The 115,343-nt window shown below is 71.0% G+C and carries 90 protein-coding genes and 3 pseudogenes (2 of these 93 only partly in view); 30 read left to right on the top strand and 63 right to left on the bottom strand.

What is annotated here, in order from left to right; all coding sequences use genetic code 11:
- From CP976_RS38040 to CP976_RS44020, 4 genes are all read right to left on the bottom strand, one after another.
- Positions 1-189, bottom strand: the 5' portion of a protein-coding gene (locus CP976_RS38040; protein ID WP_150484420.1) for a putative bifunctional diguanylate cyclase/phosphodiesterase. It extends 1,956 nt beyond the left edge of the window; 189 of the gene's 2,145 nt are visible here — the first part of the coding sequence; the start codon lies at positions 187-189; its stop codon lies beyond the left edge, outside the window.
- Positions 186-998, bottom strand: a complete 813-nt coding sequence (locus CP976_RS38035; RefSeq protein WP_150484419.1) for an SAM-dependent methyltransferase — start codon at positions 996-998, stop codon at positions 186-188. Before CP976_RS38035 ends, CP976_RS38040 begins: the two co-directional genes overlap by 4 nt.
- A gap of 267 nt (positions 999-1,265) precedes the next feature.
- Complete coding sequence (locus tag CP976_RS38030) at positions 1,266-2,258, bottom strand: SCO0930 family lipoprotein (RefSeq protein WP_150484418.1); 993 nt, start codon at positions 2,256-2,258, stop codon at positions 1,266-1,268.
- Between the two features lie 292 nt (positions 2,259-2,550).
- Complete coding sequence (locus tag CP976_RS44020; RefSeq protein ID WP_167537235.1) at positions 2,551-2,736, bottom strand: hypothetical protein; 186 nt, start codon at positions 2,734-2,736, stop codon at positions 2,551-2,553.
- On the opposite strand from CP976_RS44020, the gene CP976_RS43120 reads away from it, so the two are divergent.
- The 3 genes from CP976_RS43120 to CP976_RS38015 all read left to right on the top strand — a co-directional run bounded on the left by CP976_RS43120 (position 2,722) and on the right by CP976_RS38015 (position 4,687).
- Positions 2,722-3,135, top strand: coding sequence for a hypothetical protein (locus CP976_RS43120; RefSeq protein WP_167537234.1), 414 nt, complete (start codon positions 2,722-2,724; stop codon positions 3,133-3,135). The two genes, CP976_RS44020 and CP976_RS43120, sit on opposite strands and share 15 nt — an antisense overlap.
- Positions 3,136-3,159: 24 nt before the next feature.
- Positions 3,160-3,924, top strand: coding sequence for a bestrophin-like domain (locus CP976_RS38020; protein ID WP_150484417.1), 765 nt, complete (start codon positions 3,160-3,162; stop codon positions 3,922-3,924).
- A 223-nt stretch (positions 3,925-4,147) separates the two neighbouring features.
- Positions 4,148-4,687: a hypothetical protein gene (locus CP976_RS38015; RefSeq protein ID WP_150484416.1), complete on the top strand. Its 540-nt coding sequence runs from the start codon at positions 4,148-4,150 to the stop codon at positions 4,685-4,687.
- A gap of 110 nt (positions 4,688-4,797) precedes the next feature.
- On the opposite strand, the gene CP976_RS38010 is transcribed toward CP976_RS38015, so the two are convergent.
- Entirely contained in the window at positions 4,798-5,286 is a 489-nt protein-coding gene (locus CP976_RS38010; RefSeq protein ID WP_150484415.1) for a hypothetical protein, read from the bottom strand.
- Between the two features lie 360 nt (positions 5,287-5,646).
- On the opposite strand from CP976_RS38010, the gene CP976_RS38005 reads away from it, so the two are divergent.
- On the top strand, positions 5,647-6,315 hold the full coding sequence (locus CP976_RS38005) for a class F sortase (protein ID WP_150484414.1): 669 nt from the start codon (positions 5,647-5,649) through the stop codon (positions 6,313-6,315).
- A 39-nt stretch (positions 6,316-6,354) separates the two neighbouring features.
- Here CP976_RS38005 and CP976_RS38000 read toward each other — a convergent pair whose 3' ends face one another.
- A complete protein-coding gene (locus tag CP976_RS38000) occupies positions 6,355-7,188 on the bottom strand; it encodes a polysaccharide deacetylase family protein (protein ID WP_150484413.1) in 834 nt (277 codons plus the stop codon).
- Between the two features lie 389 nt (positions 7,189-7,577).
- On the opposite strand from CP976_RS38000, the gene CP976_RS37995 reads away from it, so the two are divergent.
- Both CP976_RS37995 and CP976_RS37985 read left to right on the top strand, forming a co-directional pair.
- A complete protein-coding gene (locus CP976_RS37995) occupies positions 7,578-8,039 on the top strand; it encodes a universal stress protein (protein ID WP_150484412.1) in 462 nt (153 codons plus the stop codon).
- A 209-nt stretch (positions 8,040-8,248) separates the two neighbouring features.
- Positions 8,249-9,661, top strand: coding sequence for an amino acid permease (locus CP976_RS37985; RefSeq protein WP_150484411.1), 1,413 nt, complete (start codon positions 8,249-8,251; stop codon positions 9,659-9,661).
- Between the two features lie 16 nt (positions 9,662-9,677).
- On the opposite strand, the gene CP976_RS37980 is transcribed toward CP976_RS37985, so the two are convergent.
- Positions 9,678-10,832 carry a CapA family protein gene (locus CP976_RS37980; RefSeq protein WP_150484410.1) on the bottom strand — a complete coding sequence of 385 codons (1,155 nt, stop codon included), beginning with the start codon at positions 10,830-10,832 and terminating at the stop codon, positions 9,678-9,680.
- Between the two features lie 223 nt (positions 10,833-11,055).
- On the opposite strand from CP976_RS37980, the gene CP976_RS37975 reads away from it, so the two are divergent.
- The 4 genes from CP976_RS37975 to CP976_RS37960 all read left to right on the top strand — a co-directional run bounded on the left by CP976_RS37975 (position 11,056) and on the right by CP976_RS37960 (position 14,381).
- On the top strand, positions 11,056-11,601 hold the full coding sequence (locus tag CP976_RS37975; protein WP_150484409.1) for a sigma-70 family RNA polymerase sigma factor: 546 nt from the start codon (positions 11,056-11,058) through the stop codon (positions 11,599-11,601).
- 150 nt (positions 11,602-11,751) lie between these two features.
- The gene (locus CP976_RS37970; RefSeq protein WP_150484408.1) at positions 11,752-12,264 is read left to right on the top strand and encodes a hypothetical protein; all 513 of its coding nucleotides are present in this window, start codon (positions 11,752-11,754) and stop codon (positions 12,262-12,264) included.
- A gap of 151 nt (positions 12,265-12,415) precedes the next feature.
- Positions 12,416-13,069, top strand: a complete 654-nt coding sequence (locus tag CP976_RS37965) for a zf-HC2 domain-containing protein (protein WP_150484407.1) — start codon at positions 12,416-12,418, stop codon at positions 13,067-13,069.
- Between the two features lie 130 nt (positions 13,070-13,199).
- A complete protein-coding gene (locus CP976_RS37960) occupies positions 13,200-14,381 on the top strand; it encodes a PP2C family protein-serine/threonine phosphatase (protein ID WP_150484406.1) in 1,182 nt (393 codons plus the stop codon).
- A gap of 44 nt (positions 14,382-14,425) precedes the next feature.
- Here the strand turns inward: CP976_RS37960 and CP976_RS37955 are convergent, their stop codons facing one another.
- Together CP976_RS37955 and CP976_RS37950 are read right to left on the bottom strand one after the other, a co-directional pair.
- Positions 14,426-15,622: a M20 family metallopeptidase gene (locus CP976_RS37955; RefSeq protein WP_150484405.1), complete on the bottom strand. Its 1,197-nt coding sequence runs from the start codon at positions 15,620-15,622 to the stop codon at positions 14,426-14,428.
- A 67-nt stretch (positions 15,623-15,689) separates the two neighbouring features.
- Entirely contained in the window at positions 15,690-17,243 is a 1,554-nt protein-coding gene (locus CP976_RS37950; RefSeq protein ID WP_150484404.1) for an AbgT family transporter, read from the bottom strand.
- 115 nt (positions 17,244-17,358) lie between these two features.
- Here CP976_RS37950 and CP976_RS37945 point away from each other — a divergent pair, with 115 nt between their 5' ends.
- On the top strand, positions 17,359-18,384 hold the full coding sequence (locus CP976_RS37945; protein ID WP_150484403.1) for an Lrp/AsnC family transcriptional regulator: 1,026 nt from the start codon (positions 17,359-17,361) through the stop codon (positions 18,382-18,384).
- 58 nt (positions 18,385-18,442) lie between these two features.
- Here CP976_RS37945 and CP976_RS37940 read toward each other — a convergent pair whose 3' ends face one another.
- From CP976_RS37940 to CP976_RS37930, 3 genes are all read right to left on the bottom strand, one after another.
- Entirely contained in the window at positions 18,443-19,306 is an 864-nt protein-coding gene (locus CP976_RS37940) for an Fpg/Nei family DNA glycosylase (RefSeq protein ID WP_150484402.1), read from the bottom strand.
- Positions 19,307-19,328: 22 nt separating this feature from the next.
- Positions 19,329-21,416, bottom strand: coding sequence for a SpoIIE family protein phosphatase (locus CP976_RS37935; protein WP_150484401.1), 2,088 nt, complete (start codon positions 21,414-21,416; stop codon positions 19,329-19,331).
- A 77-nt stretch (positions 21,417-21,493) separates the two neighbouring features.
- Complete coding sequence (locus tag CP976_RS37930; RefSeq protein WP_150484400.1) at positions 21,494-22,636, bottom strand: DUF6777 domain-containing protein; 1,143 nt, start codon at positions 22,634-22,636, stop codon at positions 21,494-21,496.
- 141 nt (positions 22,637-22,777) lie between these two features.
- Between CP976_RS37930 and CP976_RS37925 the strand changes: the two genes are divergently transcribed.
- Complete coding sequence (locus CP976_RS37925) at positions 22,778-24,199, top strand: lipase maturation factor family protein (RefSeq protein ID WP_150484399.1); 1,422 nt, start codon at positions 22,778-22,780, stop codon at positions 24,197-24,199.
- On the opposite strand, the gene CP976_RS37920 is transcribed toward CP976_RS37925, so the two are convergent.
- The 8 genes from CP976_RS37920 to CP976_RS37885 are packed head-to-tail and all read right to left on the bottom strand — an operon-like array spanning position 24,187 to position 32,051.
- Positions 24,187-25,014, bottom strand: coding sequence for an amidohydrolase family protein (locus CP976_RS37920; RefSeq protein WP_150484398.1), 828 nt, complete (start codon positions 25,012-25,014; stop codon positions 24,187-24,189). The two genes, CP976_RS37925 and CP976_RS37920, sit on opposite strands and share 13 nt — an antisense overlap.
- The gene (locus CP976_RS37915) at positions 25,011-25,328 is read right to left on the bottom strand and encodes an L-rhamnose mutarotase (protein WP_150484397.1); all 318 of its coding nucleotides are present in this window, start codon (positions 25,326-25,328) and stop codon (positions 25,011-25,013) included. The genes CP976_RS37920 and CP976_RS37915 overlap by 4 nt, the downstream gene beginning before the upstream one ends.
- Positions 25,325-26,341: an aldo/keto reductase gene (locus CP976_RS37910; RefSeq protein WP_150484396.1), complete on the bottom strand. Its 1,017-nt coding sequence runs from the start codon at positions 26,339-26,341 to the stop codon at positions 25,325-25,327. Before CP976_RS37910 ends, CP976_RS37915 begins: the two co-directional genes overlap by 4 nt.
- Positions 26,338-27,093 carry an SDR family NAD(P)-dependent oxidoreductase gene (locus CP976_RS37905; RefSeq protein WP_150484395.1) on the bottom strand — a complete coding sequence of 252 codons (756 nt, stop codon included), beginning with the start codon at positions 27,091-27,093 and terminating at the stop codon, positions 26,338-26,340. Before CP976_RS37905 ends, CP976_RS37910 begins: the two co-directional genes overlap by 4 nt.
- On the bottom strand, positions 27,090-28,433 hold the full coding sequence (locus CP976_RS37900; RefSeq protein ID WP_150484394.1) for an L-fuconate dehydratase: 1,344 nt from the start codon (positions 28,431-28,433) through the stop codon (positions 27,090-27,092). Before CP976_RS37900 ends, CP976_RS37905 begins: the two co-directional genes overlap by 4 nt.
- Positions 28,434-28,469: 36 nt before the next feature.
- Complete coding sequence (locus CP976_RS37895; protein WP_150484393.1) at positions 28,470-29,498, bottom strand: ABC transporter permease; 1,029 nt, start codon at positions 29,496-29,498, stop codon at positions 28,470-28,472.
- Entirely contained in the window at positions 29,491-30,981 is a 1,491-nt protein-coding gene (locus CP976_RS37890) for a sugar ABC transporter ATP-binding protein (protein ID WP_150484392.1), read from the bottom strand. Before CP976_RS37890 ends, CP976_RS37895 begins: the two co-directional genes overlap by 8 nt.
- Positions 30,978-32,051 carry a sugar ABC transporter substrate-binding protein gene (locus CP976_RS37885; protein WP_150484391.1) on the bottom strand — a complete coding sequence of 358 codons (1,074 nt, stop codon included), beginning with the start codon at positions 32,049-32,051 and terminating at the stop codon, positions 30,978-30,980. Before CP976_RS37885 ends, CP976_RS37890 begins: the two co-directional genes overlap by 4 nt.
- Positions 32,052-32,217: 166 nt before the next feature.
- Between CP976_RS37885 and CP976_RS37880 the strand changes: the two genes are divergently transcribed.
- Positions 32,218-32,961 (top strand): FadR/GntR family transcriptional regulator, encoded by a 744-nt coding sequence (locus tag CP976_RS37880; RefSeq protein WP_150484390.1) that lies wholly within the window; start codon positions 32,218-32,220, stop codon positions 32,959-32,961.
- Here the strand turns inward: CP976_RS37880 and CP976_RS37875 are convergent.
- Positions 32,954-33,427: a carboxymuconolactone decarboxylase family protein gene (locus tag CP976_RS37875; protein WP_086851414.1), complete on the bottom strand. Its 474-nt coding sequence runs from the start codon at positions 33,425-33,427 to the stop codon at positions 32,954-32,956. The genes CP976_RS37880 and CP976_RS37875 overlap by 8 nt on opposite strands.
- Before the next feature lie 99 nt (positions 33,428-33,526).
- Here CP976_RS37875 and CP976_RS37870 point away from each other — a divergent pair, with 99 nt between their 5' ends.
- From CP976_RS37870 to CP976_RS37860, 3 genes are all read left to right on the top strand, one after another.
- Positions 33,527-34,552, top strand: a complete 1,026-nt coding sequence (locus CP976_RS37870; RefSeq protein WP_150484389.1) for an alpha/beta hydrolase family protein — start codon at positions 33,527-33,529, stop codon at positions 34,550-34,552.
- A gap of 84 nt (positions 34,553-34,636) precedes the next feature.
- A complete protein-coding gene (locus CP976_RS37865) occupies positions 34,637-35,980 on the top strand; it encodes an amidase (protein ID WP_150484388.1) in 1,344 nt (447 codons plus the stop codon).
- A 209-nt stretch (positions 35,981-36,189) separates the two neighbouring features.
- Positions 36,190-36,609 carry a VOC family protein gene (locus tag CP976_RS37860; protein ID WP_150484387.1) on the top strand — a complete coding sequence of 140 codons (420 nt, stop codon included), beginning with the start codon at positions 36,190-36,192 and terminating at the stop codon, positions 36,607-36,609.
- Here CP976_RS37860 and CP976_RS37855 read toward each other — a convergent pair.
- Genes CP976_RS37855 through CP976_RS37845 form a run of 3 tightly spaced genes read right to left on the bottom strand, consistent with a single transcriptional unit; the run spans position 36,581 to position 37,924 of the window.
- Entirely contained in the window at positions 36,581-37,186 is a 606-nt protein-coding gene (locus CP976_RS37855) for a GNAT family N-acetyltransferase (protein WP_150484386.1), read from the bottom strand. The two genes, CP976_RS37860 and CP976_RS37855, sit on opposite strands and share 29 nt — an antisense overlap.
- A 24-nt stretch (positions 37,187-37,210) precedes the next feature.
- Entirely contained in the window at positions 37,211-37,693 is a 483-nt protein-coding gene (locus tag CP976_RS37850; protein WP_150484385.1) for a GNAT family N-acetyltransferase, read from the bottom strand.
- Between the two features lie 57 nt (positions 37,694-37,750).
- On the bottom strand, positions 37,751-37,924 hold the full coding sequence (locus tag CP976_RS37845; RefSeq protein ID WP_010037330.1) for a hypothetical protein: 174 nt from the start codon (positions 37,922-37,924) through the stop codon (positions 37,751-37,753).
- Positions 37,925-38,350: 426 nt separating this feature from the next.
- Between CP976_RS37845 and CP976_RS37840 the strand changes: the two genes are divergently transcribed.
- Positions 38,351-39,115, top strand: a complete 765-nt coding sequence (locus CP976_RS37840) for an SDR family oxidoreductase (protein ID WP_150484384.1) — start codon at positions 38,351-38,353, stop codon at positions 39,113-39,115.
- Between the two features lie 84 nt (positions 39,116-39,199).
- Here CP976_RS37840 and CP976_RS37835 read toward each other — a convergent pair whose 3' ends face one another.
- The 6 genes from CP976_RS37835 to CP976_RS37805 form a co-directional block, all read right to left on the bottom strand.
- Complete coding sequence (locus CP976_RS37835) at positions 39,200-40,702, bottom strand: SDR family NAD(P)-dependent oxidoreductase (protein ID WP_150484383.1); 1,503 nt, start codon at positions 40,700-40,702, stop codon at positions 39,200-39,202.
- A 105-nt stretch (positions 40,703-40,807) separates the two neighbouring features.
- Positions 40,808-42,151 (bottom strand): wax ester/triacylglycerol synthase family O-acyltransferase, encoded by a 1,344-nt coding sequence (locus CP976_RS37830; RefSeq protein ID WP_150484382.1) that lies wholly within the window; start codon positions 42,149-42,151, stop codon positions 40,808-40,810.
- 144 nt (positions 42,152-42,295) lie between these two features.
- Positions 42,296-44,914, bottom strand: coding sequence for a PA14 domain-containing protein (locus CP976_RS37820; RefSeq protein WP_150484381.1), 2,619 nt, complete (start codon positions 44,912-44,914; stop codon positions 42,296-42,298).
- A gap of 103 nt (positions 44,915-45,017) precedes the next feature.
- Positions 45,018-46,238, bottom strand: coding sequence for a glucose-1-phosphate adenylyltransferase (glgC, locus tag CP976_RS37815; RefSeq protein ID WP_150484380.1), 1,221 nt, complete (start codon positions 46,236-46,238; stop codon positions 45,018-45,020).
- A gap of 51 nt (positions 46,239-46,289) precedes the next feature.
- The gene (gene glgA, locus CP976_RS37810) at positions 46,290-47,441 is read right to left on the bottom strand and encodes a glycogen synthase (RefSeq protein WP_150484379.1); all 1,152 of its coding nucleotides are present in this window, start codon (positions 47,439-47,441) and stop codon (positions 46,290-46,292) included.
- A gap of 39 nt (positions 47,442-47,480) precedes the next feature.
- Positions 47,481-48,230, bottom strand: coding sequence for a (2Fe-2S)-binding protein (locus tag CP976_RS37805; RefSeq protein ID WP_150484378.1), 750 nt, complete (start codon positions 48,228-48,230; stop codon positions 47,481-47,483).
- A 227-nt stretch (positions 48,231-48,457) separates the two neighbouring features.
- On the opposite strand from CP976_RS37805, the pseudogene CP976_RS44735 reads away from it, so the two are divergent.
- Positions 48,458-49,294 (top strand): annotated as a pseudogene (locus CP976_RS44735) (DMT family transporter); the annotation flags it as partial.
- Positions 49,295-50,180: 886 nt separating this feature from the next.
- On the opposite strand, the gene CP976_RS37795 reads toward CP976_RS44735, so the two are convergent.
- Positions 50,181-51,449: a peptidoglycan DD-metalloendopeptidase family protein gene (locus CP976_RS37795; RefSeq protein WP_150484376.1), complete on the bottom strand. Its 1,269-nt coding sequence runs from the start codon at positions 51,447-51,449 to the stop codon at positions 50,181-50,183.
- A 347-nt stretch (positions 51,450-51,796) separates the two neighbouring features.
- Here CP976_RS37795 and gndA point away from each other — a divergent pair, with 347 nt between their 5' ends.
- A complete protein-coding gene (gene gndA / locus CP976_RS37790) occupies positions 51,797-53,236 on the top strand; it encodes an NADP-dependent phosphogluconate dehydrogenase (protein ID WP_150484375.1) in 1,440 nt (479 codons plus the stop codon).
- Positions 53,237-53,802: 566 nt separating this feature from the next.
- Here gndA and CP976_RS37780 read toward each other — a convergent pair.
- The 9 genes from CP976_RS37780 to CP976_RS37740 form a co-directional block, all read right to left on the bottom strand.
- A complete protein-coding gene (locus CP976_RS37780) occupies positions 53,803-54,147 on the bottom strand; it encodes a GNAT family N-acetyltransferase (RefSeq protein ID WP_150484373.1) in 345 nt (114 codons plus the stop codon).
- Between the two features lie 28 nt (positions 54,148-54,175).
- Positions 54,176-54,595, bottom strand: a complete 420-nt coding sequence (panD, locus tag CP976_RS37775; RefSeq protein WP_086598998.1) for an aspartate 1-decarboxylase — start codon at positions 54,593-54,595, stop codon at positions 54,176-54,178.
- Between the two features lie 401 nt (positions 54,596-54,996).
- A complete protein-coding gene (locus CP976_RS37770; RefSeq protein WP_150484372.1) occupies positions 54,997-57,933 on the bottom strand; it encodes a discoidin domain-containing protein in 2,937 nt (978 codons plus the stop codon).
- 92 nt (positions 57,934-58,025) lie between these two features.
- Entirely contained in the window at positions 58,026-59,498 is a 1,473-nt protein-coding gene (locus CP976_RS37765) for a glycoside hydrolase family 32 protein (protein WP_150484371.1), read from the bottom strand.
- Positions 59,499-59,598: 100 nt separating this feature from the next.
- Positions 59,599-61,896, bottom strand: coding sequence for a glycoside hydrolase family 3 N-terminal domain-containing protein (locus CP976_RS37760; protein ID WP_150485679.1), 2,298 nt, complete (start codon positions 61,894-61,896; stop codon positions 59,599-59,601).
- A gap of 167 nt (positions 61,897-62,063) precedes the next feature.
- Positions 62,064-62,951: a carbohydrate ABC transporter permease gene (locus tag CP976_RS37755; protein WP_150484370.1), complete on the bottom strand. Its 888-nt coding sequence runs from the start codon at positions 62,949-62,951 to the stop codon at positions 62,064-62,066.
- Positions 62,952-62,957: 6 nt separating this feature from the next.
- Positions 62,958-63,944 (bottom strand): carbohydrate ABC transporter permease, encoded by a 987-nt coding sequence (locus CP976_RS37750; RefSeq protein WP_150484369.1) that lies wholly within the window; start codon positions 63,942-63,944, stop codon positions 62,958-62,960.
- A 48-nt stretch (positions 63,945-63,992) separates the two neighbouring features.
- Positions 63,993-65,291 (bottom strand): extracellular solute-binding protein, encoded by a 1,299-nt coding sequence (locus CP976_RS37745; protein ID WP_150484368.1) that lies wholly within the window; start codon positions 65,289-65,291, stop codon positions 63,993-63,995.
- Between the two features lie 397 nt (positions 65,292-65,688).
- Complete coding sequence (locus tag CP976_RS37740) at positions 65,689-66,696, bottom strand: LacI family DNA-binding transcriptional regulator (RefSeq protein WP_150484367.1); 1,008 nt, start codon at positions 66,694-66,696, stop codon at positions 65,689-65,691.
- A 538-nt stretch (positions 66,697-67,234) separates the two neighbouring features.
- On the opposite strand from CP976_RS37740, the gene CP976_RS37735 reads away from it, so the two are divergent.
- A complete protein-coding gene (locus tag CP976_RS37735) occupies positions 67,235-69,793 on the top strand; it encodes a glycoside hydrolase family 32 protein (RefSeq protein WP_150484366.1) in 2,559 nt (852 codons plus the stop codon).
- A 52-nt stretch (positions 69,794-69,845) separates the two neighbouring features.
- Here the strand turns inward: CP976_RS37735 and CP976_RS37730 are convergent.
- The 3 genes and pseudogenes from CP976_RS37730 to CP976_RS44005 form a co-directional block, all read right to left on the bottom strand.
- Positions 69,846-69,980: pseudogene (locus CP976_RS37730) on the bottom strand (nucleotidyltransferase domain-containing protein); the annotation flags it as partial.
- Positions 69,981-70,091: 111 nt separating this feature from the next.
- Positions 70,092-70,214 (bottom strand): annotated as a pseudogene (locus CP976_RS44010) (tyrosine-type recombinase/integrase); the annotation flags it as partial.
- A 293-nt stretch (positions 70,215-70,507) separates the two neighbouring features.
- On the bottom strand, positions 70,508-70,696 hold the full coding sequence (locus CP976_RS44005) for a tyrosine-type recombinase/integrase (protein ID WP_229875669.1): 189 nt from the start codon (positions 70,694-70,696) through the stop codon (positions 70,508-70,510).
- Positions 70,697-71,386: 690 nt separating this feature from the next.
- On the opposite strand from CP976_RS44005, the gene CP976_RS37720 reads away from it, so the two are divergent.
- The gene (locus tag CP976_RS37720; RefSeq protein WP_208838954.1) at positions 71,387-72,040 is read left to right on the top strand and encodes a GntR family transcriptional regulator; all 654 of its coding nucleotides are present in this window, start codon (positions 71,387-71,389) and stop codon (positions 72,038-72,040) included.
- Between the two features lie 36 nt (positions 72,041-72,076).
- Here CP976_RS37720 and CP976_RS37715 read toward each other — a convergent pair whose 3' ends face one another.
- From CP976_RS37715 to CP976_RS37705, 3 genes are all read right to left on the bottom strand, one after another.
- Complete coding sequence (locus CP976_RS37715; RefSeq protein WP_150484364.1) at positions 72,077-72,811, bottom strand: SDR family NAD(P)-dependent oxidoreductase; 735 nt, start codon at positions 72,809-72,811, stop codon at positions 72,077-72,079.
- Positions 72,812-72,865: 54 nt separating this feature from the next.
- A complete protein-coding gene (locus CP976_RS37710) occupies positions 72,866-73,975 on the bottom strand; it encodes an alanine racemase (protein WP_150484363.1) in 1,110 nt (369 codons plus the stop codon).
- An 84-nt stretch (positions 73,976-74,059) separates the two neighbouring features.
- Complete coding sequence (locus tag CP976_RS37705; protein WP_150484362.1) at positions 74,060-74,533, bottom strand: RidA family protein; 474 nt, start codon at positions 74,531-74,533, stop codon at positions 74,060-74,062.
- 249 nt (positions 74,534-74,782) lie between these two features.
- Here CP976_RS37705 and CP976_RS37700 point away from each other — a divergent pair, with 249 nt between their 5' ends.
- Entirely contained in the window at positions 74,783-75,439 is a 657-nt protein-coding gene (locus CP976_RS37700) for an isochorismatase family protein (RefSeq protein WP_167537499.1), read from the top strand.
- A gap of 63 nt (positions 75,440-75,502) precedes the next feature.
- Positions 75,503-76,402, top strand: a complete 900-nt coding sequence (gene argB, locus CP976_RS37695; RefSeq protein ID WP_150485677.1) for an acetylglutamate kinase — start codon at positions 75,503-75,505, stop codon at positions 76,400-76,402.
- A 13-nt stretch (positions 76,403-76,415) separates the two neighbouring features.
- Here the strand turns inward: argB and CP976_RS37690 are convergent, their stop codons facing one another.
- Genes CP976_RS37690 through CP976_RS37680 form a run of 3 tightly spaced genes read right to left on the bottom strand, consistent with a single transcriptional unit; the run spans position 76,416 to position 78,754 of the window.
- Positions 76,416-76,907, bottom strand: coding sequence for a GNAT family N-acetyltransferase (locus CP976_RS37690; RefSeq protein ID WP_208838953.1), 492 nt, complete (start codon positions 76,905-76,907; stop codon positions 76,416-76,418).
- Positions 76,908-76,936: 29 nt separating this feature from the next.
- A complete protein-coding gene (locus CP976_RS37685; protein WP_150484360.1) occupies positions 76,937-78,535 on the bottom strand; it encodes an amidohydrolase in 1,599 nt (532 codons plus the stop codon).
- Between the two features lie 6 nt (positions 78,536-78,541).
- The gene (locus tag CP976_RS37680) at positions 78,542-78,754 is read right to left on the bottom strand and encodes an MbtH family protein (protein WP_150484359.1); all 213 of its coding nucleotides are present in this window, start codon (positions 78,752-78,754) and stop codon (positions 78,542-78,544) included.
- A gap of 91 nt (positions 78,755-78,845) precedes the next feature.
- On the opposite strand from CP976_RS37680, the gene CP976_RS37675 reads away from it, so the two are divergent.
- The gene (locus CP976_RS37675; RefSeq protein ID WP_150484358.1) at positions 78,846-79,946 is read left to right on the top strand and encodes an alpha/beta hydrolase-fold protein; all 1,101 of its coding nucleotides are present in this window, start codon (positions 78,846-78,848) and stop codon (positions 79,944-79,946) included.
- A gap of 86 nt (positions 79,947-80,032) precedes the next feature.
- Here the strand turns inward: CP976_RS37675 and CP976_RS37670 are convergent, their stop codons facing one another.
- From CP976_RS37670 to CP976_RS37625, 10 genes are all read right to left on the bottom strand, one after another.
- The gene (locus CP976_RS37670) at positions 80,033-82,039 is read right to left on the bottom strand and encodes a sensor histidine kinase (RefSeq protein WP_150484357.1); all 2,007 of its coding nucleotides are present in this window, start codon (positions 82,037-82,039) and stop codon (positions 80,033-80,035) included.
- A 49-nt stretch (positions 82,040-82,088) separates the two neighbouring features.
- On the bottom strand, positions 82,089-82,904 hold the full coding sequence (locus tag CP976_RS37665) for an MHYT domain-containing protein (protein WP_150484356.1): 816 nt from the start codon (positions 82,902-82,904) through the stop codon (positions 82,089-82,091).
- Positions 82,905-83,274: 370 nt separating this feature from the next.
- Positions 83,275-84,975, bottom strand: a complete 1,701-nt coding sequence (locus tag CP976_RS37660) for an ABC transporter ATP-binding protein (protein ID WP_150484355.1) — start codon at positions 84,973-84,975, stop codon at positions 83,275-83,277.
- Entirely contained in the window at positions 84,962-95,899 is a 10,938-nt protein-coding gene (locus CP976_RS37655) for a non-ribosomal peptide synthetase (protein ID WP_150484354.1), read from the bottom strand. The genes CP976_RS37660 and CP976_RS37655 overlap by 14 nt, the downstream gene beginning before the upstream one ends.
- A 58-nt stretch (positions 95,900-95,957) precedes the next feature.
- Positions 95,958-97,745, bottom strand: a complete 1,788-nt coding sequence (locus CP976_RS37650; protein WP_150484353.1) for an ABC transporter ATP-binding protein — start codon at positions 97,743-97,745, stop codon at positions 95,958-95,960.
- Between the two features lie 46 nt (positions 97,746-97,791).
- The gene (locus tag CP976_RS37645; RefSeq protein WP_150484352.1) at positions 97,792-98,850 is read right to left on the bottom strand and encodes an iron-siderophore ABC transporter substrate-binding protein; all 1,059 of its coding nucleotides are present in this window, start codon (positions 98,848-98,850) and stop codon (positions 97,792-97,794) included.
- Between the two features lie 114 nt (positions 98,851-98,964).
- Positions 98,965-99,804 (bottom strand): ABC transporter ATP-binding protein, encoded by an 840-nt coding sequence (locus CP976_RS37640; RefSeq protein WP_150484351.1) that lies wholly within the window; start codon positions 99,802-99,804, stop codon positions 98,965-98,967.
- A gap of 38 nt (positions 99,805-99,842) precedes the next feature.
- Complete coding sequence (locus CP976_RS37635; protein WP_167537498.1) at positions 99,843-100,904, bottom strand: FecCD family ABC transporter permease; 1,062 nt, start codon at positions 100,902-100,904, stop codon at positions 99,843-99,845.
- Between the two features lie 23 nt (positions 100,905-100,927).
- Positions 100,928-101,986: a FecCD family ABC transporter permease gene (locus CP976_RS37630; RefSeq protein ID WP_150484349.1), complete on the bottom strand. Its 1,059-nt coding sequence runs from the start codon at positions 101,984-101,986 to the stop codon at positions 100,928-100,930.
- A 97-nt stretch (positions 101,987-102,083) separates the two neighbouring features.
- On the bottom strand, positions 102,084-103,439 hold the full coding sequence (locus CP976_RS37625) for a lysine N(6)-hydroxylase/L-ornithine N(5)-oxygenase family protein (protein WP_150484348.1): 1,356 nt from the start codon (positions 103,437-103,439) through the stop codon (positions 102,084-102,086).
- 263 nt (positions 103,440-103,702) lie between these two features.
- On the opposite strand from CP976_RS37625, the gene CP976_RS37620 reads away from it, so the two are divergent.
- Both CP976_RS37620 and CP976_RS37615 read left to right on the top strand, forming a co-directional pair.
- The gene (locus tag CP976_RS37620) at positions 103,703-104,650 is read left to right on the top strand and encodes a methionyl-tRNA formyltransferase (protein WP_150484347.1); all 948 of its coding nucleotides are present in this window, start codon (positions 103,703-103,705) and stop codon (positions 104,648-104,650) included.
- 128 nt (positions 104,651-104,778) lie between these two features.
- A complete protein-coding gene (locus tag CP976_RS37615; RefSeq protein WP_150484346.1) occupies positions 104,779-105,060 on the top strand; it encodes a hypothetical protein in 282 nt (93 codons plus the stop codon).
- A 25-nt stretch (positions 105,061-105,085) separates the two neighbouring features.
- On the opposite strand, the gene CP976_RS37610 is transcribed toward CP976_RS37615, so the two are convergent.
- Together CP976_RS37610 and CP976_RS37605 are read right to left on the bottom strand one after the other, a co-directional pair.
- Positions 105,086-105,805: a response regulator gene (locus tag CP976_RS37610; protein ID WP_167537595.1), complete on the bottom strand. Its 720-nt coding sequence runs from the start codon at positions 105,803-105,805 to the stop codon at positions 105,086-105,088.
- 14 nt (positions 105,806-105,819) lie between these two features.
- Positions 105,820-107,448: a sensor histidine kinase gene (locus CP976_RS37605; RefSeq protein ID WP_150484344.1), complete on the bottom strand. Its 1,629-nt coding sequence runs from the start codon at positions 107,446-107,448 to the stop codon at positions 105,820-105,822.
- A gap of 97 nt (positions 107,449-107,545) precedes the next feature.
- Between CP976_RS37605 and CP976_RS37600 the strand changes: the two genes are divergently transcribed.
- Entirely contained in the window at positions 107,546-108,529 is a 984-nt protein-coding gene (locus tag CP976_RS37600; RefSeq protein WP_150484343.1) for a Bug family tripartite tricarboxylate transporter substrate binding protein, read from the top strand.
- A 2-nt stretch (positions 108,530-108,531) separates the two neighbouring features.
- On the opposite strand, the gene CP976_RS37595 is transcribed toward CP976_RS37600, so the two are convergent.
- Positions 108,532-109,038, bottom strand: a complete 507-nt coding sequence (locus CP976_RS37595; protein WP_150484342.1) for a hypothetical protein — start codon at positions 109,036-109,038, stop codon at positions 108,532-108,534.
- Positions 109,039-109,146: 108 nt separating this feature from the next.
- Positions 109,147-111,033 carry an ABC transporter ATP-binding protein gene (locus CP976_RS37590; RefSeq protein ID WP_150485676.1) on the bottom strand — a complete coding sequence of 629 codons (1,887 nt, stop codon included), beginning with the start codon at positions 111,031-111,033 and terminating at the stop codon, positions 109,147-109,149.
- Positions 111,034-111,281: 248 nt separating this feature from the next.
- On the opposite strand from CP976_RS37590, the gene CP976_RS37585 reads away from it, so the two are divergent.
- The 3 genes from CP976_RS37585 to CP976_RS37575 form a co-directional block, all read left to right on the top strand.
- Positions 111,282-112,265 carry a lysylphosphatidylglycerol synthase transmembrane domain-containing protein gene (locus CP976_RS37585; protein ID WP_167537497.1) on the top strand — a complete coding sequence of 328 codons (984 nt, stop codon included), beginning with the start codon at positions 111,282-111,284 and terminating at the stop codon, positions 112,263-112,265.
- 227 nt (positions 112,266-112,492) lie between these two features.
- The gene (locus CP976_RS37580; RefSeq protein WP_150484341.1) at positions 112,493-113,590 is read left to right on the top strand and encodes a mechanosensitive ion channel family protein; all 1,098 of its coding nucleotides are present in this window, start codon (positions 112,493-112,495) and stop codon (positions 113,588-113,590) included.
- A gap of 456 nt (positions 113,591-114,046) precedes the next feature.
- Positions 114,047-115,343 carry the 5' portion of an NADP-dependent isocitrate dehydrogenase gene (locus tag CP976_RS37575; RefSeq protein ID WP_150484340.1) on the top strand. It continues 923 nt past the right edge of the window, so the window shows 1,297 of its 2,220 coding nt (coding positions 1-1,297); its start codon is at positions 114,047-114,049; the stop codon falls past the right edge of the window.

Genomic DNA, 115,343 nt, shown 5'->3' with positions numbered 1-115,343 from the left:
CGCCCTGCCCGCGTCGGCATCGAAGGCCCGGGCCAGCAGTGCCTCGCTCAACCGCCGAGCCAGCGGCAGCAGTTGCTCCTCGAACTCCGGCCGGGTCGACGACGTCGAGGTCACCGGGAAGACGGCCCGGCTCCAGATCGTCGCGAACCGGCGGAGTCTGTCCTCCGGCCCGTCCGGTTCCGCGCTCACGCCGTACGCCCCACGCCCGCGAAGCCGGAGAACGCATACGGATCCTCGTCCTCCGGTGCGGTGTCGGGCCGCCAGCGCGGCATCGCCACCAGTCCGGGTTCCACCATGTCGTACCCCTTGAAGAACCGCGCGATCTCCTCGCGCGAGCGCATGATCAGCGGGCTGCGGATGTCCTGGTACACGTTCACCGCGCCTCCGGCCCGCTCCGGCGGCAGCGGGATCCCCTCGTACGAGGCATGGGTGAGCACGAGCAGGCTGCCGGGCGCGAGCGCCTCGCGCAGCTCGGCCACCGCCCCGTACGGGTCGTCCTCGTCTTCCACGAAGTGCAGTATGGCAACGAGGAGCAGCGCCACTGGCTGATTCAGGTCGATCAGCCGCTCCACCTCGGGGCTGCGCAGGATCTCCTGGGGCTTGCGGAGGTCCGCGGCCACGATGTCCGCGTCGTCGTTGCCCTGGAGGACCGCCTGGCTGTGCGCCACGGCCACCGGGTCGTGGTCGACGTACACCACGCGCGCTCCGGGGCGGGCGGCCTGGGCCACCTCGTGCACATTGCCGAAGGTGGGGATGCCGGAGCCGATGTCCAGGAACTGGCTGATGCCCTGGTCGGCCGCGTAGCGCACGGCGCGGCGCATGAACGCCCGGTTCGCCTGCATGATCTTGGGGAGCCCCGGCATGAACTCCATGGCCCTGCGGGCCGCTTCCCGGTCGACCTCGAAGTTGTGCGATCCGCCCAGGTAGTAGTCGTACATCCGGGAGACGCTGGGCACCGATATGTCGATGCTCCGTGGGGCCCAGGCGGGACGCTCCATCTATCTCTCCAAGGCGTAGGCGATCCGGTGTTCGAGCAGAGGCTACTGATCGCCCGCCAATGGAGCGACCCGAAACGGAAATTGACCATCCGTTCCCGGTCACTGCCTGCGGCACGTGCCGAATTGATACCCGCACGCACACCCTTCGAACATATGACGAACAGTGTTCGAGCACGTCAAAACGGTCCGCCCCTCCGTGAGTCACGGAGGGGCGGACCGGGTCGGCTCCGTCGGGTGGACGAGAGGATCAACCCTGGGGAGGTTTCTCTACTTCTCCGAAGCGCCGACCAGCTTCCCGTCGGGCCGCACGGCGTACCAGGTGCCGCCGACGCCCTGGCCGTTGGTGTCGCCGGGAGCCTTGTCACCGGCGAAGGTGTAGATCGGCGAGCAGTTGATCGTCTGCTGCTTGCCCTTGCCGTCGGTCCGGTCGAAGATCATGTACCCCTTCTCCTGGATGCCCTTGGTGTCGGCGAAGTCGACGGGCTCCACGAGCGGCCACTTCTCCAGGCACTCGCCGGTGCAGTTGGAGACGGGCTTGGGCCAGGCCTCGTCCTTCTTGAAGCGGTAGACGGTCATGCCGTTCTTGTCGACGACGATCTCGCCGAGCTTGGGGTCGTTGCGGGTGGACAGCCCGGGCTGCGCCCCGGCCTCCTCACCGCCTGCCTCCTCGCCGCCGGCGGCCCCGCCGCCCTGCGCCTTCTTGCCGTCGGGGGCCAGCGCGTACCACTTGCCGCCCACGCCCTGGCCCTTGACGTCACCGGCGTTGACGTCCTTGGCGTAGCGGTAGGCCGGCCAGCCGCCGACGGTCAGCTGCTTGGTGCCGTCGGCCCGGGTGACCGAGCCGAGCAGCGACTTGTCGATGCCCTCGCCGGCCTCGGCGTCGTCCGCGGGCACCGGCGGCCAGGTCTTGGCGCAGTCGCCGTCGCAGTTCGACTTGGGCGGCTGCTCGCTGTCCTGGTCGAACCTGTACAGAGTGAGGCCCAGGCTGTCGGTCACCACCTTGCCGACCTCCTCGGCGGTGGCGACGGACAGCTTGCCCGCGGGGTTTGACGGGCTGGAGGGGCTCGGCGAGGCCTGCTGGGCGCCCGCGGTGCCGCCCACTCCGTTCCCGGTGCCGATGCTTCCGTAGTCGCCGGGCGCCGCCGTGGCTCCCACGTTCTGGCTGGCCGCCGGTGGGCTGTCCTGACCGCACGCCGTCGTCAGCGCCAGGACCGCCGCGGCGCTCGCCACGAGTGAGGCGCTCCGCCAGGAGGTCTTCATCGTCAACTCCCCATAATCCCAAGGGTGTTGCAGCGCCCTGCTGCGCCGCCGCACGGTCATGAGTACGCACCGGAGCCGTGTTTGTGTTCAACGACCGGCCAAATTTCTTTCCGGAACCTGTGACGGCCACCGCTCGCCACCGCACAGAGGTACGCGTCGCACGCCTCGCGGACGTCCGCCCGTCAAACCGTCGGCACCCGGATATCCCTCTTTCGGGGCAATCCCCTTGCGCTCCGGCGCGTCCCGGCGGGGCAAGGCTCATGATCTTCGTCGTGCATGGACCCGTATCGACTCAATCCGCCCTCGCCGCAAAGGCCTTGGCGGTGGCGACGCTGACCTGGGCGCTCGTCGGCGCGCCGGCCGGAGTGGCGGTGGCCGACTCCTGTGCGTACGCCTCGACGGGGCCGGACGGCACGGAGGCGGTGGCGATCGCCGGAAGCAGGACCTGGCCGACCAAGCCGCCGTGCCCGACACCCACACCGACCCCCACACCCACCCCGACCCCGGCACCCCCGCCGCCGAAGCCGACTCCGAGACCGACGCCGCCACCGGACCCGACACCACCGCCACCCTCACCCTCACCCCCGAAACCGACCCCCACGGCCAGACCGGAGCCGCCGCCTCCGCCTCCGCCGCCCGCGCCACGCCCGGCGCCGCCCCGGCCGGCCCCCAGGCCGGTACCTCCCCGCCCCCCGCCCCGGCACCGAAGCCGTCGGCGAAGCCCACCCCGCGTCCGTCCGCGACGCCCGTGCGCTACCCGGTGTACCGCGCCGCGCCGCGGCCACGACCGGCGAGCAGGACCATGTCGCCGCTCACCTTCGTCCTGCTCGTCACGGTGCCCGCGGTGGTCGCCGTCGCCGCGCTGCGCGCGCGCTGATCCCTGAAGCTCTGGAGGCATCTCTTGCCGGAATGGCTTGTTCTCACCCTCGCGATGCTGGCCGCGTGTGTCGTGGTGGTCGTCATCACGGTCGTACGCCACCGCACCGCGTCCGACGACGAGGACCCCAGCGAGACCCCGGACGTCATCGAGTACATGACCATGTGGATCGGCGTGGTGTACGCCATCGTCCTGGGTCTGGCGATCGCCGGTGTGTGGGAGGGGCGCAGCGCCGCCCAGGACCACGTCCAGGCGGAGGCCACCGCGCTGCACGAGATCTCGGAGCGGGTCCGGGTCTACCCGGACGACGTACGCGACCGCATCCGGGACGACATCCACACGTATGTGAGCCACGTCGTCACCACCGAGTGGGACACCATGGCCGACGAGGGCCAGGTCACCGAGCGCGGCCGTGACCTCTTCGAGCGCCTCCGCCAGGACGTCACCGACTACGAGCCGGAGACGGACTTCCAGGCCCAGGCCTACCAGCCGCTCCTCGACCAGGTGACCGCGGCCAGCCAGGCCCGGATCGCCCGGGCGGAGTCGACCGGGGAGACCATGCCGGGCGTGGTGTGGTTCGGGCTGATCTCCGGAGCCGTCGTCACCATCGGGATGATCTTCGCCCTCCAGATCCGCAGAACGACGCGCGAACTGGTCCTCGCCGGGCTGTTCTCGGCGCTGATCGCCTTCCTGCTGTTCCTGATCTGGGACTTCGACGCGCCCTTCAGCAGGGGTGTGACCGCGTCGGCGGATCCGTTCCTGAACCTCTTCCCGGGCACCGGGGACTGACGCCACCCGCACCACGGAACCGGGCCGGGGGGCGCGCGACACACCGTCGCCGTCCCCCGTCCGCGTCACCGGGGTCCCCCGGGCAGCCCACACCTGTGCCCCATTCGCGCTACTGCGATCGCGCCGCCGCGCGCCCGTTCTTAGCGTTTCAGGCATCGAGGTGCACTCGTGACGTGAGCGGAACAGGTCCGCGGCGGCTCCTCGGGGACCCGGAGGATTCACCATGCGCGCGATATGCGTCGCTTCGGCCTCGGCCGTACTGCTGGCCGCCGGCACCCTCACCTCCTGCGTGCCGGCCGACGCGGCCGTCCGGACCGACTTCGGCTTCAGTGTCGAGCCCTCCACCGTCGCGGCGGGCGGCCGGGTCACGCTGCGTGTGCAGCGCAACGAAGCATGCCGGGGGGAGGCGGTGGTCAACTCACCGGTCTTCGACATGCTCGAAATCCCGTGGCACCAGTCGTCGGCGACGGCCAGGGTCGACCGGGACGCCAAGCCCGGGGCCGAGCACTCCGTGGTGTTCATCTGTGACGAGTCGAGCGGCAGAGCACATCTGACCATCGCCGGCGACCGTCCGCCGCACCACTCCCCGCATCGCCCGTCGGACCGCCACCGCCATCCGTCGAAGGGCGTGCACGCCGGAGAGGGCGGCACCCTCGCCGGTTTTGACCTGAGGGAGATCGGCCTCGGCGCCGCCCTCATCGCCGGCACGCTGGGCACGGCGTACCACTTCACACGCCGCCGCACCGACGAGGACGCCGGCTGACCCGCCCGACGCACCGCACGCCCAGGTCTGCGCCCCGGATCCGTCGAGGAATCCGGGGCGAAGACCGTTCACGTGCGAGGCGGCGCGTCGAAGGAGCGGGGAACGAGGCGTCAGACGCGCCGCTCGGCGCGGCGGCGCATCCAGAACACCCCGCCGCCGACGAGCGCCGCGGTCACGAGCCCACCACCGATGGCCATGTCGGTCGGCGTCGCACCGGTGGTGCTGCTGCCGCCGATACCGCCGCGGACACCGCCGATGACGGTGAAGGCATGGGGCTTGGTCAGGCTCTTGCCGTTGCACGTGACCGTGATGTCGTACGGCCCCGGGCGGGCGTTGTTCCTGATGGTGGCGGTGCCCCTCGCCGTCTCCTTGGCGCCGGAGATGGGCGAGAGCCTCGCCGGCCTCGTGAACGCGTTGGAGGTCGCCGTGCCGCCGTGGCGGCAGCCGTCGACCGTGATGGTCAGCTGGCCGCCGCGGGCGATCACGCTGGGCAGGGCGACGATGTTGCTGGGCGTGTCCCACGCGACGGCCGCGGGGGCGGAAAGGCCGAGGGCGGCGACCGCGGCGCCGGCGACCGCCAGGGCACGAGTGTTACGCATGTGAACCTCCGCGGAAGACGCCCCGGGACCCGTCCCCGGTCGATCGGCGAGAAAGCGCCTCCCAGAAAGACAGTCAGTTGCCTTGCCGTGACCCGCATTTCGGGAATGGTCCGTCCTGGTGAGAGAAGGCGCCGCGGGACAACGGCGCAATCGGATATCGCCGCAGGTCACACACCGTCAGAAAATTCCTCGCGGTGGCAACTCGGATGGCGCACCTCATGCCCACGGGCCACCCCGGACGGCCCGGACCGCCCTGCGCCACCCGTTCGCTCCTGCCCCGTCGCCGGTTCCGCGCGCGGCACTTAGCGTTCTGATATGCGCGAACGACACGGCGACGGCCGGGTCGAGAGGGGATGGCCCATGTCTGCGTCCGAGCTGGCCGAGGCGGAAGAGGAGGCGCGGCGGAAGAAGCGCGCCCCGTGGGGCGTGATAGCGCTGGTTCTGCTGACCGGCCTCGCGCTCATCCGGAATGGTTCGGGGGAATTCGACGAGGGCCCGCCGCAGCCCGCGACCGCGGCCGCGGCGGACAGCCGCGTGCCCGGGGACACCTTCGCCGGGAGCGTCAAGCCCCTTCCCTACGCCCTCCCGGACCGGATCAGGATCCCGGCGATCCAGGTCGACGCGCCGATGATTCCCGTGGGTCTGGACGCGGACGGCTGGGTCGGCGCGCCGCCTCCGGAGGACCCGAACCTGGCCGGCTGGTTCACCGGTGCCGTCACCCCCGGCGAGAAGGGCACCGCGGTCGTCGTCGGCCATGTCGACAACGAGCAGGGCCCCGCCGTGTTCTACGGGCTCGGGGCCCTGAAGAAGGGAAACCGCGTCGAGGTCGCCCGGCAGGACGGCAAGACCGCCGTGTTCGAGATCTACGGCGTCGAGGTGTTCGAGAAGAACAACTTCCCCGGCGACCGCGTCTACGCCTCCAAGGGCGCGGCGGAGCTGCGGGTCATCACCTGCGGCGGCGGTTTCTCCCAGCAGAACGGCTATGAGGGCAACGTCGTCGCCTTCGCCCGCCTGGTCGAGGTGCGCTGAGCGTCCCCGGCCCGGCGGGCGAAGGCCCGACGGCATGTCTCACGCGTAGTGCCGCCGGGGCACGGTCACGTGGTAGCCGGAGTCCAGCAGTTCGGGCAGATAGCGCCGCAGGGCCCGCACGCTCTGCGAGCGGTCACCCCCGGCGTCGTGGGCGAGCACCACGACACCGGGGGCGGCGCCGTTCTCCACCCGCCTGACGATGGACCGGGTGCCCGGGGAGGTCCAGTCGAGGGTGTCGAGCGTCCAGCCGAGGGGTTCCATGCCGAGTTCGGCGCCGAGTTGGAAGGCGGCGCGGTTCCAGGCGCCGTAGGGGGCGCGGAACCACTCGGGGCGCTCGCCGCAGGCCTCCTCGATGACGTCGCAGGTGCGCTCCATCTGGGAGCGGATCTGCCGGCGGGTGAGGCGGGTGAGCAGCGGGTGGGACCAGGTGTGGTTCCCGACGACATGGCCCTCGTCGGCCATCCGGGCCAGCAGCTTCTTGCTGTCGGCGGCCATCGCCCCGCACACGAAGAACATGGCGCGCACGTCGTACTCGGCCAGGGTGTCGAGGATGTCCGGGGTGTAGCGGGGGTCGGGGCCGTCGTCGAAGGTCAACACCATGGTGCGGCCACGGCCGGAGACGCGCAGCAGCGGCTCGCGGCGGACCAGGGTCCGGCGGGGCGCGGCCTGTGGCGGGCCGTATCCGGTCAAGGGCTGGAGGCGGTACGCGGAGGCGCCGAGCGGGTGGCGGGCCTGGGGCCCCGAGGCCGGGACGGACCCGGCGGGGCCGTCCCCGGTGACCGCCGCGAGCACACCGGCCGTGGCGGCCGCTCCCACGGCGCCGGTGCCCGCGATCAACAGCCGGCGCCGGGTGAGCAACTGATCCTTCTTCATGACTCATCAGTCGCCCGGCGGAAGGCCGACGCACCTGAGCAACACCGGTGCGGCGGCACGGATTCACCCGAACGGCCCAGACAAATGGGTCAGTGGCCCGCGCACCGGGGGGAACGGCAGGGCCTTCCGGATCGTCAGTCCGGTGAGGCGGCCGCGTCGAGCTCGCGGTGCCGGATGCGGACCTGGTCGGACAGGCCGGCGAGAGGGCCGGCGGGCTCGGTCCCGTCCCCTCCGGCGAGGCCGAGCGCCGCCGCTGACGGCAGCCCCTCCGTCGTGGCGGGCCGCTGTCCGCCCTTCGAGTGCCCTCATCCTCTTCCCCACAACGTGCGCATCGACGGCGAGCGCTCCCGCCTCAGTACCTGGCCTGGGGCCTTCGATAGCCTCGCAGCGTGACGGAACAGCACTCCCATCAGTTCGAACGGGGCACGGACGGGCCGAAGGTGATCGTGGCCGGGGTGGACGGCTCCGACTCGTCCCTGCGCGCCGTGGCCTACGCCGCCGGCCTGGCCCGGCGCCAGCACGCGCTGCTCGCCGTGGTGTACGTGCAGCCGGTGCTGGCGGCGGGCGCGGCGCTCGGGGCGCCGGTGGCCGGGACGACCGACGAGATCGCCGAGGACCTGGTGGCGCAGATCCGGGACGCGGCCGAGCGGCTCAAGGGGATATTCGAGGTCCGCTGGGAGTTCCACACGTTCCGCGGCGACCCGTACAGCGGCCTGGTGAAGGCGGCGGACGAACTCAAGGCGGACGCGGTGGTCGTGGGCGCGTCCGAGCAGGCGGGCCACCGCATCGTCGGCTCGGTGGCGGTGCGGCTGGTGAAGGCGGGGCGCTGGCCGGTGACGGTGGTGCCGTAGGCCTGTGCCGGCATGCCGGCAGGACGATCCCACGCAGCGGGGAGCGGTGCGGCTGCGTCTGGAGCCGGTGCCCCTCGTCGCGCACGACCTGAGCTGCGCCGTGTCCCCGGGAGGCGGCAGGGACCTTGCGCGGCGTCTTCCGTCGCGGGGGCACCTGGGCCATCATGATCCGCCATCAGCCGTTTGCCGATCGCGAAGAGGTGAGGCGCATGGCCGGGCTCCGCATGGGTGAGGGGATTCTCCGACGCAAACCCATCGAGCAGATCGAGGAGACGGAAGTCGGCAAGGGCACCCAGCTGGAACGGTCCCTGGGGCTGTGGCAGCTGACCGCCATCGGCGTGGGCGGCATCATCGGCGCGGGCATCTTCACCCTCGCGGGAACCGTGGCCAACGGCACGGCGGGTCCGGCCGTGCTCGTCTCCTTCCTCATCGCGGGCGTCGCGAGTGCCGCGGCGGCCCTGTCCTACGCCGAGTTCGCCGGGCTCATCCCGAAGGCCGGTTCCGCCTACACCTACGGCTACGCGGTGCTCGGCGAGCTCGCGGGCTGGTTCATCGGCTGGGATCTGTTGCTGGAGTACACGGCGATCGTGGCGGTGGTCGCGATCGGCATCTCCGGCTACTTCAGCTTCCTGGTCGGCGAGATGGGCGCCGACCTGCCGAACTGGATGCTGGGCGCCCCCGGCACCGGTGAGGGACACAAGGTCGACCTGTTCGCGGCGCTGCTGTGCCTGCTGATCGCGTATCTGCTCACCCTCGGCATCAAGAACGCGGCCCGGTTCGAGACGGTCGTGGTGGTGCTGAAGGTCCTGGTCGTGCTGCTGGTGATCGGGGTCGGTGTGTTCCACATCGACACGGCGAACTACAACCCGTTCTTCCCGTACGGGGTCGGCGGGGCGTTCACGGGCGCGGCGACGGTGTTCTTCGCGGTGTTCGGCTACGACGCCATGTCGACGGCGGCCGAGGAGTCCAAGGACGCGCAGCGGCACATGCCGAAGGCGATCATCTACTCGCTCGTCATCTCGATGGTCCTGTACGTGGCGGCCTGCCTGGTGCTGACGGGCATGCAGGACTACAAGGACATCGACAAGGAGAGCGGCTTCTCGACGGCGTTCAAGTCGGTGGGGCTGAGCGGGCTGGCGGACGTCATCGCGGTGGGCGCGATCATCGGCATCCTCACGGTGATGTTCACGTTCATGCTGGGCGTGACCCGGGTGTGGTTCTCCATGTCCCGTGACGGGCTGCTGCCCAGGTGGTTCGCGAAGACGCACCCGACGCGGCACGTGCCCACGCGTGTCACCTGGATCGTGGGGTTCGCGTCGGCCGCCATCGCGGGGTTCCTGCCGATCGGCGAGGCGGCCGAGCTGACCAACATCGGCATCCTGCTGGCGTTCGTGGTGGTGTGCGCGGCGGTGATCGTGCTGCGCTACCGGCAGCCGGACCTGCCGCGCACGTTCCGTACGCCGTGGATGCCGGTCGTGCCGGCGGTGGGCATCGTCTTCTCGATCTGGCTGATCACCTTCCTCCAGTGGCAGACCTGGGCGCGGTTCGCCGTCTGGTTCGCGCTGGGGCTCGTGGTCTATTTCGCGTACTCCTACCGGCGCTCGGAGCTGGCGCGGCGCTGACCGGCTGGCTGCGGGTCTACTCCCCCATCATTAGGCCGTCCTCGGCCGCGCCCCGGCTGAGCACGACGTCGCGGATGCGGTCGCGGACGGCCTGTACGCCGGCGCCCTGGGCGATCGCCCGGTTGAGGTTGACGACCCGGCCGGCGTCGACGTCGAAGAGCTGCGGTACGAACTCGGCCTTCGTCACCTCCCAGCGGCCGCCCGGCCGTGCGGGCGGGGCGAAGGTGAAGCGGCCGAGGGTGGACTGGTTGCCGCGCGGGTCCCGGGCGCCCTGGTGGTTGGTCATCTCGCCGGCGATCTGGTCGCCCATGCCGTAGATCACCCAGGTGCCGTTGACCTTCTCGTAGGCCTGCGGGACGTGCGCGTGGGTGCCGAGGACGAGGTCGATGTCGGGGCGTGACCCGCTTCGTGCGGCGGTGAGGCTCCGGGCCAGGGCCAGTTGCTGCTCGTCGGGGGCGTCCTGCCACTCGGTGCCCCAGTGTGTGGAGACCACGACGACGTCGGCGCCGGCCCGGCGCGCGGCCCGGGCGTCCGCGAGGATCCCGGCCTCGTCGATGAGGTTCACGGCCCAGGGCTGTCCGTCCGGCAGTGGGATGCCGTTGGTGCCGTAGGTGTAGGCGAGGTGCGCGACCTTGGCCGGGCCCGCTTGGAGGATCGTCACCGCGCGGGCCTCCTCCTCGGCGCGAGCCGAGCCGGCGTGCCGTACGCCCGCGCGGTCGAGGGCGTCGAGGGTGCGGCGGATGCCGTCGGCGCCGTCGTCGAGGGTGTGGTTGGAGGCGGTGGAGCAGCCGTCGTAGCCGGTGGCGGCGAGGGCCCGGGCGACCTCGGGCGGGGACTTGAAGGCGGGATAGCCGGTGTAGTCGCCGTCCACGCCGTACACGGTCTCCATGTGGCACAGGGCCACGTCGGCGCCGGAGACGACGGGGCGGATCCCCGCGAGCATCGGCCGGAAGTCGTAGCCGGTGCCGCCGGCGTCGAAGCGGGCCCGGTCGATGATCGTGCTGTGCGGGAGGACGTCGCCGGAGGCGACGAGTGTGAAGCCGCGGGGTCCCACCGCCGAGGGTGCCGGGCGTCCGGGGCCGGTCGGTCCGTGGCTGCGGGCCTGGCAGGCGGCACCCGCGGCGAGGGCGACGGTCAGGGCCAGGGCCACCTGTCTGCTGCGTGCGATCATGCATTCACCCCACTGTGGGCGTTGTGGTCGTATTTACGCACAAACAGGAAAGAAGGCTCACCGCGCCCCACGCGGCTCCGACACGCTCATTAGCCCGTCCGGCGCGCGCCCGGCGGGCGGCCGTGACCGTTCGTCGAACCGTTCGTCGACGCGATCGACCGTCCGCCGCACAGGCGGATACGTGGCCTGTCCCCCCGGCTGGGCCCTGCGGTGGCATACGGCCATGACGGCCGGATCCACTCTCACGAACGGAACGACCGCCGAGCACGAGCTCGCCGCACTGCAGCGGGAGCACGGCCGGCCCCTCTTCGCGCTCCTGCTCCGGCTCTGCGACGGAGACCGGCAGCGCGCGGAGGACCTGGTCCAGGAGACGCTGGTGCGTGCCTGGCAGCACCCCGAGGCGCTGCGCGCCGACGACTTCGAGTCCGTACGGCCCTGGCTGATGACCGTCGCGCGGCGGCTCGCGATCGACGCCCGGCGGGCCCGGCAGGCCCGTCCGGCTGAGGTCGGTGACGCGGTGCTGGAGAACGCGCGGGTCATCTCCGACCACGCCGAGCGGGCCGCGGCGATGCTCGACGTCCGCCAGGCTGTGAAGACACTCACTCCGGAGCACCGTGAAGTCCTGGTGCTCGTGTACTTCCAGGGGGCGAGTGTGGCGGAGGCAGCGGCGACCCTCGGCATTCCGCCCGGTACCGTGAAGTCCCGCGCGTACTACGCGCTGCGCGCCCTGCGCCGGGTGCTTCCGGGATACGCCGCCGACCTGCGCTGAAACCCATGGCTGAGTCAAACCTCCGTAAAGCGCCTTGCTGAGGACCCCGGTTGAGTAATCGGCTGTTCCCATCCGTGTTCCGGATGGGGCCGTCAGCGCCCCGGGGCCCGGTGTCGGGCACGCGCACGTACCGGAGGAAGGCAGGAAGGGATGCTGCACAGAAGCGAAGAGGGCACGGACGGCGCCGACGGTGAACTGACCGTCCCCATGGCGTGGTTGTACGCCGAGTACATCGCCGACGAGCTGCTGCGGACCGGCGATCTGATGCCGCCGACGTCCTTCGAGTTCCGCGCGGGGCGGGACGCCCTGGCGCTGACCATCTTCCTCTCCGACACCGAGGGAGAGCTGTCCGGCATCAGGGTCGTCACGCAGTTGGAGACGTGGCTGTCACTGACGGCGTACGACCAGCCGTGGCAGGAGTGGGTGCGCGAGCGGCTGGCCGAGCTCGCCACCGAGGCCGCGGAGTCGGGCCGGCCCGCGCCGGACCTGGACCTGGCCGAGGATGCCTGGCGCTGGCTCCAGGAGACGGAGCTGCTCGCGCCCGACCTGAACGCGGTGCCGGGCGGCGCTCCGGTGGTCGGGGAGGACGAGGGACCGAAGGTCTGGACGCCCGCCTGGCAGCTCGGACTGCCGCTGGGACACCTCGCCATCCATCTTTTTTAGATTTCCGCGGCACCGGACCAATCCGCGGGCCGGAGCGCTCCGAATCCTTTGGTTGCGATTGTGTCACCGGCTTGAGTGATTCCGCTGCCTGGTCCGTACCGGTGGGAGCAAGGAGTAACCCCACCCGCACCCAACGGCACGAGGATTCGGCATGAGGTCCCTGGAAAGGCATCGCGACGTCGGCGCCTACGCGCTCGGCGTGCTGGACGAGGCGGAGGCCTTCCGCTTCGAGGACCACCTCATGGAGTGCCCTCGGTGCGCCGCAGAGGTGACGGAATTCGGCCCGACGACACGGCAGTTGATGCTGTACCGGCGGGCGACGCCACGGTTCGTGCACCCGATGGCGCAGCCCGGTCCGCGCATGCTGGACCGGCTGCTGGCCGAGGTGGCGACGCGGCGCCGGGCCGGGCGCCGGCGCATGCTGTTCGGCCTGGCCGCGTCGGTGGTGATCGCCGTGTCGGTACCCGGCGTCGCGATGATGGCGCGGGGCGGCGCCGAGGAGCCGGTGCGGATCGCGGCGACCGACGCGCGGTCGGGTGTCTGGGCCCAGGTCACGGTCGAGGACAAGGCCTCGGGCAGCCAGGTCGAACTGAAGGTGAAGGACGCGGCCGGTCCCCGGCCCTGCCACCTGGTCATCGTCGGCCGTGACGGCACGGAGGAGACCGCGACCAGCTGGCACGGGCCCGGGCACGACGCCCACCCCAGCACGATGATGGCCAGCTCGTCCATGCATCCCGACGAGACCGCCCGCTACGAGGTCCGCTCGGCGGCCGGAGAGGTTCTGGTGAGACTCCAGCCGCAATAGCCGGGCCCGCCGGCGGGGCTGTCCTCCGTCCGCCCCTGTCGCCGGGCACCCCGTGCGCCCCGGTGTGAGACTGCTGGACGACGCGCCCGGGAGGCCCCGGGCGCCCGCGGTCCCGGCGAGGGGAGACGAGGTGACGACGGCAGAGACCGGCGACGGTCGCCTGGAGGAGTTCCTCGCCGATCCGGAGAACGCGGCGCTGGACCTGACCACCGCGGCGGCCCGCTGCACCAAGGCCCTGGGGCTCCAGCACTCCGTCGTCTACCTCGCCGACATCCAGCAGCGCCGGCTCGTCCCGCTCACCGACGTCGCCCCGCCCCTGCCCGTCGACGACTCGCTCGCGGGCTGGACCTACCGCACCCAGTCCCTGCGTGTGGAGGAGTCCGAGTCGGGCGGCATGACGGCCTGGATCCCCCTCGTGGACGGAGCGGAACGCCTCGGCGTCCTCGCCGTGCACGCGCCGTCGCTGACCCCGGCCGTCCTGCGCCGCGGCAGGGCCCTCGCCACGCTCCTCGCCATGATGATCACGTCCACCCGGGCGTACCAGGACTCCTTCGTCCGGCGTACGCGTGCGAACCCGATGCGCCTGCCCGCCGAGATGCTGCGGGCCTTCCTGCCGCCCCGCACGATCGGCACCCGGCACGTCGTGTCCACGGCCGTGCTGGAGCCGGCCTACGAGATCGGCGGCGACGCCTTCGACCACTCCCTCACGGACACGACCCTGCACGCCACGGTCCTGGACGCCATGGGACACGACCTGGCCTCCGGGCTCACCACGGCCGTGTCACTGGCCGCGTGCCGCAACGCCCGGCGGACCGGAGCGGACCTGCCCGAGCTCGTGGAGTGCGTCGACGACGCGCTGGCGCACTGGCTGCCCGACCAGTTCTGCACGGGCGTGCTGGCCCAGCTGGACCTGGCCTCCGGGATACTGCGGTGGAGCAACTGCGGGCATCCCACCCCGCTGCTCATCCGCGACCAGCGGCTGCTCGTCGACGCCATGCGGCGCGACCCGGATCCGCCGATGGGACTGCCCTCGCTGCTGGCCGGGCGGCAGCGGCAGACGCATGAGATCGCGCTGAAGCCCGGTGACCGGGTGCTGATGTACACCGACGGGGTCACCGAGGCCAGGGGTTCCGACGGCGCGGAGTTCGGGCTGGAGCAGTTCGCCGACTACATCATCCGGGCGACGGCCGCCGGCGAGCTGGCGCCCGAGACGCTGCGGCGCCTCATCCACTCCATCCTCGACTCGTCCACCAGCCGGCTGCGGGACGACGCGACCATCCTCATGTTCGAGTGGTCGGGCCCGGCCCGCTGAGGGCGAGGCCGGGGGCCACGACCGGCGCTCCCGCGTGCCGTGCGTCAGGGCGCCGTCGCTCGGTCCCGCAGCGGTAGGGCCAGTCGTCCCAGCAGCCCCGCGACCAGGGCGGTCTGGGCGGGCACGGTGTCGGGGTAGATGAACTCGCCCCGTGCGTGGGCGCCGTCACCGACCGCGCCCATGCCGCAGAGGACCGGCAGGCCCAGCGCTGCGATGAAGTTGGCGTCACTGGCGCCGCCGACGGCGGCGTCGGGCAGGCCGTCGCGGCCCTGCTCTCGGGCGACCTCGCGGGCCAGGCCCAGGAGGGGGGCGGAGGCTGCGTTGAGGGTCATCGGCGGCCGGTTCCAGGCGTGTTCGATCTCGATGCGGACGCGGGGGTCGCTGACCTCGATGGCGTCCAGTTCGCGGTCGACGCGGGCCTGTTCGGCCACGCTGCTGACCCGGATGTCGACGCTTGCGGTGGCCTGCCCGGCGACGACGTTGGTGGCGGAGCCGCCCTCGATGAGCCCGGTGTTGACCGTCGTGCCCCTGCCGGGGGCGGCCACGGCCGCGGCGGCCACCACGAACTCGGACAGGGCGGTGATCGCGCTCGCCCCGTCCTGAGGCGCGAGCCCGGCGTGCGCCTCGACGCCGGAGGCGGTCACCCGGAAGATCCCGGAGCCCTTGCGGGCGGTCTTGACCGCGCCGTGGGCGGTCGGCTCCAGCACCAGCGAGGCGTCGGCCTTCCGGGCGACCTCCTCGATGACCGGCCGTGAGGACGGGGAGCCGATCTCCTCGTCACCGTTGAAGAGGAAGGTGACGGCGGGCACGGGTGCGCCGCTCTCCCGGGCCAGTTTCAGGGCCCAGATGCCTTGGGCCAGGCCGGTCTTCATGTCGAAGATGCCCGGCCCGCTGAGCTTGTCCCGGCCGTCGTCGGACGCCTCCGGCTGCTGCCATCCGGCGAGGGTGCCGGCCGGCCATACGGTGTCGTAGTGGCCGACGAGCGCGACGTGACCGGCGCCGGTGCCGGTGTAGGTCAGGGTGAGGGTGTCTCCGCACGCACCGCCGGGGTGGCGCTGTTCGTGGTCGGGCCGGCCGAGCCGGTGGACCGTCAGTTCGCGCAGGAGGTCCAGCCCCGCCGCGAGTCCGGGGAGGTCGTGGCTGCTGGTCTCGTGGCGGACGAGGGTCAGGATGTCGGTGACGATCTCCGGCGAGACGTCCTGGGCGCGTGCGGAGAGGGCGGCGGCAGGCGATGCGGTCATGATCTGCTTTCTCGGACGAAGGCGGGGCGGAAGCGGGGGCTGCGTTCTCTCGGCGGAAGGTGCCGGGTCAGCTGACACCGAAGGGGATGCCCAGCAGGTACCAGGCCACGAAGAACGCGATCCAGACGACCCAGACGACGGCGGCGATCGGAATCGTGAAGGAGGCCAGGGTGCCGATGCCGGCGGACTTGCGGTACTGCTGGATGAAGCCCAGGGCCATCACGAAGTACGGACTCATCGGGGTGACGCAGTTGGTGACCGAGTCGGCGACGCGGTAGACGGCCTGGGTGGTCTCGGGCTCGATCCCGATCAGCATCAGCATGGGCACGAGCACCGGCGCGGCCAGCGCCCACAGCGCGGAGCCGCTGGTGATGAGGAGGTTCATGAAGGTGATCAGCACGGCGATGCCGACCAGCACGGTCCAGCCGTGCATGTCCAGTTCGCGCAGGGTCTCCGCGCCCTGGACCGCGAGGATGTTGCCGATGTTCGTCCACTTGAAGTAGGCCAGGAACTGGGAGATGGCGAAGAACAGGACGAGGATCGGCGCCATCGACCGGGTGCCGTCGGCCATCGCGGCGATGATGTCGCGGGCGGCGGAGAAGGTGCCGGTCATCCGGCCGTAGACGGTGCCGAGCAGGGCGAAGAACACGCCGAGGACGAGGGCCATCCCGCCGATGAGCGGGGAGTCGACGATGCCGCCGTCCTCGCCGCGCAGCGGTGAGGACGCGGGAATCATCGACACCGCCAGGAGCCCCAGGAAGCCCACGGCCACCAGCCCGGTCACCCGCAGGGCACGGCGCTGCTGCTCGGTGATCTGGATCGCCGTCAGGTCCGAGGCGTCGGGTCCGGTGACGGGCTCGTCGGGTTCCAGGTCCGAGCGGCGGGAGAGGACCTTGTCCACGACGAGCGTGATCACCAGGGCTATGAGGACCGACGAGCCGAGCCCGAAGAAGTAGTTGGCCACCGGGGTGACGACGTAGTCGCCGTCGATGGTGTGGGCGGCGGCGGTGGAGATCGAGGACAGCAGGACGTCGGTGGGGGTGAGCGAAGGGGAGGCGTCGTAGCCGGCGGAGATCGAGACGTAGGCGACGATGCAGCCGAGCACCGGGCTGCGGCCCGCCGCGCGGAAGATGAGCGCGCCGAGCGGGATGAGGGTGACGTAGGCGGCGTCGCCGGCGACATGGCTGACCATGGCCGTCATCGACAGGGCGAAGGTGAGGTACCTGCCCGGCACCCGCGCGACCATGCGGCGCAGCAGGGCGGCGAACAGCCCGCTCCTCTCGGCGACGGCGATGCCGAACATCACGGTGAGGATGGTGGCGAGCGGCGGGAAGGCCGCGTAGTTGTCGACGGCTCCCTCGACGGCCATGGTGAGGCCGTCCTTGCTGAGCAGGTTCCGCACGTCGATGGTCTCGTGCGTGCCGGGGTGCACGGCGCTGACGCCGACTGCCGCCAGTACGGCGCTGAGGACGGCGACGACCCCCGCGAGGATCCAGAACAGCCAGAACGGGTTGGGGAGTTTGTTACCGACCTTCTCGATCGCCGCGAAACTCCGGAACGCGGCGCGCAGGAGTCTCGACCGCGGTTCGGTCGGCTGGGGCTGGGCGGAGGTGGTACTCATCGGTTCCTCTTCGCACATTCGAGGGATGTTCCTGCGAACAATGGCACTCCGATGAGAGATTCTCTAGCCTCTGGATGTAACAGTGGGATTAATCGGCAGTCTAAGGTGGAGTGCTATGACCCGCCCTCTCCTGGACGAGCTCGACCGGCGCCTCATCGGCGCACTTCACCTGGCACCCCGGGCCACCTGGGACGACATCGGCGGGATCCTGGCCGCCGACGCCGGCACGCTCAAACGCCGCTACGACCGGCTGCACGAGGCCCGGATGGTCCGCGTGATCGGGCAGGCCGACTGGGGCATGCACTCCACGACGATGCCGGTCCACGTTTTCCTGGACATTACCGGCGAAACCCCGCTGGCCGTCCTCCACCGGCTCCGTGACCTGCCCCACGTCCAGCTCCTGGCACAGATCTCCGGCGACTACCCCCTCTACGTCGTGGTCCACGCCCCCTCCGAGGGCGCCACGAGCGAGGCGATCGACCGGATGTTCTCCATCCCCGGCGTCCGCCGCGTCAACGCCCTGCCGGCCCTCAGCACCCTGCGCCGTGGCATCACCTGGGACCCCCGGTTCCTCACCGAGGCCGAACGCGCCGGCCTGCTCGAGCTCACCGGGGCCCGCCCCGAGGGCACCGCGACGGCGACACCCCCCGCCAAACCGCTCAGCGAGGCCGAACGCACGGTCGTCGCCCAGCTCATCCAGGACGGCCGCGCATCCGCCGCGAGCATCGCCCGGGCCGCCGGTCTGGCCACCTCCACCGCGCACCGCGTCGTCCGCCGGGTCCTCGACGAGGGGTGGGTCAAACCGCGCCTGGAGATCGTGTCGGAATGGCTCGGCTTCCAGACCCCCTTCATGCTCCGTCTGCGCGTGGCCCCCGGCGAAACCCCCGACGTCATGCACCGCATCGACCGGCTCCCCCAGACCCGGCTCGCCGTCCACGTGGCCAGCGACATGTCCGTCCTCGCCACCGGCCTGGTCACCGACCGCTCCGCCCTGGCGCGCTTCGTCGACGACGAACTGTCCGGGATCCCCGGCATCCTCGCCGTCAGCGTCGGCGTCATGCTGGCCGAACCGCGCCGCTACTGGCTGGACCGGGACGGGACCTCCGGTCTCGGCGAGTTCCACGCGCCGGCGCTTCTGTAGTCCGGTCCGACGGCGCCGGCCGGCGCGATGGATCCAGAACGCCGTCGTCCGCGGCGGCTCACTTCAGCAGCCGGGACATCCTGCGGTCCGCCAGCGGTTTCCCGCCGGTCTGGCAGGTCGCGCAGTACTGGAGCGAGGAGTCGCTGAAGGACACCTCGCGGACGGTGTCGCCGCACACCGGGCAGGGCTCACCCGTGCGGCCGTGCACGCGCAGGCCGCTCTTCTTCTCGGCCTTCAGCCGGCCGGCCGCCACACCCCGGGAGCGTTCGACCGCCTCGGTGAGCGTGTCGCGCAGGGCCGCGTACAGCCGCCCGGTCTCCTCCTCGCTCAGGGACGCGGCCAGCTTGAAGGGCGACATCCTCGCCGCGTGCAGGATCTCGTCGCTGTAGGCGTTGCCCACGCCCGCGATCAGGCTCTGGTCGCGCAACGCGCCCTTGAGCTGCCGCCGTTCACCGGCCAGGAGTTCCGTGAAGCGCCGCTCGTCGAAGTCGCCGGCCAGCGGATCCGGGCCGAGCCGGGCGATGCCCTGGACCTCCTGCGGGTCCGCCACGACGTACACCGCGAGCCGCTTCTGGGTGCCGGCCTCGGTCAGGTCGAAACCGGCGCCGGTCTCCAGGGCCACGCGCAGGGCGAGGGGGCCCTTGCCGGGGCGGGGCGGGCCGTCGGGGAGGCGGTCCTTCCAGTGCAGCCAGCCGGCGCGGGCCAGGTGCGTCACGAAGTGCGGGCCGTCCGCGGCCTTGATGTCGAGGAACTTGCCGTACCGGCGCACGGCGGCCACCTCGTGGCCCTCCAGCGCGGACAGGGGCGGGTCGTACGTCTTCAGGACGCTGATCGCGACGGGCAGCACCCGTACGATCTCGTGGCCGACGAGGTGCTCGGTGAGGAAGTCCTTGAGCGCCTCGACCTCGGGGAGTTCCGGCATAGGTCCAGAGTGCCACGCGGTCTCATTCCGGGTCGGGCACCACGAACTCGCACCACACGGCCTTGCCGCCGCCGCGCGCCTCCACGCCCCACAGGTCGGTGAGCAGCTCGACCAGCAGCAGGCCCCTCCCGGAGACGCCGGACTCGCCCGCCTCGCGGCGGCGCGGCAGGGCGCTGGAGGAGTCCTCGACCTCGACGCGCAGCCGGCGTTCCGAACCGGTGAGGGCCCGCAGGGTGACGATCGCGGAGCCCTCGGTGTGCATCAGGGCGTTGGTGATCAGCTCGTCGGCGACCAGTTCGATCTCGTCGGCGCGGTCCGCGGCTCCCCAGACGCCGACCGCGGTGCGGATCGTGTGCCGGGCCTCGGCCAGGGCCGCCGGATCGCCGGGGGCGACGAGCCACTGGAGCCGGCGGCCGGAACGCGGGCCGTCCGGCCCCCGCCGGCGCAACAGGAGCAGCGCCACGTCGTCGTCGCCGCCGCGTTCGGCGGCCACGTCGATGAGCCGGTCGGCGAGGTCCCGTACGTCGTCGGGACCGGTGGCGACGAGCGCGGTCAGGGTGCGCATGCCGTCGTCGAGGTCGGCGCCGGGCTGCTCCACCAGTCCGTCGGTGCACAGCAGCAGGGTCTCGCCCGGGTCCAGTTCCACGGTGCCCACCGGGTAGTCGAGGCGGCCGAACTCGGCGGACAGGCCGAGCGGCAGACCGCCCGGGACGGTGACGCGGCGGCAGGAGCCGTCGGTCTGCCGCACGAGCGGATCGATGTGGCCGGCCCGGACCACCTGGAGCACGCCGGTGGACAGGTCGGCCTCCGCGTAGAGGCAGGTCGCGGAGCGGTCGGTGTCGAGTTCGTGCAGGAAGACGGAGGCGCGGGCCATCACGGTGGCCGGGGTGTGCCCCTCGGCGGCGTAGGCGCGCAGCACGATGCGCAACTGTCCCATGACGGCGGCCGCGTGCGTGTCGTGGCCCTGGACGTCGCCGATGACGGCGCCGACCCGGCCGCCGGGCAGCGGGATCAGGTCGTACCAGTCGCCGCCGATGTCACGGCCGAGGGAGCCGCCGATGGTGGCCGCGCGGTAGCGGACGGCGATGTCGGCCCCGGGCACGCTCGGGATGGTCCGGGGCAGCATGGCCTGCTGGAGGCCCTGCGCGAGGTCCATCTCCTGCTCGTAGAACATGGCCCGCTGGAGGCTCTGCGCGATGCTGCTGCCGAGGGCGACGAGGATGTTGCGCTCCTCGGGGGTGAAACCGTGCCGGTCGCTGTAGAGCAGGCCCATCGCGCCGATCGGCTGTGCCTGGACGATGAGGGGCAGATAGGCGGCCGACGTGATGTTCAGTTCGGTGATGTGCGGCCAGAGGATCGGGTAGCGCTCGGCGAACTCCTCCGGCGACTCGATGAAGCAGGGAGCGAGGGTCCGTACGGCCTCGCTCATCGGGTAGGGCTCGTCGATCCGGGTGACGCGGGTGCCGGGCACGAAGCTGTCCGAGGGGCCCTCGGCGACCAGGCGGATGCGGCCGGCCTCGACCAGGCCCATGACGAGGCTGGTGGCGCCCAGGTGGGTGAGGCCGTGGGTGTCCTTGAGGACGTCGATGACGTCCTGGACGGTGCGGGCGTGGGCGAGGGCGGCCGTGGTGAGTTCGACGACGCTGGTCTGCTGCCGGCGGGCCTCGTCCTGGGCGGCCTGGTCGCTGCGGGCCTCGCTCTCGGCGAGTTCCTGGGTGGCGTCCCGGACGATGCCGATGATGCGGCGGGGCCGTCCGGTGTCGTCGCGCCGGATGTAGCCCTGGGTGTGGGTCCAGCGCAGGGAGCCGTCGCGGCGGCGGACGCGGAAGTAGGCGCCGTAGTTCTCGCTGCCGTCCTTGAGGGCCTGGCTCACCGCGGTGTCCAGGCGCCGGGCCTCGCCGGGCGGGACGCGCTTGGAGAGGGTCTCGGGGTGGTCGTCGTACTCGTCGGGGCGCACGTCGAAGACCTCGTGGGCCCGGGCGTCCATCTGCATCAGGCCGGTGTCCAGATCCCAGTCGAAACTGCCCATCCGGTTGAGCGCGAGAATCGGGTCCGGGTGGGCGGGCCAGTCGTCCGGGAGGGACAGGGCGCTCGCTCCCCGATCAGCCATGGGCCCACCTTGCCAGGATTCGTCCGATTCTTCGACCGGATGTGCTGAGTTTACGGGCCGCTCCGCCGAACCGGCCCTCAGTTACCGAAGACGTCCGTGGGGCTGCCGAGGATGCTGTCGTCGGCCGGATCGTCGGGAATCAGCCCGGCTCCGTCGGGCAGATCGGGGTTGTCCGGCACGGCGACGGGGCCGACCTCGTCGAGGCCGCCGGCATCGTCGGGGGGCGGTTCGTCGGGCAGCGGGCCGGGCTCGTCGGGCGGTGGTGCGTCCGTGACGGTGTCCGGGGGGCCGATGTCATCCGGGGAGCTCACGTCCCAGGAGGACGCGCTGTCCGGGTCCGCAAAGACGCCGGACTCGCGCGGGGCGAGGGGCGGTGGCCCGGACGGCTGGGGCGTCGGCGCCGGGGAGTTCGTCGCCCAGACCGGTGGCGGAAGGGCCCGGTCGCGGCGTACGTCGTGGCCGATCCGCCGTTCGATCCAGGTGCGGGTGGTGACGTCGACGATCGTGAAGTCGGCGATCGTCTGCGGCGCGGGCGTCACGACGACGACCTGGCCGGGCCGGTAGCCGGGCCACGGGGTGCCTTTGACGGCCGGCGTGCCGCGCAGCGCCACCGGCGGGCGGAGCGGGTTGCCGCAGGCGCACCGGACGCGCGGCACGCCCCGGTCGTCGACCAGGACGGCGGTGCCCGCCTGGAGGACGGCCTGGTGGCCGGCGGCCCGGCCGGCCCGGAAGCCGTGGTTGGTGACGCGGGTGTCGGCGCGCAGCACGACCGGGGTCAGATTGCGCAGGTGGTCCGGGACGGACGCCGGGGAGACGCCCGCGACCCGGGCGAAGGCGCGTGTCCTGGCCCGGTCGCGGGCGAGGTGGCCGATCTGCCGGGCGACGTCGCAGCTACCGGTCCGCTCGATGCCGCCGTACAGGCCGGGTGTTCCGCCGGAGAGCGAGCGCAGGCCGCTCAGGTCGGCGGAGACCGGGGCCGCGTCGCCCGGGCCGGCCGTCTCGGGCGTTCGGGGGATGGGGGACGGGGTAGCCGTCGTGGTGGCCGTGGAGTCCGTGAAGGGGTTCGGCCCCTGGGCCGCGGCCGCCTGGAGGAAGAGTGCCCCGCCGGCGCCCGCGGCGTCACCCTCGCCGTCGCCGCCGCCTTCGCCGCCGCAGCCCGAGAGGAGGAACGTCACGAAGAGCGCGCAGGCCGTGGCGAAGGTCCCGGTAGGTGTCCGCACTTCGCTCTCCAGACAACTTCGTCATGAATGAGGTAATTGATCACTATTGTTTGCTTCACTCACTCGGGTCACGCAACCGGAGCGGTTGCACGCGGAGCGTGACGACGGGGTCCGGCGCAGCACTGGGAGGAGCGCACGGCCGTGGACTGGTTCACCGCATCCGACTACTGGCTGAGCCGGCTGGTCTTCCAGCGGGCGCTGGCCGCCGTCTACCTGGTCGCGTTCCTGACGGCGGCGTTGCAGTTCCGCGCGCTGATCGGGCAGCGCGGCATGCTGCCGGTGCCGAAGTTCGTCGAGCGGGTGCCCTTCAAGCGGGCGCCGAGCCTGTTCCAGCTCCACTACTCCGACCGTTTCTTCGCCGTCTGCGCGTGGGCGGGCTGCGCGGTGGCGGCGGCGCTGCTGGCCGGGCTGGACTCGCTGCTGCCGCTGTGGGGCGGCATGCTGCTGTGGCTGGTGCCGTGGGTGCTGTACCTGTCGATCGTCAACGTCGGGCAGACCTGGTACTCCTTCGGCTGGGAGTCGCTGCTGCTGGAGGTCGGCTTCCTCGCCGTGTTCCTCGGCAACGACGAGGTGGCGCCGCCCGTCGTCGTGCTGTTCCTCCTGCGCTGGATCCTGTTCCGCGTGGAGTTCGGCGCGGGGCTGATCAAGATGCGCGGCGACGAGTGCTGGCGCAAGCTGACGTGCCTGGACCACCATCACGAGACGCAGCCGATGCCGGGCCCGCTGAGCTGGTTCTTCCACCATCTGCCCCGGCCCCTGCACCGGGTCGAGGTGGCCGCGAACCACCTCACCCAACTCGTGGTGCCCTTCCTGCTGTTCACGCCGCAGCCGGTCGCGACGGCCGCTGCCGCGCTGATGATCGTCACCCAGCTCTGGCTGGTGCTGTCGGGCAACTTCGCCTGGCTGAACTGGATCACGATCGTGCTGGCCCTGTCGGCGGTGCGGTTCCCGGCCGATCCGCCGTCGGTGCCCGGCGCGCCGCTCTGGTACGAGGTCGTGGTCCTCGCGGTCGCCGCGCTGCTGCTGGGGCTCAGCTACCAGCCGGTCCGCAACATGATCTCCCGCCGCCAGGTGATGAACCGGTCCTTCGACCCGCTCCATCTGGTCAACACCTACGGCGCGTTCGGCAGCGTCAGCCGGGTCCGCCACGAGGTGGTCGTCGAGGGCACGGCCGACGACGTGCCGCGTGAGGACTCGGACTGGCGGGAGTACGAGTTCAAGGGCAAGCCCGGTGATCCCCGGCGCTGGCCGCGCCAGTTCGCGCCGTACCATCTGCGGCTCGACTGGCTGATGTGGTTCGCGGCCCTCTCCCCCGCGTACGCCGGGTCCTGGTTCGGCGCCCTGGTGGAACGGCTGCTGGAGAACGACCGCGACACCCTGAAGCTGCTGCGCCGCTCGCCGTTCCCGCCGGACGAGCCCCCGCGGTACGTGCGCGCCCGCCTGTTCCGCTACCGCTACACGACCTGGAGCGAGCTGCGGGAGACGGGCGCGTGCTGGGAGCGGACGTACGTACGGGAGTTCCTGCCGCCGACGCGGCTGGCGGAGACCGTTCAGAGGTCGTAGACGCGGGTGGCGGTGGACCCGAAGATCCGGGCGTGGTCGGACGGGCCGGTCAGCCGGCGCGCGGTGTCGAGCACGTCGCCGTAGGCCGTCGCGAGGGTGCACACCGGCCAGTCCGAGCCGAACATCAGGCGGTCCGGGCCGAAGGCCTCCAGCACGACGTCGGCGTACGGGCGCAGGTCGTCGATCGTCCAGGACACGAGGTCGGCTTCGGTGACCATGCCGGAGAGCTTGCAGACGGTGTTGGGCAGCGCGGCGAGGGCGTGGAGGTCGGACGCCCAGGGTTCCAGTGCGCCGGAGGCGATGGGCGGCTTGCCCAAGTGGTCGAGGACGAAGGTGAGTTGCGGCAGACCGGCGGCCGCCTTCGTGCAGGCCGGGAGCTGGTGGGGCAGCACGACCAGGTCGTACACCAGTCCCGCGTCGGCCACGGCGGTCAGGCCCCGGCGTACGTCCGGACGCAGCAGCCACTGCGGATCCGGCTCGCCCTGGACCTGGTGCCGGATGCCCTTGAGGTACCGCCCGCCGGGCAGTTCCCGCAGCCGGGCCAGCTCGTCGGCCACGTCGGGGCGGGTCAGGTCGGTCCAGCCGACGACCCCGGCGATCAGCTCGTGCTCGTCGGCGAGGGCCAGGAACTCCGGGGTCTCCTCGGGGACGGTGACGGTCTGGACGAGGACGGTGCGGTCGACGCCCGCCGCGCGAGCCTCGGGCAGGAGGTCCTTCACGGTGAAGTCGCGTCGGATCGGGCTGCCGTCGGCGATCCAGTCCTGGTCCCGCACGGACAGGTCCCATACGTGGTGGTGCGCGTCGACCACGGTCATGACGGCAGCTCCCAGACGACGGGCAGGCCGGCGTCCGCGCCCTCGCCGGAGTAGTCGTGCACCACGTCCAGCAGCTCGGCCATGCGGGCCTGCCAGGCGACGTTGACCGGCAGTTTCTCCAGTTCGGCGAGGAGGCGGGCGTAGTCCTCGCACTCCAGGACGTGGAACAGGTCGGTGCCGCTGCGCCAGATGGTCCAGGAGGTGGCGCCCGCGGCGCGGATGGCGTCGGTGAGCTCCCCGGGCACCTCACGGTGGGCGGCCTCGTAGTCGGCGACGCGGTCGGCGCGGACCTTGGTGTGCAGGGCGACTCTCATGACGGCTCCTTGGCCGAGGCCGTCGTGGAGGACGGTTCCTCGCCAGGGACGGGGGCGTCGGCGGGCAGCAGGCCCTTGGCGCGCAGCTCCTGCCAGAACCCGGCGGGCACCCGGGCGGCGAACTGGTGGGCGCAGTCGCGGACTTCGTGTGCCGATCTGGCTCCGACGAGGACGCTGGCGACGGCCGGGTGGGCGGCGCAGAAGGCCAGGGCGGCGGCGCGCAGCGTGGTGCCGTGGCGGTGGGCGACGGACTTCAGGCGCAGCGCCCGCTGGACCAGGTCGGAGGGTGCGACGGTGTAGTTGTACTTGGCGCCCGGCTGCGGGTTCGCCAGCAGGCCGGAGTTGAAGGCACCGCCGATGACGACGGACCTGCCCCGCTCCTGGGCGGCGGGCAGCAGGCTGGTGAGGGCGCTCTGGTCGAGCAGCGTGTAGCGGCCGGCGCACAGCACCAAGTCGACGTCGGTGTCGCGGACGAAGCGGGTGAGCATCTCCGCCTGGTTCATCCCGGCACCGATCGCCCCGACCACGCCCTCCGAGCGGAGTTTCTCCAGCGCCGGGTAGCCCTCGCGGAAGGCCCACTCGGCGTGCTCGTCCGGGTCGTGGAGGTAGACGATGTCGACCCGGTCGAGGCCGAGGCGTTCCAGGCTGGCCTCCAGGGTGCGGCGGATGCCGTCGGCGCTGAAGTCCCAGACGCGCCGGTGGGTGGCGGGCACGGCGAAGCCGCCGGCGAGGTCGTCGCCGGTGCCGTCCGTGGGCTCCAGGCGGCGGCCGACCTTGGTGGAGATCGTGTACCGGTCGCGGGGGCGGTCGCGCAGGGCGGCGCCGAGGCGGCGTTCGGACAGGCCGAGGCCGTAGTGCGGGGCGGTGTCGAAGTAGCGGATGCCCCGCTGCCAGGCGGCCTCCACGGCCTCGCGGGCCTGTTCCTCGCCGACCTCGGTGTACAGGTTGCCGATGGTGGCCGCGCCGAAGGACAGGGCGCTGACCCGGACGCCGCTGCCGCCGAGCCGGTTCACCGGGCCACCGGCCGCAGCCGCAGGCCCTGCATGCCGCCGTCGACGGCGAGCGAGGTGCCCGTGGTGGCGCCGGACAGAGGGCTCGCCAGGTAGGCGATGGCGCCCGCGACCTCGTCGGCGCCGACCAGGCGGCCGGTGGGCTGGCGGGCCTCCAGGGCGGCGCGTTCGGCGGCCGGGTCGGGGGCGGCGTCGAGGAGGCGGCCGACCCACGGCGTGTCGACCGTGCCCGGGTTGACGCAGTTGACGCGGATGCCTTCGCGGACGTGGTCGGCGGCCATGGCGAGGGTCAGCGAGTACACGGCGCCCTTGGTGGCGCTGTACAGGGCGCGCTGCGGCAGGCCCGCGGTGGCCGCGATGGAGCAGGTGTTGACGATCGCCGCGTGCGCGGAGGCGCGCAGGTGGGGCAGGCAGGTGCGGGCGGTGCGCACCATGCCGACGACGTTGACGTCGTAGACGCGGTGCCAGTCGTCGTCGGAGTTGTCCTCGACGGTGCCCTGGGCGCCGATGCCCGCGTTGTTGACCAGGACGTCCAGCCCGCCGAGGTCGGCGACGGCCGCCGCCACGGCCTCGCGCACGGACGTGTCGTCGGTGACGTCCGCCCGGTAGGCCAGCAGGGGCTTGTCGACCGACGACGGGTCCAGGTCGAGGACGGCGACTTGTGCGCCGCGCTCGGCCAGCAGTTCCGCGGTGGCCCGGCCGATGCCGGAGGCGCCGCCCGTCACCAGGGCCTTGATGCCCTCGAAGTCGCTCATGCAGCCCGACCCTTCTTCTGCTTGTCGAGGTCGGCGGCCCAGAACTCGCCGCCCGGGTAGGTGAACCGCGCCAGCGACTCGGGCCGCATGGCGGCCGAGAAGCCCGGCGCGGAGGGTGCCGTGTAATGACCTTCGCGGATGACCACCGGGTCGAGGAAGTGGTCGTGCAGATGGTCGACGTATTCGATGACACGGTCCTCGGTGGTTCCGGTCAGGGCCACGTAGTCGAACATCGACAGGTGCTGGACCAGTTCGCACAGGCCGACGCCGCCCGCGTGCGGGCAGACCGGGACGCCGAACTTGGCCGAGAGCAGCAGGATCGCGAGGTTCTCGGGGACGCCGCCGACGCGGGCCGCGTCGATCTGGACGACGTCCAGCGCGCCGGCCTGGAGGAGTTGTTTGAAGACGATCCGGTTGTGCACGTGCTCGCCGGTGGCGACCTTCACGGGGGCGACGGCGCGGCGGATCGCCGCGTGGCCGAGGATGTCGTCGGGGCTCGTGGGCTCCTCGATCCAGTAGGGATCGAACTCGGCGAGCGCCTTGGTCCAGCGGATGGCCTCGTCGACGTCCCAGCGCTGGTTGGCGTCGACGGCCATGCGGATGTCCGGGCCGATGACGGAACGGGCGACGCGGCAGCGGCGGATGTCGTCGTCGAGGTCGGCGCCGACCTTGAGCTTGATCTGCCGGAAACCGTCGGCGACGGCCCCGGCGGCGAGCCGCGTGAGTTTCTCGTCGTCGTAGCCGAGCCAGCCGGGCGAGGTGGTGTAGGCGGGGTAGCCGCGCTCCAGCAGCCGGGCCGTGCGCTCCTCGGCGCCCTCTCTGCCCTGGTGCAGCAGGGTCAGGGCCTCCTCGGGGGTGAGGGCGTCGGTGAGGTAGCGGAAGTCGACCTGGCGGACCAGCCATTCGGGTTCGGCCTCGGCGAGCAGCCGCCACAGCGGCAGGCCGGCGCGCTTGGCGGCCAGGTCCCACACGGCGTTGACGACCGCGCCGATCGCCATGTGCATCACGCCCTTCTCGGGGCCGAGCCAGCGCAGTTGGCTGTCGCCGATCAGGTCGCGGTTCAGGGTGGACGGGTCGGCGCACAGGTCGTCGACGGAGCGGCCGATCAGGTGTCCGCGCAGCGCGTCGATCGCGGCGACCTGGACCTCGTTGCCCCGCCCGATGGTGAAGGCGAATCCGTGTCCCTCGTGCCCGTCGGCCGCGTCCGTGCGCAGGACGACGTAGGCCGCCGAGTAGTCGGGGTCCGGGTTCATCGCGTCGGAGCCGTCGAGCTCGCGCGAGGTGGGGAAGCGGATGTCGTGGGTGTCGACCGCGGTGATGCGGGCGGGCGTCGGGGACACAGGGGGCCTTTCGGGTCGGTTGCGGAGGCGGGCGGGTCAGTCCTGGGCGCGGCCCGTGGTGACGCGGGCGATCATGAGGGCGACCAGGATGATCCCGCCGTAGATGGCCTGGATCCAGAACGACGGCACCTGGGCGAGGGTGAGCAGGTTCTGGACGACGCCCAGCAGGAGGACGCCGGTCAGGGCGCCGAACATGGTGCCCTTGCCGCCGTCGAGGGCGATGCCGCCGATCACCGCGGCCGCGAACACGGTGAAGATCATGTTCTGGCCCTGGTTGGCGCTGATCGCGCCGACGTACCCGGTCTGCATGATGCCGCCGACGGCGGCGAGGACGCCCGCGACGACGAACACGCCGAGCATGACGCGCTCCACGCGGATGCCCGCCGCCCGGGCCGCGTCCGCGTTGCCGCCGATGGCGTACAGGGCGCGGCCGACCCGGTGGTACTTCAGGACCAGCCCGGCCACCGCGAAGGCGATCGCGGCGAGCCAAACGGACAGCGGGACGGTGAGGAAGGTGGTGGTCGCCAGCGAGTAGAAGCTGTCGGGCATGCCGAACAGCGTCTTGCCCTTGGTCGCGCCGACCAGCAGGCCGCGCAGCACGATCAGCATGGCGAGCGTCACGATGAACGCGTTGAGTTTGAACTTCACGACCAGGACGCCGTTGAAGGCGCCGACGGCCGCGCCCGCGACCAGGACCGCCAGCAGGGCGAGTGCCGCCGGGAGTTCGGTGCCCCAGCCGGACGCGGCGGCGGGCAGCACGAGCAGGGCGCCGACGGCCGGTGCGATGCCGACGACCGATTCCAGGGACAGGTCGAACTTGCCGGTGATCAGCACGAGGGACTCGGCGAGCACGACCATCGCGAGGGCGGCGGAGGCGCCGAGGATCGAGACGATGTTCCGCTCGGTGAGGAACGAGTCGTTGACCACCGCGCCGAGCACCAGGAGCAGCAACAGGGCGGGCACCAGGGCGAGTTCGCGGGCGCGGCGGAGCAGGACGGCCTTGGCGGCGCGCGGGTCGGTGGCTCGCGCGGGCGCGAGCGGCGGGGCCGCCTTGGTGTCAGCCATGGTCCACTCCTTCGATGGAGGCGATGAGCTCGTGGTCGCGCCAGCCCGCCGGGTGCTCGGCGACGACCCGGCCGTGGAAGAGGACGAGGACCCGGTCGCAGCGCCTGAGGTCGTCGAGTTCGTCGGAGACGACCAGCACGGCGGTGCCGTCCTCGCGGGCGCTGTCCACCCGGGCGAGCAGCGACTCCTTGGACTTCACGTCGACGCCCGCGGTCGGATTGACCAGGACGAGGAGCCGTGGGTCGGAGGCGAGGGCCCGGGCCATGACGACCTTCTGCGCGTTGCCGCCGGACAGGTCCGACACGGGCTGGTCGGGGCCCTCCGCGTGGATGTCGAGGCGTTCGATCAGCGCCGTGGCGACACCGCGCTTGCGGTCGGTGCCGACGAAGCCGAAGCGGCCGAGCCGGTCCAGGACGCTGAGGGTGGCGTTGTCGCCGATGGACATGCCGAAGACCAGCCCCTCGTCGTGCCGGTCGCGGGGGACGAAGCCGACGCCGGCCTTCAGCGCGGCCTGGACGTCGCCGAACGGCAGCGGAGCGCCGTCGACACGGGCCGTCCCGCCGGTGGGGGTGTGCAGTCCGGTGAACGACTCGGCGAGCTCGATCTTGCCGCTGGCGCTGGATCCGGCGAGTCCGACGACCTCGCCACGGCGGACGGTGAGGTCGACGTCCTGATACGCGGGCGAGGTGAGGCCGCGGACGTCGAGGAGGACGGGCCCGGCGGCCGCGACGGTCCTCAGCCGCTCGGCCTGTTCGGCGATCGTCTCCCCCGCCATGGCCTCCACCAGGGCCCGGCGGGGCAGGTCGGCGACCGGGGCTGTGGTGATCCAGCGGGCGTCGCGCAGGACCGTGACGGTCTGGCAGACCTCGTACACCTCCTGGAGGTGGTGGGAGATGAACAGGAAGGTGACGCCCGAGTCCTGGAGGGTGCGCATGCGCGTGAACAGCCGCTCGATCTCACGGTTGTCGAGCTGGGCGGTGGGTTCGTCGAGGATGATGAAGCGGGCGCCGAAGCTGAGGGCCCGGGCGATCTCCACCATCTGCCGGTCCTCGACCTTGAGGTCGGCGGTGCGGGCGCCGGGGTCGACGCGCACGTCCCAGGTGTCGAGGAGCCGGGCCGCCTCGGTCTTCAGGCGGCGCCAGCTGATGAACCCCCGCTGGAGCGGCTGCCGGTTGATGAACAGGTTCTCGGCGACGGTCAGTTCGGGGACGACCGTCGGGTGCTGGTAGACGCAGGCGACCTTGCGGCGCCAGGCGTCGCGGTCGGTGAGCGGGGGCGCGGGGTCGCCGTCGAAGCGGACGGTGCCCTCGTCGGGGGCCTGAAGGCCGGTGAGGATCCTGACGAGGGTCGACTTGCCGGCGCCGTTGCGCCCGACGAGGGCGTGGGACTCGCCCGGCAGAACGGTGAGTCGCCCGTCGGCGAGGGCGGTGGTGGGGCCGTACCGCTTGACGATGCCCCGCGCTTCAACGAGTGACGTCGTCATTTGACCGTGTTGCCCCAGAGCTTGGGGTCGTCGACGTTGTCCTTCGTGACCAGCGGCGCGGGCAGCTGGTCCTCCAGGATGCCGCTGGGCAGTTTGACGATGGTCGAGTCGTGGTCCGTCGGGCCGGGCTTGAACGTCTTCCCCTGCATCGCCGCCTTGATGTAGTACATGCCGTACTTGGCGTAGGCGTCGGCGGGCTGGGAGACGGTCGCGTCGATCTCGCCCTTGCGGATCGCGTCGAACTCCTGCGGGATGCCGTCGTTGGAGACGATGGCGATGTGCCCCGGCTGCCCGGCCTTCTTCAGCATCCCCTTGGACTTGAGGGTCTGAAGGGTGGGCGCGAGGTAGACACCGCCCGCCTGCATGTAGATGCCCTTGATGTCGGGGTTGGCGTTGAGGAGGGTGTCGAGTTTCGAGGCCGCCGCGTCGGACTCCCACTTGGCGGGGATCTCCAGGACCTTCAGCTTCGGGAAGTTCTTCTTCACGCAGGCGCGGAACGCCTCGGAGCGGTCGCGGCCGTTGACCGAGGCGAGGTCGCCCATGATCTGCACGACCTTGCCGGAGGTGATGTGCTCGCCCAGGTACTGGCAGGCCTTCTCGCCGTACGCCACGTTGTTCGCGCGGACGACCATGGCGACCTTGCCCTTGTCGGGCGCCACGTCCACGGCGACGACCGGCACGCCCTTGCGCTCGGCCTGGTCGAGGCCCGCCTCGATGGCGGCGCTGTCCAGCGGCGCGACGACCAGGCCCTTGACGCCCTGGTTGAGCTGGTTGTTGATGTCGGTGATCTGCTGCGAGGGATCGCTGTTGGAGTTGACGGTCTTCATCGCGTCCACGCCCTCGGACTTCGCCATCTTGGGCACGTAGTCGTTGTACGACTGCCAGAACGGCGAGGTCAGCAGGGGCAGGACGACCCCGACCTTGCCGCTGCCGTCACCGCCGCCGGCACTGGAGGCGCCGGTGTCCTTGGTGCTGCCGCACGCGGCGAGCACGAGACAGGCACCGGCGGCGAGAGCCACCGTGCCGACGATCCGGGATGTGTTCCGCTTGCGCACTGTGCTTCCGGGCATCCGAGGGTGCTCCCATCGACCGGTGTTCCAGCAGATGTCCGCATACTTATCAGACCACTCGCCCGCCAGAACACCCTGTGACACCAGATTTTCGCGCTTCTGGCGCATAGTGGTCCGACCACCTCGCGGATTAGACTGCGCCACAGCCGGTGATCGGAGGAATGGCGTGGACGACGAGACAGCCCCGCAGAAGGGCACCGTGACGCAGCGCGCCATCGAGCGGATCAAGGCGATGATCGGCGAGGGCCGGCTGGAGCCGGGCCAGCGGCTGCCGACCGAGCGTGACCTCGCCGTCCAGCTCGGCATCTCCCGCAGCTCGATGCGGGAGGCGATCCGCGCGCTCACGGTGCTGGGCGTGCTGGAGGCCCGGCACGGGTCGGGCATCTACGTCACGCAGCTGGAGGCCGGCGACCTGCTGGAGACCTTCGGCGTCGTGGCGGACCTGTCGCGCGGCCCGCGTCTGGTGGAACTGCTGGAGATCCGGCGGATCCTGGAGTCGACGGCGACGGCGCTGGCCGCCGCCCGGATCACCGCGGACCAGCTGGCCGAGGTCGAGAAGCACCTGGCGGCGATGAACGCCACGGACGATCCGGAGGAGATCCTCGCCCACGACCTGGCCTTCCACCGTGAGATCGCGGTGGCCGCGGGAAACGAGACCATGGCCGCGATCCTGGAGGGCCTGTCGTCGCGGACGTTCCGCGCCCGTGTCTGGCGCGGCTACCAGGAGGAGGGCGCCTTCGCCCGCACCCGCCGCGAACACGCCGCGATCCACCGCGCCCTGGCCGCCCGCGACCCGGAGGCGGCCCGCGCGGCGGCGGCCGCCCACGTGGGCGAGGTGGAGGAGTGGCTGCGGGCACAGCTCGGGCCCCAGGGACGGTCCCCAGGGCCCGATGTGCCGCCGCTTACTTGAACTGACCGGGCTGGTAGTCACCCGCCGGCTGCTGGAGGATGACGTTCAGCCGGTTCGCCGTGTTCATGAAGGCGATCAGGGTCACCAGGGCGACGAGCTGCTCCTCGTCGTAGTGCTTGGCGGCCCGCTCCCACACGTCGTCCGGCACCCCGCCGGCGCCGTCCGCGATGCGGGTGCCCTGCTCGGCCAGCTCCAGTGCGGCGCGCTCGGCCTCGGTGTAGACGGTGGCCTCCCGCCACGCGGCGACCAGGTTGATGCGCACGGAGGTCTCACCCGCCGCCGCGGCCTCCTTGGTGTGCATGTCGATGCAGACCGCGCAGCCGTTGATCTGGCTCACGCGGAGCGAGACCAGCTCCCGGGTGGTGGCCGGCAGCGGTGAGTCCACGACCAGCCGCCCCAGGGACATGAACTGCTTGATGACCTTGGCGGCGCTCGGGAGGGCGAAGACGTCCAGTCGCGCGTTCATGGTGAACTCCTGTGTCGTTGTCGATGCTTACGCCCTTATGAGCCGGCGGCTCGGCCCGATGTGACATCGAGGAAGGTGACGTGGGCCACAATGGGCCGTATGCGACTGCGGGGCACGGCCTGGGTCACCGCCGGACTGCTGGCGGCCGTCGCGATCGGCTGTACCGGCGGCGGGGACGAAAGCGCGCCCGAGGCCTCTCCTACGTCCACCCGGGCCACGAGCGAGCACCCCCGCACCACGCCCTCCCCCACCCCGGCCGACCCCGTCTCCCTCCCGGCCCTGATGCAGCGGAAGCACACCGGCTCCGGCCTGCGTCTCGGCGCGGTGCTCGACCGGACCTCCGCCTACACCCGCTACGCCGTCACCTACGAGGCGAACGGTCTGACCATCTCGGGGATCATGAACATCCCCGAGGGCAAGGGCCCGTTCCCGGCGCTCGTGCTGGCGCACGGGTACATCGACCCGGACGTCTACTTCAGCGGCCAGGGCATGCCCCGGGAGCAGGACCGCCTGGCCCGCAGCGGCTACGTCGTCCTGCACACCGACTACCGCAACCACGCCCGCTCCGACGACGATCCCGGCAACGACGTCGGACTGCGCCTCGGCTACACCGAGGACGTCATCGGCGCCGCCCTGGCCCTGCGCGACTCCGGGCGGCGAGAGATCGACGGCGACCGGATCGGGCTGTTCGGCCGGTCGATGGGCGGCGGGGTCGTGTACAACACCCTGGTCGTTGCGCCCGGCCTGTTCGACGCCGCGGTGGTGTACGCGCCGGTGAGCGCACGCCCGGAGGAGAACATCGACCACTTCCAGCGGCCCGAAGGCGATCCCCTCGTGGCCGAGATCGAGGAGGAGCACGGCACGCCGGAGGAGAACCCGGCGTTCTGGCGCGCGGTCTCGCCCCTGACGTACGTCGACCGTGTCACCGAGCCCCTGCTGATCCAGCACGGCACGGCGGACGACACCTGCCCTCCCCGCTGGTCACGGCAGGTCGCCGCCGCGTTCGAGAAGGCGGGCAAGGACGTGGACCTGCGCACCCACGCCGGTGAGGGACACACCTTCGGGCCGAAGTGGCCGACCTCGATGGACCTCACCGAGGCCTTCTTCGCACGCCACCTGCGCTGAGGGCCTCGACGTGCGCCCCCGGCCGGTGCACAGTTCTCCCTACGTACTCGCCAGTAAGCCCGTCCTTCACGTCGAGGAGCCTCTGTGACCACCTGGGCCGGCCGCACCGCCGCCGAGATATCCGCCGCCGTACGCGAGAAGCGGGTCACCCCCCGCGAGGTGGTCGCCGAGCACCTCGCGCGGATCGAGCGGCTCGACGGCCGTGTCGGTGCCTTCCGCAGCGTGCGCGCCGAGGCGGCGCTGACGGAGGCCGACGAGGTGGCCGCACGCGGCGATTTCGACCGTCTGCCCTTGGCCGGGGTGCCCGTGGCCGTCAAGGACAACCTCGCCGTGCGCGGCGAGTCCACCCGCGTCGGCTCGGCCGCGACACCGGACACTCCGGCCGCCCAGGACCATGTCACGGTGGCCCGGCTGCGGGCGGCGGGCGCGGTGGTCGTGGGCCTGACCAACGTGCCCGAGCTGTGTGTCTTCGGCACGACGGACGGCGTGCTGGGCACCGCCCGCAACCCCTGGGACCCGACGCGCTCGGCGGGCGGTTCATCGGGCGGCAGCGCCGCCGCGGTCGCCGCCGGGATGGTGCCGATCGCCCTCGGCAACGACGGCATGGGTTCCCTGCGCATACCGGCCGCGAACTGCGGCCTCGTCACCATCAAGCCGGGACACGGAGTGGTCCCGGCGGGTGACGGTGACGGCGGCTGGTTCGGCTTGTCGGAGAACGGACCGCTCGCCACGACCGTCGAGGACGCCCGTCTGATGCTCTCGGTGCTCGCGGACGACGAGCCCGCCCTCCGCGCCGAGCCCGGCCCCCTCAGGGTCGCCGTGTCGCTGCGCAGTCCGGTGGCCGGCGTCACCATCAGCCGGCCGTACGCGGCGGCCGCACGGGAGGCGGCCGGGGTGCTGATGAAGGCGGGCCACCTGGTCCGGCGCGCCGACCCGCCCTACCCGATGTCGCTCGCCACGACCTCACTGGCCCACTGGACGGCCGGCACCGCGGCGGACGCCCAGCACCTCGACCCGCGTCTGCTGACCCGGCGCACCCGGATCCACGCGAGACTCGGCCGGCCCTTCATGGGCAGCGTGCGCTCCGGGGCGGCCCGGGAGCAACTGCGCCGGCGAATGGAGCCGTTCTTCACCGAGTACGACGTGCTGCTCACGCCCGCGCTCGCCCGCCGCTCCCCCAAGGCCGCGCCCTGGCACGAGCGGGGCTGGCTGAGCAACGTCCTGGCCAACACGAACTACTCGCCGTTGACGCCCCCGTGGAACCTCACCGGCTGGCCCGCCATGTCGGTCCCCTGCGGAACCCTCCCCTCCGGCGCCCCGTGTGCCGTGCAGTTGGTGGGACGCCCCGGCACGGAGTACCAACTCCTGGAAGTGGCCCAGCAGTTGCAGGAGCGTAATCCGTGGCGGCGTACGGCGCCGATGAACTAGAGTCGCCCGGGTGACTGCCGGGTCGGCCGTAGGCCATGCACGAGTGAGGCGCCCGGCCTCGGAGTGAGCGCGGCGGGGGTGACCCCGCCCGGGCCCGCCCGAGAGCCGGAGAGGGCACGAGCCCCGCCTCCCGTCTCCGTGTCCTCATCCCCTCGCGCCCGCTGCGGCGCTTCACCACGGATCCCGAGACCCGGAGACCCTTCAGACTCATGTCCCACGCACAGCACACACCCGAACTTCCGGCCACCGTCGCCCACCTCAACCACACAGTCGTCTTCGCCTCGGACCGCCAACTGTCGGCGGAGTTCCTGGCGGCGGTCCTGGGCCTCGAGGTCGGCGCCCCCTTCGGGCCGTTCCTGCCCGTCGACCTGGGCAACGGCGTGACCCTCGACTACTACGAGAAGCGCGACGAGCCGATACAGGGGCAGCACTACGCGTTCCTCGTGCCCGAGGAGCAGTTCGACACCATGATCGCCCGGCTGGAGGCGCTGGGCGTGACCTACTTCGCCGACCCGAGCCACACCGAGCCCGGCCGGGTCAACGACCTCTTCGGCGGCCGCGGCGCCTACTTCGCCGACCCGGACGGCCACAACATGGAGATCATGACGCGACCGTACGCCCGTCCCTGACGGCCGCCCGGGAGACCGTCCTGGCCACCACCCAGTGGTGCTTGCCGAGGCGCCGGACCCGCTCGAAGCCGTGGCTCTCGAACAGCGTCACCGTGCCGGTGTACAGGAACGACGCGGAGACGGACCGGCCCTCGGCGTCCTCGGGGTAGCCCTCCACGGTGCCGCCGCCGAGGCGTGCGATCTCGTGGAGGGCGCCGTCGAGGGCGGCGGCGGCCACGCCCTGGCGGCGGTGGGCCCGGTCGACGAAGAAGCAGGTGATCCGCCAGTCCGGAAGGACGTCGAAGTCCTTCTCGTAGGCACGCCGGTGTTTGATGCGGGGCAGTTCGGGCGTCGGCCCGAACTGGCACCACCCCACGCAGTCCTGGCCGTCGTAGACGAGGGCGGCGTGCGCGCGGCCCTCGCGGACCCGGCTCTCCTTCTCGGCGCGGTTCTGTTCGGGTGTCTTGGTGCGGCTCAGGCCCTCGGGGTGGAAGGCCATGCACCAGCAGCCGCCCCACACGCCGTTGTGCCGCTCGACCAGACCGGCGAAGTCGGGCCAGCGGGCCGCGTCCAGAGGCCTCACCCGAAAGCCGGCCATGGATCCCTCCGATGTGCTGATGCTCTAGAGCGCCCGGTACATGACGTGCAGTCCCACGAGGCCGTGCCGGGGATGGTCGAACGCGTCGGGCACCGTGCCGAGGATCGTGAAGCCGAGGGAGGTCCACAGCTTCACGGCCGGGTTGGTCTCGACGACGGCGTTGAACACCATGCCCCGGTAACCGGCGGCCCGGGCCTCGGTCAGGAGGTGTTCGGCGAGGGCCCGGCCGTAGCCCCGGCCGCCCTGGTCCGGGTCGACCATGAAACCGGCGTTGGCGATGCGGGCGGCGGGACCGCCGTAGTTGGGGGTGAGGTAGGCGGAGGCGACGACGCCGCCGCCGTCGTCCTCGACGACGTAGACGCGTTTCGCCGGATTCATCCACAGGACCCGGGCCTCGTCCTCGGAGGTGCCCGGGTCCCATGCGTAGGTCTCACCCGCGGCGACGATGCGGTGCCAGAACGGCCAGATGCGCGGCCAGTCGTCAGCCGTTGCTTCCCTGATCAGCATGGACGCGAGTCTGGCACGCCCATGCTGATCGGCGAACGCGGAGGGTACGGCGCCCGTTCAGTCGACGCTGGGCAGGATGTGGGGCTCGGCGAGGTCCTCCTCGTAGCCCGCGAGGCGGATCGGGGCCGACCGGGCCCACACATCGAGGCTGCCGAGCTCGTCGGACCGGCGGCCCTTGCGCTCGGTGCGTTCCTTGGGGCGTTGCTCGCGATTCGTCTTTTCCGGTGTCACCGCGCACTCCTTATGTGTCGGTCACCCTCGGGACGTGCGCGCCGGTCCTGCTCTACGCCTGACGCCCGCTCGGGTCTGATGCCAAGATGCAGTTCGGACGCGGTGGCGCCGGTAATTCGCGGGAGCGCGGGCCGTGGTGTACCGGCTTGTCCCATGACGGACCGTGGGTGTGGGTCCCGTCCTGCTGTCCGTCGGCCCCAGATTAACCAAATGAGCGGCCCCCCGCTCGATGGGGCTGAAAACTGCCGGTAACGATCGCGCGTCATCCCGTGTTCAACTCGGGTTTACGCACCGATTTACCATGGAAAGGACGTTTTACGGATCACTCGAACGGCTTAAGCCCGCACCGGCGGTTTCCAGACGGTGGCGCAGGACCCCGCCGCCTCGGGGCTGTCGGCTGACGGACCGTCATGAGACGGTACGCCGATGACGTCACCGTCGTACGGCCTGGAGGGCAGGGCCGCCGTGGTCACGGGGGCCACGCGCGGCATCGGACGCGCTGTCGCGGAAGCGCTCGCCTCGGCGGGCGCACTGGTGTGCGTCACCGCGCGCGACGCCGGCGAAGTACGGCGGACCGCCCTGGAACTGGGCGGCATCGGGCTCGCGGGCAGCCTCGCCGACCCGGGCCATCCCCGGCGGCTGACGGAGCTGGCCCTTCGCGAGTTCGGCCGCCTCGACGTCCTGGTCAACAACGCGGCGACCAACCAGCCGTACGGACCGCTCATGGACGCGGCCCCGGAGGCCTGGCGCGAGGCCTTCACCGTCAATGTCGAGGCACCGCTGCGACTGGTGCAGTGCGCGTGGCGGTCGTGGATGTCGGAGCACGGCGGCACGGTGATCAACGTGTGCACGGAGGGCGCCGGCCATGTCGGCCCGAACGTGGGCGCGTACGGCACGAGCAAGGCCGCGCTGCTGCACCTGACCCAGCAGCTCGCGGGCGAGCTGGGCCCCCGGGTGCGGGTGAACTCCGTCTCCCCCGGCCTGGTCCGCACCGAGATGGCACGATTCATGTGGGAGCCGGGCGAGGAACAGATCGCCGCGGGGCTGCCGCTCGGCCGGATCGGGGAGCCCGGGGACGTCGCACGGGCGGTGGTGTGGCTGGCGTCGGACGAGGCGGAGTGGGTGACAGGGGCAGACCTCGTGGTGGACGGCGGCACCCGGGCACGGGCAGCGCGCACCCCGGCCCCTTAGGGGCGCGGGGCTGTATCGACGTGCGGCTCCGCCGCGTGGGCGCGCCAAGCCGCACTCAACCCGCTGACGCCAGACCCGAAACCCCTACCACTTCCCCGGCTCGTAGTCCTTCAGGAAGACCCCGTACAGATCCTCCCCCGCCTCACCCCGCACGATCGGGTCGTACACCCGGGCCGCCCCGTCGACCAGGTCCAGCGGCGCGTGGAAGCCCGCCTCGGCCAGCCGCAGCTTGTCGTAGTGAGGCCGCTCGTCCGTGATCCACCCCGTGTCGACCGAGGTCATCAGGATCCCGTCGGTCTGGAACATCTCCTGCGCACTGGTCCGCGTCACCATGTTCATGGCGGCCTTGGCGGCGTTCGTGTTCGGGTGCCCCGCACCCTTGTAGCCGCGACCGAACACGCCCTCCATGGCCGAGACGTTCACGACGTACGCGCGTCCGCTCGCCGCCTTCTTCGCGGCCTCGGCCATGACCGGGCGGAGCCGGCTGATCAGGATGAACGGCGCCGTGTAGTTGCACAGCTGGGTCTCCAGCAGCTCCACCGGGGAGATCTGCTCGATCGTCTGCACCCAGGTGTTGCTGTCGACGACGTCGGGGACCAGCCCGCCCGCGTCGATCGCCGTGCCGTCGAGGTGCCGCTCGACGCTGGCGTTGCCCGCGACCAGGGCGAGGTCGGCGACCTGCTGGGCGTCGAGGCCGCTGGTGCCCAGGGGCAGCGCGGCCAGGCCGTCGACCGCGCCGGAGTTGAAGGCGCCGATGACGTGGTGGGCGGGGAGCTCACCGGCGGGCAGCGGGGCGCTCTCACCCTCGACCAGCGCGGCGTAGGCGGAGGGCAGGCGGCGTACGGTCTGGGTCGCGTTGTTGACGAGGATGTCGAGCGGGCCCGCCTCGGCGACCTGCTCCGCGAGGGCCACGGCCTGGGCCGGGTCGCGCAGGTCGATGCCGACGACCTCCAGGCGGTGGATCCAGTCCGCGGAGTCGTCCATCGCCTTGAAGCGGCGGATGGCGTCCTTCGGGAAACGCGTGGTGATCGTGGTGTGCGCGCCGTCGCGCAGCAGCCTCAGCGCGATGTACATGCCGATCTTGGCGCGGCCGCCGGTGAGCAGGGCGCGCTTGCCGCTGAGGTCAGCCCGGACGTCGCGCTTCTCGCGGTTCACGCGGGCGCAGTCGGGACAGAGCTGGTGGTAGAAGTAGTCGACTTCCACGTACCGGGTCTTGCAGGTGTAGCAGGAGCGCGGGCGCTGGAGTATCCCGGCGATCCGGCCCTCCTCGGTGCGCGAGGAGGGCAGCAGGCCCTCGGTCTCGTCGTCGATGCGCTGGGCGGAGCCGGTCGCCGTGGCCTCCGTGACCGCCTTGTCGTGGGCGGTCTTGGCGGCCCGGCGCTCCTGGCGGCGGCGCTGCTTGACCGTGCGGTAGACGCCCGCGGTGGCCCGGCGCACGGCGACGGCGTCCGGGTGGTCGATCTCCAGCTTGTCGAGTTCCTCGAGCACGCTGAGGCAGACGGCCAGCCGCTCCGGGTCGATGCCGGGTCCGTACGAGAGCCCGCTCGCCTCGTCCATGGCCTGCGGGCCGTCCTCTGTCACCGTCATCGCCGCTGTCGTTCCCTGCTCTGCTGTGGCGGCGCGCCGGTCGCGCCCGCTTTCGAAGGGCGAATTTTACGTCAGTGGCGGGCCACACCGCCAAACCCGCCCGGTTCAGGACCGGCAGGCGGTGATCAGAGTGCGCACCTCCTCCGTGACGGCCGCGGCGAGCCGGTCGAGGTCCGGCACGGCTTCGCCGTCGGCGACGAGCCCGTAGTGGACGCTCCCCCGGTACGTCGAGACCGCCACCGCCACCGAGTGGCCGGGGGCCAGCGGGGCGAGGGGGAAGACGGCGGTGAGCGGGTTGCCGCCGAGCTTCAGGCCGAGGCTGGGCAGGGGCACGCTGGTGACCAGGATGTCGAACCAGAGCCGGGCCGCCTGGCCGACCAGGGGTCCGCCCAGCCGGTGGGCCAGGGCCGGGACGTGGTCGGCGAGCAGGGCGACGGCGCCCGCGCCCCGGTTGGGGCCGGCGTCCTTGTTGCGGTCCATGGCGGTGCGGACCGAGGCGAGGCGGGCCAGCGGATCCGGGTCGTCCACCGGAAGCCGTATCAGGTAACCCGAGAGCCGGTTGCCCTGCGGGTACGCGGTGCGCGGGCGGCGCTTGGAGACGGGGATCAGGGCGCGGGGCGCGACGTCCTCGCTGCCGTCGCCGCGTTCGTCCAGCCAGCGGCGCAGCGCGCCCGCGACGACCGCGATCAGGACGTCGTTGACGGTGCCGCCGACGGTCTTGCGGACGCGGTGCACGTCGTCGAGGTCGAGCAGCACTCCGGCGGTGCGGCGGGTGCCGCTCGGCTCGCAGGTGAGCGCGGGGGCGGAGCGCACGTCGAGTGAGGAGAGGGCGACGGAGGCGCCGATGTCCAGGGCCCGGCCCACGTCGGACAGGGCGCCGCGCACCACTCCCGGCAGCTCGCGCACGTCCGGCAGCAGGCCGCGCGGGGGCTCGGCGGGGCGGGGCCGGGGCGCGGGCATGTCCATCGGGTCCATGACGCCCGCGGCGAGGGTCAGCGCCCGCAGGCCGTCGGCCAGGGCGTGGTGGAACTTGAACAGCACCGCGAAGGAGGTCCCGTCCTCGCCGGGCAGCACATGGGCCTCCCACGGCGGCCGGCCACGCTCCAGCGGACGTCCCATGAGCCGGCCCGCGACCGTGTGGAAGTCGGCGGTCGGGGCGTGCAGCCGCACATGGTTCAGGGCATCGAAGTCCGGGTCGGGTTCGCGGGCGGCGCCGCCGAAGGCGAGGGGCCGGCGCAGCGCGGCGGGCAGCGGCTGCCACACGTTGCGGATCCGCATCCGCAGTCCGGGCACGCCGGCGGCGCGGGCCGCGAGCAGGTCGGCCGCGTGGGCACCGGCGGCGGGCGAGTGGGCCGAGAAGATCCCGAGCGCACCGAGGTGCATCGGGTTGTCCGCGGACTCGATGTTCCAGAACGCCAGGTCGAGAGGAGCGAGCAGGTCAGCAGTCAAGGGCTTGCCTCGCGTCGACGACGGGTGGGCCAGCAGTCAATCGCCCCCAGCCGATTACGGTCAAGTACGATCAGGCTACGTACAGTTAACACCAGATTAAGTCCCGCCCCGATGAAAGGGGCGGGACTCATGGTGCATGTGAGGTCAGTCCAGCACGGGACGCGGCGCCGAGCACCCCGTGGGAGTCACCCGGGAGGCGTCACGGATCAGCGCCTGATGGGCTGTCCTCAGCCGGGCCGTGTCCGGTTTCAGCACGGCCCGGTCGTACGTCAGGAAGCCGTTCAGCTCGCCCTCGACGTCCGCGATCTGGGTGTAGACGGCCCCGTTGCCGCCCCGGCAGACCAGCGCCCGGACCTCGTCCAGCTTCGCGAGGTAGTCGTCCGTGTAGGTGGCCGGGTCGACGTCGACGTACGACTGCTGCACCGACCAGGCGTGGCCGGGCACCGCGAGACCCAGCCCGCCGTACTCGCCGCTGACCAGGGCGCGCTCGCCGTCGGGGCGGGGCGGCAGGGCCGCGCTCGGATAGCCGTGCTCATCCATGATGTCGCCGGTGCCGCCGTCGGCGCCGAGGTTCAGCCCGGACTGGCCGTTGACGAGGCGGGTGGGGTCCCAGGCCTTGGCCTGCTCGGCGACCCGGCCGACGTCGTACTGGCCCCAGCCCTCGTTGAAGGTCACCCACATGACGACCGACGGGCTGCTGACGTGTTCGTCGATCATCTCCTTCAGCTCACGCTCGTAGCGGGCGCGGGAGGCGGGGCTCGGGTTCACCCCGGCCGTCATGGCGGGCATGTCCTGCCACACCAGCAGCCCGAGCCGGTCGGCCCAGTGGAACCAGCGGTCCGGCTCGACCTTGATGTGCTTGCGGACCGAGTTGAAGCCGAGCCGCTTGTGCGCCTTCAGGTCGTAGGCGAGTGCCTCGTCGGTGGGCGCGGTGTGCAGACCGTCCGGCCAGAAACCCTGGTCGAGGGTGGCCATCATGAAGACCGGCTCACCGTTGAGGATCGTCCGCGGGACGCCGTTGACCTTCTCGACGGCGATGGAGCGCATCCCGAAGTAGCTGCCGACCCGGTCGGCGCCGACCTTCACCTTCAGGCCGTAGAGGAACGGGTCGTCGGGCGACCACAGGTGCGGGTCGCGGACGGTCAGTGTCAGCGGGCTGCCGGTGCGGCCGCTCACCGTGGCGACCTTGCGCCGGCCGTCGTACGCCGTCGCCGTGATCGGTACACCGTCCCGGACGCCCCGGGCCTCAACGGTCAGCTTCTCGCCGGCCACGTCGGGGATGAGCTTCAGGGAGTCCACGTGGTCGCGGGCCACCGGCTCCATCCAGACCGTCTGCCAGATGCCGGAGGACGGGGTGTACCAGATGCCGCTGGGGTCCAGGCGCTGCTTGCCGAGCGGCGGGTTCTCACCGGAGGCGGAGTCGGTCGGGTCGTAGACGCCGACGATCAGCTCCTGGGTGCGGCCGGGTTTCAGCGCGTCGGTGATGTCGGCGCTGAACTTGTCGTAGCCGCCCTCGTGCTCGGCGACCTTGGTGCCGTTGACGTACACCTCGGAGCGCCAGTCGACGGCTCCGAAGTTGAGCTTGAGCCGCTTGCCGGAGCCGATCCGCCAGTCGGGCGGGACCGTGAAGGTGCGGCGGTACCACATGCGGTCCTCGTGCCGTTCGATGCCGGAGAGCTGGGACTCCACCGGGTACGGGACGAGGATGCGCTCCTTCAGCGTCCTACCCACGGGTGGCTGCTCGCCCGGCTCGGCGGCGGCGAACTGCCAGCGGCCGTTGAGGCCCTGCCAGGCTTCCCGGGTCAGCTGCGGGCGCGGGTACTCCGGGAGGGCGTTGCCGGGTCCTACCTCGTCGGCCCAGCGGGTGCGTAGCTGGTGGGTGGAGCGATTGGGGCCGCTGGTCCAGAACTCCTTGACAACGTTGCCGTCGGCGTCGCTGAGGCCGCCCCGGCCGTCGTAGCGGACGTCGGCGGTGCCGCGGGCCGTGCCGGTCTTGTTGCCGACGACCGGTTCCTCGAGGGTCACCAGGAGGGACGTGGGGTCGGACGGGTCCGGCCGGGCCGCGCCCAGGGGCCATGCGGCGCCGCCGATCACCGCCTCTAGGTGGTCGGTGAAGCTCGCCGGGGGCGCGGCGAGGGGCTGGGCGAAGTCCAGCTTCAGGGTGCGGCCGGTGGACTGGACCGTGGCCGCGAGGGCCCCGTCGTAGTCGAAGCCGTCGGGGAGGCGGAACGCCGACTGCGGGACGGGCCCCTTGCCGCCGCCGGGCTGCGTCCAGCGGAGGTGGAGGTTGGAGCCGCCGTAGTGCTCGAAGTACTCGACCTTGATGTCGTAGGGCGTGCCGGCGGTCAGGTCGACGGGCTGCGCGGTCTGTTCGCGGTCCCAGTCGTCGACCCAGTGGTCGATGGCGAGCTGCCCGTCGATCCAGAGGCGGAAGCCGTTGTCGCCGATGACCGAGAAGGTGTGGGTGCCTGTCCTCTCCGGGACGAGCTTGCCGGTCCAGCGGACGCTGACGTCGTCGGACTGTCCGGTGGTGAAGCTCAGGCGCGGCTCCAGGTTGTCGAAGTCGAGGTCCTGGTCGAAGGTCGTCGCCTTCAGGGTGTGGAAGTCGAAGGCGCCGGGGGCGGAGTGCGTGTAGTACTCGCCCTTGAGGCCGTGGATCTCGGCCGGGTCGTCCGCGAGGGCGGGTGCCGCGGTCAGGCCGGTGAGGGCGAGGAGCGCGGCGAGCAGTAACGCGAGTCGGGCTCTGAGGCGTCTGGTACGCACGGAACCTCCATAACAACGTTGTCATGGACAGGAGTTCGCATGACAACATCACGGATTCCGCTCTTCGTCCAGAGGCAGGACAAAGTCCCCCGGCCGCTCCTCCTCAGGTGACCAACTGCCCCTTCCCGAGGGCGATGACGCCGCCCTTGGACACCGTGTACAGCTCCGCGTCGCGCTCCGGGTTGACGCCGATCGTGGCGCCCGGCGGCACCTCGACGTTCTTGTCCAGCACGGCGCCGCGCACCACCGCGCCCCGGCCGATGTGCACGTTGTCGTGCAGCACGGACCCCTGCACGACGGCCCCCGGGTCGACCACCACACCCGGCGACAGCACGGACCGCGTGACCTGCCCGCGGATCAGGCAGCCGGCGCTGATGATGGACTCGCTGGCGATGCCCCCGGCGTTGAAGCGGGCCGGCGAGAGCTGGTACGAGTGCGTGTAGATGGGCCAGCTGCGGTTGAACAGGTTGAAGGCCGGGCGCTCGGCGATCAGGTCCATGTGCGCCTCGTAGTAGGCGTCCAGCGTGCCGACGTCCCGCCAGTAGCCCTGGTCGCGGGTGGTCTCGCCGGGCACGTGGTTGGCGCTGAAGTCGTACAGCGCGGCCTCGCCCCGGTCGGTGAGCTGGGGCAGGATCGATCCGCCCATGTCGTGCACGGAGTGCTCGTCCTCCGAGTCCCGCTGGAGCGCCTCGATGAGGGCCTTGGTGGTGAAGATGTAGTTGCCCATGGATGCGAAGACCATCTCGGGGTCGTCGGCCAGGCCGGGCGGGTCCGTCGGCTTCTCCAGGAAGCGTTCCACCGTCTGGCCGTCCGAGCCCGGCGTGATCACGCCGAACGCCGAGGACTCGGTGCGCGGCACCCGGATCCCGGCCACCGTGACGCCCGCTCCGCTGTCGATGTGCTGGGTGAGCATCTGGCGGGGGTCCATGCGGTAGACGTGGTCGGCGCCGAAGACGGCGACGTACTCGGGGCGCTCGTCGTAGATCAGGTTCAGCGACTGGAGGATCGCGTCGGCGCTGCCCAGGTACCAGCGGGGGCCGAGGCGCTGCTGGGCGGGCACGGGGGTGACGTAGTTGCCGAGCAGGCTGGACATCCGCCAGGTTGTGGTGATGTGCCGGTCCAGCGAGTGCGACTTGTACTGCGTCAGGACGCAGATGCGCAGCACGTCGGCGTTCACCAGGTTGGACAGGACGAAGTCGACCAGGCGGTACGTACCGCCGAAGGTCACCGCGGGTTTCGCCCGGTCCGCGGTCAGGGGCATCAGACGCTTGCCCTCTCCGCCCGCCAGCACGATTCCCAGGACCGAAGGACCACCACGACGCATGGCCGCTCCCCTCACGCAGATTTCCCGATGCCTGCCCCTGAGCAGCTCGTACTAAGCCTGTTTCAGGATCTCCTCGTAGAGCCGTACCGTGCGGCGGGCCACCGCGTCCCAGCCGAACTCGCCGACCGCGCGTTCCCGCCCGGCCTCGCCCATCCGCCGGGCGGCCTCCGGGTCGCCCAGGACGGAGTCCATGGCCCGGGCGAGTCCCGCCTCGAAGCCGTCGCCGGCCGGGACGAGCAGGCCCGTCCTGCCGTCGTCCACGACCTCGGGTATCCCGCCGACCGCCGAGGCCACCACGGGCGTGCCGCAGGCCATCGCCTCCAGGTTCACGATGCCGAGCGGCTCGTACACCGAGGGGCAGACGAACAGTGCGGCGTGCGTGAGGAGCTGGATCACCTCCGGGCGCGGCAGCATCTTCGGAATCCAGAAGACGCCGTCGCGGACCCGGCTCAGCTCCCCGAACAGCTCGCGGAACTCCTGGTCGATCTCCGGCGTGTCCGGCGCGCCCGCGCACAGCACGACCTGCGCGGCCGGGTCGATGTCCCGCACCGCGCGCAGCAGGTGGGGCACGCCCTTCTGGCGGGTGATGCGGCCGACGAACAGCACGTACGGACGGGAGCGGTCGAGGCCTATGCGGTCCAGGGCGTCCGTGCCGTGGTCGGGCCGGTACAGGCTCGTGTCGATGCCGTTGTGGATGACGTGGACCCTGTCCGGGTCCAGGGCCGGGTAGCAGCCCAGGATGTCCTCGCGCATGGCGCCCGACACGGCGACCACCGCGTCGGCGGCCTCGATCGCGCTGCGCTCGGCCCAGCTCGACAGCTCGTAGCCGCCGCCGAGCTGCTCGGCCTTCCAGGGGCGCAGCGGCTCCAGGGAGTGCGCGGTCATCACGTGCGGGATGCCGTAGAGCATCTTGGCGAGGTGGCCGCCGAGGTTGGCGTACCAGGTGTGGGAGTGGACCAGCTCGCGGCCTTCGAGGGCGGCGGCCATGGCCAGGTCGACGGAGAAGGTGCGCAGCGCGTCGTTGGCGCCGTCGAGCGTGGACCAGGGCCGGTGGCGCCGCACGCCGTCGGCGCGGCCCTCGCCCCAGCAGTGCACGTCGAGGTCGACCAGTGGTCTGAGCTCCCGGGCGAGGAACTCCACATGGACACCTGCGCCGCCGTACACATCCGGCGGGTACTCCCGGGTCAGCAGTCCGACGCGCACCCGCAACTCCCTGCTCTCAGCGGCCGTTCCCTTTCATGGTCACCCAGATGGGGCGTGTGGGGAAGAGCGAGGCGGCCGTGTGAAGCAACAGTCACCACACAGGCCCCCGCCGGGCACGCGGTAGTACAGACAGCAGCTGCGGCGCCGGAAGGCCGTGCCGGTGAGGGTTCCGGCGCCGGTCAGCAGGGGGTGGGCGAGGAGTTCCGCGGTCAGGGAACGGGCCCGGGCGGCGGTGTCCGTACGGCCGTGCCGCCGGGCCCAGCGGTCGAGTTCCCGGGCGGCGCCCGCCAGCGCGGAGGCGGCGTTGCCCCGCAGCAGGCCCGGGGCGAGGCGGTGGTGGGCGCGCAGGGCCGCCGAGAGGGGGTCGAGGTGGCCGCGCAGGACGACGTCTGCGAGGACAGCCCCTAGGGTCTGCGCGTCTCCGGGGAGCGGCCGTACGTCCGAGAGCCACAGGTCGTCGGGGGCGCCGGCGTCGGCGTCCCATTGCAGCAGCCGGGGGTCGAGGTCGGGGACACGGCCGTAGAGCGCGGCACAGCCGAGCGCCACGGACCAGAGGCGGGCCGCGAGTCCCAGGTGGGCCACGGAGGCCGCGACGCGCGACTCCGGGGGGCGCAGGGCGGTCGCTACTCTTCCGACACGGAAAATCAGGGGATTTCCGTATACATCCGGTGCCGTGGCGGCGTAGGCCTGTGCGAGAGTGGGAAGAGTCCCGGCCGCCGCTCCTCCCGTACGCAGCACGAAGTAGCCGCCGAGCGGGCGGAGCGCGGCGAGGTCGGGGTCGAGGTTCACGAAGAGCAGTAGTACCAAGGCCCCTAAGGGACGCGACCCGGTGACCCCCGACCGGGTCGCCCACCCTGGGGATGACGGGTGTCCCCTCGTACTCCATCGGCAGTAGGACCCAATGAGTGCTCAGGGACGACGACGGGAAGACCTGGACACGGCAGGGTGTTGGTCATGAAAGCCGACCTTTCACCGCGCCGGGCTGATCGCCCCCGCCTGACGCAGAGGAGCAGCCGATGAGCGCCCTCGCGTTGTCCGTCCTGCTGTCGCTCGTCTCCGCGTTCGCCTACGCGGGCGGGGCGATCGTGCAGGAGCGGGTCGCGGTGTCGTCGCCGGACGAGCAGTACGCGCCGCTGCGCCGGCCGGGCTGGTGGGCGGCGGTCGCGCTGAACGGCCTCGGCGGTCTGCTGCACGTGGTGGCGCTGGCGTACGGTCCGCTCAGCCTGGTGCAGCCGCTCGGCGCGCTGACCATCGTGGTGGCCCTGCCGATGGCGGCGCTGTTCGTCGGCCGCAAGGCGGGCGCCACGGCGTGGCGGGGCGCGATCATGGCGACGGTGGGGCTCGCGGGTCTGCTGTCCCTGGTCGCAGCGTCCGAAGCGCAGTCGCTGGACGCGGCGGAGCGGGTGGCCGTGGCCCTGGTCACCGCGGGTGCGGTCGTGGCGCTGATGATCGCCGGCCGGGCCGCGCACCGGCACCCGGCGGTGCGCAGCATGCTGCTGGCGACCGCCTCCGGTATCGCGTTCGGCATGTCCTCGGTGTTCACCAAGACCGTGGCGGTCGACTGGACCGGCGGTGTGTCGGCGGCCGACGCGCCGTCCCTCGCCGTGATCGGCGTCCTCGCCACGGCCGGCATGCTGCTGTCGCAGGCCTCCTACCGGGGTGCCGGCCTCGCGGCCCCGCTGGCCACGCTGACGGTCGTGAACCCGGTGGTGGCGGCCGCGGTCGGCATCACGATGTTCGGCGAAACCTTCCGCTACGGCACGACGGGCACGGCGCTCGCCCTGAGCTGCGGCGTGGTGGCGGCGGGCGGCCTGATCCTGCTGACGACGGAGCGGCTCACCCACGCCCACCCGGAGAGCGAGGGCACGGGGCTGGAGGTCGCCGGCACGGGGCCGGCTCCCGTGGCTACGGGCCTCGGGACGACGGGGACGCTGCCCGGGCCCGCCGGGGAACCGGCCGGGAGCGGGCGGGGTCCGCTGGAGCCGGTGGGTGCGGAGGCCGGGCGCGGGGGCGGCTTGAGCGGGGCCTTGAGTGCGGAGTCCCGGCGCGCGGGTGACCTGGCCGGGACCATCGGTGGCCTGCCCGGACCGGTCGGGAGCCAGCGGGATCTGCTGGAGACCGTGGGTGCGGAGGCCGGGCGCGGGGCGGGCTTGAGCGGGTCGGTCGGTGCGGAGGCCGGGCGCGCGGGTGACCTGGCCGGAACCATCGGTGGCCTGCCCGGACCGGTCGGGAGCCAGCGGGATCTGCTGGAGACCGCGGGTGCGGAGGCCGGGCGCGGGGCCGGCTTGAGCGGGTCGGTCGGTGCGGAGGCCGGGCGCGCGGGTGACCTGGCCGGGACCGGGGGCAGCCTGCCCGCACGCGTCGGCGGCTCGGCCGCGACCGTGGGCGACTTGGCCGGCCCTGCCGGGGAGTCGGCCGGGAACGTGCAGGGTCTGCCGGAGACGGTGGGTGCGGAGCCCGGGCCCCTGGGCTCCCCGACCGGCATCGGCGCGCTGCCCGAGGCTGTGGCGCTGGGCGTCGGGGCCGGTGACCTCGGCGGAGCCGGCCGGGGGCCGTCAGGGGACGTGCCGGTGCCCGTACCCGCTGTTGCCGTCGCCGAGGAAACCGGCGTCGGCCCGGACGTCACGTACGAGAGCGGGGAACCGTCGGTGCCCTCCGGGGAACGCCCGCTCTCCTACGCCGCCTTCTACGGCATCCCGTACGTGGCGATGCCCATGGTGCACCGGCACCGCAGGCGCATCAGATCCTGACGCCGCCGGCCCTGAGGTACGCGATGGGGTCGACGTCCGAGCCGAACCCGGGCCCCGTCCGCACCTCGAAGTGCAGATGCGGGCCCGAGCTGTTTCCGGTGGAGCCGGAGCGGCCGATGCGCTGGCCCGCGCTCACCGTCTGCCCGTCCCGCACGGAGATCGCCGACAGGTGGGCGTACTGGCTGTAGCGGCCGTCGCCGTGCCGGATCACGACCTGGTAGCCGTACGAACCGCCCCACCCCGCGCTGACGACACTGCCCGAGGCGACCGACTTCACGGACGTGCCGGTGGGCACGGGGAAGTCGACGCCGGTGTGGTAGCCCTTCGACCAGGACGAGCCCGCCTTGCGGTAGGGCGTCCCCAGGGAGGCGCTGACGGGAGCGACCAGCCCCTGCCGGGTGGCCGTGGACCGTGCGGCGCGCTCCTTGCTCTCGTCCTTGGACCGGTCCTTGGACCGATCCTTGGCACGCTCCTCGGCGCGGTCCGGAGACGGTTTCTTCGACGACGGCTTCTGCGACGGCGGTTTCTTCGTCGTCGGCTTGGCCGACGGGGCCCGCTCGGGCGCGGGACGCGTCTTCGTGGCGCCCTCGCCGCTCAGCGCGAGCCGCTGGCCCGGCACTATCAGATCGGGATCGCTCCCTATGGCCGAGCGGTTGGCGGCGTACAGACCTCGCCAGCCGCCCCGCACCTCCCGCTCCTCCGCGATGCCGGAGAGCGTGTCGCCCCGCACCACCGTGTACATCTCGGCGCTGCCCGCCCGGGACTGCGGCGTGGACTGCGGCCGCACGTCCTCGATGGAGGTCTTGGGCCTCTGCTTCCGGTCTGCCTTCTCACCCTTCCTCGTGCTCTCGGAGGCCGGCCGGATGTCGGGCTCGGCTCCGCCCCGGGTCAGTCCGGCCCGTACGGAGCACACCGGCCAGGCGCCCGGGCCCTGCCCGTCGAGCACCTTCTCGGCGACGGCGATCTGCTGGTCCTTGCCGGCCAGGTCCGCGCGCGCCGCGTAGGCCCGGCCGCCGTACGCCTCCCAGGTGGACTGAGTGAACTGGAGTCCGCCGTAGAAGCCGTTGCCGGTGTTGATGTTCCAGTCGTTGCTCGACTCGCAGGCGGCGACCTTGTTCCAGGTGTCCACGTCCGCCGCCTGGGCGGTGCCGGCGCCCATGAACGGGAGCGCCATGCCCGCGCCGCCCGCCGTGACGGTGAGTGAGGCGCGGTTGATCCTGTTCGGCTGATACCGGCGATGCCGGCCGCGTACGGCCATCGAGAGCCCCCCTAGACATGCGTCAGGAGGGGCAAAAGTAAGCGCTGCTAACCGGCCAGGACAAGGCGGCTATCGGCCACCCGGTTGCCCAAATGGCCGGGATGAGGCCCCTGTTGCGCGTCGTGCGCCTCGGCGGTGCACCGCGTACGGCACCCGGTGCGCGGGTGCGGCGCACGCGGGGACGCGTACGTCGGGTGAGTGCGACGGGGCTCTTGTGCGTATCTGCCTGCGCGACGTCGTACGACCCGCGCGTGCGGACGAAGTAGCGGCACGTCAGGATGGGCGACGGGGGCATGCTGGTGGACAGCACCGCAGCACCGATACCGAGGTCTTTAGGAGCCAACCGAATGAGCAGTACAGCGCAGATCGGCGTCACGGGTCTCGCGGTCATGGGCCGCAACCTCGCCCGCAACTTCGCCCGCAACGGCTACGCGGTGGCGGTGCACAACCGGACCCCCGCGCGCACGCGCGCCCTGGTCGACGAGTTCGGCGGTGAGGGGGAGTTCGTCGCGTGCGAGTCCGCCAAGGATTTCGTGGCCGCGCTGGAGCGGCCGCGGCGGCTGGTCGTGATGGTGAAGGCCGGTGAACCGACGGACGCTGTGATCCAGGAGTTCGCGCCGCTGCTGGAGCCCGGCGACATGATCATCGACGGCGGCAACGCGCACTTCGCGGACACCCGGCGCCGGGAGCGCGAGCTGCGCGAGCAGGGCATCCACTTCGTCGGCATGGGCGTGTCCGGTGGCGAGGAGGGCGCGCTCAACGGGCCGAGCATCATGCCGGGCGGCCCGAAGGAGTCGTACGACTCGCTGGGCCCGATGCTGGAGAAGATCTCGGCCAAGGCGGCCGACGGTTCGCCGTGCGTCTCGCACGTCGGTCCGGACGGTGCCGGGCACTTCGTGAAGATGGTGCACAACGGCATCGAGTACGCGGACATGCAGCTCATCGGCGAGGCGTACCAGCTGCTGCGCGACGTCGCCGGGTACTCCCCCGCCCAGATCGCGGAGATCTTCCGCACCTGGAACCAGGGCCGCCTCGACTCGTACCTGATCGAGATCACGGCCGAGGTGCTCTCGCACGTGGACGCGGAGACGGGCAAGCCGTTCGTGGACGTGGTGGTGGACCAGGCCGAGCAGAAGGGCACCGGCCGCTGGACCGTGCAGATCGCGCTCGACCTGGGTGTGCCGGTCTCCGGCATCGCCGAGGCGGTCTTCGCCCGTTCGCTGTCGGGCCACGCCGAGCTGCGGGAGGCCTCGCGCGGGCTCGCCGGACCGAAGGCGCAGCCGATGGGCGAGGCGGAGGCCGCGGCCTTCGCCGACCGGGTGGAGCAGGCGCTGTACGCGTCGAAGATCGTGTCGTACACGCAGGGCTTCCACGAGATCGACGCGGCCCGCGACGAGTACGGCTGGGACATCGACCTCGGCGCGGTCTCCGCGCTGTGGCGGGGCGGCTGCATCATCCGCGCGGCCTTCCTGGACCGGATCCGCTCCGCCTACGACACCCGGCCGGACCTGCCGAGCCTGCTGGCGGACGCGACGTTCGCGCAGGAGATCGCGGACGCCCAGGACGACTGGCGCGAGGTGCTGGTCGCCGCGACCCGCCAGGGCGTGCCGACGCCCGGTTTCGCCGCGGCGCTCGCCTACTACGACGCCCTGCGCGCGGAGCGGCTGCCGGCCGCGCTGACGCAGGGGCAGCGGGACTACTTCGGCGCGCACACGTACCGGAGGGTGGACCGGGACGGGTCGTTCCACACGCTGTGGGGTGGGGACCGGTCGGAGGTCTCCGCGTAGGCGCTCGGCGCTGACGGAAACGGTACGGGGCCGGTGGACGGCCGCATCGGCTGTCCACCGGCCCCGTTCTCATGCGCTGTGCCCGTTCTCATGCCGCCGTTCAGGACAGCGGCGGGCCCGGCTCGGGGTTCGGTACGGGTTCCGGTCCCGGCGGGATCGGGGACGGGTCGGGGCCCGGCACCGGGTCGGGGCCCGGGGGTGCCGGTGGGGTCGGACCCGGTGGAGTCGGACCCGGTGGAGTCGGACCCGGGGGCGTCGGACCCGGCGGCGGGATCGGGGCCGGGGGCGGAGGGGTCGGCTCCGGACCCGGCGGAGGCTGCGGGTTCGGCACCGGATCGGGATGCGGCTCCGGGGGCTGGGGCTCGGGGCCCGGCGTCGGCCCCGGCGGCACGGGGTCGGGATACGGATTCGTCATGAGGTCCTCCAGCCAGTCGCTCGACTCCGGCTCTGGACTACTCCCCCGCCTACCCGTCGACCGCTTCCCCAGTCACCCCCGCGCGGGACGGGGAGGGGCCAGGTGGGGGTAACGGGCCCGGGCTCGGACACCGTACGTCCCGGCTCGGGAGTCAGAAGCGGCCGGGGTGTTCGGCCAACCAGCCCTTCGCGGCTGTCAGTAGGGCCTGGTCAGCCGGTGGGGCCTCGTCGGGGTGGCGTTCGGACCACTTGGCGACGTAGGGGCAGAGCGGGGCGACGGCGCTGTGCTCACGGCCGGCGATGCCGTAGAGCTCTCGCGCCAGCGCACCCGCGATGCCCTGGCCCTCGTGGGCCGGTTCGACGATCGTGTGCACGGGCACGAGCGCGCGTTCGGGGCTGTCGAGGACGAAATACTCGATGCGGCCGACTACTTCACCGCCGGACACCGCCTCCAGGCGGCCCGCCTCGCGGTCGTCGCGGATCTCCAGGTCCCTCATGGACACGCTCCTGTCCCCGGTACGTCGGTCAGGCCCGAACGGCCTGCGGGCTGCGCTGCTGGTCCGAGCCCGGTACCGGCTCGGACGGGTCGGCGCCGAGGTCCACGATCCGGTTGTCGCGGTCCACGTGTACGACCCGGGGGGTGAGTGCCCGCGCCTCGGCATCCGTCACCTGGGCGTAGCTGATGATGATCACCAGATCGCCGGGGTGGACGAGATGGGCGGCGGCCCCGTTGATCCCGACGACACCGGATCCCCGCTCGCCCTCGATGACGTACGTCTCCAGCCGGGCGCCGTTGGTGATGTCCACGATGTGCACCAGCTCGCCGGGCAGCAGGTCGGCGGCGTCCAGCAGGTCGGCGTCGATGGTCACCGATCCGACGTAGTGCAGGTCGGCCTGGGTGACGGTGGCTCGGTGGATCTTGGACTTGAACATGGTACGAAGCATTTTCAACTCCCAGAAGACGGCTCCCTGCCAGCTTTCTGCAGGTCAAGGGCGTTCTTCACTGTACACGGGCACGCTTCGGACTCGAAGATTGTGAGGAACATCGCTTAACTCTGGCGAGAAGGGTCCCTGCCTGCTTCTTCGCGCCAACCAGGCTGCTGCGATGCCGTCGCCAAGGCACCTGTTCAGACACCCGTCTCGGAATGTGCAGGGACTGATGCTGATCAGATGCTGACTTAGCTGACGACATATCAGGCACAGACAAGTGAAGCGCGGGGACTGACGGCGAAGGGGCCAGCGGATCCCGCACGAGCCCCGGTGCTGGCCTCCCACGTCACGAACGTCCGCTTATGGCCGGAGCGGCACCCTTGGCGACGTGCCACTCCGGCCCTCAGTGCCCGAGGTCAGTTGTAGACGTTGAATTCTGCGACTGACCACCAGCTACGCGCAACGTCGCCTGTATTGACGACCTTGATGTAGCGAGCTGTCTGCGTGGGGAAGAAAATCAGGTGGACTCGCTGGCCGTCCGCTGCGGAAGAAACCTTGGTCCAGTCGGTTCCATCCGTGGATACGTATACGTCTGTGCTCCGCGCATAGTCGCTGACACTGCCGCCGACATCCAGCACGATCTTGTCGAAGGTCTGTGTCTGCCCCATGTCCACTTGGATCCAGAGGCCGTCGTACTGCCCTGTTCCGGAGCTGTACCGGGTGTCGGAATTGCCATCGAGCATGTTTCCGGGCGCATCCCACTGGCTTGCGTCCGAAGCCTTTGCGGTCCAGCCTGTCCGCGGCAGCGCAGGACCGAGATCTATGACGTCGAACGATGATCCACCTGCGTCTGCTCCGCTGGCCCCCTTCACGGAAACCGTGACCTTTCCCGCTGGAAGCCCCTTCGGAACGTAGGCGCTGATGCTCATGTCCGACCAGGTGTCTATTTCGGCATAGCTCGATCCGAAATACACCGTACCCAGCCCCTGTGCATCGCCGAAACCAGAACCGCGAATCGTGAACTTGGAGCGCGGCGTTCCTCGTTCCGGCTTCAATTCGCTGAACGTCGGCGATGGGAAGCTCGACAGCTTCTTGGTGGTGAACATCGCCGAGGTGCCGCTCGGCAGCGTATAGGTGTACGAGCCGTCGGTTGACATCTTGAAACTCTTGCTGTCGGCGGTCCCGTTGAATACGACGGTGACCTGCGACCCTTCCTTGCTGGTCCAGGTCTTCAGCTGGAGGCCGTTCGATACCGCTGCCGGAGCTGTGATCGAGCCGGTTCCACGCGCAGACCCGTACACCTCGATGTCGCCGATGGCCCACCAGAAACCGGATGCCGCGGTACTGACGATGCGAATGTACTGTGCCGTTCGGGTCGGCAACGTGACGGCTATCTTTCCAATGCCACCGCTGCCGCTCGCAATGGCGCTGCCCCAATCGACTCCGTCGTTCGAAACGTAGATTTGATACTTGGTGACATAATCGAACGAATTATTCACGCCGGTGTCGAAGACGATTTTGTTGAAGCTCGTGGGGATCCCCAGGTCGATCTGGAACCAGTCGCCGCTCGTCGTCCCGTGCCCGAGACTCCACCTGGTGTTGATGTCGCCGTCGATCGCGTTTGCGGCCACACCCCAATCCGGCTGCGCGGAAGCCGTGGCGGTCCATTTGCTACGGCTCAGCGCCCTTCCGGTCGTCTGGACGGAAGCTCCGATCGGAAGGGAGTACGTGACCAGCTTGTTTCCGGTACGGATGGAGTTCTGATAGGGCAGCAGTTCCGGGTCGTACGTGACGGTGACCGGGCCGGATGCCGACTTGAAGGTGAAGTCGTGTGTCGGGTCAGAGACCTTGGTCGCTGCGGGGGTACGGCCGCTCTGCGCAGGTCCGCAGTACGTGAAGGTGACGGCGTCGCCGGCGTTCAGGGTGTAGTCGAACGAGTGCGTGCCGTCCGCGACGCTGAAGGTTCTCGCGGCGCTGCCCGAGTTGTGGGCGATCAGGACCTTCGATCCGTCCGGGTTCTGGAACGCGACGTTCTCTATGCTGCCTTCCCCGAAGGTGTTCGAGTAGATCCGGCGTGCTCCAGGCTTGACGAACCTGCTGGCATGAGCGAGGGCGTGGTAGTCCACGTTGTAGGTCACCCGTCCGTCGGCCGGGTCGATCGTGAGCAAGCCCCGAAGCATGGGTATGCCGGCCGTGTCGCTGTTGAGCGGGCCCCTATCGGGGTCGAGTGCGATGTTCCACAGCATCACCCCGTTCGCCCAGTTGCGCGTTCCGTTGATGATCCACGTTCCCAGTGCTTCGCTGAACGCTGTCTGGTTGCTGTCCTGCCAAACGCCTCCGGTGGCTTCCGTGATGAAGGTTTCCTTGCTCGGGTAGTCGTTGTGGACCACCGTCTGGTAGTTCGGGTTGCCGCTGTAGATGTGCCACCCGGTTCCCGCGGTGTACTTGGAGGCTGCGGGGTCGCTGAAGATCGTCTCGGGATACGAGGGCACGTCCCAGTTGTGGTCCCAGGCCAGGATCTTCGTGGAGATTCCGTTGGCTTCGAACGCCTTGCCGATCTCCTGGATCAACTCGGCTTCCTGGTACGCGGACAGGAACATGCCGGGCCAGGTGGGAGTACCCATGGGTTCGTTCTGCGGTGAAATGTAGGAGATGGGCACGCCGGCTTCGCCATAGGCTTGGATGAACTTGACGAAGTAGTTGGCCAGCGCGGAGGTGTACTCGCTCTTGAGGGTGCCTCCGATCATGGAGTCGGAGGTCTTCATCCAGCCTGGCGGGCTCCACGGGTTGGCCATGATCTTGATGGACGGGTTGAGTGAGAGGGCCTGCCGCAAGGCCGGAATGATGTACGGCACGTCATGCTGGACGGAGAAGTTGGATAGTGTGGGGTCTGTTTGTCCCGCGGGCATGTCGTTGTAGGAGTAGTTCCCGGACGCGTTGAAATCCGTGGCGCCCATCGGAGAGCGGAGCAGGCTGAGGCCGATTCCCTTCGAGGGATCGAACAGCTTGTTCATCAGTTTGGTCCGCTCGGCAGTGGACAGCTTGTCGATGAGCCAGGCGGAGGAGTCGGTCATGGCCCCGCCGAAGCCTTGGACCTTCTGGTACTTGACGCTGTCATCGATCTTGATCGTCAGCGGGTTGGTCGTTCTCTTCGCCTTGAACAGCACATCGTCCTGGCCGGCGACCCACTTGTCGGCCGCTACGTCCGTCAGCCACACACGGACGGAATTGTCACGTGACGCTTGCTTCAGCTGCGGGGCGGCGATGGCGTTGCCGGAAACCTGGGTCCAGGCGGCGGCGACACCGACTGCGGTGGCCAGGAACTGGCGTCGTCCGAGACCGTATGACCTCATGGAGGATCCTCCTTCGGACCTGCTTGTTCAGTACTTGGAAGAGCGGGTGGGAAACATTGCCGAGGTGGGGGATCGACCGGTTGGGGTCGGTTCTACGGCGACGCCGGCGCCAACTCTGCGGCGCCGATGCTCGGCTCCTTGATCACGAGCGGGTGCAGTTCCCAGGCGTCGACCGCGAAGCCGAGGCGCGTGCCCGGGGCGGTGCGGGCCTGCAGTCGCCACGGGCTCTGCCCTGTGGGGTAGAAGCGCAGGGTGAGGACCTGGCCGGTGGTGATCAGGAAGATTTCGGCGATGGAGTGGTCGACGACGACGCGCAGGTCGAGGGGCCGGTCTGGCGGGCAGGGCATCCGGTGGGAACCGCCGCGGGCCCGGCTGTCCAGTGAGGCGTGGTCACGGTCGACGACGAGTTCGCCCGCGTCTACGTCGAGACGGATGTCGAGGTACTCGGAGCCGTCCGGGGTGGTGAGCAGCCGCAGGCCGGCGTTTCCGGTCGGCTCCAGACGGGCCGTCAGGTCGAAGGCGCGGCCCACGGTGCCGAGGTCCACCGGCTGCGGGCCGCGCGTCGCGCCTGTGGCGGTGACGGTGTGTCGGCCGCGCAGGGCGAGTAGTTCGGTGGCGGGCTGCTGGCGCAGTGTGCCGTCGTCGTGGACGTGGATCTCGCGGGGCAGGGTGAGGGCCCCGGCCCATCCGTCCGCGACGGCCCATGCTTCGTCGCGGGCTTCCCACGACCAGCCCCACAGCAGCCACCGGTCGCCCGGTGCCCGCAGCAGGGCGGGGGCGTAGCAGTCGGGGCCGTGGTCGACGGGCACCGCTGAGCCCGCCTTGAAGTGGCCGTCATGCTCTTCGCCGATCAGGGCCGCGACGCTCTGCGGACCGGTGGGTTCGGTCCACGTGCTGAAGAGGAGGGCGCCGCGTCCGTCGGCTGCCGGGAGGTATTGCGGGCATTCCCAGCCCTCCCCGGTGAGCAGGTCGGTGCCACCGATGGGCTCCGGATGGCGGGTGGCGAAGGGCCCCCGGTAGGCCCAGTTCTCCAGGTTGGGTGAGTCGTAGAGGAGGGCGGCGGCGCGGCCGTCCGCGAGGGCGGCGCCGACCAGCATCCGCCAGCCGTCGCCGTCCTGCCAGACGTACGGGTCGCGGTACATGGTGCAGCCCTCGGGCAGCTCGGGGATGACCAGTTCACCACTCGGGCTGAACGTCCGGCCGCCGTCTCGGGAGACGGCCCGGGTGATCGGCTGGTGCTGGAACGAGCGGTCCTCGCGGTGCGCGGAGTAGAAGGCGACCAGCCGTTCGCCGTCGGAGACGGCGTTACCGGAGAAGCAGCCGTCGGCGTCCAGGCCACCGGGGTTCGGGGAGAGGGCGATCGGCAGCGGCTCCCAGCTCAGCAGGTCGGGGCTGCGGAAGTGGCCCCAGTGCATGTTGGCGTGGTTCGCTCCGTGCGGGTTGTACTGGTAGCACACGTGGTAGTGGCCGTCGTGGAAGACCAGCCCGTTGGGGTCGTTGATCCAGTTGCGGGGCGGGCGCAGGTGCGCGACGGGGAAGTGTGGATCGCGGGGTGGGGTGGACACACGCGTGCCTTTCCGTATGACAGGGGACCGCCCCGCCGGCCCTCTGGTTGGCGGGGCGGCGGGCCGACGGGGCGGTGGTCTCCAAGCCTGTGTGCGGCCTTCAGGTCCGGATGCGGAATTCCACGCTCAGCTGCTGCTCCCGCCGTGAGCTGGGGCCGACGCGGAGTGCGAACTCGCCTGGTTCGACCACTCGGCGGTTGTCGGCTGTGACGAGTGAGCAGTGCGCGGCAGGGATGCTGAGGCGGACGTCCAGGCTTTCGCCGGGAGGGACCTCGACCTGGGTGAAACCCTTCAGCTCCTGCTCGGCCCAGGTGACGCTGGTGGTCAGGTCGCTGACGTATGCCTGGACCGTTTCCAGGGCCGGGCGGCTTCCGCTGTTGGTGAGTCGCACCGTGGCTTGGACGGTGCCGTCGGCGGAGACGTCGTCCTCGTGCACGGCAAGGTCGGAGTAGGTGACCGTGGTGTAGGTGAGGCCCTCGCCGAACTGGAACAGGGGGTCCTGGGTGAGATCCGCGTAGCGGTTCCCGTGCTGGCCTCGCACCTGGTTGTAGAAGACCGGTTGCTGTCCGACGTGCCGTGCGAAGGAGACCGGAAGCCGGCCGCTGGGTTCGGTGAGTCCGAGGAGGAGCTCGGCGATGGCGCGGCCGCCGCGCATGCCCGGGTTGAACGCCTCGATGAGGGCTGCCGCGTTCAGTGCCGACTCGGGGAGGGTGCTCGGCTTGGACTGGGCCAGTACGACGATCATCGGTGTGCCGGTGGCGGCGACCGCGTCCAGCAGCGCGATCTGGCCCCCTTGGAGGTCGAGCGTGGCCGTGGAGCGCACCTCGCCGGTGAGGGCGATGGTGTCGCCCACGACCACGACGGCGTAGTCGGCGGCCTCCGCGGCGGCGATGGCCTCCTGAAGCTGTGCCTGGTCGACCGGGGCAGGGGTGAAAACGGCCGGCTGCGGTTGGCCGTCGGGCCCGAGGGACCACTCGGAGTTGGAGGCGGGGCTTTCGATGTCGGCTCCGCGGGCGTACGTGACGGTCCAGTCGGCCGGCGCGACGGCGCGCAGGCCGTCGAGCACCGTCTCCACCGACTCACGTGGATGTCCGTCGGGCATCCACGGGACCTGGCCGGTGGCGCCCGCCCAGTCGCCGAGCATGGCTTGCGTGCTGTCGGCGTTGGGGCCGATGACCGCGATCGTCCGCTGCTTGCCTCGGCTCGCGGCGCGGCCGGTTCCGTCCGAGGTCAGCCCGCCCTCGAGGGGCAGGACCCCGTCGTTGCGCAGCAACACCAGGGAGCGTCGGGCGGTTTCGAGGTTGAGGTCGGCGTGTGCGCTGCAGCCGATCACCTGCGCCTGCCGGTCGGGGTCGGGGGCGCGGGGGTCCTCGAAGAGCCCGAGCTCGAACTTCAGCCGCAGAACCCGCCGTACCGCGTCATCGATCTGCTTCTCTTCAATCAGGCCGCGGGCGACCGCCTCCTGGGCGCCCTCGAAGAACTGCGGCGTGGCCATGATGAGGTCGTTGCCGGCGTTGACGGCGACCGCCGCCGCCTCGGCGTAGTCGGCGCAGGTCCGCTGGTCGTAGACCATCCGGCCGACGTTGTCCCAGTCGGTCACCAGCGTCCCGGTGAAGCCCCACTCGCCCTTGAGCACATCGTTGATCAGCCACTGGTGCGCGGTGATGGGCACCCCGTCGATGGACTGGTAGCCGAGCATGAAGCCGCGGCAGCCGGCCCGTACCGCCTGCTCGAAGGGGGGCAGGAACCACGAGCGCAGCTTGCGGGGGCTGAGATCGGCTTCGCTCGCGTCGCGCCCGCCCAGGGTTTCGGAGTAGCCCGCGAAGTGCTTGGCGTACGCCAGCGCCGCTGTCGGATCGCTGAGGCCGTCGCCCTGGTATCCGCGCACCATTGCCGCGCCGAGTTCGCCGATCAGGAACGGGTCCTCGCCGAACGTCTCGTTGATACGGCCCCAGCGCAGGTCCCGGGTGATGCACAGGACCGGGGAGAACGTCCCGTGGATTCCGGTCGCCGCGATTTCGGTCGCGGCCGCTCGGGCGACTCGGTGGAGCAGGGAGGGGTCCCAGGTGCAGGCCATGGCCAGCTGGGTCGGGAAGATGGTCGCCCCCGGCCAGAACGAGTGGCCGTGGATGCCGTCGTCGGCTGTCAGCAGCGGTATGCCGAGCCGTGTCTGCCGGGCCAGTTCCATGGCCTGCGGCATGAGGTCGGGAGACACGTGCAGGACTGCCCCGGCCAGCTTGGCCGACACGATGTCCGCCAGGTCCCCGTGTTGTGCGTCGAGCATCAGCAGCTGCCCGACCTTCTCCGGCAGGGTCATCCGGGACAGCAAGTCGTCGGTTCTCGCTTCCACGGACGCTTCCGGATCCAGGTACGCGGCAGAGTGGACCGGCTGTCCCACGGTGTTCTCCAAGAGATGAGTCGTCACAGATCAGAGAGTTGATGGGCGACGGTGAGAGCTTCGTCGCGCGAGCGTTGCCGCCCGGCGCGGCGGGGCTCGCCTGCCGTCCGTCCGCCGCTCTGGGCGGGACCGGTACGGCATGGGACGGCGGGGCGGGAGCCGGGGTGTCACTTCAGTCCGGTGGTGGCGATGCCCGCCACGAAGTGGCGCTGGAAGAGCAGGAAGACGATCATCACCGGCAGCAGGACGACCATGGCGCCGGCGAGCAGGATGCCGAAGCGGGTGAAGGACTGTCCGCTGCTGGCCAGGGCGAGGCCGACGGGGAGGGTGTACTGGCTCTCGTTCTGGGCGACGACCAGGGGCCACAGGAAGTTGTTCCAGGAGCCGAGGAAGGTGATGATCCCGAGGGTGGCGAGGGCGGGCTTGGTCAACGGCAGGATGATCTTCGCGAAGATGGCCAGTTCGCGGCAGCCGTCGACGCGGGCGGCGTCGATGAGTTCGTCGGGCAGGGTGGAGATGAACTGCCGCATCAGGAACACCCCGAAGGGCGTGGCCAGGAACGGCAGGATCAGCCCGAGCAGGGAGCCGGTCAGCTGCATGTTGGCCACCAGCACGTACAGCGGGACGAAGGTGACCAGGCCGGGGATCATGAGGGTCCCCATGACCAGCAGGAAGACGGCGCGCTGTCCGCGGAACTCCAGCTTGGCCAGGGCGTATCCGAGCATCGAGCAGAAGATCAGGTTGCCCGCGGTGACGGCGAGGGCCACGATCACGGAGTTGGCGAACATGCTCGTGAAGTCGAGCGTGCTGAACAGTTCGCCGTAGTTGGCGGTCGTGGGCGCCGTGGGTATCAGGACGGGCGGGACCCTGCGGATGTCGGCCTCGGGCTTGAACGACCCGGACAGCATCCACAGGAACGGCGCGATCATCAGCAGCAGGGCGCCGGCGAGCGGTATGTACAGCCAGGGCTGGCCCCAGTTCTGGCGGATGCGGCGGCGCCTCAGGGCGCGGTTCGTGCCCGGTTGTGGCGTTCGGAGAGTGGAGAGGGTGCTCATGAGGCATCAGTCCTTGTCTCGCAGCACGCGGAACTGCAGCACGGTCAGCGCGACGATGAGGACGAAGATGACGTAGCCGGCGGCCGACGCCATCTCGTAGTTGCCGTTGCCGAACTGTTTGTAGGCGTACAACGTGGCCGACAGGGTGGAGTCCAGCGGTCCGCCGTCGGTCATGACGAACGGCTCGTCGAAGAACTGCAGATAGCCGATGCCGGTGGTCACGGCGGTCAGCAACAGGGCCGGCCGCAGGAGCGGGAAGGTGACCCGCCAGAACCGCTGCCAGGGCCCGGCGCCGTCGAGTTCGGCCGCTTCCATCAGGGACTGGGGTACGGACTGCAGGCCCGCCAGCATGATGATCATGACCGTGCCGAGGTTGCGCCATACCGCCATCACGATCATGACGGGCAGAGCGAATCGGGTGTCCGCCAGCCAGGCCGGACCGTCGATCCCGAACCAGCCCAGGACGAGGTTCACCAGTCCCGCCCGAGGTTCGAGCAGCGTCTTCCACACCACGGCGACGGCCACGATGCTGGTGATCACCGGCAGGTAGAAGCCGACCCGGAAGACGGCCCGAAAGCGGCGGATGCCCCGGTCGAGGGCAACCGCCGCCGCGAGCCCGGCGGCCAGGGTCAGGGGCAGGGCCACCAGGACGAACACGCCGGTGTTGCGCAGAGCGGTGAAGAACTGCGGGTCCTCAAAGAGGCGTACGTAGTTGGCGAAGCCGACGAACGACACGTTCAGCGGTGTGCGCAGGTCCGCGCTCTTGGTGTCGGTCAGGCCCATCAGCAGCGACCACACCACCGGCAGCAGCATGAAGGCCAAGAACAGCGCGAGGAACGGGGCGGCGAGGACCCAGGCCGCCCGGGCCTGCCTGCCGCGCGCCGTGCTCCGGAGCCCGGAGTGCCGGCGATCGGCACTCCGTTCCGACCCTGCGGTGCCCTGCTCGTGGGTGTCGCCCCGCTCGGGGAGCGTTTTCGTGGACATGGATGTCATCCGTCCGTACGCGGGTTGTCCGTACGAGGGGTACTCACGCGGCGGCGCTCAGCGGCCGGTGCCGATGCTGGTGGCCTTGGACTGCAGCGTCTTCTGCACCTCGGCGACGGTGGCCTTGCCGAGGGTCAGCTTCTCCAGTTCGGAGTCGATGGTGTCGGCGATCTGCTGCCAGGTCGTGATGGCGGGCGGCGCCTTGCTGACCTCGAGCTGCTCGGCGAACGCCTTCATGTTCTCGTCCTCGGTCAGCTTCCCCTCTGTCCATGCCTGCGGCGAAGGGGGCAGGGTGCCGGTGGCCTTGGAATAGGTCGCGAGGTTGGCGGGCTCGGTCAGGAACTGGGCGAACTTCCATGCCGCGTCGGGGTTCTTGGCGTCCTTGAACACCGCCAGGTCGCTGCCGCCGGCGAACCCGGTGGGCTGCTTGGTGTAGGGCATCGGCATGGTCTTCCACTTGCCGTCCAGCTCCGGGGCGTCCTTGTGGAGGCTGCCGCCGGCCCACGCGCCCTCCTGGTAAACGGCGATCAGCCCGTCGCGGAAGCCCTGCACGTTGTCCGACCTGTCGGTCGGCGCCAAGCCCTGCTTCGGGACGCTCGCGTAGTCCTCCAGCGCCTTGGCGACCTCGGGCGAGTCGAAGGTGAACTTCCCGGTCTTGGCGTCGTAGATGTCACCGCCCTGCTGCCAGACCATCGGCACCCAGAAAATCCAGGAGTTGAAGCCCATCACCAGCCCGCTGGCATGGCGCAGCTTGGGGTTCTCCTTGCCGGCGGTGGCCTGGATGGCCTTGAGGTCCTTCAGGTATCCGGCCCGGTCGCCGGCCAGGGCGCCCTTGATACCGGCCTTCTTGGTGATGTCGGTCCGGTAGAAGACCGCTTGGGTGTCGGCGATGAACGGGACGCCGTAGGAGATGTCCTTGTACTTGGTGGTGTCCCACTGGCCGGGGTAGAAGTCCGAGGACTTGATCGACGCCGGGGTGGCCTGGAAGCCGTTCAAGGCGGCCATCTCGGCCATCCAGGTGCTGCCCACCATGGACATGTCCGGTGTGTTGCCGCCGGCTATCGCGGTGGTCAGCTTGTCGTGGGCGCCGTCCCACGGGACCGCGGTGATCTTGACGTCTGCGTCCGGGTTTTCCTGCTCGAACTTCTTGGCCAGCTCCTTCAGGTCGTCGTCGGGATCTCCCATGGACCACATGACCACCGTCCCCTTGGCCTTGCCCGCGCCGATCTCGGCGGGGGCATCGTTGCCGGGGCCGGAATCCTCGCTCCGGCCGCAGCCGGTGGCCACGAGGGCTGCCGTGAGGGTGACGCACAGGGTCTGGACGGTTCTGACAGCGTGACGGGTGGTGATACGCATGATGCGGCTCCTTGCCGTTGAGCGAGACAGGCGCGGGGGGCGGCGAAGGGTAGGAAGGGCGGGCGCCCGGATGGGCCGGCCCACGAGTGGGCAGCGTCTGCGGTGACAGCGGCGGCGGCCCCTCGCGGGTCGCGGTGGGAGCGTCCGACGCGGAGTGGGTAGCGGCCGGGCGGGATGTGCCAGGCGCCCCTTCGGTGTCCCGGATCGGGAAACGCGCGGGCGAAAAGTGCAGGTGGGCGGTGCCGCGTGAACGCAGGCGCAGCCGCCCTGAGTTGTGAGGAAGGCGAGGCCCCGAAGAGGTTCGCCGATGTTTCAAGGAGACGGGGGGCGGTGCGTCAGCGGCAACGCACCGCCCGGCCGCGAGGCGCCGTCATTCGCTCATCGCGATGACGTCGCGTCAGTTCGAGCTCGGCTCTAACGTCGAGCCGCGGACCACGAGGCTGGTGGGAATGATGCGCGAGGGAGCGGCCTCCGGCGATCTGCGCACGTGGTCGAGCAGCAGACGAGCCGCCGCCTCACCCATCTCCCGCATCGGCTGGCGGATGGTGGTCAGCGCCGGATAGGTGTACGACGCCACCTCGACGTCGTCGAACCCCACCACGGCGACATCCCGCGGAATCTTGAGGCCGGCCTCGTGCAGGGCCGCGATCACACCGGCTGCCAAGGGGTCGTTGTGCCCGAAGACCGCGTCGAACTCCACGCCGTCCGCGAGAGCTTGCGCCACCGAGCTCCGGCCGTCGTCGAACAGGAAGTCGCCGCAGATGATTCTTCGCGGGTCGAGTTCGATCCCGGCCTGCGCATACGCGTCGACGAAGCCGCCCAGCCGTTCCTGCGTGCAGCCGTACTCATCAGGACCGGTCACCACCAGAGGGCGACGGCGGCCGATGTCCAGCAGGTGGCGCGCCGCCTGCTCACCGCCCTCCCGGTTGGTGGTGGCCACGTAGGGGAACCCCGGCCGCTGGAAGCGGTCGTCGATCAGCACCACCGGCAGTCCGGCCTCGTGCAGTTCCGTGATGGATCCCAGGGCCCCCTCGGGCTCTATCACCAGCAGCCCGTCGAACGACTTGGCAGCGACCTGCAGACCCAGCCTGCGCAGTGACTCCTCACCGCGGTTCCAGGTCAGGATCCGCAGCCCGAAGCCCTCGGCCTCCAGCGTTTCGACGACCGCCTGCACTATGCCGGCCCAGGCCCAGGCCAGGTCAGGGACCAGCATGCCGATCATCTGTGTCGTGCCGCGTGCGAGCCCCACTGCCCCGGCGCTCGGCACATAACCGAGTTCCGATATCGCCTTGCGGACCTTCAAGACGGTGTTCTCGTTGATCTCGCCCTTGCCGTTCAGCACCCGCGAGACCGTCGTCTTGCTGACCCCGGCCCGCGCGGCCACATCGGCGATAGTGACTCCCATGTCACCTCCCCTCCCTTCCTGCAGAGGCGGAAGACGTCCTCCCGCTCCGAAGGGCCGATCGTACAGAGGCCCGTGGAACCGGTACCGGAATCGGTTCCGGAACCGGTTTCGGTAGCGGTTCCGGCAGTGAAGCACCGAAAGGCCCGACCGGTCAACAGGCCGGAAACAACTCGTTCACCGGCCCGTCTCGGCGTCGACGATGAGGCCGAAGCTTGCCGGGCGGCCCCCACCCCACCCCTCTGACCTGGGCGGTTATCGAAACCGAGACCGCCACTGCCAACGGGTCGGCGCGGTTCGCGACCACCGACGACAGCCGATGAACTGCCGGTCGTGCCGGAGCAATTGCGCCCGGACCGTTGACGCGGAGGCCGGATTGGGCTTCATAATCGGGCACTCGCTGTCATCGATGACACAAGTCAACGATGACACCCTCGGTCGACGGCACGGAAGCCGGCATCGGCCTGGGGTGCACTTTTCGGTCCGTCGCGCAGAAGCCGCAGTCACCGCTGCGTGGACGGCCGCGGGACTAGGAGACACCATGAGCTCTGCACGCGTATCCCGGCATGCCCGCATGCGGATGATGGCGGCGGTCGCGACCGTCTGCGCCCTGTCAGCAGCCCCGCTGGCCCCCCAGGCCGTCGCCGCCGACACCCCGACCTACACCGAGACCTACAGACCCCAGTTCCACTTCACTCCGCAGAAGAACTGGATGAACGACCCCAACGGGCTCGTCTACTACAAGGGCGAGTACCACCTCTTCTACCAGTACAACCCGAACGGCAACACTTGGGGCGACATGTCCTGGGGGCACGCGGTGAGCAAGGACCTCGTGCACTGGGAGGAGTTGCCGCTGGCCCTGTCGCACGACGACGAGGAGATGGTGTTCTCCGGCAGCGCGGTCGTCGACTGGAACAACACCACCGGCTTCGGCACGAAGAAGAACCCGCCCATGGTGGCGATCTACACCAGCGCCTACAAGAACGGCGGCAAGCAGGCCCAGTCGCTCGCCTACAGCACCGACCGCGGTCGCACCTGGACCAAGTACCAGGGCAATCCCGTGATCGACATCGGCTCCGACAACTTCCGCGATCCCAAGGTCCAGTGGTACGCGCCGACCAAGAGCTGGCTGATGACGGTGTCGCTGTCCGCCGAGCACAAGGTGCGGTTCTACTCGTCGAAGAACCTCAGGGACTGGGAGTTGCAGAGCGAGTTCGGACCGGCCGGTGCGACGGGCGGAGTGTGGGAGTGCCCCGATCTGTTCCCCCTCGCCGTGGACGGGGACAAGAAGAACATCAAGTGGGTCCTGGTCGTCAACATCAACCCCGGTGGTATCGCGGGAGGTTCGGCTGCCCAGTACTTCATCGGCGACTTCGACGGCAAGAAGTTCACCGCGGACGACAAGGGCACGTACACCCCGCCCACCGGGAAGGTCGTCCAGGACTTCGAGGGCACCGGCTTCGGTACGTGGACGAGCACGGGCACCGCGTTCGGCCGGGGACCGGCAGCCGGGGCGGTGGACGGGCAGGGGACCGTCGACGGCTTCGACGGCAAGGGCCTCGCCAACAGCTTCCACGGCGGTGACGGCGCCACCGGCATCCTCACCTCCCCCTCCTTCACCGTGGACAGCCCCTACCTGAACTTCAAGATCGGTGGCGGGCGGCATCCGCACGAGGCCGGGACCGTCATGGGCAGCACTCCACCCGAGGGCACGGTCCTCGCCGACTTCGAAGGCGGAACGTACGGCGACTGGACGGCGACCGGGGACGCCTTCGGCACCGCACCGGCCACCGGCACCCTCCCCGGCCAGCAACAGGTATCCGGCTTCCTGGGAGACGGGCTGGTCAACACCTTCCGGAACGGCGACTCCACCACCGGCACCCTCACGTCACCCGAGTTCACCATCGACAAGAAGCACATCAACTTCCTGATCGGCGGCGGCAATCATCCGGCCGGCTCCGACAACCCGACGGCCGTCGAGCTCCTCGTGGACGGCCGGGTCGTCCGCAGCGCCACCGGAAAGGACGCCGAGGCACTCAACTGGGCCTCCTGGGACGTCAGCGAGCTCGCCGGCAAGCAGGCGCGGATCAGGATCGTCGACGACAACACCGGCGGCTGGGGCCACGTCAACGTCGACCACATCGTGCTGTCGGACAGCCAGGCCCAGCGCGTCTCCCAGGAGACGTCCGTCAACCTGCTCGTCGACGGCCAGGTCGTCCGCAGCGCGACCGGCGCCGACAGCGAGACCCTGGACTGGGCCTCCTTCGACATGCGCCCGTACGCCGGCAAGAAGGCGCAGATCCAGGTCGTCGACATGAACACCGCCGGCTGGGGCCACGTCATGACCGACCAGTTCACCGCCGCCGACAAGCCCGCCAAGTCCGTCGTACAGCGCGCCGACTGGGCCGACTACGGCAAGGACTACTACGCGGCGGTGTCGTGGGAGAACGCGCCGGGCGGCAAGCGCTACATGATCGGCTGGATGAACAACTGGGACTACGGCCAGTCCGTCCCCACCTCCCCCTGGCGCGGCGCGCAGAGCGTTCCGCGGGAGATGGCCCTGCGCACCGTCGACGGCCGCGTCCGGCTGACCAGCAAGCCGGTGGGCAGCCTGGAGTCCCTCCGGGACAAGCGCCCGGCGACGGCGTCCGACATCACCGTCAAGAGCACCTCCAAGCCCCTGACCGGCCCCACGGCCAAGGGCAAGGCACTCGACATCGAGGCGACCTTCTCCCTCAAGGACGCCGACCGCTTCGGTCTGAAGGTGCGCACCAGCGCGGGCGGCGAGGAGACCGTCATCGGCTACGACACCACGACCCAGGAGCTGTACGTCGACCGCACCCGCTCCGGCGCCGGGGACTTCAACGGCACCTTCCCCGGTGTCCAGACCGCACCGCTGAAGACCAAGAACGGCAAGGTCAAGCTGCGGATCCTGGTCGACTGGTCGTCCGTGGAGGTCTTCGGCGGCAACGGCGAAGCAGTGATCACCGACCAGATCTTCCCCGACCCCTCCAGCACCGGCGTCGAGGTCTTCGCCGAGGGCGGCACCGCCACCCTCGACCACATGCGGGCGTGGCAGTTGGGGTCCATTTGGCGGTGATGAGCCGGGGTCCGTGCGCCGGTCGGCCAGGAGCGGCTTCCGGCGCGCGGGCTCAGAAGTGGGTGGTGACCCCGAAGGTCTGCCGGAGCCGGGCCATGTCGTGACGGTCGTGATCAGCAGGTTCATAGCCCTGGTGGAAATAGACCTGCTGCTCGGGCGACAGGCACGGGACGGTGGCCCCGAGAATCCACAGACCGGCATTCAGGATGCGGGCGGCCTTGGCGATGCTCCCAGGCATCAGGTGCCGGTAGGTCCGATACGTCTCCTCAATGGACTTGTGCCCCATCCAATCGGCCACGTCGGTGATCGGTATTCCGTTCCCGAGCGCGTTCGAGGCGAGGTAGTGCCGGAAGCTGTACATGCCGACACCGTCCTCCGCGGGGAGGTTCTCGAAGAGCCTCTGCACACGGCGGCGTTCCATCGGTTCCGTGTAGTAGCCGCTTGGGCCGCGCAGGAGTTAGTCATCCTGCGTGGTGCCGTGCTTCTTCTCCTCAAACCTCTCCGTCACTTCCCGCATTGAGCGCGGCAAGGGGACCTACCGGAACTCCATCGCCTTGCGATGCTTCAGCTTCGCCGGCTTGTGCGTGTTGGAGTGGATCAGCTCATGCACCCGGTAGGTCCTCCGCCACAACGTTGTTGACGCTCACTGCCCGGGCTTCCCCGTTGCGCAAGCCGCAGCCCACCATCATGACAATCTCAAGCGCGAGATACTCGTCAGCGGCAGTTTCCATAGGCGTCCCGCAAGATTGCCTTCAGAGTGCGGAAGCTGTTCACCTGATTTCCGCGACCCACCCCATCGGCCTCCAACTCGTCCAGGAAACGCTCGACCACGATCGGCGTGACCGAGTTCAGCTTCCTTGATCCGAGACGAGGGATGATGTGCACGTTGATGGAGCTGTCCATGTGCCAGCCCGTGGAGTACTCCGTCATCCTCCGCTGCCGCGGCCGCCACCTGCTGACCGAGTTCCCGGCGAGCCTCGGCAACGGACGGCGCCGTCTTCCTTTTCCCCACATATATCTGCGTAAGGCGCTCGATCGCGTCGTCCCACGTGTCCTAGCCGACCTCTTCACGCTGCTTACCTAGAGCGTCCCAGAACCGAATCGTGTACGGGTGCGGGCAACCGATCGGCCGGGAGCAACCAGCACTCCTTGAAGAAGGACCCCATCCCACGGGCGAGCTGTCGAGCCACGTATCAAGCCTTCCGAGCAGGGCGCCGGGCGGGGCAACAGGTCCCAGTCGCAGGTGCAGGTGCAGGTCAGCAAGCCGGACACCGTCCAGCCTGATGCTGACCTTTTGCTGACCCCGGTGCGGCGATCAGGGCGGTGACCTGCGGAAACACCCAAACGCTAGATCTTGGACTTGAGCATGGTCCGAAGCATGGAACAACTCCTGATCTGTCAGCCGTCCCGAGATGTCCGAGGACTCACACTCACACCGCCCCGTACCGACCGCACTGCTGACTGTTGACATTTGACAGACTAACGTTCATGAATGTTAAGAAGAGCGCCACGGAACACGACCGACGAGAGGGAAGCCCTGTGAGTCCAGAGTCTGCAAGGCCGACCCGACTGCCTCGCGAGACCTTCGCCTCGATGGTGACCGAACGCCTTCGGGAGGACATCATCGAGGGCACCCTCGCCCCCGGCACACAGCTCAGCGAGGTGGAGCTGGCCACGAACTTCGGGGTGAGCCGCGGGCCGATCCGCGAGGCGCTCCAGCGGCTGATCCAGGAGGGGCTGCTTCGCGGCGAGCCTCATCGGCGGGTCTCCGTCCCGGTGCTCACCAAGGAGGACGTCGCCGACATCTACCTGGCGCGTACGGCGTTGGAGTCCGCGGCCGCCCAGTCCATCATCGCCTCCGGCAAGTCGGAGGAGGCCTTCGAGCAACTGGACAGGAACGTCAGGGCGATGGACTCCGCCGAAGCGGCCGGCGACTGGGAAACGGTGAAGAGGCACGACTTGGATTTCCACACCGTCCTGGTAGCCGCCTCGGGGAGCCGGCGACTCCAGCGCATGTTCAGCACGGTGATCTCCGAGACCCGGCTGTGCGTGGGCGCCCTCACCGCGGAGGAGGCCCGGCATGGTCACGAAGGCGAAAGCCCTGGTGAAGGCACGCACCGCAAGATCAGCGAGATGATCCGGGACGGCGACACCGCGGGCGCGCTGGAGGCGCTGAAGAAGCACTTCGACGACGCTGTGTCGGTTCTGGCCGGCCGGGACGCGGAGGGACCGGCCCCGCGGAAGTGACGCACGAGGTGAGGGGGTGTCGCCGCGGTGGAGCAGCTAGAAGGCGGTGTAGCCGCCGTCCACGGGGAGAACCGCTCCGGTGATGTACGACGACTCCGGTGAGGCGAGAAACAGGACCGCGTTCGCGATCTCCTCGGGGCTGGCGAGGCGCTGGAGCGGTATCTGCGCTTCACGCTCGCGGCGGTAGGCCTCGGGGTCGGGCCGGCGCTGGAACGACGCCTCGATGACGGGTGTGACGGTCAGGCCCGGAGCGACGACGTTGACGCGGATGTTGCGCGGGGCCCATTCGATGGCCGCTCCCTTGGCCAGCATGATGAGGCCTCCCTTGGCGGCGGAGTACAGCACTTCCTCGGGCTTGCCGACCATGCCGAGCCGTGAGCCGACGCAGACGAAGGAGCCCCCGGTCTCGGGCATGAGCGGCGCGAAGTGCTTCATCACCAGGAACGCGCTGAGCAGGTTGCTGTGCAGCACGTTCTTCGCGTCCTCGTACGCCATCTCGGTGAGCGGGCTGCTGACCTGCAGACCGTGGTTGATGACGACGACGTCGACAGTCCCCAGGGACTCGGCGGCCCGCTGAGCGAGGCTCGCGACGAACGCCTCGTCGTTGAGGTCGCCGGGGACGTACAGGTCGTCGGGCTCGGCGGTGTCCAGCTGCTCCCTGCGGCCGGTGAGGAGCAGCCGCGCGCCCTCCCGGCGGAAGTGGGAGGTCACCGCTTCCCCGATTCCGCTACCGGCTCCGGTCACCAGCGCCGTGACCTTCTCAAGTCTCATGTCAGCCACTCTTTCTTGGTTGGGCGGGGAAGTAGGGCGCTGTTGCGCGGCCGCTCAGCTGAGACGGCCCCGGGCCGCGACCGGCCATCGCTGCGGCATCGTGCCCTGCGAGTCGGTCACGATCAGTTCCTCGAAGTTGTTCACGATCGGGCACACGTGGTTGGGCACCATCGGGAGGACGGTTCCGAGACTCGGCCGCGGCTGCTCGGGCGGCACGGCGAGAAAGCCGTGGTACTCGTTGAGCTTCGACAGGACCAATTTCCGGCCGGCGATCTGGCCGTATCCGCGCTGCGGGTCGCCGTCGCGGCCGAGGGCCTTGGTGCCGATGTCGAGGATCACCTGGCCCGGAACCCAGTCGCTGACCACCGTGGTCGCGACGAACAGCGCGATCTGGTCCTCGTCGCACGCGCCGAGCCGGGTGTTGTCCATGTCGCAGAAGACGTACTCGCCAGGACGGATCTCGGTGATGAGATCGCTGGTGGAGAAGGCGACCGTGGGCGTGGAGCCGGCACTGACCACCTCGGCGGTCACCCCGACGCCGGCGAGGCTGCGCACCGCCGTGGCCAGCGCGGCTTCCTGGTCCCGCGCGGCGCGCTCGCGAGCGTCCGGGGCGGAGCTGCCGTGTCCCGGGTAGGTGTAGACGCCCACGGGCACGAGTCCGCGCTTCCGGGCGGCGAGGGCGAGATCGCCGGCGGCCTCGGGCGGCGTCCCCGAACGACGGGCACCGCAGTCGATCTCGACCACGACCTCGAGCCGCCCGGGCTCGTCACCCATCGCGTCGGCGAGCGCCTCGACGGCCGCGACGTTGTCGACGCCCACGCGGAGCCGGGTCGTCGTCCCGGCGAGCCGGCGGATCCGCTCACCCTTGGTGCCCGCGGGCCAGATCGGGTAGGCGAGGAAGATGTCGTCGAAGCCGGCCGCGGCGAAGACCTCCGCCTCACCGATGTTGCCGGCGGTGATCCCGACGGCCCCCGCCTCGACCTGGAGCCTGCCGATCTCCACGCACTTGTGCGTCTTGACGTGGGGCCTGATCTCCAGGTTGTGCCGGGCGGCGAAGCCCTGCATCCGGTCGATGTTCCGCTGCATGACGTCGATCAGCACGATGGGCGCGGGCGTGTCCACCCGCTCGACCAGCGCGTCGAGTGCTCGTTGGAGCCGGTGCACGCTGCGCTCCTTACATGTCGGTACACGTCGGTGTGGGGCGGATGGATGGCGCGCCTCGCGCGCGCGGTTCCGGTTGGGTCGCGCCTACGCGGCGGTGCAGACCATCTGGATCTCCACGGGACTGTTTCGGGGCAGTCCGGCGACGCCGATGGCGGTACGCGCGTGCCGCCCGTTCTCGCCGAGCACCTCGTAGAGCAGGTCACTCGCCGCGTCGGCCACCTTCGACTGCTCACCGAAATCCGGCGTACTGGCGACGAAGACCAGCATCTGCACGATCCGGACCCGGTCCAGGTCACCCACCGCGTCCGCGGCGGCGGCAAGGCAGTTCACCACCGCTTGACGTGCCAGACCCCGGGCCGCCTCCATCTCGACGTCCCGGCCGACGATGCCCTGGCCCAGCAGCACACCGTCCTTGTAGGGCAGCTGGCCCGACACGTAAACGCTGGAGTCGACCGTCCGGTGGTTCACGTACTTCGAGTCGCCGCCGACGCGGGGAAGTGTGAAGCCGAGAGCGCCGAGGCGCTCTGAAGCCGAGCCGGTTCGCGTGCTGGTTTCCACTGGTCCTCCTGTGCGATCCGGGCCGCCTCTGGGAGGCGGCCCGATGTCGATGGAGTGACGGTAAGACGCACTCTGCCAACTGTCAACAGTTAGCTGTTTGCACTCAACCCGGTCGTCGCGGGAGTGCTCACGGGTGTCCGGGCGCACGCGCGACGCGTCAACTTCCGGGATTTTTAATTAGGTTAGGCTAAGCTAAGGAGTATTCGTGAGTTCGGATCCGTGCGGTGCGTCACCAGGGAGGGAACCGCCGTGGGCTTGCCGACCATCGACTCGTATTCGATGCCGGATCGTTCCTGCCTTCCCCGCGCGCACGTCTCGTGGAGGATCGATCCGGCCCGTGCGGCGCTGCTGGTCCACGACATGCAGAACCACTTCGTCGGGGCGTTCCCGGCGGGGCGCTCCCCCGTGGTGGAACTCGTCGACAACATCGTGGCGCTGCGCGAACTCGCCGACGCCCTGGGCCTGCCGGTCGTCTTCAGCGCGGAGCCGGCCGGACAGCCGCCGGGCACGCGGGGTCTGGTCGCCGACATGTGGGGGCCGGGCATCGGGGACGAGCCGGATGCGGCCGCGATCATCGCGCCCCTCCGGCCCCGCCCCGGCGAGCACCTGCTGGCCAATGTGCGGCACAACGCCTTCCTGCGCAGCCATCTCGGCAGACTGCTGCGCTCCAAGGGCCGCGACCAGCTGATCATCTGCGGGGTGCACGCACATCTCGGCGTCCTGCTGACGGCGGCGGACGCCTTCATGAACGACATCCAGCCGTTCGTCGTCGCCGACGCGGTGGCCGACATCTCCGCGGAGGAACACTCCCTGGCCCTTCGATGGGCCGCGCGCAGCGGCGTGGTCTGTACGACGGACTCCCTGCTGCGCGGCCTGCTCCTCCACAAGGAGCGGCGGAACGCGTGACGACGCTCCACCCTTGTCCGTCCGAAGTGCTGGCCTGCCCATGAATGGAGTGGCTCCGTGAGCGTGACCCAAGCCGACCAGGTCGCGACCTGCTCCCCCGAAGAGCTCCACCCGCCGGAGGAGCTAAGGGGCAGCACGGTCGTCGTCAAGTACGGCGGCCACGCGATGGTGGACCCCGGCTTCCAGGAGGCGTTCGCCCACGACGTCGTGGAGCTGTGGCGCGCGGGTCTGCGCCCGGTCGTCGTGCACGGCGGCGGACCGCAGATCAGCGCGATGCTCGACCGCCTCGGCCTGGAGACCCGGTTCGAGGCGGGCCTCAGGGTCACCACCCCGGAGACCATGGACGTGGTGCGCATGGTGCTGACCGGACGGGTCCAGCGGGAGCTGGTCGGTCACATCAACACCCACGGCCCCCTCGCCGTGGGGATGACGGGCGAGGACGCCCACACCATGACGGCCGTACGGCGGCCGGCCTGGGTGGACGGCCGGGCGGTGGACATCGGCCTGGTCGGCGATGTCGTCGACGTGAATCCGCGCGCGGTGCGCACGCTCCTGGAGCAGGGGCACATCCCCGTGGTCTCCCCCGTGGCCCGCGGTGAGGACGCGCAGGTCTACAACGTGAACGCCGATCTGGCGGCGTCGGCCCTGGCCGTGGCTCTCGGCGCCGCCCGCCTGGTGGTGCTCACCGACGTGGCGGGACTGTACGCCGACTGGCCGCACAGCACCGAGGTGATCGAGCGGCTGACGGCCGATGAACTGGCGGCGCTGCTGCCGGGGTTGGCGGCCGGGATGCTGCCGAAGATGGAGGGCTGTCTGCGGGCCGTCCGCGGCGGCGTGCACAGGGCGCACGTGCTCGACGGCCGTGTACCGCACGCGCTGCTGCGGGGCGTACGGGGCCGGAACAGCCCCGGCACGACGGTGTTTCCGGAGCAGGGCCCGGGCGCCGGGGCGAGCTTCGCCTGAGGATCCGCCGCCGTCACAGGGTTCGCGCGAGGACGCGCGCGTTGCGGCGCGGGTCCAGGGAGGTCGCCCAGGCCGGAGGCGCGAGGCGCACGCCGGCCGGGGTGAACCCGTGCCGCAGGAAGAGGCTGCCGCTGCCGACCGTCGCGGTGAACAAGGAGCCCACCGACTGGGCGCGCGCCCTGGCCACCGCGGCACGCAGCAGCCGGCCTCCCAGTCCGCTGCCCTGCCGGTGCCGGGCCACGCAGAAGTTGTAGAGGACGCCCGCGGGACCGCGACCCCCCTCCGCGTCGGCCGCGTGTACACGCAGGGCCAGGCAGCCCTCCAGGGCGCCGTCGGATCCCTCGGCCACGACGAAGTCGGCCGCGTGGGCGGCATAGAGCGAGGCCGGTCGTCGGCGTAACGCCCCCGCCCGCACGAAGGGCTGGGACAAGGCGGCGAGTGCGGCGGCGTCCTCGGGGCGGGCGGGGCGTACGACGGAGGTCGCCGGGAGAGGAGAACGCGGCAACGGCGGTGCCGTGCGGTGCGTAGCCGTGTTCAAGGCTTCCCTTCCCCGCCTTCGGGTCCGCCGTCGCGTCGATCGCGGCCGTCGACGTACGTCGCCACCACCTCGATGTCGCCGATGCGGGAGGTGTCGACGCGTCGCGGGTCGTCGCCGAGCACGACCAGGTCGGCGCGCTTGCCCGGGGAGAGGCTGCCGGCGCTGCCTTCCCAGTGGCAGGCATAGGCCCCGGCGACGGTGTAGGCGCGCAGCGCCTCCTCCACGGTGATGCCCTCGTCCGGGCCGATCACCTGGCCGGACTCGGAGGTGCGCTCGACCATGAACTGGACGGCCCGCAGCGGGGATCCGTCGGTGACCGGACGGTCGGAGCTGCCGACCAGGGTGATGCCGTGGTCCAGGAACGCCTTGCCCCGGTACAGCCAAGGTGCCCGCTCGGCGCCCATGATCGCCGCGTAGTCGTCGCCGAAGTAGCGCAGGAAGTTGGGCTGGACGACGGCGCTCACGCCGAGCCGCGCGAAGCGCGAGAGCTGGTCGGGGCGGATGAGGCCCGCGTGTTCGACGCGGTGCCGGACGCCGTGGCGCGGGCGCAGGCGCTGAGCCCGTTCCAGGGCGTCGAGGGCGACGTCGGCCGCGCGGTCGCCGATGGCGTGCACGGCGAGCTGCCAGCCGGCGAGGTGACCGGCCACGATCGTCTCGGTGAGCGTCTCGGGGTCGTCCTGCAACTGGCCCGTGTGGTCCAGCCCTTCGTACGGGCTGCTCAGCGCGGCGGTGCGGGCCATCATGCCGCCGTCGGTGTAGATCTTCAGCGCGCCGACGGAGAGCCAGTCGTCGCCGAAGCCCGTGCGCAGGCCGAGGTCCAGGGCCCTGGGAATGCCGTCGGCCTCGTGCGCGGCGACGGGCCGCAGCCGGTCCGCGGCGACCATGAGCTGCACCCGGAGCGGCAACAGGCCCTTGTCACGGGCGAGTTGATAGGCGCCGAGTTCGACCGGACTGTGCCCGAAGAGGGCGCCGCCGATCCCTGCCTCGGCGCAGGCGGTGACGCCTTCGGCGACGCAGGTCCGGGCGGCGCGTCCGATGGCCTCGGCGAGTTCCTCCTGGGAGTACGGCAGGCGCAGCGCGCGGGCGGCGCCCATCGCGCCCTCGGCGAGGAAACCGTCCTCGTGCGGGACGCCGGCGGGGAGCAGGTCCAGGACGGCGGTGTTGACGACGCAGCCGTGTCCGGAGTCGTGCAGCACGAACACCTTGTGCCCGTGGCTCACCCGGTCCAGTTCGGCGGCGGTCAGATGACGGCCCAGGGCCCGCTGGTCGTAGCCGGCGATGCTCACCCAGGCGCCGGGCGAGCCCTTCCGGAGGACGGTCTCCTCCACGACGGCCAGCACGTCCTCGATCCGCGTGCGGCCCGCGATGCTCGGCGTGTTCTGCTTGAAGCCGGTCCAGGCGAGGTGCACATGGGCGTCGATGAAACCGGGCAGCACGGTGGCGCCCTGAAGGTCGATCACCTCCCGTGCGGGCAGCGAGGTCACGGCCTCGTCCAGGCCGACGATCCGGCCCTTCCAGATGCCCAGGTCGTGGGCGACGGGGTGGGCCGGGTCCATGGTGACGAAACGGGCGTTCGTCAGTCTGGTGCAGAGCATCGGGCGTCAGGCGTCCATGGACTCGGCGAGGGAACGGGGGCGCATATCGGTCCAGTTGGCCTCGACGTACTGCAGGCAGGCCTCCCGGGTGTTCTCCTCGAAGGCGATGGTCCAGCCCCCGGGCACATCCGCGAAGGACGGCCAGAGCGAGTGCTGGCCCTCGTCGTTCACGAGGACGAGGAAACGGCCGTCGGCGTCGTCGAAGGGGTTGGTGCTCATGTGCCGGTGCCTCCAGTGAAAATTAGGTTAGGCTCGCCTAATCGCAACTGAGCTTAGCCTTCTCGCTTTCCGCTCCACAAGGAGACGTGCAATGAGGTTGGTGGGGGAAGACACGTTCGCCGCGTTCGGACTGCCCGGCACACCCGGCACCGACGAGTTCTGGGCGGCCGCGCGGGCACCCGCGTCGACACCCGACGGCGACGGCTGGACGACCCTCTTCCTGTGGCGTGGGGCCGATGCGGCGAGCATCGAGTTCGAGAGCTGGTCCGAGCCGGTGCCCCTGCGCCGCTTCGGCGACACGGACTGCTGGTACGCCGAGGTGCGCATGCCCGCGCGGCTGCGGGTGACGTATCAGTTCCGCGTGGGCGAGGAAGCGTACGCCGATCCGTTCAACCCGATCGGGGCCGGCGGAGACCGGTCCATCGCCGCGACGCCGGACGCGCCGGCCCAGCCGCACTGGCCCGCTGTCGGCGCCGACGGCGTGCTGCCCCTCCCCCGCACCCGGATCCGCTGGGCCAGTGAACGGCTGGGCGGGCGGCGGACCGTGCGCGTCCATCCGGCGGGCGGCGGCGGGCCGGTGGTTCTGCTGCTGGACGGGGACGACTGGCTGTATCTGCACCCGGCCATGACCGCGTTCGACTCGGCGGTCGCCAGTGGGGAGATGCCGCCGGTCACCCTCGTCTTCCTGCCGGCCAAGGACAGGGAGGCGGAGTTCGCGTGCGGGGCCGCGCTGTGGGAAGCGGTCCGGGACGAACTGCTGCCGCTGGTGGTGGAGTCCGGGGTCTCCGCCGAGCTTGACCGGCTGGTGGTCGCCGGGCAGAGCCTGGGCGGGCTGAGCGCGCTGTACGCGGCACTGGAGTTCCCTGACCTGGTGTCCCGCGTCGCCTGCCAGTCACCGTCGTTCTGGTGGACGCCCGATGCCCTGGGCCTGGCGGACCCCTTGGGCGGCCCGGTCGGCGGAGCGATCGCCGCGCGCCTGCGGGAGCGCCCCGACCTGTCCGGTCTGCGGGTCGCGTTCGACGTGGGGGAACACGAGACGCGGATGCTGCCCCACTGCGAGCTGGTCGAGACCCTGGCCGGACAGGCCGGTGCGACGGTTCAGGTTTCGCGGTCGGCGTCGGGCCACGACCGGGCGGGGTGGCGGCAGGCCCTGCTCAGGGATGTCGCCTGGGCCCTCGCTCACCACGGCTGACGCGATGAGAAGATCCAACTGAGCCGTGTCCGCGTGATGAGTGGTTGAGCGTTGTCATCAGCACGCCCTGCGGCCCACAGTCGTCGTCACTTCCGCTGCGGCGGGATCAACGCCGCCGCGGGGGCCAGTGTCCGGCCGTCGCCCTGGCCGCCGGGGACCGTCGCGTCGTGCACCGGCATGTCGTCCCGTATCAGGTTCTCGGGGATGAGGACGGCGGCCGTGGCCCCGCCGCTCTCCGAGGAGCGCAGTTCGACGCCCAGGCCCTGCCGGGCGGCGATGCGGCTGACCACGATGAGCCCGATCCGCTTGGCGTCGAGCAGGTCGACGTCCTCGGACCGGATCTTGCGGTTGGCCTCGGCCATCGATTCCTCGTCCATGCCGAAGCCGCTGTCGTCGATCTCGACGAGGAGGCCGTCACGCATGCGGGCGGCCCGCAGATGGACATGAGCGCTGGGCGGTGAGAAGGAGGCCGCGTTCTCGACGAGTTCGGCGAGCAGATGGATGACGTCGGCGACGGAGCCGCCGTTGAGGGAGACACGCGGTATGGCCCAGAGCTGGACCCGGCCCGGCTGCTCGATCTCCGCGACGGCGGCCCGCAGGACGTCCACCAGCGGGATGGGGTCGTGCCAACCGCGTCCGGGCGCGAGACCGGACAGGATGAGCAGGCTCTCGGAGTGGCGGCGCATCCGGGTGGCGAGGTAGTCGACCTGGTACAGCTCCTGCATCTCGGCAGGTTCGCGCGGGCGCTGCTCCAGTTGGTGGAGCAGGTCGAGCTGGCGGTGCAGCAGCACCTGGCTGCGGCGGGCGAGGCTGACGTACACCTCGGAGATGCCGCTTTGCAGTTCGGCTCGCTCGGAGGCGGCCTTGAGCGCGGCCCGCTGGACGGCGGTGAGTGCGGTGCCCACCTGGGCGAGTTCGTCGCCCACGAGGCGGCGCATCGGGGCCTCGGCGTCGATGTCCACGCCCTGCCCTGCGTGCAGTCTGCGCATGGCCCGCGGCAGCCGGCGCCCGGCGACCTCCAGGGCGGAGTCGCGCAGGTCGAGCAGTTCGACGATGAGCCCCCGGCCGACGCCCACGGACACGAGCAGCGACAGCAGCACGCCGACCAGACCGAGGATGACGGCGATGCCGGAGCTGCCCAGGGTGTCCCAGCCGAACGCGTCCGCCTTGGCCGTGGCCCCCGTGCCGGCGTCCGACTCGGCCTGGGCGAGCCCCTCCAGTACGGTGCCGGCGGCCTCGTCCCAGTCCCTCAGGAGGCCCGCGGAGATGACCGAGGTGCCGGGCCCGGCGCCCCGCACCCTGTTCTCGACGGCTCTGAGGGTGTCGTAACTCCCGTCCCGAAGCACCGCGTTGTACGCCGTCCGGTGCTCCGGCTTCAGGTCGGCCACCGCGGGCTCCAGCAGCTCACGCTGGGTGGCGACGGCACCGACGAACAGCGTGTACTGCTCCGTGGTGAGCTTCCCGGGTCCGCTCGCCGCGGCGAGAAGGGCCTGTTCCTGGGCCACGGCCTCGCGGGCGCGGGCGAGTTCGAGGACGACCCGCGCCTCGGACGCGGTGTCGGTGCCGTTCTCGCCGGTGAGCGCGCCGGTGACGGCGAAGGCGTGCTCGATGACCGTCGAGTACCCCGTGAACACCGTCTGGGCGGCGCCCTTCGCGTCGGCCCGTGCGCGCAGTCCGGTGAGTCCGCGCGCGTCGGCCTCCAGGCGGTCGATGCGGGCGGGCAGCCCGGCGTCGAGGAGTTCGGCGTCCGCGGTGGCGGCGTTGGCGCCGTCACGGAAGGCGGCGGCGGCCTGGTCGGTGGCCTTGCGGGGTTCCTCGATCGTGTCGGGGCCTGCCGTGCCCGGCGCGGCGGCGAGACGCGTGGCGGCGGTCCGTTCGGCCTGCAGCGCGGTGACGAACCCGTCGAGCGGGGCGAGGAGTTCGGCGTTGACGTCCTTGACCCGCTCGGCGTCGCCGATGCTGGAGGCCGTGGTCACCGCGGCGAAGCCCCACAGCGCCATGAGGGACACGATGGGCAGCATGAGCAGCGCGACGATCTTGGCCCGGACCGATCTGGGGCGCAGCCGTTCCGTTGTACGGCGGATGACACGCATGAAATACCTCTTCGAGGGTGGGTGTGGTGCGGCTCTGCGGGCGTACGGCTCAGGCGGTCGCTGTGGTGGCGGGAGCGGGCGCGGTGGCGGTCGCGGTGGAGAGCTCGACCTCGCGCAGCAGTTCGGCGGCGACGGACTCGGCGCGCTTGCCGGTCGGGGAGAGCGCGACGTACGCGGAGGTGAGGAAGAGGAACGAGCCGAGCACGACGGCGAGCGGGAAGAGGAACTCGGTGGCCGTGGCCCCGGGGAGCTCCGCGCTGCTGGGCGCGAGGCTCACGTCGACGGCGTACATGGCCGTGTAGTGCATGCTGCTGACCGCCAGTCCCATGACGAGCGCGGCGACGGCGGCGAGGACGGGGCCACGCACGGTGAGGGTGAGGGTCAGCGCGGCGCTCGCGGCGACGACGGCGATCACGACGGAGGCGGTGACGCGGATCGGATCGTAGTCGACCGTGCCGTGCAGGTTGAGCGCGGCCATGCCGGTGTAGTGCATGGCCGCGACACCCAGTCCGGTGCCGAGCCCGCCGAGCGCGACCGACGCGACGCGCGAGCGCCCGTACCCGGCGGTGAAGACGCCGGCACTGACGACGGCGATGGCGATGGCGAGGCTGAGGACGGTGAGCGGGACGTCGTAGCGGATGGGCGTGCCCTCGACGCCGAAGCCCATCATCGCGACGAAGTGCATGGTCCAGATGCCGGAACCGATCGCGAACGAGGCCAGCAGCAGCCAGTTCCGTTTCGAGGCGCCGTCGGTCTCGAGGGCCCTGACGGTGCACCGCAGGCCGAGGGCCGAACCGACGCAGGCCATGACGTAGGAGAGGACGGGAGTGACCCATCCGGCGCTGAAGTGGTCCATGTGTCCCACGGGGAAACCCCCTCTCGCCCGCCGGGCGGAGAGCTCAGCGCGCACGTAAGTACCGCCGGTAACAGAGACCCGGGGGGACGCAATCACGCCACTGCTTGCCGGAGGTCGGTGAGGATTAAAGTACTGCGGTGCGGAGTACTGCCCCGTTTTCACGCAAGTGCTTCACACTCCCCTTACCTCGTCTGTACTTCACCGCCCACACGGCTCGCCGAAGAGGCAGAGGGCCGCACCGGCGCGGCGGTTCGGGCCGGAATATGCCCCTGAGCCGGCCTCGCGCCGTGGCCGAAAAGATGCGCTAGGAGGCGGTCGTGGAGACCAGTGGGCCGCGACGGCCGCCTGCTGAAGCGGACCACCGGTCACCGGACCACGCTCACCGGGCCACCGCGAGGCAGTAGTCCTCGTCCGTGGCCAGGAGGTTGCGGTGGGTGTCCTCGGCCGTGACGACCCCGTCGTCCACGACCAGGACCCGGTCGGCGGCGTCCAGGAGGGCCGGGCTGCTGGTGAGGACGATGGTGGTGCGGCCCCGGCGCAGCTTCGCGACGTTGCGTGCGATGAGCTGTTCCGTGACCGCGTCGACGGCCGTCGTCGGATCGTGCAGGACGAGGACGTCGCTGTCGGCTGCCAGGGCGCGGGCCAGGGAGAGCCGTTGGCGCTGTCCTCCGGAGAGGTTCGCGCCCCGGTCGCGGACGCCGTAGTCGAGGCCTTCGCGGTGGAGGGCGACGACGTCGGTCAGCATGGACGCCTCGACGGCCTCGGGGACCATGCGGCTGGTGCCCGACGGGTCGATGTTCGAGCGGAGCGTGCCCGCGAAGATCTCCGCGTCGTAGGGGTTCACCAGCACGTGCTCGCGGACGGCCTCGACGGACAGGTCCGCGAGGTCCCGCCCGCCGACCCGCACCGTTCCCTCGTACGTGCCGGGCGGGACGTTCACGGCCAGGATCGACGCGAGGTCGGCCGCCGCGCGGGGCTGGTATGCGGCGATCGCCACGAACTCGCCTGCGGACACCTGGAACTTCAGCTTGCGCAGGGTTCCGTACCGGACGCAGTCGATCTCCACGTCCACGCTCTCGGCCGGGTGTTCGGATCCCGGCGTCATCACCGGTGGCGCGGTCAGCACCAGTGCCATGCGCTCGGCCGAGGCGCGCGCCATCATCACGTACTTCGGCATCTCCGAGAACAGCTTGAGCGGTTCCATGATGAACTGCGCCAGCCCCACGGCCATGACGAGTTCGCCGATGCTGATCCGGCCGTCGAACGCCAGCCAGCCCGCCGTCAGCGTCACAGCGCCGGCGAGGACCGCGTTGAGGGCCAGCGCGGTGCCCGCGTACGCGCCGTTCACCTTGGCGACCGTGACCGCCTGGACCTTCGCCTCCGTGCTGACCTCACGGTAGGAGCGGAACGCCGCGTGGTTGCCGCCGAAGCCGTGCAGCGGGCGCAGGCCGGTGATCAGGTCGGCGACCTTCGCGCCCGCCCGCGCCACCCGGGCCTGCTGTTCCTGGGTGCTGGTGCCGATCCGCTTGGACAGCACGCTCAGGCACGACAGGATCGCGACGGTTCCCACGATGACCAGCAGGCCGAGCCGGATGTCGGCCAGGCCCAGCGCGACCGCCGCGACCACCACCGCGACCAGCGAGCTGATCAGCAGCGGCACCACCTCGATGATGTCGGCGGTCTGGTCGGCGTCCTCGGTGGCGATGGTCAGCACCTCGCCGGACTTGAGGTCGACGTCCCTGGCCACGGGCTGGAGTCCGCAGGCCGCGACCTTCACGCGCCAGCGGTGCGCCTCCGTCGTGTTGGCCTTCTGAAGGATGCGCATCCCGAACCGCCAGGACAGCGACACGGTCGTGATGATCACAGCCAGTACGGCGATGGAGAGGCCGAGCGCGCCGAGGCTCCGGTCCCGCATCGTGTGCTCGACGATCAGGCCGAGCGCGATGGGGAAGGCCGTCTCGCCCGCCTGGTACATGCCCATGAGGAGGGTGCCGCCGGCCATGGCGCCGATGTTGCGGCGCAGGGCGGTGCTGAGGATGTCGGACCCCGAGCGGGGCCGCTGCGTGTCAGGAGTTGTCATCGAGGTGGCGGGCAATCGCTTCCGGGGTGCGCAGGGTGAACAGGTCTCGGATCGTGATGACGGGACCGTACTCGCGGCGGAGCAGCCCGATCAGCCGCACCGCCAGCATGGAGTGTCCTCCGAGGGACACGAAGTCGCTCACCGCGCTCACCTCGTCGTCGTCCAGGTCCAGTGCCTCGGCGAAGTACTCGCACACCACGGTCTCGGTCTCGGTCTCGGGCCCCCGCTCCCCCACCGTGGTCAGCGCGCCCAGCGGCTTGGCCTCCGGCAGCGCCTTGGTGTCAGCCTTCCCGTTCACCGTCAGCGGGATGCTGTCGACCTGGGCGTAGTGCGTGGGGCGCAGGAAGTCCGGTAGTCCGGCGCCGACTTCGGCTGCCACCGTGGGCAACTCCGCCCCGTCCAGCACCAGATAGGCGGCCAGCCGGTACGAGCCGTCGACCTGCGGGTCGGGCTGGGCGACCGCGGCGACGAATCGCACCGCCGGGTGCGCCGCGAACGCGGCCTCCACCTCGCCGAGTTCGACGCGGTGCCCGCGGATCTTGACCTGCTGGTCGGTGCGGCCCAGGTACATCAGGTTGCCGTCGGGCCGGCGGACCACCAGGTCCCCGGTACGGTACATGCGCTCGCCCGGTTCCCCGAACGGGCAGGCGACGAAGCGGTGCGCGGTCTGGGCGGGCTGCCCGAGGTAGCCGCGCGCGATGCCGACGCCCGACACGTACAGCTCACCGGGGACGCCGTCCGGCAGGGGGCGCAGCCAGGGGTCGAGGACGTACACGTCGGTGTTGTCGATCGCGACACCCACCACCGGGTCCTCGCACTCGAAGGTGCCGACGCCGAGGGTGTTGATGGTGTACTCGGTGGGTCCGTAGAGGTTGTAGCCGACCGTTCCCCCGGTCTCGGCGAGCCGCTGCCACAGCGTCGGGGTGACGGCCTCGCCGCCGAGCAGCACCAGCGGCGGCCGGCGTTCCGGGTTGTCGAGCAGGCCCTCGGCCACGAGCTGCTGGGCGTAGGTCGGGGTCACGTTGACGACGTCGATCCCGTGCTCCAGGCAGTACTCGACCAGCCGGGGCGCGTCGCGGCGCAACTCCTCGTCGCAGACGTGCACTTCATGGCCGTCTGCGAGCCACAGCAGCTCCTCCCAGGACATGTCGAACGCGAACGACACGGTGTGCGCGATCCGGAAGATCCGGTGGCCGTGCTCCGCCAGCACCGGCTCGAAGATCCGGCGCTGATGGTTGATCAGCATGTTGGTGAGTCCGGCGTACTCGGTCACCACGCCCTTGGGCTTGCCGGTCGATCCCGAGGTGTAGATCGTGTACGCGGGGTGCCGCAGGCGGTCCGGGTCGTCCGGTGCGAACGTCACATACGGCTCGGCCTCGGGCAGCGGGCGGTCCAGCTCGATCAGGTCACCGTTCAGCGAGCTCAGCCGGGGCGACACGGCGCTCACGGTGAGGATCACCTCCGGGCGGGCGTCCTCGACGATCGCGGCGATCCGCTCGTCCGGATGGTCCAGCTCCAGCGGCACGTACGCGGCGCCGACCCGCAGCACCGCGAACAGCGCCACGATCGAGTCGAGGGAGCGCGGGATCGCGAGCCCCACGTTCGCCTCGGGGCCGATGCCCCGCCGGGCCAGCACGCCGGCCACCGCGCGGCTGCGGTCCCGGAGTTCGGCGAACGTCATCGTCGAACCGTGGGCGACGAGCGCGACCCGATCCGGTGCGCGGTCCGCCGCCTGGTCGAACCGGTCGACGACGGTGTCCGTGCCGACGTCCGTGCGCTCGCCCCGCGAGGGCTCCGGCCCCAGGCCCCGCAGCGCGCCCACCGGTCCGGTCGAGCGGGCCAGGTCCTCCAGGACGCGCAGGTAGTCGTCGAGGAGGCGACGGGCGTTCCCGGTGTCCCGGTCGCGGTACTCCAGCTTGACGGTGAGCCGGTCGCCGGGCGTGACGACCCAGGTGAACGGATAGTGGGTGGAGTCGTCGGCCTTCACCGAGGTGATGCCGTGCCGGGCGTTCATCTCGGCGAAGGCGTCCAGGTCCAGGAAGTTCTGGAGCACGAACAGGTTGTCGAACAGGGTGTCGTGCCCACTGGCCCGCTGAATCTCGCCGAGCCCCAGGTGCTCGTGCTCCATCGCCTCGACCCTGGCCGTCTGCACGGCCGAGAGGTAGTCGCGGACCGTGTCGTCCGGCCGGGGCCGCGTCCACATCGGCACGGTGTTGAGCAGCACGCCGACGATGTCGGACAGTCCCTCGCCCTCCCGGCCGGAGACGGTCACGCCGAACACGGCGTCGCTGCGGCCCGTGTGGGCGCCGAGGAGGAGGCCGAACGCGCCGGTCAGCACCGAGTTCAGGGTGACGCCGTGCGTCCTGGCCGCTTCCCGCAGCAGGGCGGACTGCTCGGCGGACAGCGTGTGCACGAGCGCGCGCGGCAGGTCGTCCGAGAAGGACGGCGCCGGTCCGGCGAGCAGTGTGGGGCCTGGGAGGGCGGCCAGGAGCTCCGCCCAGAAGCGTTCCAGGACGGCGGAGTCCTTGGCGTCGATCGCCCGGGCGTAGTCCTCGAAGCTCGGCGTTGCCGGAACCGCGTCGAGGGGATCGCCCGCGACGGCGGCCTCGTAGGCGTCGAACAGGTCCCGCAGCATGATCTCGCGGGACCAGCCGTCCCACAGCAGCAGGTGGTAGCTGAGCAGCAGGCCGTCGCGGTCGTCGGGCAGACGCACCACGGTCAGCCGGATCAGCGGTGGCTCACCCGGGTCGAACCCCGTGTCGCGGTCCCGGGCCCGCAGGGCGTCGACCTCGGCCTCCGCCGCCAGCTCGACCGTGCGGACGTCGACGCGCCGGCCGGCCTTGAGGACCTGGACCGGGTTGCCGCCGGAGTCGGTCGTGAAGCCGGCGCCCACGACCGGGTGCCGGGCGATCACGTGCGCCATCGCCTCGGCCAGCGCGCCGGTGTCCAGGCGCCGGTCGAACGTGAACCAGCTCTGCGCCACGTAGTGCCCGGCCGAGCCCGCCATCTGGGCCTGGAAGAACAGGCCCCGCTGGAGCGGGGTGACCGGAGCGGTGCGCTCGGCCGTCGTGGCGGCGTCCGCGATGCGCTGGAGGGCGCGGTGCCAGTGCTCGGTGATCTCGTCGGGGACGCCCTCGGCGAGGGTGAAGGCCGTGTGCAGGCTCCCGGTGGTCTCGTCGAGCCAGGCGTTGACCTCGACGGCGTAGGGGCTGCCCTGGTCGCCGCCGGTGAGGTGCACCGCCTGGGACTCGCTGCCCCGGCCGAGGTAGTTGAACAGCACCTGCGGGCGGGCGGTGCCGAGCAGCGGGGCCGTCTGCGGGTTGAGATACCTGAGCTGTCCGTAGGCGACGTGGGCACGCTCGTCCGGCTGGCGTTCGGCGACTTCGCGCGCGGCCGCGACGGGGTCGGTGTGCGCGGTGAGCCGTACGGGCGCGATGGAGGTGAACCAGCCGACGGTACGGGTGTAGTCGTGGTGTTCCACCGCCGGGACGCGACCGTGCCGCTCCAGCTCGATCGCGAGGTCGGTGGGCGAGGGCTGGATGTGGGTCAGCGCGGCGCGCAGGGCTCCGCACAGCAGTTCCGTGAGGCCGACGCCGAGTGCGGCGGGCGCGGTGCGCGTCACGCGGTCGCTCGCTTCGGGCGGGAGGACGACCGTGGTCTCCCGCAGTCCCTCGACGGCGGGGAGCAGCGGGGGCGCCTGGAGCGTGGTGAGCCAGTGCCCGAGGTCGTCGGTCGCGTGGGCGGACCGGAGTGCCAGGGCTTCGGCGTACTCGGCGTACGGCGTCGTCGGCGCGGCCAGGGCATCCCCGCGCAGGGCTGCGGCCAGGTCGTCCAGCAGGATCAGCCAGGACACCGAGTCGACGGCGAGGTGGTGCACGGTGACGACCAGGGTGCGGCTCGCCTCCAGCCACGAGAAGGCGACGACCTCGCCCGACTCGGGGTCGAGCCGTCCGGCGGCCTCGTTCGCGGCGGTCGTGGCGTCGGGGGTGTCCGGGCGTACGACGGTTGTGTCACGGGCGGGTTCGGTGCGGAGGGTCCACACTCCGTGTTCGGTAACGAGCCTCAGTCGCAGGGCCGGGTGTGCGGCGACTACGGCGTTGGCGGCGCGTTCGACATCGGCGAAGGAGCTGTCCGGGGCCACGAGCGTTCTGGCCTGGGCGAAGCGGGTGAGTGAGCCGCCAAGTTCGCGTTGGCGCAGGATGATCGGCGTCGGGGGGAGGGGGCCGTCCTCGCGGTGGGTGGGGGCGGCGGTCTGTGGTGTGTGTGTCGCCAGGTGCTCGGCGAGCGCGCGGGGGGTCTTGTGGAGGAACACGTCCCGGGGGGCTATGGGCAGGCCGAGTGTCCTGGCCCTGTTCACGACCGTGATGGCGATGATGCTGTCGCCTCCGGCGTGGAAGAAGTCGGTGTCGGCGTCCACGGCCGTGCCGGGCAGTGTCTGGGTGAAGATGTCGACGAGTGCGGCTACAGCTGAGTTTTCGTCCGCGGGTGCGTCGTGGCTTGTCGCGCCCCGCGGCGGAGCCGCAAATTGATACAGCCCCGCGCCCCTATCGGTCCGCTTCGCCAAGGCCCTTCGATCCAGCTTGCCGTTCACCGTCAGCGGCAGGGCGTCGATCGCGAGCACCCGCCCCGGCACCATGTGCACGGGCAGCTTCGCGGCCAGTCGCTCGGCGAAGTCGGACGGCACCTCGCCCACCACGTGCGCCACCAGGTGATCCCCGCTCTCCGCCACCGTCACGGCCACGTCGATCACGCCGTCGAGTTCCCGGATCGCGGACTCCACCTCGCCCAACTCGATGCGGAAGCCCTTGAGCTGGACCTGGTCGTCGGCGCGGCCGGCGAACTCCAGTTCGCCGTCGAGGGTGCGGCGGGCGAGGTCGCCCGTGTGGTACATGCGGGAGCCGTCCGCCGCGAAGGGGTTCGCCACGAACCGGCCCGCGGTGAGGCCGGGCCTGCCGAGGTAGCCGAGCGACACCTGGTCGCCGGCGACGTAGATGGCGCCCACCCGGCCCGGCGGGACCGGCCGGAGCCGGTCGTCGAGGAGGTAGGTGACCAGGCCAGGTATGGGGCCGCCGATCGGGCTGACGTCGTCACCGGGGCCGAAGTCCTCCTCGGTCAGCACGCGGTGGGTGACGTGGACGGTGGTCTCGGTGATGCCGTACATGTTGACCAGCTCGGGCGAGCCGGTGCCGTGCCGCTCGACCCAGCCGCGCAGCCGCCCGAGGTCCAGTGCCTCGCCGCCGAAGATGACGCGGCGCAGGGCGGGCAGCGGCTCGCCGGCGTGCCGGTCGGCCTCGATGAACTGGTAGAAGGCGGACGGCGTCTGGTTGAGCACGGTCACCCCGCGCTCGCGGACCAGCCGGTGGAAGTCGACCGGGGAGCGGGTCAGCCCGTACTCCGGCACCAGCAGCTCACCGCCGTACGCCAGCGCGCCCCACAGCTCCCAGACCGCGAAGTCGAAGGAGAAGGAGTGGAACTGGACCCAGACGTCGTGCGGGCCGAAGTCCATGTCGGGCTGGGTGTTGGCAAGGAGCGTCACCACGCTGGAGTGGGGGACGACGACGCCCTTGGGCCGGCCGGTCGATCCGGACGTGTAGATCACGTACGCGGGGTCGTGCCAACTGGCCCCGGGGCCCGGCTCGGTCGTGACCTGCGGAAGTTCTTCGCCCTGGACGAGCACGCGGGCCCGCACGCCCGTGCGGGCCAGGAGCTCCGTGAACCGGTCGCGCTGCTCGCTGTCCACGAGGACGACCTGCGGGGCGGCGTCGGCGAGGATGTACTCCAGCCGTTCGTCCGGGTAGGCCAGGTCCAGCGGTACGTACGCACCGCCCGCGCCGACGATCGCGACCAGGGCGACGACCTGCTCGACGGACCGGGGGACGGCGACGGCGACCCGCCGGCCGGGGCCGACACCGGCCGCGCGCAGAGCCGAGGCCAACTCGTTCCTGGCCTGCGCCAGTTCGCCGTACGTCAGGGACCGGGTACCGCCGTCGAGGCCGCACTGGGTGACGGCGGTGGCGGCCGGGTCGCGCCGCGCGGCGGCGTCGAAGAGGCCGCCCAGGGTCGTCGGCGTGATGCGCGCGGGACGCCGGTCGCCCTCGGACGCCACATCGTCGACCAGGGTGTCCGGTCGGGTGAGCAGGGCGGTGAGGGTCGAGGTGAACGTGTGCAGGATCGACTGGGCGGTGGTCTCCCGCAGCAGCTCGCCGTCGTAGATCAGGTTGAAGCGGGGACGCCCGTCGAGTGCGCGTTCCACGACCAGGGTCAGCGGGTAGTGCGGTGCGCCCTCGTTGACGAGGTCGGTGACGACCAGCGTGTCGCCGGGCCGCCGCAGTCCGTCCACGTCGGTCGCGACGTCGAACACCACCAAGGTGTCGAAGAGGGTGCCGGCGTCGGCCTGGCGGCCGATCCTGGCCAGTGAGACGTGCTGGTGCGGCAGGACTGCGCCCTGGTGTTCCCGCACCGAGGCGAGCAGGTCCCGCACGGTGGTGGTGCCGGTCCAGCGGGCGCGTACGGGGATCGTGTTGATGAACAGACCCACCATGTCCTCGATGCCGGGCACGTCCGCGTCGCGGCCGGACACCGTGGAGCCGAACACCACGTCCCTGCCGTGCAGGACGCCGCCCAGTGTCACCGCCCAGGCGCTGTGCACGGCCACGCTCAGCGGCACGCCGGCCGACCGTGCGGCCGCGTCGATGTCGTGCTCCGGCCGCACGGCGGTGTCGGCGAACCGGTCGGACGGGGTGTGCCCCTCGGCGACCAGCGAGGGGCCGGGCAGGTCCGCGAGCTGCTCGCGCCACACCCGGTCGCTCTCCTCGGCGTCGCGCCCGGCGAGCCAGCGTACGTAGTCGGCGAAGCCGCCGACCGGGTACACGGTCCCCGGCGCGTGGTACTCGGCGAGCAGCGCGCGGAGCATCGGCGGCACCGACCAGCCGTCGGCGATGATGTGGTGCACGGTCTGCACCAGGACGTTGCGGCCCGGGCCGCCGCGGACGAGGGTGTAGCGCATCAACGGGCCGGTCGCCAGGTCGAATCCGGCGCGGCGGTCCCGCTCAGCCAGGTCGCGCAGCTCGGCGTCGGTGATGCCGGGGCGGTCCAGGGTGGTGAACGGCGCCTCGACGCCGCTCTCCAGTACGGAGACCACGCGGCCGTCGGCGAGGGCCACGAACCGTGCGGCCAGGTTGGGGTACAGCGTGAGCAGCCGGGTGGCCGCCGCCGCGAGCCGGTCGGCGTCCACTTCGCCGTCCAGGGTGAGCAGTTGCTGTTCGACGTAGGCGCCGGCCGAGTCGTCGTCGAAGACGGAGTGGAAGTACAGGCCCTCCTGCAAGGGCGTCAGCGGCAGGATGTCCCGCAGTGCCGGGCCGTCCAGGGCGTCGACGTCGGCCTGTGTCAGCGGTACCAGGGGGAAGTCGCTGGGCGAGTGGCCGCCTTGCGGGTCGAGTGCGGCCAGTCCGGCCAGGGCGTCCTGGAAGTAGGCGCCGACGGTGGCGATGTCCTCGTCGGTGAACATGCCGTCGGGCCAGGAGATGGTGGTGACCAGGTCGTACTCGCCGGTCGGGGCCGGTTCGGCGATCGCGTTGAACTCCAGGGCGCGCGGCAGGCGCATCCGCGGATCACGCTTCTCGCCCAACTGGCCGGTGGTCCGGGCGAGTTGCCAGTCGCCGGGCTCTCCGGCGGCGAAGCGGCCCAGGTAGTTGAAGAGCACCTGCGGTGCGGGCGCGTCGAACTCGGTGTCGGTCAGGTACCGCAGGGCACCGTAGGAGACGCCGTTGTCGGGCACCCGGGCGAGGTCTTCCTTGACCGCCTTGAGGGCGGCGGTCAGGTATGCGGGTGCGGTGAAGTCGGCCGCCGCGCCGGGGTCGACGGTCACCGGGAAGAGGGTGGTGAACCAGCCGACGGTCCGCGACAGTTCGGGCTCGAAGCCGGCGGAGGGCGCCACGAACTGTCCTTCGCGGCCGTGGCCCTCCAGTTCGATGTGCGCGAAGGTCTGGTCCTGCCCCAGGTCGCGGCGCCATCGGGCGAGCGCTACGGCGAGCCCGGTCAGCAGGACGTCGTTGACGCCCGCGTGGAACTTCGCGGGGATCTCGCCCAGCAGCGCGGACGTGATCTCCGGGCCGGCCGAGACGGTCCGCAGCCGCTCCGTGGCGACGGTGTCGGCGTCGGACAGCGCACGCCTGCCCACCGGGCGGTCCTCTCCCGGCAGGGGGCGCCAGTAGTAGGAACTGTCCGCGTCGAACGCCGCGCGCTCCAGCAGCTGCGTCCAGCGGCGGAAGGACGTGCCCACGGGGGGCAGTTCGACGGGGGTGCCCGAGGCGAACTGCCGCCAGGCCGTGGCCAGGTCGTCCATCAGGATCCGCCAGGACACGCCGTCGATCACCACGTGATGGGCGACCAGGACCAGTTGCCCCGCCTCACGGCGCCAGACGGCTCGCAGCATCACGCCGTTGTCGGGGTCCAGGGCGTCGGTGGCGAGTGCGACGCACGCGTCGAGCGGCCGGTCGCTCTCCTGCCACCCCGCGACGGCCCGGTCCGGTTCCGGGATGTCGAAGCTCCAGCGGTTTCCGCACACCAGCCTGGCGCGCAGCATGTCGTGCCGGCGGACGACGGCGGTGAGGATCTCGTCGAGCGCGTCGGCGGTCAGGTTGGGAGGGGTGTTCAGCACGACGGACTGCACGAAGCCGTCGATCGCGTCGGTGGTCTCGCCGAGCCACTGCACGATGGGCGAGCCCACGACGGACCCGGTCGCGACATCGCGGTGGTCGACGGTGGAGACGTCCTCCCGGCTCGCGACCGCGGCCAGGGCCCCCACGGTGCTGTGGGTGAAGATCTGCCGTGCCGTGACGTAGAGGCCCGCGTCGCGCAGCGCGGTCAGCAGCGAGATCGCCAGGATGCTGTCGCCGCCGAGCTGGAAGAAGTCCTGGTCGACGCCGACCTCTTCGAGCCGCAGCACCGCCGCGACCGCCGCGCAGACCGCGCGCTCGTCGTCGGTGGTGGGCCGTACGAGGGGGCCCGTGCCGATCGTGGGCTCCGGCAGGGCGTTGCGGTCGAGCTTGCCGTTGGCGGTGAGCGGGAACTCCGTCATGACGACGATGTGGGCGGGCACCATGTACTCGACCATGTGCTCGGCGGCCCACGCCTTGACCTCGTCCGCCCGCAGCTCCTCGCTGCCGGCGGCCGGGATGACGTAGCCCACCAGGTAGGTGCCGCCCGCCGCGTTCTTCCTGGCGACGACGCAGGTGTGCCGTACGCCGGGGTGCTCGGCGAGGCCGACCTCGACGTCCTCGATCTCCAGCCGCATGCCGCGGATCTTGATCTGGTTGTCGGCGCGGCCGAGGAAGTCCAGGGAGCCGTCCGGGGCGAACCGGGCGAGGTCACCGGTGCGGTAGAGCCGGGAGCCGTCGTCCGCGAAGGGGTTGGCGACGAACCGGGAGGCCGTCAGCCCGGGCGCGTTGACGTAGCCGCGTCCCAGGAGGAACCCGCCCACGTACAGTTCGCCGCCGACGCCGACGGGGACCGGGCGCAGTTCCTCGTCCAGGACGTAGAGCTGGGTGTTGGGGTTGGCCTTGCCGATGGACGTCGACAGGCGTTCCGCCTCTCCCCGGTAGATGACGTGGGAGACGCCGATGGTCGTCTCGGCCGGGCCGTAGCCGTGGTACATGGGGATGTCGAGCTTGGTGCGGAACCGCTCGTACAGCTCCGGGGTCAGCACCTCGCCGCCGCACCACACGTGCCGCAGGCTGTCCAGGCGGCCGGAGTCGCCGGCGATCTCCAGCAGGACGTCCAGCATGGACGACACCAGATACGTGAAGGTGACGCGCTGTTCGGCGATCACGCTGAGCAGGTGGTGCGGGTCGCGTTCGCCGCCGGGCCGCAGCACCACCAGGCGGGCGCCGGACACCAGCGGCAGGAATATCTCGTTGATGGAGATGTCGAAGGACAACGGCGCCTTGAACAGCGAGGCGTCGTCATGGCCGAAGCCCAGGATCTCGTTCACCTGCCACAGCAGGCGCTCGCTGATCGCCTCGTGGCGGATCATGGCGCCCTTGGGCCGTCCGGTGGAGCCGGATGTGAAGATCACGTAGGCGAGGGCGTCGCCGTGGACGGTGACGCCGGTTCCCTCGGTGGGGTGGGAACCGTAGCGCCAGTCGTCGAGGTCGACGGCCACGGCCGGCGGTTCGGCCGGGTCGTGCTCGCCCGAGGCGTTGAGCTGTACGACGACCCGGGCGTCCTCGATGACGACGGCCCGGCGCGCGGCGGGCCACTGCGGATCGAGCGGCACGAACGCGCACCCCGCCTGGAGCACGGCGAGCAGTCCGATGACCATGTCGGCGGAGCGGCCCAGCGAGATGCCGACGACCTGTTCGTGGCCGAGGCCGCGTTCGATCAGGTGGTGGGCCAACTGGCTGGCGTGTTCGGCCGCCTGACGGTAGGTCAGTGACCGGTGCTCGTCGACGATGGCGACGGCGTCCGGCCTGGTCCGTGCCTGCTCGCGGAACATCTCGACGATGGTCGGGCGGATCCGGTCGGCTTCGGTGTCGTTCCAGCGGGCCAGGAGTTCGAGTCTCGCGGCCACGCCGGCCGGGCTGATGGTGCCGAGGGGCCGGTCCGGGAAGTCGGCCAGGTCGTCCAGCGCGAGCTGCGCGTCGGCCGGTGCCACACCGTCCGGAACGGTGATGCTCCGGCCGTCCGCGCCGACTTCCCAGTCACCGGGCCCGGCCCCGCCGTTGTCGACCCATCCGAGGACGTCGGCGAACAGGGTGCCGGGGGTGAGGTCGATGCCGTCGGGGCTGCGGCCCGTCGTCCAGTACGACAGCCCGATGGCGCACGCTTCGGTGATGGTCCTGTCGGAGTAGTCGCCGGTCCGCCGGCGTACGTCGGCCAGGCGTGCGGGAGAAAGCCGTACGAGACGAGCGCTCGGTTCCATCATCGAAGACTCAGCACCCTTTCAAGGAAACCAAAGTAAGCCCAGCCTAACTTAGGCTTGCCTAACTACCCTCGCGCCATGCCTGCCACAGTCGCGCGTACCGGCCGCCCAGAGCCACCAACTCGTCGTGCGTGCCCTGTTCGACGACACGGCCCGCGTCCAGCACGGCGATCCGGTCCGCCGCCATCGCCTGGGTCAGCCGGTGCGCCACGAACAGCGTGGTCCGGCCCGCGCACGCGGCCACGACCGCGCGTTCCAGCTCGGCGGCGCCCTCGCTGCCGGCCTCGGCGGTGGACTCGTCGAGCACCACCACGGGCGAGCGGGCGAGCACCAGCCGGGCCAGGGCGATCTGGGCGACCTTGGTGACGTCCAGGCGCTCGCCGCCCTCGCCGACCGTGGTGTTCAGCCCGTCGGGCAGCGCTTGGACCCAGGCGTCGGCGCCTACCGTGCGCAGTGCGTCCGTGAGTTCGGCATCGGTCGCCCCCGGCGCGGACAGCCGCAGGTCGTCGGCGAGCGGGCCGGAGAAGACGTGCGTCTCCTGCGTCAGGATGCTCACCAGGGCCCGCGCCCCGGCCTCGTCCAGGCCCGCCAGGTCGGTCGCGCCGATGCGCACGGACCCGGCCTCGGGAGTCCCGATGCCCGCGATCAGCGCGGCCAGGGTCGTCTTGCCCGCACCCGTCGCACCCACCAGGGCGAGCGAACCCCCGGCCGGGATCGTCAGATCCACGTCCCTCAGCACCGGTTCCTCGGCGCCGGGGTAACGGAACGTCAGCCCCCGCACCGTCACCGGCAACGGCTCGGCGTCCGCCGGCGCGACGGCCGGGTCACCCACCAGCCGGCCCTCCCCGGCCTCCCCCAGCACGCCGACCAGGCGGGTCAGGCTCGCGCCCGACTTCTGTGCCTCGTCGAAGGTGAACATGATGAGGCCCAGCGGGCCGAACAGCCGGTGGAACAGCAGCGGCGCCGCGGACACCTCGCCCAGGCTGGCGGCGTCGGCCTCCAGCAGGGCGTACCCCACCAGGAGGATCAGGACCAGCCCGATGAACTCGGCGCGGTTCTCCCGGCCGACGAACCGGCCGAAGAACCGGAACACCTCGATACCGAGATCGCGCACCCGCCAGGACTCGCTGGTGACCTTCTCGCGGAAGGCGCCCTCCAGTCGGTACGCCCGGACCGTGTCGATCCCGTTCAGACCGCTGATCAACGCCTGCGCGCGGTCGGCCTGGGCCACCCGCTGCTTCCGGTAGAGCGGCGCGGAGCGGGGGAGGTACCAGCGCAGGGCGAGCGCGTACGCGGGCAGCGCGCCGGCGCCCGCCAGTCCGAGCCGCCAGTCCAGCCCGAACATGCCGAACGTGGCGATGGTGACCAGCACTCCGGCCGAGAAGACCGTGGGGATGGCCGTACGGATGCCCTTGGAGATGACGGCCACGTCGTCGCCGACCCTGGAGAGCACGTCTCCCCGGCCGACCTGTTCGATGCGGGCGCTCGGCATCCCCAGCACCGCCCGGACGGCTCCTTCCCGCAGCCGCGCGAGCAGGTCGGCGCCCAGCCGGCCGATCAGGTAGGTCGACACCGCGGTGGCCGCCGCGCCGAGCAGCGCGGCGGCCCCGATCAACACCCCGATGGTGACCAGGATCGAGCGCGACTCGCCCTCGACCACGCCGTCGACCACCCGGCCGAGCAGCAGGACCGGGAGCACCTGGAGCGCCGCGCCGGCCACCGTGGTGAGCACGGTGGCCGCCGACAGCAAGGGCACCTCGCGGCAGTGCGCCGCGACCCATCGGGTGGCCTCGCGCCCGGTCGCCGTGTGCAGCGTCGCCGGGGCGGGGCGGGTGACGGTCGCGCTCACACCGCGACCCGGGCGGGAAGGGGACAGGACATGGTGACCGGCATCGCTACTCGGCCACCGACTTCACGAGCTCGTCGACGGCGTACGGCATGGACAGCAGGGTGCCCTGGGAGATGGCCGCGCCGACCGCCGGGCCCTCGCTGTCCAGCAGGTAGGACACGTTGCCCTTCTTCACGGCGTCCAGGTTGGCGAACAGCTTGAACTTCTTCAGGGCCGCCGTGTCGGCCTTGTCGTTGATGACGAAGATGCGGTCGACGTCGACCAGGTCGACGCGCTCGGGCGAGAGCTTGGTGTAGAAGCTGCCGTCCGCGACCTTGTCGATCTCGGTCTGGTACTTGAAGCCGATGCCCGTCACGAGCCGGCCGCGCACGTCGGTGGAGGTGAACGGCGCCACCGAGTTCTCGTACCAGGACAGCACGACGGCGGTCTGCTTCGCGAGTTCGGGGTTCGCCTTCTTGGCCGCGTCGAGCTTGCCCTGGATGTCCTGCACCATCTTCTCGCCCTCCTCGGCCTTGCCGAGTGCCTTGGCGATGTGCAGGGCGTTGTCCTGCCAGGGGGCGCTGAACGGCTCCTTCTCGGCCTTGGTGCGGGCCACCGTAGGCGCGATCTTGGAGAGCTTGTCGTAGCCGGCCTGGTCGATCTCGGAGTAGACCGCGACGATCAGGTCGGGGCGCAGGGCCGCGATCTTCTCGTAGTTGGGGCCGGTGTCACCGTTCTTCATGATGACCTCGGGCTTGGTGTCGCCCCACTTGTCCTTCACCCAGGGCCACTGGGTGTTGATGTCGGGGCTCTGGCCCGCCGGGTTCGGGTACTGGTCGGTCATGCCGACCGGCTTGATGCCGAACGCCAGGACGGTCTGGTCGTCGGTGTAGCCGACGGTGACGACCCGCTTCGGGGTCTCGGTGACCTTCGTGGTGCCGAACGCGTGCTCCACGGTGACCGGGAAGGCGCCGGCCGCGGCGGTCGAGGTGTTGTCGCTGCCCTTGTCCGCCGAGTCCGATTCGGAACCGCACCCGGCGAGGAGGCCGACGCCGAGCGCCGCGGCGGAGAGGAGTGCCGCGGCCCGCCGCCATGGCGTCCTGCGCGTCGTTCTGTGGAGGAGCATCCGTCAATCCCCTTGCTGTTCGCACTGTCCACTGCGCCCCCGGGTAAGGGCAGGCAAACCGTATCGCAAGGCAGTAAGGTAAGCCTAGCCTTACTGACGTAACTTTATGGCTAACTAGTCGAGTTGGACATGCGTGCGACCGATCGGGACGATGAGCGGCCGGTCGCCCACCGGGTCGTCGATGACCTTGGCACGCAGTCCGAACGCCTCGTGCAGCAACTCGGCGGTCAGCACGTCACGGGGATGCCCCTGCGCCAGGATCGACCCGCCCCGCATCACGATGAGGTTGTCGCTGTAACGCGCGGCCAGGTTGAGGTCGTGCAGCACCATCACCACGGTGCATCCCGACTCGTGCAGATCGTCGACCAGATCGAGCACGTCCATCGCGTGCGCCAGGTCGAGATAGGTGGTCGGCTCGTCGAGCAGCAGCAGATCGGTGCCCTGGGCCAGGGTCATCGAGATCCAGACCCGCTGGCGCTGACCGCCGGACAGCGCGTCGACCGGGCGGTCGGCCAGGTCGGACACCCCGGTCATGGCCAGGGCGCGCTCCACCACGTCGGCGTCGTCCGAGGACCACTGCCGCAGCCAGCTCTGGTGCGGATGGCGGCCCCTGGCGACCAGGTCGGCCACCGTCAGCCCCTCCGGCGCGACCGGCGCCTGCGGCAGCAGGCCGAGTTTCCTCGCCACGTCCCGCGTCCTGAGCCGGGCGATGTCGTCGCCGTCCAGCACGACCGTCCCCTTGGACGGCTTGAGCAGCCGGGACAGGGTGCGCAACAGGGTCGATTTCCCGCAGCCGTTGGGGCCGATGATGGTGGTGATCACCCCGGGGGGTATCGCCACGTCGAGATCGTCGATGACGGTCCGGGCGCCGTAGCCGACCGTGACGCCCCTGGCTGCCAGCCGTGAGGCTTGATCGGACTTCGACTCGACCCCGGTGACGGACTGAGTGACCACAAGGCCCCCTTACTTAGGCTCGCCTGACTTTGTACCAGCTATCTGCGGTTCGCCCGTACCAGCAGATAGACGAGGAAGGGGCCGCCGATCGCCGCGGTGACCACGCCGACCGGGAGACTGACGGGCAGTGCCGTGCGGGCGACCAGGTCCGAACCGGTCAGCAGCAGCGCGCCGACCAGCGCGGAGGCCACCATGGGCGGCGTCGGGCAGCGCGCCAGACGCATCGCCACCTGCGGGGCCACCAGCGCCACGAACGGGACCGGGCCCGCCGCGCTCACCGCCACGCCGGCCAGCAGCACCGCGCACAGGAGGAGGACCGCTCGCACGGCCGAGTAACGGACGCCCAGGCCGGCGGCGACGTCGTCACCGAGGTGCATCGGCTTGAACTGGAAGGCGGCGCCCGCCACGACGACCAGGAGGACGAGCGTGCCCCAGACGGCCACTTGGACCTCGTCCCACGACCGGTCGTCCAGCGAGCCGACCAACCAGGCCTGGGCCTGGGCCACGTCCCTGATGTCGGCCGTGACCAGCAGCCAGGTCGTGAGGGCCTCCATCACGGCACTCACCGAGATGCCGATGAGGATGAGCCGGAGCCCGTCGATGCCGCGCCGCCAGGCGAGGAAGTACACCAGCAGGCCCGTGCCGAGACCGCCCATGAGGGCCGCCGCCGACAGGCCCACGGAGCTGACGATCGCCGCCGCCGTCCCGCCCGACACCGTCACCAGGAACACCGCGACCGCGCTGGCGCCGTTCGTGATCCCCAGGACGTCCGGACTGGCCAGCGGATTGCGGGCGATGGACTGCGTGAGCGCCCCGGACACCCCCAGCGCGATGCCGACGACGACCCCGGCCAGGGCGCGCGGCATCCGGAGATCCATGATCACGAACTCGTCGACCTGCTCGCCCCGGCCGAGGAGCGTGGCGATCACCTGGGGCAGCCGGATGGGGAAGTCCCCGACGCCGATGGACAGGCAGAACACCAGGAACGTCGCCGCCGCGAGCAGCAGCGAGACACACACGATCCACGGCCGCCACACGAACGACACCTGGCCGAGCCGCACGCCCGGCGTCACCGACGGCTTCACGTCTGTCCTGTTCATGCGCGGGTTCACGCCTGTCCTGTTCATGCGCTCTTGAACTTTCCGCGCCACACCAGAGCCGCGAAGAACGGGGCGCCCAGCAGGGCGACGACGACGCCCGCGTCCAGCTCGCTCGGCCGCACCACCAGGCGGCCCACGATGTCGCAGACCAGGAGCACGATGGCGCCGAGCAGTCCCGCGTACGGCACCAGCCAGCGGTAGTCGGGGCCGGTCAGGTACCTGGCCACGTGGGCCACCATGAGCCCGAGGAACGCGATGGGCCCGCACGCGGCCGTCGCGGCGCCCGCCAGCAGGGTGATGGCGGTGATGCCGATGGTCCGGCTCAGCGCGATGTTCACCCCGAGGCCGCGCGCCACGTCGTCACCGAGGTTGAGCAGGTTGAGGGCCGGCAGCATGATCAGGGCCAGTACCAGTCCGGCCGCGATGAACGCGGTCACCGGCCAGATGACACCGAATCCCACCCCGGCCACGGAGCCCGCGTTCCAGAACCGCAGCGCGTTCAGCGACTTCTGGTCCGACAGCGCGATCGCCGTGGTCATCGCCGCGAGGAACACCGTGACGCCCTGCCCGGCCAGGGCGAGCGTCAGCGGGTTCCCGGCACCGCGGCCGATGCTCGCGACGCCGAACACCACGACACCGGCGACCGCCGCCCCCAGGAAGGCGAACCAGATGTACTGGAACGGGTCGGAGAGCCCGAACACGGCGATCACCGTCACCACGGCGAACGAGGCGCCGGAGTTCACGCCCAGCAGGCCGGTGTCGGCGATCGGGTTGCGCGTGTACCCCTGGATCAGTGCACCGCCGACCCCCAGGGCGACGCCCGCCACGATCGCGAGCACCGTCCGGGGCACCCGCACGGTCTCCACGATGAGCCGGATCTCGGTGAGCCGCTGGTCGGACTCCGGTGCCGCGAACAGCCCGTGCCACACCTCGCCGGGGCTCAGCGCGCGCGCCCCGACGGCCAACGACACGGCCCCCGCTGCGACGAGGACCAGCACCAGCGCGCCAAGCCCCACAACTCGGCGCCGACGGGCCTGAGTTGTGACCTTGGACGCGGGACGCTCCACTGCGATCGTGCCCATGTCGACGTACGTTATCCCTTTGATCAGTGCCGCCGCGCCTGCCGGGTGGGCCCACCTGGCGAGGCGCGGCGATGTGCCGGCGAAACCGGTGGGTGGACTAGCGGGCCGGGCTGCCGGTTCCGTCGGCGACCGTCCGCGCTTCGTCCGAGGCGGACTTGCGGCCCCGGTCGAGGAGCGAGTCGAGGATCTCGCCGACCCTGATGGCGGTGTTGGACAGCAGGGACGAGGTGATGCCGTGCGTGTGCTCGGTGCCGCCCTGGAGGTAGATGCCGCAGTGCAGCTCCGGCTCCGTCGCGATGCGGTAGTCGCGCTCGACGCGGACGCGGCCCTCGTCGTCCCGGAGGCAGCGGTCGGCCACCTCGCCGAGCAGACCGACGGGGTCGGCGGGGCTGTAGCCGGTGGCGAACACCACGACATCGGCGTCCAGGAGGGTCTGCTCGCCGGTGACGAGGGACGTGACGGCGGCCGTGACCTTGTCCGGCGTCTCCGTGACACCGGTGAGCCGGGAGACGTTGAGGAAGCGCAGCCGCTCGGTGCCGAGGACCTTCTCCTGGTACATCTGCCGGTACAGGTCGTCGATCAGGTCGATGTCCACCACGGAGTAGTTGGTGTTGCCGTGGTAGTCCATCAGCCGGCGTTTGACGTCCTTCGGCGCCGCGAAGAACTCGTCGACGGCCTCGGGGTCGAAGATCCGGTTGGCGAAGGCACTGTCGTCGGCGGGGCTGTAGCCGTAGCGGGAGAAGACGGCGCAGACCTCGGCCCCGGGGAAGCGGCGGTGCAGGTAGGCGACGTTCTCGGCTGCGCTCTGCCCGGCGCCCACGACGACGAACCGGGAGGGTGAGGTGCCCTCCAACGCGTCGACGCGGCCCAGCAGTTCGGAGTTGTGCCAGACGCGGTCGCTGCGCTCCACGCCCTCCGGCATGAGGGGGCGCAGGCCTGTGCCGAGGACGAGGTTGCGGGCCCGGTGGACCTCGAGGCCCTCCCCCGAACGGACCGTCACGTCCAGGTACTCCACGACGCCGTCGCGCACGACGGGCATGACGCCGACGACCTCGTGGCCGTAGGAGACCATGTCGTCGACCTGGCCGGCGGCCCACTCGAAGTAGTCGTGGAACTCCACCCGCAGCGGGAAGAGGTTCTTGTGGTTGATGAAGTCGATCAGCCGTCCCTTGCTCTTGAGGTAGCACAGGAAGCTGTACTCGCTGGCGGGGTTCCGGAGCGTCACCAGGTCCTTGAGGAAGGACACCTGCATGGTCGCGTCGTCGATGAGCATGCCTCGGTGCCAGCCGAAGCGCGGCTGCTGCTCGAAGAAGTGAGCGGAGACCGCCTCCTCCCCGCCGGCGCCTGCGTTGTGCTCGCTGAGCGCGATCGCCATGGCCACGTTGGACGGCCCGAAGCCGATGCCTATGAGGTCGTGGATCAAAGGGGCGTCGCCAGGACGAGCCTGTGCCATGTCACTCCCATCGTGCGGTGCGGCGGCCCTTCTGGGCAGGCAGCCGTCGGTCGAGCATCGGGAAGTACGGAAGTCGGGCACGCCGAAGAGGCACCACCCAAAACTTAGGTAAGGCTAAGCTCATCCCGTGAAGGTGTCTATAGACAAAACGGACACCCCGGAGCGGGCGGGTCGTCAACACATGCGCGGACTGGCCCCGTTGACCACTTAGGTAAGCCTTGCTTTACTGGCCACGGCCATTCCCTGCTTCGAGGAGGAACCCCATGCGGGTCGTCATGTTCGGTTACCAGACCTGGGGGCACCGCACCCTGCAAGCCCTCCTGGACTCCGAGCACGACGTGGTCCTGGTCGTGACGCACCCCAAGAGCGAGCACGCGTACGAGAAGATCTGGAGCGACTCGGTCGCCGACCTCGCCGAGGAGAACGGCGTACCGGTCGTGATCCGCAACCGCCCTGACGACGACGAGCTGTTCGAGCGCCTCAAGGAGGCCGACCCGGACATCATCGTGGCCAACAACTGGCGTACGTGGATCCCGCCGCGCATCTTCGACCTGCCGCGCCACGGCACGCTGAACGTGCACGACTCGCTGCTGCCGAAGTACGCCGGCTTCTCCCCGCTGATCTGGGCGCTGATCAACGGCGAGCCTGAAGTGGGCGTCACCGCGCACATGATGAACGACGAACTGGACGCCGGCGACATCGTGCGGCAGGAGGCGGTGGCGGTCGGGCCGGCGGACACGGCGACCGACCTGTTCCACAAGACCGTCGACCTCATCGCCCCGGTCACCATCGGCGCGCTCGACCTCATCGCCTCCGGGCAGACGGAGTTCACCCAGCAGGACCGCTCCCAGGCCAGCTTCTTCCACAAGCGGTCCATCGAGGACAGCCGCATCGACTGGACCTGGCCCGCCGAGGACCTGGAGCGCCTGGTCCGCGCCCAGTCCGAGCCGTACCCCAGCGCGTTCACCTTCCACAAGGGCAAGCGACTCGAGGTCCTGGCCGCCGTCGTCTCGGAGGGGCGGTACGGCGGCACACCCGGCCGCATCTTCTACCGCGAGGGCGAGGGCGTGGTGATCGTGGCCGGAGCCGACGCCCGCACCGGCCGCAACCACGGCCTGGCCATCACGCGCGTGCGGACCGAGGACGGCCGGGAGTTGCCCGCGACCGAGTACTTCACCGCCATGGGCGGCTACCTGACCAACCAGCCCTGACGCTGCTGTGAAACTTCTGTGCAACGCGTGGGGCTTTAAGTTTCAAGATTCCCTTCACCGGCGGCGGCTGCGACAGTAAGGCCCATGGGGGCAGTACATGACGTCAAGTCGAACCACCGGGACGACAGTTGGCCTACCACGACACGTACCACCGGACTGCCGGCACGCTCCTGAGCCCCGTCCTCGGCTGGGTCCTGGCGCTCACCGGGGCCGTGGTGCTCCCCCTGACCGCCGCGACGGCCGCCGGCCCGGGATCCGGGCAGTGGCGTGACCAGAGTCCGGGCCTGTACACCGTGAGGATCGCGGAGGACGCGACGGAGAAGCCGGGCGCCTCGACGGTCTCCGTCCCGGCCCCCGCGCCTTCCCCCGTGCCGGCGCCCAGCCCTCCGCAGGGCGACGGCCCGCCGTAGGGCGACGGCCCGCCGTGGTCGGGGATCACGCCCGCCAGGAGTACCGCCGTTCGGGCCGGCCGGCGACGCCGTAGCGCAGGGACACCTCCGCGCTGCCGGTGCCGTGGAAGTACTCCAGGTAGCGGCGGGCGCTCACGCGGGACACGCCGGTCAGCGCGGCGCACTCGGAGGCGGACAGGGTGCCGTCCGCCTCGCGCAGGGCGCGCTCGACGAGTTCGGCGGTCTCCACGCTCATGCCCTTGGGCAGCGCGGGGGCCGATGCGGGAACGCCCGTCCCGGCCAGGACCCGGTCGATGTCGGCCTGGCCTCGTACCACCGTCGTGAGCAGCCGGCCCCGCTGGGCGGCGTAGCGCTCCAGGCGGGGGCGCAGGTCCTCGAAGTCGAAGGGTTTCAGGAGGTAGTCCACGACACCCTGACGGACGGCGCCACGGACCGCGTCGGCCTCCTGCGCGGCGCTGATGACCATGACGTCGCAGGCGTGGCCGGCGGTGCGCAGGCGGGGGATGACGTCCAGGCCGAAGAGGTCGGGGAGGTACAGGTCGAGCAGGACGAGGTCGGGGCGCAGTTCGTCCACGGCCTCGACCGCCTGTCCGCCGGTGTGGGCCACGCCGACGACACGGAACGGCTCGACGCGTTCGACGAACGCGCGGTGGACCCGGGCCACCATGAAGTCGTCGTCGACCACGAGGACGTCGATCGTGCCCGCCTTGTCGCGCGTTCCGGTCTTGTCGTCCGTTCCCGTCATGCCGCGCGTTCCGGTCATGGGGCCGCTCCTTCCGCCACCGCTTCGGTGAGGTGGCTGACGGTCATGCGTGCGGTGAACACGGCCCCTTCAGGGGTGTTGGCCACCGAGATCTCTCCCCCGTGCCGTTCACAGACCAGCTTGGTCAGGGCCAGTCCGATACCGCGCTCGCCCTCCCGCGCGGCCTTGGTGGTGAAGCCGTGGGAGAACACCTCGCGGGCCAGTTCCGGAGCCACGCCCGGCCCCGAGTCGCGGACCACGATCTCCACGCTGGAGGCGTCCTGCCGCAGCGCCACCTCGACCCACCGCTCCCCGTGGTGCGCCGCGGCGTCGACGGCGTTGTCCACGAGGTTGCCCACCACGGTCGCCACGTCGGCGGCGTCCGCCGGGGCCAGCCGCTCCAGCGCGGTGTCGTCCGAGATGCGCAGGCTGACCTTCCGTTCGGCCGCGAGGGACGCCTTCGCCATCAGCAGTGCGGCCACCGCCGTGTCCCGCACGCGGCGGCTGAGGGTGATGTCCAGGGACTGCCGGTGCTGGTTCAACGCGCGGATGTAGCGCACGACTTCGTCCTGCTCGCCGATCTGGATCAGCCCGGAGATGGTGTGCAGCTGGTTGGCGAACTCGTGCGCCTGCGCCCGCAGCAGCTCCGAGGAGCTGCGGAAGGAACCGATCTCCCGCTCCAGCCGGGCCAGTTCCGTACGGTCGCGCAGGGTGGTGACCGAGCCGAGGAGCCGGCCGTCCTTGGCGACGGTCATCCGGTTCATCACCAGGACCCGGCCGTGACGGACGACGACCTCGTCCCGCTTGCCGGCGGTGGTTCCGGCCAGCACGTCGCGCAGCCGTCCGTCGATGCCCAGGCCGTCCAGGCTCTGGCCGACGCAGTCCTCGGGAAGGTCGAGCAGGCGGCGGCCCATGTCGTTGACGAGGGTGAGCCGGTGCTGCGGGTCCAGGGCTATCACGCCCTCGGCGATGCCGTACAGCATCGCCTCCCGGTGCTCGGCGAGCCCCGCGATCTCCCCCGGCTCCAGCCCGAGGGTCTGCCGCTTCACGCGCCGCGCGAGCAGCCAGGAGCCGGCCACGCCGAGCCCGCTGGCGATGCCCAGGTAGGCCAGCAGATATGAGGAGGCGCCGTTGAGCCGCTGCCACACCGTCGGATCGGCCTCGCCGATCATCACCGTGCCGAGGATCCGGCCGAGGTTCTCCTCCGTCGCCCCGAGGACGGGGACCCGGGCGGCCAGCTCGCGGTTGCCGTCCAGCGTCAGCGGCCCCGACCAGCCCCGCGCCTGGTCGGTGGCATGCCCCGGGGGCAGCCGCTCGCCGATCACCGTGGGGTTGGTGGAGCTGACGATCCGGCCGGAGGCGTCGGCCACCGTCACCGAGGTCACTCCGGACTGCGCCTGCGTGGCGAGCACCAGCGGGGCGAGGGTCTCGCCGGGCGCGGGACGCACGAGCTGGCTGCGCACCAGGGGGTTGGCGGCCAACTGTTCGGCCAGCGCGCTCACCCGGCGTCCCTCGACGCGGTTGAAGGTGGCCTGCGACTGGGCGAGCGAGACCGCGGCGACCGCCAGCAGCACCACCACGACGATGGCGAGCTGGAGCACCAGCATCTCGCCCGCGAGCGAATGGCGACGAAAGGTGGCGACCACAATGAACTCAATCTTCAATGCCGACACAGGTGGGGCGGCTCGTGTGCCGAGTCGCACAATCATGACGCCGGCCAGGGAAAACCGGAAGTGAGGTGTCATGAGACGTCCCGCACGCGCCTTACTCGGTGCCTTCTCGGCCCTGGCCCTGCTGGCGGCCGGGGCGTGCGGTGGGTGGCCGGGCGGCGGACCCGCGCGGGACCTGCGGCTCATGGTGCCCAACACCCCGGGCGGCGGCTACGACACCACGGCCCGTACCGCGGCCCGGGTCATGGAGGAGACCGGGATCGCCTCGGACGTGCAGGTGTTCAATCTGCCCGGCGCCGGCGGCACGGTGAGCCTGAAGCGCCTCGCCGACGAGCGGGGCAACGGTGATCTCGCCCTCCAGATGGGCCTCGGAGTCGTGGGCGCGGCTCATGCGGCGGGGTCGAAGGTGACCGTCACCGAGACCACCCCGATCGCACGCCTCATCGAAGAGGCCGGCGCGATCGTCGTCCGGAAGGACTCGCCGTACCGGACGATCGGCGCGCTGGTGGACGCCTGGCGCGAGGACCCCGGGAGCATCGGCGTGGGCGGCGGGTCCTCGGCCGGCGGCCCCGACCATCTGCTGCCGATGCGGCTGGCGCAGACGGTCGGCATCGACCCGAGGAAGGTCGCGTACGTGCCGTACGACGGTGGGGGCGGTGAGCTGCTGCCCGCGCTGCTGGACGGCAGGGTCGACGTGGCCACCAGCGGGTTCGGCGAGTTCCTCGACCAGATCCGCGCCGGCCGGCTGCGGGTCCTGGCCGTCACCGGCGAGCGGCCGGTCGGTGTGCTGCCGGGTGTCCCGACCCTGAAGTCCTCGGGGATCGACCTGGTCTTCGCCAACTGGCGGGGCATCGTGGCCCCGCCCGGCATCAGCGACGCCGACCGGCGGCGCTGGGTCGAGGCCCTGACCGAGCTGCACGACTCCCGCCAGTGGCGGGCCGAGCTCCGGCGGCACGGCTGGAGGGACGTGTTCGCCACCGGCCGTGCCTTCGAGTCGTACCTGGCCCGGCAGGACCGGCAGGTCGCCGGTCTCGTCCGCGAGCTCGGGCCGCAGTGACGTCAGGAGGTGTTCGCGCTGGGGCCGATGCCCTGCAACTCCCGGACGGTGCCGCCCAGTTTCGCGCGGAGGGGTTCGAGCATCTCCGGCTTGGCGCTGACCACCCAGCGCATGCCGACGAGGTACTTGCCGCCGTAGACGCTGGCCGACTCCAGCCAGGTCTCCTTGAGCTTCTCCTCGGGGAAGGTGGTGATGAGGTAGTCGCCCTTCTTCGTGTGGCACACGCCCTCGCGCAGCTCGTCAGCCTCGGTGCGGATCTTCACCTTGCAGCCGGTCAGGCCGGCGATCACCTCCACCTTCGCCGGCGCGACGACTCCGGCGGCGGGAGCGGCGGACCCGCTCGGCGTCGCCGTCCTGCCGCCGGCGGCCGGCTCGGCGTCGTCACCACCGCCGCAGGCGGTGACCAGGGGGAGCACGACCAGCGCGGCGGCCGGCGCGGCGGTGCGCAGCCGGTGGGCGCGGGACAGGGGCCGGCGGTTGGATCGTGCGTGCGGTTGCTGCTGGAACACGTCGTTTCTCCGGATGCGAACCGTCCTGCCCTCGCGGGCAGCGGGAGTACTCGTCAGGGGTACGGATGCGCACCCGGAGCCGTTCACCCAGGCCGGGGCGTCGGCGCTCTACGCGGCCGCCCCTTCCACGACCGGGCTCTCCGTCCCGCCGAACTGGGTCCGGTACAGCTCCGCGTACCGCTCCCCCGCCGCCAGGAGTTCCTCGTGCGTGCCGCGTTCCACGATCCGGCCGGCCTCGACGACCAGGATCTGGTCGGCCGTCCGGATCGTGGAGAGCCGGTGGGCGATCACGACCGCCGTCCTGCCTTCGAGGGCTTCGGCGAGTGCCTCCTGGACCGCGGCCTCGGAGGTGTTGTCGAGGTGGGCGGTGGCCTCGTCGAGGATGACGACACGCTGGCGGGCCAGCAGCAGCCGGGCGATGGTCATGCGCTGGCGTTCCCCGCCGGACAGGCGGTAGCCGCGTTCGCCGACCACCGTGTCGAGGCCGTCGGGCAGCGACCGTACGAGGTCGTCGAGGCGGGCGCGGCGCAGGGCGTCCCACAGGTCGCTCTCCGTGGCATCGGGGCGGGCCAGGAGGAGGTTGGCGCGGACGGTGTCGTGGAAGAGGTGCCCGTCCTGGGTGACCATGCCGAGGGTCTCCCGCAGGGAGCGCGCGCTCAGGTCGCGGACGTCGACGCCGCCGACGCGTACGGCGCCCTCGTCGGCGTCGTACAGGCGCGGCAGCAGTTGCGCGACGGTCGACTTGCCCGCGCCGGACGAGCCGACGAGCGCCACGGTCTGCCCCGGTTCGGCGCGGAAGGAGATGCCGTGCAGGACCTCGTCACCGCCCCGCTTGTCGAGCGTGGCGACCTCCTCCAGGGAGGCGAGGGAGACCTTGTCGGCGGACGGGTAGCCGAAGCGGACGTGGTCGAACTCGACCGCGACGGGCCCCTCTGGTACCCGGCGCGCATCCGGCTTCTCCTCGATGAGCGGCTTCAGGTCGAGCACCTCGAAGACCCGCTCGAAGCTGACCAGGGCGCTCATCACCTCGACCCGCGCCCCGGCGAGCGCGGTCAGCGGCGCGTAGAGCCGGGTCAGGAGCAGCGCCAGCGACACGACCGCGCCGGGCTCCAGGGTGCCGCGCAGGGCGAGGGTGCCGCCGAGGCCGTAGACCAGGGCCAGGGCGAGGGCGGAGACCAGGGTGAGGGCGGTGATGAACGCGGCCTGGGCGGTCGCCGTCCGGACGCCGATGTCCGCGACCCGGCGGGCGCGTTCGGCGAACTCCGCCGACTCCTCCTCGGGGCGCCCGAAGAGCTTGACCAGGGTGGCGCCGGGTGCGGAGAAGCGCTCGGTCATGCGGGTGCCCATGGCCGCGTTGAGCGTCGCGGCCTCCCTCTGCATACGGGCCATACGGCTGCCCATGCGCCGGGCCGGGATCACGAACACCGGCAGCAGCACCAGTGCGAGCAGGGTGATCTGCCACGACAGCGTGAGCATCACGGCGAGTGTGAGCAGCAGCGTGACGAGGTTGCTGACCACTCCGGACAGGGTGTTGCTGAACGCGCGCTGGGCGCCGATGACGTCGTTGTTGAGTCGGGAGACGAGGGCGCCCGTACGAGTGCGTGTGAAGAACGCCACCGGCATGCGCTGCACATGGTCGAAGACGGCGGTCCGCAGATCGAGGATGAGGTGCTCGCCGAGCGTCGCCGACAGCCTCCGGCCGAGGATGCCGAGCGCCGCCTCCGCCACCGCGATCAGCGCGATGAGCAGGGACAGGCGTACGACGGTGCTCTCGGTGCCGTCCGAGACGATCGCGTCGACGACACTCCCGGCCAGGACGGGGGTCGCCACGGCGAGCAGGGCGGTCCCCACGCCCAGGAGGACGAAGAGGGCGATGCGGCGCCGGTGCGGGCGGGCGAACGCGCCGATGCGGCGCAGGGTGGCGAGGGCGAACGGACGGCGCTCCTCCTGGGCGTTCATGACGGTGTGCAGTTGTGTCCACGCTGTGGTCTCCATACTCATGGGAGAGAACGTAGAACCTCAAGCAATCTTGAGGTCAAGGCGCTCGCACATCGCCCCGACATCCCGCACAATCGGCCCGAACCCCCTCTCCCCGTCCCCTCGCACAATCGGCCCGAACCCCTTCTCCCCGTCCCCCCGCAAAGGCCCCGATGACGCTCTCCTCCCAGCCGCTCCCCGCGCGTAAGACGCCGTCCGCCCGTCCGCAACCCGCCGTTGGCGGGGCGTGGGAAGCCTCTGCGGACGTGACAGCGGTACAACTCCCCGAAGTCCGCCCGGGACGACTCCCCCGTCGCGTCCCGGTCCGCCGCCTGCGTCAGATCCTGTGTCTGCTTCCGCTCCTGCTGGTCACCGTGGTCGCGGTGCGGCACCGGTCGGTGCTCGCCGAGGGCTTCGCGCATCTGGGCAACGCCGAATGGCCGTGGCTGCTGGCCGCGGTGGGCGCGACCTGTCTGACCTGGGTCGCCGCCGCCTGCACCCGGCAGGGCGCGGTCGTCGAGCGGCTGCCCCGACGGCGGCTGCTCGCCACGCAGTTCGCGGCGGGCGCGGCCAACCACCTGCTGCCGACCGGGCTGGGCGCGAGCGCGGTCAACCTGCGGTTCATGACGGTGTGCGGGCTGCCGCTCGCCCGCTCCTCGGCGGCTCTCGCGCTGTACCTGCTGGCGGAGAGCGTCGGCCGGGTGGCCCTGCTGGGTGTCCTGTTCGTCGCGCTCCCGGACGCGCTGCGGCTCGGCACGCTGGTTCCCCAGACGGCGTTCGGCCCGCTGCTGGCCGGTGCCGGTGTGGTGTTCGTCATCGCCGTCGCCGTGCCGGCCCTGGTCCCCCGGGTGCGCTCGGCCGTGCTGTCCTTCCTGCGGACGGCTCTCGGCGAGGCCCGCTCGGTGCACACCCGCCCGGCCCGGGCCCTTGCCCTGTGGGGCGGGTCCTTCGCGTTCCCCGCGTTGCAGGCGACCGTACTGGTGCTGGTGGGCCGGGCGATGGGGCTGGACGTGCCGCCCGCGCACATGGCGGTGGCCTACCTGGCGGCGACGGTCGCCGTCGCGCTGGTGCCCACCCCGGGCGGGATCGGCTCGGTGGAGGCGGCGCTGGTCATGGCGCTGGTCGCGGCGGGCGGCCCGGCCGCCGTGGCCACGGCCGTGGTGCTGGCCTTCCGGGTCATCACGGTCTGGCTGCCACTGCTGCCGGGCGCGCTGACGCTGGCGGCGCTGGTACGCCTGAAGGTGATCTGACCGGCCGACAGGCCCCGAGTGCCCGGGCGGAACTCCCCGGTCCGGCCGGTTCCACGGTACGAAACCCCGTGCGGAATGCGGCAGGATGAACGATCGCGCCGACCCCGGGTCAGGGTGGTCGGGCGCGACCGACATCCCGCAGGACGAACAGGTGACGACGTGACGAAACTTCACATCCGGCAGCCGGCAACGGCCTTCGCCGCAGTTCTTCTTCCCGGAGGTGACAGGTGAACCGGGCGCTCACCGCGGACGATCTGGTCTTCGCCGGCATCGCCCTGGCGTCGGGCCTGCTGGCGGCCTTCGCACTGCGCATGCTGCTGCGCTGGCTGGGCCGGCACGCCGACCGCACCCGCTGGAGCGGGGACGACGTCATCGTGCACGCGCTGCGGGCCGTGCTGCCGTGGGCCGCGGTGGTGGGCGGCGCGGCGGGCGCGGCGGCGGTACTGCCGCTGACGAAGACGGTGCAGCACCACACCAACCAGGTGCTGACGGTGCTGCTCATCTCCGTGGCGACGGTGTCGGCGGCGCGGGTGGTGACCGGCCTGGTGCGCACGGTCACCCAGTCCCGTTCCGGCGTCGCCGGCTCGGCCACGATCTTCGTCAACATCACCCGGATCCTGGTCCTGGCGATCGGCTTCCTGGTGGTGCTCCAGACGCTGGGGATCTCCATAGCCCCGATGCTCACCGCCCTGGGCGTCGGCGGTCTGGCGGTCGCGCTGGCGCTTCAGGACACCCTCGCCAACCTCTTCGCGGGCATCCACATCCTCGCCTCCAAGACCGTCCAGCCCGGTGACTACATCCAGCTCAGCAGCGGTGAGGAGGGCTACGTCGAGGACATCAACTGGCGGCAGACGACGATCCGCAACCTGTCCAACAACCTCGTCGTGCTCCCCAACGGCCAGCTCGCGCAGGCGAACATGACCAACTTCATGCGCCCCGAGCAGCAGCTGACCATCCTGGTCCAGGTCGGGGTGGCCTACGACAGCGACCTGGAGCACGTGGAGCGGGTGACCAACGAGGTCATCGCCGAGACGATGACCGAGGTCGAGGGCGCGGTGCCGGACCACGAGCCGATCATCCGGTTCCACACCTTCGGCGACTCGCGCATCGGCTTCACGGTCATCCTGGGCGTCGGCGAGTTCAGCGACCAGTACCGGATCAAGCACGAGTTCATCAAGCGCCTGCACAAGCGCTACCGCACGGAGGGCATCCGCATCCCCGCCCCGGCCCGGACGGTGGCCCTCCAGCAGGGCGGGGTGGTCATCCCGCAGCAGCGCACGGGCGAGATCGAGCCGAACGAGATTTCCTCGGTCCGGGTCGACTGAGGCCTCGCGGGGGCCGCTGCGGTGCTCTTGAGCGGGTGGTCGGCCAACATGACCTGTACCACCCCGGGGCCATGAGCGAGCGGGACGGGTACGGGGTACGCGATCCGCTCGCCGATCGGGCGCCGGTCGCTCCGGAGCCGGCCCCCACTGCGTGCGGCGGCCCGCCCGCCGGTATCCGACCTGGGCGTTCGCGGGAAGCTGACGAGCGGGCGAGGCGGCCGGCCGGTGCCGCCGACGCCGGACGAAGCCGGTGTCGCCGGGAGCTACGGCTCTCGCCGGAGCCGTCGCCGCCCCGACCAGGGCAGTCGCGGGGCCGCCACCCGCGGCACTGTCTCCCCGGCCCGGGCCCTGGGGCGGTCGCTGGCGCGAAACTAGGCGTGGACCCCTGTCGAGACGAGGTCCGTCAGGAGATATCTTGATGTCGAGCAATGTTGCAGACGTGGAGCGGAGCACCCGGTGACTGACTCGACCATCATCTATACGCACACTGACGAGGCCCCGGCCCTGGCAACGTATTCCTTCCTGCCGGTGGTCCGGGCGTACGCCTCGCAGGCGGGTGTCGCCGTCGAGACCCGCGACATCTCGCTGGCCGGGCGCATCATCGCCCTGTTCCCGGAGTACCTGACCGAGGACCAGCGCATCCCTGACGCCCTCGCCGAGCTCGGCGAGCTGGCCAAGACGCCCGCCGCCAACATCATCAAGCTGCCGAACATCTCGGCGTCCATCCCGCAGCTCAAGGCGGCGATCGCCGAGCTGCAGGGCCAGGGCTACGCGCTGCCGGACTACCCGGACGACCCGAAGACCGACGAGGAGCGCGAGATCCGCGCCCGCTACGACAAGGTCAAGGGCTCCGCCGTGAACCCGGTCCTGCGTGAGGGCAACTCGGACCGCCGTGCCCCCGCGTCGGTCAAGAACTACGCCAAGTCCCACCCGCACCGCATGGGCGCCTGGTCCGCCGAGTCCAAGACGGACGTGGCGACCATGGGCCAGAACGACTTCCGCTCCACCGAGAAGTCCGTGGTGATCGCCGAGGACGGCGCGCTGCGCATCGAGCTCGTCGGCGACGACGGCAGCACCACCGTGCTCCGCGAGTCCGTACCCGTCCAGAAGGGCGAGGTCGTCGACGCCTCCGTGATGCGGGTCGCCGCGCTGCGCGAGTTCCTGACCGAGCAGGTCGCCAAGGCCAAGGCGGAGGGCGTGCTGTTCTCGGTGCACCTGAAGGCGACGATGATGAAGGTCTCCGACCCGATCGTCTTCGGCCACGTGGTGCGCGCCTTCTTCCCGAAGACGTTCGCGAAGTACGGCGACAAGCTCGCCGCGGCCGGCCTGACCCCGAACGACGGTCTGGGCGGCATCTACAAGGGCCTGGACGCCCTGCCCGAGGGCGCCGAGATCAAGGCCTCCTTCGACGCCGAGCTCACCGAGGGCCCGGAGCTGGCGATGGTCGACTCCGACAAGGGCATCACGAACCTGCACGTGCCCTCCGACGTCATCATCGACGCCTCCATGCCGGCCATGATCCGCACCTCCGGCCACATGTGGGGCCCGGACGGGCAGGAGCACGACGCCCTGGCGGTCATCCCGGACTCCTCCTACGCGGGCGTCTACCAGGCCGTGATCGAGGACTGCAAGGCCAACGGCGCCTTCGACCCGTCCACCATGGGCACGGTGCCGAACGTCGGCCTCATGGCGCAGAAGGCCGAGGAGTACGGCAGCCACGACAAGACCTTCGAGATCGCCACCACGGGCACCG

The organism is Streptomyces coeruleorubidus, from assembly GCF_008705135.1.
Classification (GTDB): Bacteria; Actinomycetota; Actinomycetes; order Streptomycetales; family Streptomycetaceae; genus Streptomyces; species Streptomyces coeruleofuscus.
Note: the sequence above shows the minus strand (reverse complement) of the source record. Positions and strands in the feature narration are given on the sequence as shown.

Excerpts from the sequence above, each read along its gene's own strand:
- CP976_RS38035 (WP_150484419.1), bottom strand. The coding sequence starts at position 998 with ATGGAGCGTCCCGCCTGGGCCCCACGGAGCATCGACATATCGGTGCCC.
- CP976_RS38030 (WP_150484418.1), bottom strand. The coding sequence starts at position 2,258 with ATGAAGACCTCCTGGCGGAGCGCCTCACTCGTGGCGAGCGCCGCGGCG.
- CP976_RS38015 (WP_150484416.1), top strand. The coding sequence starts at position 4,148 with ATGCGCGCGATATGCGTCGCTTCGGCCTCGGCCGTACTGCTGGCCGCC.
- CP976_RS38010 (WP_150484415.1), bottom strand. The coding sequence starts at position 5,286 with ATGCGTAACACTCGTGCCCTGGCGGTCGCCGGCGCCGCGGTCGCCGCC.
- CP976_RS38005 (WP_150484414.1), top strand. The coding sequence starts at position 5,647 with ATGTCTGCGTCCGAGCTGGCCGAGGCGGAAGAGGAGGCGCGGCGGAAG.
- CP976_RS38000 (WP_150484413.1), bottom strand. The coding sequence starts at position 7,188 with ATGAAGAAGGATCAGTTGCTCACCCGGCGCCGGCTGTTGATCGCGGGC.
- CP976_RS37985 (WP_150484411.1), top strand. The coding sequence starts at position 8,249 with ATGGCCGGGCTCCGCATGGGTGAGGGGATTCTCCGACGCAAACCCATC.
- CP976_RS37980 (WP_150484410.1), bottom strand. The coding sequence starts at position 10,832 with ATGATCGCACGCAGCAGACAGGTGGCCCTGGCCCTGACCGTCGCCCTC.
- CP976_RS37975 (WP_150484409.1), top strand. The coding sequence starts at position 11,056 with ATGACGGCCGGATCCACTCTCACGAACGGAACGACCGCCGAGCACGAG.
- CP976_RS37970 (WP_150484408.1), top strand. The coding sequence starts at position 11,752 with ATGCTGCACAGAAGCGAAGAGGGCACGGACGGCGCCGACGGTGAACTG.
- CP976_RS37965 (WP_150484407.1), top strand. The coding sequence starts at position 12,416 with ATGAGGTCCCTGGAAAGGCATCGCGACGTCGGCGCCTACGCGCTCGGC.
- CP976_RS37955 (WP_150484405.1), bottom strand. The coding sequence starts at position 15,622 with ATGACCGCATCGCCTGCCGCCGCCCTCTCCGCACGCGCCCAGGACGTC.
- CP976_RS37950 (WP_150484404.1), bottom strand. The coding sequence starts at position 17,243 with ATGAGTACCACCTCCGCCCAGCCCCAGCCGACCGAACCGCGGTCGAGA.
- CP976_RS37945 (WP_150484403.1), top strand. The coding sequence starts at position 17,359 with ATGACCCGCCCTCTCCTGGACGAGCTCGACCGGCGCCTCATCGGCGCA.
- CP976_RS37940 (WP_150484402.1), bottom strand. The coding sequence starts at position 19,306 with ATGCCGGAACTCCCCGAGGTCGAGGCGCTCAAGGACTTCCTCACCGAG.
- CP976_RS37935 (WP_150484401.1), bottom strand. The coding sequence starts at position 21,416 with ATGGCTGATCGGGGAGCGAGCGCCCTGTCCCTCCCGGACGACTGGCCC.
- CP976_RS37920 (WP_150484398.1), bottom strand. The coding sequence starts at position 25,014 with ATGACCGTGGTCGACGCGCACCACCACGTATGGGACCTGTCCGTGCGG.
- CP976_RS37915 (WP_150484397.1), bottom strand. The coding sequence starts at position 25,328 with ATGAGAGTCGCCCTGCACACCAAGGTCCGCGCCGACCGCGTCGCCGAC.
- CP976_RS37905 (WP_150484395.1), bottom strand. The coding sequence starts at position 27,093 with ATGAGCGACTTCGAGGGCATCAAGGCCCTGGTGACGGGCGGCGCCTCC.
- CP976_RS37895 (WP_150484393.1), bottom strand. The coding sequence starts at position 29,498 with ATGGCTGACACCAAGGCGGCCCCGCCGCTCGCGCCCGCGCGAGCCACC.
- CP976_RS37890 (WP_150484392.1), bottom strand. The coding sequence starts at position 30,981 with ATGACGACGTCACTCGTTGAAGCGCGGGGCATCGTCAAGCGGTACGGC.
- CP976_RS37885 (WP_150484391.1), bottom strand. The coding sequence starts at position 32,051 with ATGCCCGGAAGCACAGTGCGCAAGCGGAACACATCCCGGATCGTCGGC.
- CP976_RS37875 (WP_086851414.1), bottom strand. The coding sequence starts at position 33,427 with ATGAACGCGCGACTGGACGTCTTCGCCCTCCCGAGCGCCGCCAAGGTC.
- CP976_RS37870 (WP_150484389.1), top strand. The coding sequence starts at position 33,527 with ATGCGACTGCGGGGCACGGCCTGGGTCACCGCCGGACTGCTGGCGGCC.
- CP976_RS37860 (WP_150484387.1), top strand. The coding sequence starts at position 36,190 with ATGTCCCACGCACAGCACACACCCGAACTTCCGGCCACCGTCGCCCAC.
- CP976_RS37855 (WP_150484386.1), bottom strand. The coding sequence starts at position 37,186 with ATGGCCGGCTTTCGGGTGAGGCCTCTGGACGCGGCCCGCTGGCCCGAC.
- CP976_RS37850 (WP_150484385.1), bottom strand. The coding sequence starts at position 37,693 with ATGCTGATCAGGGAAGCAACGGCTGACGACTGGCCGCGCATCTGGCCG.
- CP976_RS37840 (WP_150484384.1), top strand. The coding sequence starts at position 38,351 with ATGACGTCACCGTCGTACGGCCTGGAGGGCAGGGCCGCCGTGGTCACG.
- CP976_RS37835 (WP_150484383.1), bottom strand. The coding sequence starts at position 40,702 with ATGACGGTGACAGAGGACGGCCCGCAGGCCATGGACGAGGCGAGCGGG.
- glgC (WP_150484380.1), bottom strand. The coding sequence starts at position 46,238 with ATGCGTCGTGGTGGTCCTTCGGTCCTGGGAATCGTGCTGGCGGGCGGA.
- CP976_RS37795 (WP_150484376.1), bottom strand. The coding sequence starts at position 51,449 with ATGGCCGTACGCGGCCGGCATCGCCGGTATCAGCCGAACAGGATCAAC.
- gndA (WP_150484375.1), top strand. The coding sequence starts at position 51,797 with ATGAGCAGTACAGCGCAGATCGGCGTCACGGGTCTCGCGGTCATGGGC.
- CP976_RS37780 (WP_150484373.1), bottom strand. The coding sequence starts at position 54,147 with ATGAGGGACCTGGAGATCCGCGACGACCGCGAGGCGGGCCGCCTGGAG.
- panD (WP_086598998.1), bottom strand. The coding sequence starts at position 54,595 with ATGCTTCGTACCATGTTCAAGTCCAAGATCCACCGAGCCACCGTCACC.
- CP976_RS37770 (WP_150484372.1), bottom strand. The coding sequence starts at position 57,933 with ATGAGGTCATACGGTCTCGGACGACGCCAGTTCCTGGCCACCGCAGTC.
- CP976_RS37755 (WP_150484370.1), bottom strand. The coding sequence starts at position 62,951 with ATGAGCACCCTCTCCACTCTCCGAACGCCACAACCGGGCACGAACCGC.
- CP976_RS37750 (WP_150484369.1), bottom strand. The coding sequence starts at position 63,944 with ATGACATCCATGTCCACGAAAACGCTCCCCGAGCGGGGCGACACCCAC.
- CP976_RS37745 (WP_150484368.1), bottom strand. The coding sequence starts at position 65,291 with ATGCGTATCACCACCCGTCACGCTGTCAGAACCGTCCAGACCCTGTGC.
- CP976_RS37740 (WP_150484367.1), bottom strand. The coding sequence starts at position 66,696 with ATGGGAGTCACTATCGCCGATGTGGCCGCGCGGGCCGGGGTCAGCAAG.
- CP976_RS37735 (WP_150484366.1), top strand. The coding sequence starts at position 67,235 with ATGAGCTCTGCACGCGTATCCCGGCATGCCCGCATGCGGATGATGGCG.
- CP976_RS44005 (WP_229875669.1), bottom strand. The coding sequence starts at position 70,696 with ATGGACAGCTCCATCAACGTGCACATCATCCCTCGTCTCGGATCAAGG.
- CP976_RS37720 (WP_208838954.1), top strand. The coding sequence starts at position 71,387 with ATGGTGACCGAACGCCTTCGGGAGGACATCATCGAGGGCACCCTCGCC.
- CP976_RS37715 (WP_150484364.1), bottom strand. The coding sequence starts at position 72,811 with ATGAGACTTGAGAAGGTCACGGCGCTGGTGACCGGAGCCGGTAGCGGA.
- CP976_RS37685 (WP_150484360.1), bottom strand. The coding sequence starts at position 78,535 with ATGCTCTGCACCAGACTGACGAACGCCCGTTTCGTCACCATGGACCCG.
- CP976_RS37680 (WP_150484359.1), bottom strand. The coding sequence starts at position 78,754 with ATGAGCACCAACCCCTTCGACGACGCCGACGGCCGTTTCCTCGTCCTC.
- CP976_RS37675 (WP_150484358.1), top strand. The coding sequence starts at position 78,846 with ATGAGGTTGGTGGGGGAAGACACGTTCGCCGCGTTCGGACTGCCCGGC.
- CP976_RS37670 (WP_150484357.1), bottom strand. The coding sequence starts at position 82,039 with ATGCGTGTCATCCGCCGTACAACGGAACGGCTGCGCCCCAGATCGGTC.
- CP976_RS37660 (WP_150484355.1), bottom strand. The coding sequence starts at position 84,975 with ATGACAACTCCTGACACGCAGCGGCCCCGCTCGGGGTCCGACATCCTC.
- CP976_RS37655 (WP_150484354.1), bottom strand. The coding sequence starts at position 95,899 with ATGATGGAACCGAGCGCTCGTCTCGTACGGCTTTCTCCCGCACGCCTG.
- CP976_RS37645 (WP_150484352.1), bottom strand. The coding sequence starts at position 98,850 with ATGCTCCTCCACAGAACGACGCGCAGGACGCCATGGCGGCGGGCCGCG.
- CP976_RS37635 (WP_167537498.1), bottom strand. The coding sequence starts at position 100,904 with ATGAACAGGACAGACGTGAAGCCGTCGGTGACGCCGGGCGTGCGGCTC.
- CP976_RS37630 (WP_150484349.1), bottom strand. The coding sequence starts at position 101,986 with ATGGGCACGATCGCAGTGGAGCGTCCCGCGTCCAAGGTCACAACTCAG.
- CP976_RS37625 (WP_150484348.1), bottom strand. The coding sequence starts at position 103,439 with ATGGCACAGGCTCGTCCTGGCGACGCCCCTTTGATCCACGACCTCATA.
- CP976_RS37620 (WP_150484347.1), top strand. The coding sequence starts at position 103,703 with ATGCGGGTCGTCATGTTCGGTTACCAGACCTGGGGGCACCGCACCCTG.
- CP976_RS37610 (WP_167537595.1), bottom strand. The coding sequence starts at position 105,805 with ATGACGGGAACGGACGACAAGACCGGAACGCGCGACAAGGCGGGCACG.
- CP976_RS37600 (WP_150484343.1), top strand. The coding sequence starts at position 107,546 with ATGAGACGTCCCGCACGCGCCTTACTCGGTGCCTTCTCGGCCCTGGCC.
- CP976_RS37590 (WP_150485676.1), bottom strand. The coding sequence starts at position 111,033 with ATGGAGACCACAGCGTGGACACAACTGCACACCGTCATGAACGCCCAG.